The 90,100-nt window shown below is 36.5% G+C and carries 99 protein-coding genes, 6 pseudogenes and 1 other annotated feature (2 of these 106 running past the window's edge); of the genes and pseudogenes, 71 read left to right on the top strand and 34 right to left on the bottom strand.

Annotation, left to right across the window (positions count from 1 at the left end; translation table 11 throughout):
• From DET63_RS02640 to murC, 3 genes and pseudogenes are all read left to right on the top strand, one after another.
• Positions 1-2,951: pseudogene (locus tag DET63_RS02640) on the top strand (DNA translocase FtsK) (it extends 1,405 nt beyond the left edge of the window).
• 61 nt (positions 2,952-3,012) lie between these two features.
• The gene (locus DET63_RS02635; RefSeq protein WP_002015597.1) at positions 3,013-4,131 is read left to right on the top strand and encodes a nicotinate phosphoribosyltransferase; all 1,119 of its coding nucleotides are present in this window, start codon (positions 3,013-3,015) and stop codon (positions 4,129-4,131) included.
• 251 nt (positions 4,132-4,382) lie between these two features.
• Complete coding sequence (murC, locus tag DET63_RS02630; RefSeq protein ID WP_002015598.1) at positions 4,383-5,693, top strand: UDP-N-acetylmuramate--L-alanine ligase; 1,311 nt, start codon at positions 4,383-4,385, stop codon at positions 5,691-5,693.
• A gap of 54 nt (positions 5,694-5,747) precedes the next feature.
• On the opposite strand, the gene DET63_RS02625 is transcribed toward murC, so the two are convergent.
• Together DET63_RS02625 and DET63_RS02620 are read right to left on the bottom strand one after the other, a co-directional pair.
• Positions 5,748-6,410 carry an HAAS signaling domain-containing protein gene (locus DET63_RS02625; RefSeq protein WP_113935757.1) on the bottom strand — a complete coding sequence of 221 codons (663 nt, stop codon included), beginning with the start codon at positions 6,408-6,410 and terminating at the stop codon, positions 5,748-5,750.
• Entirely contained in the window at positions 6,407-6,751 is a 345-nt protein-coding gene (locus DET63_RS02620; protein WP_012261844.1) for a PadR family transcriptional regulator, read from the bottom strand. Before DET63_RS02620 ends, DET63_RS02625 begins: the two co-directional genes overlap by 4 nt.
• Before the next feature lie 142 nt (positions 6,752-6,893).
• Here DET63_RS02620 and DET63_RS02615 point away from each other — a divergent pair, with 142 nt between their 5' ends.
• The 5 genes from DET63_RS02615 to DET63_RS02595 all read left to right on the top strand — a co-directional run bounded on the left by DET63_RS02615 (position 6,894) and on the right by DET63_RS02595 (position 9,040).
• Positions 6,894-7,442 (top strand): GNAT family N-acetyltransferase, encoded by a 549-nt coding sequence (locus DET63_RS02615; protein WP_113935756.1) that lies wholly within the window; start codon positions 6,894-6,896, stop codon positions 7,440-7,442.
• Entirely contained in the window at positions 7,439-7,930 is a 492-nt protein-coding gene (locus DET63_RS02610; RefSeq protein WP_113935755.1) for a GNAT family N-acetyltransferase, read from the top strand. Before DET63_RS02615 ends, DET63_RS02610 begins: the two co-directional genes overlap by 4 nt.
• Before the next feature lie 76 nt (positions 7,931-8,006).
• On the top strand, positions 8,007-8,405 hold the full coding sequence (locus DET63_RS02605; protein ID WP_113935754.1) for a PH domain-containing protein: 399 nt from the start codon (positions 8,007-8,009) through the stop codon (positions 8,403-8,405).
• Between the two features lie 2 nt (positions 8,406-8,407).
• The gene (locus DET63_RS02600) at positions 8,408-8,590 is read left to right on the top strand and encodes a hypothetical protein (protein WP_000878349.1); all 183 of its coding nucleotides are present in this window, start codon (positions 8,408-8,410) and stop codon (positions 8,588-8,590) included.
• A 15-nt stretch (positions 8,591-8,605) separates the two neighbouring features.
• Positions 8,606-9,040 carry a hypothetical protein gene (locus DET63_RS02595; protein ID WP_113935753.1) on the top strand — a complete coding sequence of 145 codons (435 nt, stop codon included), beginning with the start codon at positions 8,606-8,608 and terminating at the stop codon, positions 9,038-9,040.
• Positions 9,041-9,075: 35 nt separating this feature from the next.
• On the opposite strand, the gene DET63_RS02590 is transcribed toward DET63_RS02595, so the two are convergent.
• Complete coding sequence (locus DET63_RS02590; protein WP_002067601.1) at positions 9,076-10,191, bottom strand: aminopeptidase; 1,116 nt, start codon at positions 10,189-10,191, stop codon at positions 9,076-9,078.
• 187 nt (positions 10,192-10,378) lie between these two features.
• Here DET63_RS02590 and DET63_RS02585 point away from each other — a divergent pair, with 187 nt between their 5' ends.
• The 5 genes and pseudogenes from DET63_RS02585 to ccpA all read left to right on the top strand — a co-directional run bounded on the left by DET63_RS02585 (position 10,379) and on the right by ccpA (position 14,274).
• Positions 10,379-10,888 (top strand): DUF948 domain-containing protein, encoded by a 510-nt coding sequence (locus tag DET63_RS02585; RefSeq protein WP_012261840.1) that lies wholly within the window; start codon positions 10,379-10,381, stop codon positions 10,886-10,888.
• A gap of 2 nt (positions 10,889-10,890) precedes the next feature.
• A complete protein-coding gene (gene ytxJ / locus DET63_RS02580; protein ID WP_002067603.1) occupies positions 10,891-11,217 on the top strand; it encodes a bacillithiol system redox-active protein YtxJ in 327 nt (108 codons plus the stop codon).
• Between the two features lie 113 nt (positions 11,218-11,330).
• Positions 11,331-12,347, top strand: coding sequence for a CamS family sex pheromone protein (locus DET63_RS02575; RefSeq protein ID WP_012261839.1), 1,017 nt, complete (start codon positions 11,331-11,333; stop codon positions 12,345-12,347).
• Positions 12,348-12,489: 142 nt separating this feature from the next.
• Positions 12,490-12,999, top strand: a pseudogene (locus DET63_RS30495) (bifunctional 3-deoxy-7-phosphoheptulonate synthase/chorismate mutase).
• A 276-nt stretch (positions 13,000-13,275) separates the two neighbouring features.
• A complete protein-coding gene (ccpA, locus tag DET63_RS02560) occupies positions 13,276-14,274 on the top strand; it encodes a catabolite control protein A (RefSeq protein ID WP_002034370.1) in 999 nt (332 codons plus the stop codon).
• Between the two features lie 34 nt (positions 14,275-14,308).
• On the opposite strand, the gene DET63_RS02555 is transcribed toward ccpA, so the two are convergent.
• The 3 genes from DET63_RS02555 to dhp61 form a co-directional block, all read right to left on the bottom strand.
• Positions 14,309-14,671, bottom strand: coding sequence for a DUF4288 domain-containing protein (locus tag DET63_RS02555; RefSeq protein ID WP_113935751.1), 363 nt, complete (start codon positions 14,669-14,671; stop codon positions 14,309-14,311).
• A gap of 15 nt (positions 14,672-14,686) precedes the next feature.
• Positions 14,687-14,923, bottom strand: coding sequence for a DUF3949 domain-containing protein (locus DET63_RS02550; RefSeq protein WP_088040255.1), 237 nt, complete (start codon positions 14,921-14,923; stop codon positions 14,687-14,689).
• 80 nt (positions 14,924-15,003) lie between these two features.
• On the bottom strand, positions 15,004-15,300 hold the full coding sequence (gene dhp61 / locus DET63_RS02545; protein ID WP_002143417.1) for a protein Dhp61: 297 nt from the start codon (positions 15,298-15,300) through the stop codon (positions 15,004-15,006).
• A 152-nt stretch (positions 15,301-15,452) separates the two neighbouring features.
• On the opposite strand from dhp61, the gene DET63_RS02540 reads away from it, so the two are divergent.
• A complete protein-coding gene (locus DET63_RS02540; RefSeq protein ID WP_000636592.1) occupies positions 15,453-15,725 on the top strand; it encodes a DUF3917 domain-containing protein in 273 nt (90 codons plus the stop codon).
• Positions 15,726-15,774: 49 nt separating this feature from the next.
• Here the strand turns inward: DET63_RS02540 and mscL are convergent, their stop codons facing one another.
• Both mscL and DET63_RS02530 read right to left on the bottom strand, forming a co-directional pair.
• Positions 15,775-16,176, bottom strand: a complete 402-nt coding sequence (gene mscL, locus DET63_RS02535) for a large-conductance mechanosensitive channel protein MscL (protein WP_061674728.1) — start codon at positions 16,174-16,176, stop codon at positions 15,775-15,777.
• A 128-nt stretch (positions 16,177-16,304) separates the two neighbouring features.
• On the bottom strand, positions 16,305-17,231 hold the full coding sequence (locus DET63_RS02530) for a Gfo/Idh/MocA family protein (protein ID WP_113935750.1): 927 nt from the start codon (positions 17,229-17,231) through the stop codon (positions 16,305-16,307).
• Positions 17,232-17,512: 281 nt separating this feature from the next.
• Between DET63_RS02530 and DET63_RS02525 the strand changes: the two genes are divergently transcribed.
• Positions 17,513-17,800 (top strand): hypothetical protein, encoded by a 288-nt coding sequence (locus DET63_RS02525; protein WP_113935749.1) that lies wholly within the window; start codon positions 17,513-17,515, stop codon positions 17,798-17,800.
• 92 nt (positions 17,801-17,892) lie between these two features.
• Here DET63_RS02525 and DET63_RS02520 read toward each other — a convergent pair whose 3' ends face one another.
• The 5 genes from DET63_RS02520 to acuA all read right to left on the bottom strand — a co-directional run bounded on the left by DET63_RS02520 (position 17,893) and on the right by acuA (position 21,909).
• The gene (locus DET63_RS02520) at positions 17,893-18,306 is read right to left on the bottom strand and encodes a VOC family protein (protein WP_113935748.1); all 414 of its coding nucleotides are present in this window, start codon (positions 18,304-18,306) and stop codon (positions 17,893-17,895) included.
• A gap of 56 nt (positions 18,307-18,362) precedes the next feature.
• Complete coding sequence (locus DET63_RS02515) at positions 18,363-19,226, bottom strand: alpha/beta fold hydrolase (RefSeq protein ID WP_113935747.1); 864 nt, start codon at positions 19,224-19,226, stop codon at positions 18,363-18,365.
• Positions 19,227-19,451: 225 nt separating this feature from the next.
• Positions 19,452-20,618, bottom strand: coding sequence for an acetoin utilization protein AcuC (gene acuC, locus DET63_RS02510; protein WP_113935746.1), 1,167 nt, complete (start codon positions 20,616-20,618; stop codon positions 19,452-19,454).
• Entirely contained in the window at positions 20,615-21,259 is a 645-nt protein-coding gene (locus tag DET63_RS02505; RefSeq protein WP_000634567.1) for an acetoin utilization AcuB family protein, read from the bottom strand. The genes acuC and DET63_RS02505 overlap by 4 nt, the downstream gene beginning before the upstream one ends.
• Before the next feature lie 17 nt (positions 21,260-21,276).
• Complete coding sequence (gene acuA, locus DET63_RS02500; protein ID WP_002112293.1) at positions 21,277-21,909, bottom strand: acetoin utilization protein acetyltransferase AcuA; 633 nt, start codon at positions 21,907-21,909, stop codon at positions 21,277-21,279.
• Positions 21,910-22,085: 176 nt separating this feature from the next.
• Here acuA and acsA point away from each other — a divergent pair, with 176 nt between their 5' ends.
• The 6 genes from acsA to tyrS all read left to right on the top strand — a co-directional run bounded on the left by acsA (position 22,086) and on the right by tyrS (position 27,357).
• Complete coding sequence (gene acsA, locus DET63_RS02495) at positions 22,086-23,804, top strand: acetate--CoA ligase (RefSeq protein ID WP_113935745.1); 1,719 nt, start codon at positions 22,086-22,088, stop codon at positions 23,802-23,804.
• An 88-nt stretch (positions 23,805-23,892) separates the two neighbouring features.
• Positions 23,893-24,450 (top strand): maltose acetyltransferase domain-containing protein, encoded by a 558-nt coding sequence (locus tag DET63_RS02490; RefSeq protein WP_113935744.1) that lies wholly within the window; start codon positions 23,893-23,895, stop codon positions 24,448-24,450.
• A gap of 66 nt (positions 24,451-24,516) precedes the next feature.
• The gene (locus DET63_RS02485; RefSeq protein ID WP_113935743.1) at positions 24,517-24,972 is read left to right on the top strand and encodes a hypothetical protein; all 456 of its coding nucleotides are present in this window, start codon (positions 24,517-24,519) and stop codon (positions 24,970-24,972) included.
• Positions 24,953-25,498, top strand: a complete 546-nt coding sequence (locus DET63_RS02480) for an RNA polymerase sigma factor (RefSeq protein WP_016102956.1) — start codon at positions 24,953-24,955, stop codon at positions 25,496-25,498. Before DET63_RS02485 ends, DET63_RS02480 begins: the two co-directional genes overlap by 20 nt.
• The gene (locus tag DET63_RS02475; protein ID WP_113935742.1) at positions 25,479-25,724 is read left to right on the top strand and encodes a hypothetical protein; all 246 of its coding nucleotides are present in this window, start codon (positions 25,479-25,481) and stop codon (positions 25,722-25,724) included. The genes DET63_RS02480 and DET63_RS02475 overlap by 20 nt, the downstream gene beginning before the upstream one ends.
• 77 nt (positions 25,725-25,801) lie before the next feature.
• Positions 25,802-26,030 (top strand) — a binding site (T-box leader).
• A gap of 70 nt (positions 26,031-26,100) precedes the next feature.
• Positions 26,101-27,357 carry a tyrosine--tRNA ligase gene (tyrS, locus tag DET63_RS02470; protein WP_002015575.1) on the top strand — a complete coding sequence of 419 codons (1,257 nt, stop codon included), beginning with the start codon at positions 26,101-26,103 and terminating at the stop codon, positions 27,355-27,357.
• A gap of 78 nt (positions 27,358-27,435) precedes the next feature.
• Here tyrS and DET63_RS02465 read toward each other — a convergent pair whose 3' ends face one another.
• On the bottom strand, positions 27,436-27,738 hold the full coding sequence (locus DET63_RS02465) for a YjdJ family protein (protein WP_002138637.1): 303 nt from the start codon (positions 27,736-27,738) through the stop codon (positions 27,436-27,438).
• A gap of 150 nt (positions 27,739-27,888) precedes the next feature.
• Here DET63_RS02465 and DET63_RS02460 point away from each other — a divergent pair, with 150 nt between their 5' ends.
• Positions 27,889-28,017: a hypothetical protein gene (locus DET63_RS02460; RefSeq protein ID WP_002015573.1), complete on the top strand. Its 129-nt coding sequence runs from the start codon at positions 27,889-27,891 to the stop codon at positions 28,015-28,017.
• Positions 28,018-28,104: 87 nt separating this feature from the next.
• On the opposite strand, the gene DET63_RS02455 is transcribed toward DET63_RS02460, so the two are convergent.
• Complete coding sequence (locus tag DET63_RS02455; protein ID WP_016092438.1) at positions 28,105-29,253, bottom strand: type I restriction endonuclease; 1,149 nt, start codon at positions 29,251-29,253, stop codon at positions 28,105-28,107.
• Between the two features lie 244 nt (positions 29,254-29,497).
• The gene (gene rpsD / locus DET63_RS02450; RefSeq protein ID WP_002015568.1) at positions 29,498-30,100 is read right to left on the bottom strand and encodes a 30S ribosomal protein S4; all 603 of its coding nucleotides are present in this window, start codon (positions 30,098-30,100) and stop codon (positions 29,498-29,500) included.
• A 398-nt stretch (positions 30,101-30,498) separates the two neighbouring features.
• On the opposite strand from rpsD, the gene megL reads away from it, so the two are divergent.
• Entirely contained in the window at positions 30,499-31,677 is a 1,179-nt protein-coding gene (gene megL, locus DET63_RS02445; RefSeq protein ID WP_113935741.1) for a methionine gamma-lyase, read from the top strand.
• A 62-nt stretch (positions 31,678-31,739) separates the two neighbouring features.
• Here the strand turns inward: megL and DET63_RS02440 are convergent, their stop codons facing one another.
• On the bottom strand, positions 31,740-32,219 hold the full coding sequence (locus tag DET63_RS02440; RefSeq protein WP_113935740.1) for a GAF domain-containing protein: 480 nt from the start codon (positions 32,217-32,219) through the stop codon (positions 31,740-31,742).
• Positions 32,220-32,366: 147 nt separating this feature from the next.
• Here DET63_RS02440 and refZ point away from each other — a divergent pair, with 147 nt between their 5' ends.
• Positions 32,367-33,005, top strand: a complete 639-nt coding sequence (refZ, locus tag DET63_RS02435; RefSeq protein WP_002164973.1) for a forespore capture DNA-binding protein RefZ — start codon at positions 32,367-32,369, stop codon at positions 33,003-33,005.
• Positions 33,006-33,016: 11 nt separating this feature from the next.
• Here the strand turns inward: refZ and DET63_RS31000 are convergent.
• Positions 33,017-33,145 (bottom strand): annotated as a pseudogene (locus DET63_RS31000) (EamA family transporter); the annotation flags it as partial.
• Between DET63_RS31000 and DET63_RS02430 the strand changes: the two are divergent.
• From DET63_RS02430 to DET63_RS02395, 8 genes and pseudogenes are all read left to right on the top strand, one after another.
• Positions 33,093-33,386: pseudogene (locus DET63_RS02430) on the top strand (LysR family transcriptional regulator substrate-binding protein); the annotation flags it as partial. The pseudogenes DET63_RS31000 and DET63_RS02430 sit on opposite strands and share 53 nt — an antisense overlap.
• Before the next feature lie 248 nt (positions 33,387-33,634).
• Positions 33,635-35,344 carry a septation ring formation regulator EzrA gene (gene ezrA, locus DET63_RS02425; RefSeq protein ID WP_002129414.1) on the top strand — a complete coding sequence of 570 codons (1,710 nt, stop codon included), beginning with the start codon at positions 33,635-33,637 and terminating at the stop codon, positions 35,342-35,344.
• A 274-nt stretch (positions 35,345-35,618) separates the two neighbouring features.
• The gene (locus tag DET63_RS02420; protein WP_113935739.1) at positions 35,619-36,761 is read left to right on the top strand and encodes a cysteine desulfurase family protein; all 1,143 of its coding nucleotides are present in this window, start codon (positions 35,619-35,621) and stop codon (positions 36,759-36,761) included.
• A gap of 6 nt (positions 36,762-36,767) precedes the next feature.
• Positions 36,768-37,982, top strand: coding sequence for a tRNA uracil 4-sulfurtransferase ThiI (gene thiI / locus DET63_RS02415; RefSeq protein ID WP_002034334.1), 1,215 nt, complete (start codon positions 36,768-36,770; stop codon positions 37,980-37,982).
• A gap of 79 nt (positions 37,983-38,061) precedes the next feature.
• Positions 38,062-38,256, top strand: coding sequence for an alpha/beta-type small acid-soluble spore protein (locus DET63_RS02410; RefSeq protein WP_000168891.1), 195 nt, complete (start codon positions 38,062-38,064; stop codon positions 38,254-38,256).
• Positions 38,257-38,477: 221 nt separating this feature from the next.
• The gene (gene mbcS, locus DET63_RS02405) at positions 38,478-40,064 is read left to right on the top strand and encodes an acyl-CoA synthetase MbcS (RefSeq protein ID WP_113935738.1); all 1,587 of its coding nucleotides are present in this window, start codon (positions 38,478-38,480) and stop codon (positions 40,062-40,064) included.
• 103 nt (positions 40,065-40,167) lie between these two features.
• The gene (locus DET63_RS02400) at positions 40,168-40,599 is read left to right on the top strand and encodes a VOC family protein (RefSeq protein WP_002129408.1); all 432 of its coding nucleotides are present in this window, start codon (positions 40,168-40,170) and stop codon (positions 40,597-40,599) included.
• A gap of 87 nt (positions 40,600-40,686) precedes the next feature.
• Entirely contained in the window at positions 40,687-42,255 is a 1,569-nt protein-coding gene (locus DET63_RS02395; RefSeq protein WP_113935737.1) for an amidohydrolase, read from the top strand.
• A 173-nt stretch (positions 42,256-42,428) separates the two neighbouring features.
• Here DET63_RS02395 and DET63_RS02390 read toward each other — a convergent pair whose 3' ends face one another.
• Positions 42,429-43,232 carry an NAD kinase gene (locus tag DET63_RS02390; RefSeq protein WP_002015552.1) on the bottom strand — a complete coding sequence of 268 codons (804 nt, stop codon included), beginning with the start codon at positions 43,230-43,232 and terminating at the stop codon, positions 42,429-42,431.
• A gap of 205 nt (positions 43,233-43,437) precedes the next feature.
• On the opposite strand from DET63_RS02390, the gene DET63_RS02385 reads away from it, so the two are divergent.
• The 5 genes from DET63_RS02385 (at position 43,438) to ackA (ending at position 47,811) form a co-directional block, all read left to right on the top strand.
• Positions 43,438-44,076, top strand: coding sequence for a DUF2953 domain-containing protein (locus tag DET63_RS02385; RefSeq protein WP_113935736.1), 639 nt, complete (start codon positions 43,438-43,440; stop codon positions 44,074-44,076).
• Positions 44,077-44,088: 12 nt separating this feature from the next.
• Complete coding sequence (gene ytfJ, locus DET63_RS02380; protein WP_000350005.1) at positions 44,089-44,484, top strand: GerW family sporulation protein; 396 nt, start codon at positions 44,089-44,091, stop codon at positions 44,482-44,484.
• 135 nt (positions 44,485-44,619) lie between these two features.
• A complete protein-coding gene (tpx, locus tag DET63_RS02375) occupies positions 44,620-45,120 on the top strand; it encodes a thiol peroxidase (RefSeq protein WP_002015549.1) in 501 nt (166 codons plus the stop codon).
• Between the two features lie 211 nt (positions 45,121-45,331).
• Positions 45,332-46,318, top strand: a complete 987-nt coding sequence (locus tag DET63_RS02370) for a class I SAM-dependent methyltransferase (RefSeq protein WP_113935735.1) — start codon at positions 45,332-45,334, stop codon at positions 46,316-46,318.
• 299 nt (positions 46,319-46,617) lie between these two features.
• Positions 46,618-47,811 (top strand): acetate kinase, encoded by a 1,194-nt coding sequence (ackA, locus tag DET63_RS02365; protein ID WP_002015546.1) that lies wholly within the window; start codon positions 46,618-46,620, stop codon positions 47,809-47,811.
• 25 nt (positions 47,812-47,836) lie between these two features.
• Here ackA and DET63_RS02360 read toward each other — a convergent pair whose 3' ends face one another.
• Both DET63_RS02360 and DET63_RS02355 read right to left on the bottom strand, forming a co-directional pair.
• Positions 47,837-48,271, bottom strand: a complete 435-nt coding sequence (locus DET63_RS02360) for an NUDIX hydrolase (protein ID WP_002138624.1) — start codon at positions 48,269-48,271, stop codon at positions 47,837-47,839.
• Between the two features lie 71 nt (positions 48,272-48,342).
• Entirely contained in the window at positions 48,343-48,978 is a 636-nt protein-coding gene (locus DET63_RS02355; protein WP_002138623.1) for a DUF1796 family putative cysteine peptidase, read from the bottom strand.
• A gap of 137 nt (positions 48,979-49,115) precedes the next feature.
• On the opposite strand from DET63_RS02355, the gene DET63_RS02350 reads away from it, so the two are divergent.
• Complete coding sequence (locus DET63_RS02350) at positions 49,116-49,949, top strand: EcsC family protein (RefSeq protein WP_113935734.1); 834 nt, start codon at positions 49,116-49,118, stop codon at positions 49,947-49,949.
• 31 nt (positions 49,950-49,980) lie between these two features.
• Here the strand turns inward: DET63_RS02350 and DET63_RS02345 are convergent, their stop codons facing one another.
• A complete protein-coding gene (locus tag DET63_RS02345; RefSeq protein ID WP_113935733.1) occupies positions 49,981-50,643 on the bottom strand; it encodes a YitT family protein in 663 nt (220 codons plus the stop codon).
• An 856-nt stretch (positions 50,644-51,499) separates the two neighbouring features.
• Here DET63_RS02345 and DET63_RS02340 point away from each other — a divergent pair.
• Positions 51,500-51,694, top strand: a complete 195-nt coding sequence (locus tag DET63_RS02340; protein WP_002067549.1) for a hypothetical protein — start codon at positions 51,500-51,502, stop codon at positions 51,692-51,694.
• A gap of 28 nt (positions 51,695-51,722) precedes the next feature.
• Here the strand turns inward: DET63_RS02340 and DET63_RS02335 are convergent, their stop codons facing one another.
• The gene (locus DET63_RS02335) at positions 51,723-52,040 is read right to left on the bottom strand and encodes a radical SAM protein (protein WP_113935732.1); all 318 of its coding nucleotides are present in this window, start codon (positions 52,038-52,040) and stop codon (positions 51,723-51,725) included.
• Between the two features lie 167 nt (positions 52,041-52,207).
• On the opposite strand from DET63_RS02335, the gene DET63_RS02330 reads away from it, so the two are divergent.
• Positions 52,208-53,413 (top strand): argininosuccinate synthase, encoded by a 1,206-nt coding sequence (locus DET63_RS02330; RefSeq protein WP_113935731.1) that lies wholly within the window; start codon positions 52,208-52,210, stop codon positions 53,411-53,413.
• The gene (gene argH, locus DET63_RS02325) at positions 53,410-54,798 is read left to right on the top strand and encodes an argininosuccinate lyase (RefSeq protein WP_113935730.1); all 1,389 of its coding nucleotides are present in this window, start codon (positions 53,410-53,412) and stop codon (positions 54,796-54,798) included. The genes DET63_RS02330 and argH overlap by 4 nt, the downstream gene beginning before the upstream one ends.
• A gap of 108 nt (positions 54,799-54,906) precedes the next feature.
• On the opposite strand, the gene DET63_RS02320 is transcribed toward argH, so the two are convergent.
• A complete protein-coding gene (locus tag DET63_RS02320; RefSeq protein ID WP_113935729.1) occupies positions 54,907-55,086 on the bottom strand; it encodes a ProA domain protein in 180 nt (59 codons plus the stop codon).
• A gap of 244 nt (positions 55,087-55,330) precedes the next feature.
• On the opposite strand from DET63_RS02320, the gene DET63_RS02315 reads away from it, so the two are divergent.
• Positions 55,331-56,038 (top strand): hypothetical protein, encoded by a 708-nt coding sequence (locus tag DET63_RS02315; protein ID WP_113935728.1) that lies wholly within the window; start codon positions 55,331-55,333, stop codon positions 56,036-56,038.
• Positions 56,039-56,079: 41 nt separating this feature from the next.
• Here the strand turns inward: DET63_RS02315 and DET63_RS02310 are convergent, their stop codons facing one another.
• Positions 56,080-56,538, bottom strand: a complete 459-nt coding sequence (locus tag DET63_RS02310; protein ID WP_002164984.1) for a universal stress protein — start codon at positions 56,536-56,538, stop codon at positions 56,080-56,082.
• Positions 56,539-56,685: 147 nt separating this feature from the next.
• Here DET63_RS02310 and DET63_RS02305 point away from each other — a divergent pair, with 147 nt between their 5' ends.
• Both DET63_RS02305 and ald read left to right on the top strand, forming a co-directional pair.
• Positions 56,686-57,477 carry an SDR family oxidoreductase gene (locus tag DET63_RS02305; protein ID WP_113935727.1) on the top strand — a complete coding sequence of 264 codons (792 nt, stop codon included), beginning with the start codon at positions 56,686-56,688 and terminating at the stop codon, positions 57,475-57,477.
• 214 nt (positions 57,478-57,691) lie between these two features.
• Positions 57,692-58,825 (top strand): alanine dehydrogenase, encoded by a 1,134-nt coding sequence (ald, locus tag DET63_RS02300; RefSeq protein WP_098635277.1) that lies wholly within the window; start codon positions 57,692-57,694, stop codon positions 58,823-58,825.
• A 51-nt stretch (positions 58,826-58,876) separates the two neighbouring features.
• Here ald and DET63_RS02295 read toward each other — a convergent pair whose 3' ends face one another.
• Positions 58,877-59,302 (bottom strand): hypothetical protein, encoded by a 426-nt coding sequence (locus tag DET63_RS02295; RefSeq protein ID WP_113935726.1) that lies wholly within the window; start codon positions 59,300-59,302, stop codon positions 58,877-58,879.
• Positions 59,292-59,561 (bottom strand): helix-turn-helix transcriptional regulator, encoded by a 270-nt coding sequence (locus DET63_RS02290; RefSeq protein WP_002088966.1) that lies wholly within the window; start codon positions 59,559-59,561, stop codon positions 59,292-59,294. The genes DET63_RS02295 and DET63_RS02290 overlap by 11 nt, the downstream gene beginning before the upstream one ends.
• A gap of 143 nt (positions 59,562-59,704) precedes the next feature.
• Between DET63_RS02290 and DET63_RS02285 the strand changes: the two genes are divergently transcribed.
• From DET63_RS02285 to DET63_RS02265, 5 genes and pseudogenes are all read left to right on the top strand, one after another.
• Positions 59,705-60,037, top strand: coding sequence for a cupin domain-containing protein (locus DET63_RS02285; RefSeq protein ID WP_113935725.1), 333 nt, complete (start codon positions 59,705-59,707; stop codon positions 60,035-60,037).
• Entirely contained in the window at positions 60,034-60,828 is a 795-nt protein-coding gene (locus tag DET63_RS02280; RefSeq protein WP_113935724.1) for a GNAT family N-acetyltransferase, read from the top strand. The genes DET63_RS02285 and DET63_RS02280 overlap by 4 nt, the downstream gene beginning before the upstream one ends.
• 3 nt (positions 60,829-60,831) lie before the next feature.
• Positions 60,832-61,176 (top strand): DUF6176 family protein, encoded by a 345-nt coding sequence (locus DET63_RS02275; RefSeq protein ID WP_002067488.1) that lies wholly within the window; start codon positions 60,832-60,834, stop codon positions 61,174-61,176.
• A 65-nt stretch (positions 61,177-61,241) separates the two neighbouring features.
• Positions 61,242-61,604, top strand: a pseudogene (locus DET63_RS02270) (anti sigma factor C-terminal domain-containing protein); the annotation flags it as partial.
• 63 nt (positions 61,605-61,667) lie between these two features.
• Positions 61,668-61,874, top strand: a complete 207-nt coding sequence (locus DET63_RS02265) for a hypothetical protein (RefSeq protein WP_002129372.1) — start codon at positions 61,668-61,670, stop codon at positions 61,872-61,874.
• A gap of 13 nt (positions 61,875-61,887) precedes the next feature.
• Here DET63_RS02265 and DET63_RS02260 read toward each other — a convergent pair whose 3' ends face one another.
• On the bottom strand, positions 61,888-62,718 hold the full coding sequence (locus tag DET63_RS02260; protein ID WP_113935723.1) for a DUF2785 domain-containing protein: 831 nt from the start codon (positions 62,716-62,718) through the stop codon (positions 61,888-61,890).
• Positions 62,719-62,812: 94 nt separating this feature from the next.
• Here DET63_RS02260 and DET63_RS02255 point away from each other — a divergent pair.
• A pseudogene (locus DET63_RS02255) lies at positions 62,813-62,998 on the top strand (hypothetical protein); the annotation flags it as partial.
• A 46-nt stretch (positions 62,999-63,044) separates the two neighbouring features.
• Complete coding sequence (locus tag DET63_RS02250) at positions 63,045-63,416, top strand: DUF3221 domain-containing protein (RefSeq protein ID WP_113935722.1); 372 nt, start codon at positions 63,045-63,047, stop codon at positions 63,414-63,416.
• 29 nt (positions 63,417-63,445) lie between these two features.
• Here DET63_RS02250 and pepQ read toward each other — a convergent pair whose 3' ends face one another.
• Positions 63,446-64,543, bottom strand: a complete 1,098-nt coding sequence (gene pepQ, locus DET63_RS02245; protein ID WP_113935721.1) for a Xaa-Pro dipeptidase — start codon at positions 64,541-64,543, stop codon at positions 63,446-63,448.
• A 149-nt stretch (positions 64,544-64,692) separates the two neighbouring features.
• Here pepQ and DET63_RS02240 point away from each other — a divergent pair, with 149 nt between their 5' ends.
• Positions 64,693-65,376: a metal-dependent hydrolase gene (locus tag DET63_RS02240; protein ID WP_113935787.1), complete on the top strand. Its 684-nt coding sequence runs from the start codon at positions 64,693-64,695 to the stop codon at positions 65,374-65,376.
• Positions 65,377-65,416: 40 nt separating this feature from the next.
• Here DET63_RS02240 and DET63_RS30105 read toward each other — a convergent pair whose 3' ends face one another.
• Entirely contained in the window at positions 65,417-65,578 is a 162-nt protein-coding gene (locus DET63_RS30105; RefSeq protein WP_088034667.1) for a hypothetical protein, read from the bottom strand.
• A gap of 244 nt (positions 65,579-65,822) precedes the next feature.
• Between DET63_RS30105 and DET63_RS02235 the strand changes: the two genes are divergently transcribed.
• A complete protein-coding gene (locus tag DET63_RS02235; protein WP_002088951.1) occupies positions 65,823-67,136 on the top strand; it encodes a CBS domain-containing protein in 1,314 nt (437 codons plus the stop codon).
• A 210-nt stretch (positions 67,137-67,346) separates the two neighbouring features.
• A complete protein-coding gene (locus DET63_RS02230) occupies positions 67,347-67,610 on the top strand; it encodes a DUF3949 domain-containing protein (RefSeq protein WP_113935720.1) in 264 nt (87 codons plus the stop codon).
• 7 nt (positions 67,611-67,617) lie between these two features.
• On the opposite strand, the gene DET63_RS02225 is transcribed toward DET63_RS02230, so the two are convergent.
• Positions 67,618-67,923: a YtpI family protein gene (locus DET63_RS02225; RefSeq protein ID WP_113935719.1), complete on the bottom strand. Its 306-nt coding sequence runs from the start codon at positions 67,921-67,923 to the stop codon at positions 67,618-67,620.
• A 315-nt stretch (positions 67,924-68,238) separates the two neighbouring features.
• Between DET63_RS02225 and DET63_RS02215 the strand changes: the two genes are divergently transcribed.
• Positions 68,239-69,171, top strand: coding sequence for a DHH family phosphoesterase (locus DET63_RS02215; protein WP_219303655.1), 933 nt, complete (start codon positions 68,239-68,241; stop codon positions 69,169-69,171).
• 52 nt (positions 69,172-69,223) lie between these two features.
• Here the strand turns inward: DET63_RS02215 and ytrI are convergent, their stop codons facing one another.
• Both ytrI and DET63_RS02205 read right to left on the bottom strand, forming a co-directional pair.
• Positions 69,224-69,727 (bottom strand): sporulation membrane protein YtrI, encoded by a 504-nt coding sequence (gene ytrI, locus DET63_RS02210; RefSeq protein WP_002088948.1) that lies wholly within the window; start codon positions 69,725-69,727, stop codon positions 69,224-69,226.
• Positions 69,724-70,137, bottom strand: coding sequence for a YtrH family sporulation protein (locus DET63_RS02205; RefSeq protein ID WP_002015507.1), 414 nt, complete (start codon positions 70,135-70,137; stop codon positions 69,724-69,726). Before DET63_RS02205 ends, ytrI begins: the two co-directional genes overlap by 4 nt.
• A 42-nt stretch (positions 70,138-70,179) precedes the next feature.
• Here DET63_RS02205 and dnaE point away from each other — a divergent pair, with 42 nt between their 5' ends.
• The 8 genes from dnaE (at position 70,180) to DET63_RS02165 (ending at position 81,050) form a co-directional block, all read left to right on the top strand.
• Positions 70,180-73,512 carry a DNA polymerase III subunit alpha gene (gene dnaE, locus DET63_RS02200; RefSeq protein ID WP_113935717.1) on the top strand — a complete coding sequence of 1,111 codons (3,333 nt, stop codon included), beginning with the start codon at positions 70,180-70,182 and terminating at the stop codon, positions 73,510-73,512.
• A 133-nt stretch (positions 73,513-73,645) separates the two neighbouring features.
• Positions 73,646-74,854 (top strand): NADP-dependent malic enzyme, encoded by a 1,209-nt coding sequence (gene ystJ, locus DET63_RS02195; RefSeq protein WP_161793975.1) that lies wholly within the window; start codon positions 73,646-73,648, stop codon positions 74,852-74,854.
• Positions 74,855-74,868: 14 nt separating this feature from the next.
• Complete coding sequence (locus DET63_RS02190) at positions 74,869-75,513, top strand: FadR/GntR family transcriptional regulator (protein WP_113935716.1); 645 nt, start codon at positions 74,869-74,871, stop codon at positions 75,511-75,513.
• 185 nt (positions 75,514-75,698) lie between these two features.
• Complete coding sequence (gene accD, locus DET63_RS02185) at positions 75,699-76,568, top strand: acetyl-CoA carboxylase, carboxyltransferase subunit beta (RefSeq protein WP_002015500.1); 870 nt, start codon at positions 75,699-75,701, stop codon at positions 76,566-76,568.
• Positions 76,556-77,530, top strand: coding sequence for an acetyl-CoA carboxylase carboxyl transferase subunit alpha (gene accA, locus DET63_RS02180; protein ID WP_000818787.1), 975 nt, complete (start codon positions 76,556-76,558; stop codon positions 77,528-77,530). Before accD ends, accA begins: the two co-directional genes overlap by 13 nt.
• Before the next feature lie 128 nt (positions 77,531-77,658).
• Entirely contained in the window at positions 77,659-78,618 is a 960-nt protein-coding gene (pfkA, locus tag DET63_RS02175) for a 6-phosphofructokinase (protein WP_000821164.1), read from the top strand.
• 53 nt (positions 78,619-78,671) lie between these two features.
• Positions 78,672-80,429, top strand: a complete 1,758-nt coding sequence (gene pyk, locus DET63_RS02170) for a pyruvate kinase (protein WP_002088940.1) — start codon at positions 78,672-78,674, stop codon at positions 80,427-80,429.
• A 231-nt stretch (positions 80,430-80,660) separates the two neighbouring features.
• Positions 80,661-81,050, top strand: a complete 390-nt coding sequence (locus DET63_RS02165) for an FxsA family protein (protein WP_002088939.1) — start codon at positions 80,661-80,663, stop codon at positions 81,048-81,050.
• A gap of 474 nt (positions 81,051-81,524) precedes the next feature.
• On the opposite strand, the gene ytvI is transcribed toward DET63_RS02165, so the two are convergent.
• The gene (ytvI, locus tag DET63_RS02160) at positions 81,525-82,643 is read right to left on the bottom strand and encodes a sporulation integral membrane protein YtvI (RefSeq protein WP_002088938.1); all 1,119 of its coding nucleotides are present in this window, start codon (positions 82,641-82,643) and stop codon (positions 81,525-81,527) included.
• Between the two features lie 420 nt (positions 82,644-83,063).
• Between ytvI and DET63_RS02155 the strand changes: the two genes are divergently transcribed.
• The 8 genes from DET63_RS02155 to phoR form a co-directional block, all read left to right on the top strand.
• Positions 83,064-83,525 carry a DUF441 domain-containing protein gene (locus tag DET63_RS02155; protein ID WP_002112200.1) on the top strand — a complete coding sequence of 154 codons (462 nt, stop codon included), beginning with the start codon at positions 83,064-83,066 and terminating at the stop codon, positions 83,523-83,525.
• 386 nt (positions 83,526-83,911) lie between these two features.
• On the top strand, positions 83,912-85,060 hold the full coding sequence (gene citZ / locus DET63_RS02145) for a citrate synthase (RefSeq protein WP_113935715.1): 1,149 nt from the start codon (positions 83,912-83,914) through the stop codon (positions 85,058-85,060).
• Between the two features lie 160 nt (positions 85,061-85,220).
• Positions 85,221-86,513: an NADP-dependent isocitrate dehydrogenase gene (icd, locus tag DET63_RS02140; protein WP_002088934.1), complete on the top strand. Its 1,293-nt coding sequence runs from the start codon at positions 85,221-85,223 to the stop codon at positions 86,511-86,513.
• Positions 86,514-86,532: 19 nt separating this feature from the next.
• The gene (gene mdh / locus DET63_RS02135; RefSeq protein ID WP_002034284.1) at positions 86,533-87,471 is read left to right on the top strand and encodes a malate dehydrogenase; all 939 of its coding nucleotides are present in this window, start codon (positions 86,533-86,535) and stop codon (positions 87,469-87,471) included.
• 215 nt (positions 87,472-87,686) lie between these two features.
• On the top strand, positions 87,687-88,160 hold the full coding sequence (locus tag DET63_RS02130) for a MaoC/PaaZ C-terminal domain-containing protein (protein ID WP_002015489.1): 474 nt from the start codon (positions 87,687-87,689) through the stop codon (positions 88,158-88,160).
• Between the two features lie 95 nt (positions 88,161-88,255).
• Entirely contained in the window at positions 88,256-88,492 is a 237-nt protein-coding gene (locus DET63_RS02125) for a hypothetical protein (protein ID WP_012261807.1), read from the top strand.
• Positions 88,493-88,656: 164 nt separating this feature from the next.
• Positions 88,657-89,376, top strand: a complete 720-nt coding sequence (phoP, locus tag DET63_RS02120; RefSeq protein ID WP_002015484.1) for a two-component system response regulator PhoP — start codon at positions 88,657-88,659, stop codon at positions 89,374-89,376.
• A protein-coding gene (gene phoR, locus DET63_RS02115) for a sensory box histidine kinase PhoR (RefSeq protein ID WP_002088930.1) crosses the window boundary here: on the top strand, positions 89,369-90,100 show its beginning. 1,032 nt of this gene lie beyond the right edge of the window; only the first 732 of its 1,764 coding nucleotides appear in the window; its start codon is at positions 89,369-89,371; the stop codon falls past the right edge of the window. The genes phoP and phoR overlap by 8 nt, the downstream gene beginning before the upstream one ends.

Below are 90,100 nucleotides of genomic sequence, written 5' to 3'. Positions count from 1 at the left end.
CAACTGAGGAAGCAATAGAAGAAGTTGTGGAATTAGAGAAATCTGAGGAAGCGACAGAAGAAGTTGTGGAATTAGAAGAAACTGAGGAAGCGACAGAAGAAGTTGTGGAGTTAGAAGAAGCTGAGGAAGCGACAGAAGAAGTTGTGGAATTAGAAGAAGCTGAGGAAGCAATAGAAGAAGTTGCAGAATTAGAGGAAGCTGAGGAAGCGACAGAAGAAGTTGTGGAATTAGAAGAAACTGAGGAAGCAATAGAAGAAGTTGTGGAATTAGAGAAATCTGAGGAAGCGACAGAAGAAGTTGTGGAATTAGAAGAAACTGAGGAAGCGACAGAAGAAGTTGCAGAATTAGAGGAAGCTGAGGAAGCAGCAGAAGAAGTTGTGGAATTAGAAGAAACTGAGGAAGCAATAGAAGAAGTTGTGGAATTAGAGAAATCTGAGGAATCGACAGAAGAAGTTGTGGAATTAGAAGAAACTGAGGAAGCAATAGAAGAAGTTGTGGAATTAGAGGAAGCTGAGGAAGCAGCAGAAGAAGTTGTGGAATTAGAGAAATCTGAGGAAGTGACAGAAGAAGTTGTGGAATTAGAAGAAACTAAGGAAGCGACAGAAGAAGTTGCAGAATTAGAGGAAGCTGAGGAAGCAGCAGAAGAAGTTGTAGAATTAGAGAAATCTGAGGAAGCGACAGAAGAAGTTGCGGAGTTAGAGGGTACTAAGGAAGAAGAACCAACTTCTCAAGAAACAGTAATTGAAGAAACGATGAATACAGATTTAGTGGAAAATACACCAGTTGCAGAGCAACCAGTGATTTCTCAACAAGAAACAATTACGTTCAAGGAAGAAAGTGAAGTATTCGTACCAGTTTCAGAAACGGATGAGCAAACGAAGAAAGATGTTCAAAGCTTTGCGAATGTTTTAATTGAAGAAGCTGATGAAAAGAAACAAGTTGTCGAAGAACAGCCTGCAGCACAAAAAGAAGAGCCGAAACGCGAGAAAAAGCGTCATGTTCCATTTAACGTTGTCATGTTAAAACAAGACAGAAAGAAGTTAATGGAAAGACATGCGGTAAGAACGAACGTAACACAATCTACTGTCGGTGAACGAGTAACGGAAAAACCGATGCAGCAAGTGGTAGTAGAACCACAAGTGGAAGAAAGTCCAGTGCAGCAAGTGGTAGTAGAAGCCCAAGTGGAAGAAAAACCGATGCAGCAAGTGGTAGTAGAAGCCCAAGTGGAAGAAAAACCGATGCAGCAAGTGGTAGTAGAAGCCCAAGTGGAAGAAAAACCAATGCAGCAAATGGTAGTAGAACCACAAGTGGAAGAAAAACCAATGCAGCAAATGGTAGTAGAACCACAAGTGGAAGAAAAACCAATGCAGCAAGTGGTAGTGGAACCGCAAGTGGAAGAAAAACCGATGCAACAAGTAGTGGTGGCTGGACAAGTACAAGAGCCAATTTCAAGTACGGAAGTACAAGAGAAAGCATATGCTGTAAATCAAAAAGAGAACGATATGCGCAACGTACTACAAGCGCCACCGAAGTATGAACTTCCGCCATTAACGTTGTTGTCAATTCCACAGCAGGCAGCATTAGATAATACGGAGTGGCTAGAAGAACAGGAAGAATTATTAAATACGACATTTAATAATTTCCATGTTGGAGCACATGTTATTAATGTGTCACAAGGGCCGGCGGTAACTCGTTTTGAAGTACAACCAGACCCAGGTGTGAAAGTAAATAAAATTACAAATTTAAGTGATGATATTAAGTTAAGTTTAGCTGCGAAAGACATTCGAATTGAAGCGCCAATTCCAGGGAAGAGTGCAATTGGAATTGAAGTTCCAAACAAGGAAAGTAAGCCAGTATTCCTGCGTGAAATTTTAAGAAGTCCTGTATTTACAAAGAGTGAATCACCGCTTACAGTTGCGCTGGGGCTTGATATTTCAGGTGATCCAATTGTAACGGATATTCGAAAAATGCCACATGGACTTATTGCGGGTGCAACTGGTTCAGGGAAAAGTGTGTGCATTAACGCGATTTTAACGAGCATTTTATATAAAGCGAAGCCGCATGAAGTGAAGTTGATACTAATTGATCCGAAGATGGTTGAGCTTGCACCATACAATTCTGTTCCACATCTTGTAGCACCTGTTATTACTGACGTAAAAGCAGCTACAGCTGCGTTAAAGTGGGCGGTTGAAGAGATGGAACGTCGTTATGAATTGTTTGCTCATGCTGGTGCTCGTGATTTAACTCGTTACAATACGATTGTAAGTGGTAGAGAAATCCCAGGTGAGACATTACCTTATATTGTAATTGTCATTGACGAGTTAGCGGACTTAATGATGGTTGCACCTGGTGATGTGGAGGAAGCGATTTGTCGTATTGCACAAAAAGCTCGTGCTTGTGGTATTCACTTATTAGTTGCGACGCAGCGTCCATCTGTAGACGTTATTACAGGTTTAATTAAATCAAACATTCCAACGCGTATTGCGTTTACAGTATCATCTCAAGTTGATTCGCGTACGATTATCGATATTGGGGGCGCGGAGAAGTTACTTGGTCGTGGTGATATGCTATTTTTAGGAAACGGCACATCTAAACCAGTTCGTGTACAAGGTGTATACGTATCAGATGATGAGATTGAAAGAACAGTTGATCATGTGAAAAAGCAAATGAAGCCAAACTACTTATTTAAGCAAGAGGATTTATTAGCAAAATCAGAGCAGAGTGAGTCTGAAGATGAACTATTTTTTGATGCATGTCAATTTGTTGTAGAGCAAGGGGGAGCGTCCACATCTTCTGTACAGAGAAAATTCCGCATAGGTTATAATCGCGCGGCACGTCTAATTGAAGAGATGGAGTCACAAGGGATTATTTCTGAAGGAAGAGGAACGAAACCGAGAGATGTCCTTATTTCTGAGGATGAATTCGCTGCTATGCAGGAAACAAATGTATAGGAAACGGTTTTGCTGTATACTAATAGAAAATGTTGGATAGTAAAGTAGGGAGTAAAGCGACATGAAAGAAATTGAATTAAAATTAAAAGGTGAAATAAATCGACTAACAAATAAAACATTTAAATTTGATGAACGTGTTGGAGAAGGCTGGTTCTCTGCCGTTTACTTTTTAAAAACTAGAGAAATCATTGAAGAATTTCGCCCGAAAAGTGTTGTAACAATGCAGTTTTTTCAAAAAGAACATGCAGTTCTTTGCGGAGCAGATGAGGTAATCGCATTGCTACAAACATTTGCCAAAAATCCTGAGGAATTAGAAATTCATTCTTTAAAGGATGGCGATAATATTAGTCCGTTTGAAACAGTTTTAACAATTCATGGTCCTTATGAATACTTCGGCTTTTTAGAAGGTGTAATTGATGGGATTTTAGCTCGTCGTACATCAGTTGCGACAAACGTATATAACGTTGTCCAAGCTGCACGTAGTGTAGATAAAGAAAAACCGGTTATTTTCATGGGAGATCGTGACGATCATTATACGCAACAAGCTGGTGACGGCTATGCGGCATACATCGGAGGTATGAGCGCGCAAGCGACGCATGCAATGAATGAATGGTGGGGCAGAAGTGGTATGGGGACGATGCCTCACGCTTTAATTCAAATGTTTAATGGTGATGTTGTTGAAGCTGCAAAGGCATATCATAAAAAATTCCCAGAAGATGAATTAGTCGTACTAATTGATTATAACAATGATGTCATTACAGATGCACTTCGCGTAGCGCGTGAATTTGGATCAACATTAAAAGGTGTACGTGTCGATACGTCTCGCACAATGATTGATCAATACTTCATTCGTCACCCAGAAGTACTTGGAACATTCGATCCACGTGGTGTAAATCCATCACTTGTATTTGCACTTCGTAAGGCTCTTGATGAGGAAGGGTTCCAACATGTAGATATCGTTGTAACTGGTGGGTTTGATGAGAAGCGTATTCGTGAATTTGAAGCTCAAAATGTTCCTGTCGATATATACGGAGTAGGAAGTAGCTTATTAAAAATGAATATTGGTTTTACTGGTGATAACGTAGAATTAAATGGAAAACCAGAAGCAAAAGCTGGTCGTAAATACCGTCCAAATTCACGTCTAGAGCGTGTTCAATTAGAAACAAAAGAAGATATGTAAAAGCGAGAAAAACTGATAGGTGATTGACCCTATCAGTTTTTCTGTTATCATAGTATAGCGGCTTGTTTTTTGCTATAATAAATGTGTTATGGACATAAAAGAAGTACGTACGAGTTTATCACTGATAAGTGAATATAAAAAGAAATTCACTGCATCAGAAATGTATGATGATTACCAAAATAAGAAAAGATTCATATACTGTCTTATAGATAGGCCGTTGTATTAGTTCGAAATGTTGGAGGTTCTTTAAGATGACAGTTTACCATTTTGTAGGAATTAAAGGAACAGGAATGAGTTCATTAGCACAAATTCTTCATGACATGAAGCATACTGTTCAAGGGTCTGATTATGAAAAGCGTTTCTTTACACAAACAGCATTGGAAAAGCGTGGTATTTCCATCCTTCCTTTTGATAAGAATAATATTAAAGAAGGACAAGTGATTATCGCAGGAAATGCATTTCCTGATACGCATGAAGAAATCGTAGCAGCAAAAGAATTAAATATCCCAGTACATCGTTACCATCACTTCTTAGGTGATCTTATGAATCAGTACACAAGTGTTGCTGTAACTGGTGCACATGGAAAAACATCAACAACTGGTTTGTTAGCCCATGTAATGCAAGGTGCACACCCAACATCATACCTTATTGGAGATGGAACGGGGCATGGGGTAGAAAATAGTAAGTATTTTGTATTTGAAGCTTGTGAGTATCGTCGTCATTTCTTGTCTTACTATCCAGACTATGCAATCATGACAAATATCGATTTCGATCACCCAGATTATTTTGCAGACATCAATGATGTATTTAATGCATTCCAAGAGATGGCATTGCAAGTGAAAAAAGGTATTATTGCATGTGGTGATGATGAAGAACTTCAAAAAGTTCAAGCGAAAGTACCTGTTATTTTCTATGGATTTGGAGAAGATAATGATTTCCAAGCACGTAACATTCAAAAGAGAACTGATGGTACTATATTCGATGTATTCGTTCGTAATACGTATTATGACACGTTCAAAATTACAGGATACGGCGATCACAGCGTATTAAATGCATTAGCAGTAATCGCGCTTTGCCATTATGAAAACGTTGATGTAGAAGCAGTTAAGCATCAGCTAACAACTTTTGAAGGCGTAAAACGTCGCTTTAATGAAAAGCCAATGGGAGAACAAGTTATCATTGATGACTATGCACACCATCCGACAGAAATTAATGCAACGATTGAAGCAGCACGTCAAAAACATCCAGAGCGTGAAGTTGTCGCTGTATTCCAACCACATACATTCTCACGTACAGAGAAATTTTTAGATGAGTTCGCGGAAAGCTTAAGTAAAGCTGACCAAGTATACTTATGTGATATTTTCGGATCAGCACGTGAAAACAAAGGTGAATTAACAATTGAAGATCTGCAAAAACGTATCGATGGCGCAGAACTAATTACAGATACAACAACGGATGTGTTAAAGAAACATAAAAACGGCGTTCTTATTTTCATGGGCGCAGGTGACATCCAAAAATTCGAAGCAGCTTACGTAAAAGAAGTTCAAGTTGCAGAGAAGTAAGAAAAAAGACGCATAGCTGTGGCTGTGCGTCTTTTTTGTTGTGTTCGATATCTTTTAAAAAGCGTTGATATGTTGGTATTGTTCATTTTTTTTGTATAGTTGTTTTAATAAGAATATATATAGTGAACTAAAAAGTACATATCCAATTAAATAATAGAATGAAAACATATCGAATTGTTTTGTTATCATAATTCGAATCGCGAAAAAGGTGAATGGAAGAGCGATTAACAGTCTTGAACTGATGAAAATAATTGTTTTAAAGTATTTTAATAAATCTGTATTCCAATGATTTTCTCTACAGATAAACCAAATGTTGCTTGCAATAAATGCTAGTACAAATGGTAAATTAGATGAAATATTGATGAAACCTAATACGATAGGAACTGATAGAGCACCCAGTGGACCGATAGATAGACCGGAATAATATTTAATAAATGTATTTGTAGATTGCTGTGCATCTTGAATAACATCTGTATATTCTACTGTAATTTCCTTTGCTAATTCTTTTGGAGGAAGAAATTCTTCAATCACTTGTGAAGGAATGCTTGCTGATGGTATCCCTTCACTTTCTTTACTTAATGCATTTTCATATAAATCGGATTTGATTTCTAGCACATGTTGTTCTCTTGCTGACGTAGGTAAGTTCATTAAACCTTTATGAAGATCGTGTAAGAAAGAAACAATGAGTTCATTTGAAAAGAATTGTTCCTTGTTCATTTTTTATCCTCTCCTTTAGCTAGTAACATTAGAGCTTGGTATACTGCATCATAATCATGTAAGCGACTATTTAAAATTTCTCTCCCTTCGTCTGTAATGCGATAATATTTTCTTTTTGGCCCATCACCGGACTCTTCCCAATAGGAAACAGCCCAATTGTTTTTCGTGATTCGATTTAATATAGGATAAATCGAACCGTTCGGGATATGAAACACAGGGATATCTTGTAAGGCACTTGTAATTTCGTATCCATACATAGGTTGTTTGCTTATTAAAGACAAAATAGCGAGATCAAAAACACCTTTACGTAATTGAATTATAAAATTATCATTTTTTTCCATACTTTAACTATATATGATTCATATCTAGATATCAATCATATATAGTGATTGTTCTTATATAAAACCGAAAAAGTGCGAATGTTTAACTTTTTTTCACCTATAAGTGTTAGAATAATAGGAAAATTAAAAGGGGCTAAAAAACATGTTCACACTCCGAGTAGATGACGAAATCGAATTACAGTTATTAGAGAAGCATCATAAAGAGGAACTATATCAATTAATAGACCAAAACCGTAACCATTTACGAAGATGGCTTCCTTGGGTAGATGGGACGAAATCTGCTGGTGCGTATGATGAAATTTGTCCGATGTGGTTAAAGAAATTTGCAGAGGGAGACGGTTTTGAAAGTGGCATACGTTATAAAGGAAAGCTTGTTGGGATGGTGGGGATTCATCCGGTGAGCTGGGGTAAGAAAGCTACGAGTCTTGGATATTATCTTGCAGAAGATGCTGGTGCGAAAGGTATTATGACGCGAAGTGTGAAGACTGTGCTTCATTATGCATTTGATAATTTAAAGCTGAATAAAATTGAAATTCGTTGCGGTGTTGAAAATGCGAAAAGCCGTGCGATTCCAGAACGTTTAGGTTTTAAATTAGATGGTATTTTAAGAGATGACGAATGGTTATACGATCATTTTCAGGATATTGCTGTTTATAGTTTATTAGCTTCAGAATGGAAGAAGATTCGATGAACGAGAAGATTTGTATTATTCCGTATGAAAGTATGTTTCAAGAGGAAGTAGTAGATCTTATCGTTCATATTCAGCAAAAAGAGTACAATGTCCCAATTACGAAAGAAGAGCAGCCTGACTTACTTGAAATAGAAACGTTTTATCAAAGGGACAACGGAAATTTTTGGGTAGCAACTTATGATGGTAAAGTAGTTGGAACGGTAGCTTTATTAGATATTGGAAAGCATCAAGTAGCGCTAAGAAAAATGTTCGTGAAGAAAGAGTTCCGCGGAAAAGAATGGGGCGCATCACATACGCTACTTCAAACAGCAATTTCTTGGGCGAAGGAAAAGAACTTGGAAGACATTTATTTAGGAACAACAGTTAAATTTCTAGCAGCACACCGTTTCTACGAAAAGAATGGTTTTCAAAGCGTGAGTATAGAAGAGTTGCCAAAAAGTTTTCCAGTGCTAGAGGTAGATAAGAAATTTTATAGGTATACTGTTTAAAAAGGTCATTCATAAATGACCTTTTTTTATGAACTAAAATGGAAAACATGGTATAATTTGGTTAAGGGGTGCGTGTATGGATTTTCCAATTCAAAGAAGTAAGTCAGCAGTAATTTTCGTTAGTCTCACGTTAGCTTTTATGTTTGTGTATCCAATTGTCATGCTTTTCACAAATAAAGAGCAGTGGATGTCAGCGTTGATTGGAATGGGTTTATGCTTCATTGTAAATGTACCAATCGTTTGGGAAATATTTATTAAAAAACATAAGGTGGAAAATGGCGTATTAAAGTACGGTATTTTAAATGATGATGTTGTATTAAAAGATATAATAATTGTTCGTCAAGTTGGGAAATCCCTTGAAATTACGACGAATGCATATAAAGTACATATGATCGCGATGCCGCAACATATGACGCAGTTTTTATCGCTTGTAGAAAAAGAGAATCCAAGTGTAAAAATAGAAATGGTAGGGTAAAAATGAAATATGTAAAACCTTTATTTTGTTTGGAAATTTTGTTTGTGCTTGTTGGTTGCACTAGAGTATATATGAAATGGGATCTGCCCTTATATGAACCAATATTAATAGGTACTATCGCAGTGGCGCTTTTATATTATTTTCATTTTCAGCAAACAAAAAACGAAAAAAGTAGCTCTATGTAGTTAGGAGGATTAGAAATGAAAAAAGCCCTTATGTCATTTTTACTTCTGCTAACTGCATCCGTTCTTTTAATAGGGTGTAGTGCGAAGAAGGAAAAGGCTGATATGAACTTTGAAAAGGCACAAAAGGTTGAGATTGAATCACTTACAGATTCAAGTGATAAAAAAGTAATTACAGATAAGAAAGAAATTAAAAAGCTGTTTGAAGTCATGAAAATGGATAAGTGGGAAATGCAATCGGCTCCTTTAGATACTCCGCAAGGGAAAACATTTAAAATGTATCAAGAAGATACACCAAAATTATTAGAGTCGAGTAAAGATAAAAAAGAGTTACATGAAGTTGGTACAATGACAGTATATAAAGATGTCCCGTATGTTGAAGTTGAAATGAAAAATAAGAAGATGAGTTTTAAAGTGCCAGAAGATGTGGCGAAAGACTTATTAAAGTATTAAAAAAACGCTCGGAGAAAATTCCGAGCGTTTTATTATTATTTTAAGTTCTCAGGATTTAAAGCTTCTAGTTCAGTTACAACGAAGCGTCCGTCTTTACGGATTAATACGTCGTCGAAGTAAATTTCACCGCCGCCGTATTCAGGGCGCTGAATGCATACTAAATCCCAGTGAATGTTAGAGTTGTTGCCGTTCCATGCATCATCATAAGCTTGTCCAGGTGTGAAGTGGAAGCTGCCATCGATTTTTTCATCGAATAGAATGTCTCCCATTGGATGTAAGATGTATGGGTTTACGCCGATTGCGAACTCACCAACGTAGCGTGCGCCTTCGTCCGTATCGAAGATTTTGTTAATGCGCTCTGAATCGTTTGCAGTTGCATCAACGATTTGGCCATTCTCAAATTTAAGTTGTACATTTTCAAATGTATAACCGTTGTAAGGAGATGGTGTGTTGTAAGAAACTGTACCGTTAACAGAATCGCGAACTGGTGCAGAGTATACTTCACCATCTGGAATGTTTAAATGACCCGAGCATTTAATAGCTGGAATGTCTTTAATAGAGAATGTTAAATCAGTTCCAGGGCCAGTTAAGCGAACCTTATCTGTTTTATTCATTAATGTAACAAGGCTATCCATCGCCTTATCCATTTTACCGTAGTCTAAGTTACAAACTTCGAAGTAGAAGTCTTCGAAAGCTTCTGTGCTCATTTTAGCAAGCTGCGCCATAGAAGCATTTGGGTAGCGAAGAACAACCCAGCGTGTTTTCGGAACACGGATGTCTCTATGAACTTTTTTGCCAATTGTTTGGCCGTGAACTTTCATACGTTCACTTGGAACGTCAGCTTGTTCGTTAATGTTATCGCCAGAGCGAAGGCCAATGTAAGCATCCATATCTTTCATTACGCTCGCTTCATATGCAGCGATTTGTTCGAAATGTTCTTCAGTAGCACCCATTAATAAAGAGCGATCTACTTGATGATCTTTTAAAGAAACGAATGGGAAACCACCAGCTGCATATGCTTCTTTTACAAGTGCAGTTACAAGTTCTTTTTGTAAGCCAAAGTTTTCAATTAATACTTTTTCGCCTTTTTGTAAACGAATAGAGTAGTTAATTAAATTGTATGCTAACTTTTCAATGCGTGGATCTTTCATATGTAAAGCCTCCCTACTAATTATGTATCCTCTCCTATTGTAACCTACTTAGTGGAATTTGTTGAATCATTTATGTTAAAGTTAACGAATAAGTATGAAAATTCTAATGAAAAGATAGGGATTAGAATGAAACGGAAAATGATTGTATAATAGGGGAAAGTATGAAAAAGATAAAGGAAGTGATGAAATGCAAGTTCTTCTATATGTAAGTGCGGCTATTATCGCGGTTGCTTTCGCAGTATTAGTAGTGTATGTATGCAGAACGTTGTTATCGGTTCAGAAGACGTTAGAAAACGTTGCGAGCACGTTAGAAGGTTTAGAAAAGCAAATGCAAGGAATAAGCGTAGAGACGGAGCAATTATTACATAAGACAAATGCGTTAGCTGATGATATTCAACAGAAGTCACAGTCGCTAAATAAAGTAGTAGAAGGTGTGGATGGAATCGGAACGACGATCCACTCTTTAAATACGAAGCTTCGCAACGTTTCAGAGTCTGTTACGGACGAAATTGAAAATAATGCAGATAAAGTGGCACAAGTTGTACAGTGGAGCAGCGCAGCAATTGAAGTATATAATCATTACCGTACTACGAGACAAGAGAAAAAGATTGAAAAAGAAGAGCGTAAACTTGAGAAAGCTGAGCAGAAGGCTGAAAAGAGAGAGAAGCGCTCTAGACTTCGCATGAGAGGTGAGTAACGATGAGTATGATGAAGATTGAAACGATTGAAGAACTTGAAGCGTTAGTAGAAAAGAACGAGCCTTACGTTCTTTTTAAGCATAGTACGACATGCCCAATTAGTCACGGTGCATATACTGAGTTTCAAGCGTATTGCGGTGAAGAAAGAGAAGTGCCAGCATATTACTTATACGTACAAGAGGCGAGAGATGTTTCGAACCATGTTGCAGAGCAGTACAGCATTAAGCATGAATCTCCGCAAGTGTTATACATAAAAGATGGAATGGTAGTATGGCATACATCGCACTGGAATATTAAAAAAGAAGCTTTAGAAGAGAATGTAAAATAGGGAGAGGCAAGCGAAGGGCTTGCTTCTTTTTTATTTTGTTACAATATATTTAGTGGTACACTAGAGATACTTTAAAACTAAGTAAATTGACTTTTGAAAGTGGGTTTTAAGCAATGAAGAAAATGGCATTATGCATCGCAAGCTTAAGTTTATTACTGGGGGCTTGCAGCAATAATACTATTGAGAAGAAGGATGAAGTTGTACAGAAAGATACGAAAGAAAAAAGTATGATTCCAAGAAATGCTGTTTCTAAGGATTACTATAGAACTGTTATTCCTTTAAAAGAACAAAAGGTAATTAATACAGTTAATGTTAAAACTAATTCTAAACTAGATTTAGCAGAATATGAAAATGGTTTAATGGATATTGCTTCAAAACAATTCGATACAGAAAATTACGTATTACAATTAAATCAATATATTCCAGAGAAAACAATTGATGAATTAGTTACGAAACAAGAAGTACCAGTTTTGACTAATATTATAGAACAGGACTACTTCGGCAAACAAAATTCAAATGAACTAAGCTTATCTGGTGTTGTTATTGGTTTATCTATGTCTTCAAGTGTATCTAATGAGGAAGCTATTTCTAAAGGTACTGAAGTCGCTAAGGGGCTTATAGAAGCTATTAATAAAAATGATAAATATAACAAATCTCCAATTACATTTGCTATATTCAAGCAAGAAAGTACAAGTTCTTTAAAGAATGGTACTTATATTTCAAGCGCTACTGTTCAAAAGAACGAGACTAATCTTGGAAATTGGGATACTATTGATGAAAAGTCGTATTCGTATCCTTCTCAAGAATTTGGGGGGGCACATGGAGAAGATAATGATAAGCTAAAGAAATTTTCTGAAGCAATGAAGGCATTTTCTCCAGGAGATTATATCCCTGTTAATGCTAAGATTTCTTATAAGCAAAATAAGATGGATAAATTAAAGATGGATATTGTCGTTAAATATAACGGTAAGTCAGAATTAATGGCACTCTCTCAAACGGCTGCTCAAAGTATGTTAGAACAATTTCCTAAAGATGCTAAAGTTCAATTACAAATAAAGTCCGAGAATAAAATCGAGGCTGTTATTATAAAAGAGAAGAACAGCGATAAACCGTTTGTTTCTTTCCTATAATAAAAAAAGACAGTTTTTAAGCTGAGGCTACTGAAAAAGTGAATACTTCGAGAAAAACATTTCGAATTTCCTAAAGATGTTGAAAGAAGAAAGGAGGTCATTACCTGTACATAGTAGGTAATGACCTCTTTTTTCTTATGAAATAGACTCTTTCAGTGCCTTCTGTAAAGTGTCAGATTATGTTGATGTTATTCAAATTGGCGCTCGTAATATGCAAAACTTTGAACTGTTAAAGGCAGCTGGTGCTGTAAATAAACCAATATTATTAAAGCGTGGTTTATCAGCAACAATTGAAGAATTTATTAATGTAGCAGAATATAGTATGGCAGAGGGGAATGGTAATATCATTTTATGTGAGCGTGGTATTCGCACATATGAAACAGCAACGCGTAATACGCTTGATATTTCCGCTGTGCCAATTTAAAAGAAAGAAACACATTTACCTGTTGTTGTCGATGTAACGCATTCTACAGGGCGACGTGACCTTCTCTTACCGTTTGCAAAAGCGGCTATGGCAATTGGTGCTTTTGCTATTATGGCTGAAGTACATCCAGGCCCAGCAGTTGCATTATCAGATGCAGCGCAGCAAATGGGTATTCCAGAATTCAATGAGTTTATGAAAGAATTAAAAGCATTCGGAAGTAATTTATAAAAAGATTTCTTAGTCTATGTAGCCCTTGTTACATAGCTTTTTTACAAAAATTGACCTTTTTTGCATAAAAAATACGAAAATACGAGAAAAGAAGCGAATTTTTTCGAAACTTTTGCGGGAAAATATTGTATGACCCTGTGTTTTTAGCGTATCATTAGTAAAAGGAAGAACTCGGGACGATTGTTGGCATCTGCAAATAGAGTTGATGTCTTTTTTTCATTCAAGTGAACCGATACATAAAAATAGATAACATAAATAGAAGGAGTGTGCGAAGAGATGAACGTAACAATCTATGATGTAGCGCGTGAAGCAAATGTTTCAATGGCTACCGTATCACGCGTTGTGAATGGTAACCCAAATGTAAAGCCTACAACAAGAAAGAAAGTATTAGAAGCAATTGATCGTTTAGGATACCGCCCGAATGCGGTAGCACGTGGACTAGCAAGTAAGAAGACAACTACAGTGGGTGTTATTATTCCTGATATCTCAAATACGTTTTATGCAGAACTTGCTCGTGGAATTGAAGATATCGCAACAATGTACAAATATAACATCATTTTAAGTAACTCTGACCAGAACAAAGAGAAAGAGTTCCACTTATTAAATACGATGCTTGGGAAACAAGTGGACGGGATTGTTTTCATGGGTGAAGATATTACAGATATTCACGTTGAAGAGTTCAAAAAATCTCCAGTACCAATTGTATTAGCAGCGTCATTTGATGAACAAAATGAAACGTCATCAGTAAATATTGATTATACACAAGCAGCTTACGATGCAATGAAGCATTTTATTGAGCAAGGACATAAACGTATCGGTTTCGTCTCTGGTCCTTTCATTAATAAAGCAGGAAGCGCGAAGAAGTTACAAGGTTATAAAAAAGCTTTAGAAGAAGCAGGTATTTCATATGATGAAAATCTTATAATTGATGGAGATTACACATATGATTCAGGTATAGAAGCGTTTGAAAGACTTTGGGGCATGGATGAAAAACCAACAGCAATCTTCGTATCTTCTGATGAAATGGCACTAGGTGTAATCCACGCAGCACAAGACGCGGGATTAAACGTACCAACGGATATCGAAGTGCTTGGTTTTGACAACACACGTCTTGCATTAATGGTTCGTCCGCAACTTTCGACAGTTGTACAACCAATGTATGATATCGGTGCAGTAGCAATGCGTCTACTAACGAAATATATGAACAAAGAAAAAGTAGAAGATCACTCAGTTATCTTACCTCACCGTATCCAATTTAGAGATTCAACGAAGTAAGAATAAGAGAGCTCACAGCGATAGCTGTGAGCTTTTATTCATATTCAGGATAATGGTGTTTAACTACTGTATCTACACTTTCAGTTTTCTTAACATGTAAAAGGCGTGCATATAATTCTTTCCCTGTCTCAAATGGTGTGTCATCTAATTCGAAAACATGCAACACTTTTCTAAACGTCCATGTTACTTGCTCACCGTACATATTATCGTACGTATCTTCAGACTGTAGAGCTATCTTTTCACCTAGCTCATGAGCTGCCTCTAAACTGTTCGCCTTAACGAGAATGATACTTTCTTCAAAAAGTGTATCGTGATTCTCTTCATAATGTTCATCAATTTTACTAGGATTAGGCTCACCTGAATGGATAGATTCAAATAATAATTTTACAGCATACACATGAGATCAGTCTCCTTATGCTGAATGTTTTATTTTATAAACAATACTCGCGATAAGTGAAGCGGGTATTGTAAATACGTTACTTTGATAATGATAATGTACTTGGGATTCTTCATAAGACATTTTGTCGTAAAGTTCATTTTGAGACACGTTCATTTTTTTCTGTTTTTCCTTGAGCATCTTAATATAGTTGTACTGTATTGGGACGAGAATGATGAAATAGGCTAATACGATTAGTGAAATCCAAATCATTATGAACACATCCTTATAAAGAACATTTCTATATAACAATTATACCAATAAAAAGAAAAAATAACCATTTTTTATTGGGGCTAATTTTCTTCTAAAAATGCGAACAGTTCCTCTTGGTTTCTTAAATTGCGATCAATACATGTTTGAGCAATACATTTTAATCCTTGTAATAATGTGTCTATGTACAAAGTATCGTACTGAATTATATTTCCCTCTACCATTGTTTCATCTTTTTCCAAGTTAATTGATATTTTTAGTACAGCTGTATTGCTTTGCAAATTTACAACGTCGATGCAAAAAAACTGTTTTTCTAAGTCAATCGTAACATAATCGAATCTTTCGGATAGTTCCAAATTGCATGTGGTAGTGTATTCCAAATGAAAGCCTCCTTATTGTGTAAGTGTATGTTGTAATGCCTTCGCTACAGTGGGGGAGATTCCTTGTTATATGTCACACAAGTGCAAATTTAACTATTATAGGGCAATGTCATGTATAATAGAAAGAAAAGGCTTGTGAGGGGGGAGAAGAGATGATCGTTCTTTGGATAATTACGCTTTGCATGACTGCTATTTTTGCATATATGACGTTAAAACAAAATGGCTTAAAGCGATTTGTTCCAGGAAGTATTCTTGCAGGAATCGCCCTTATCACGTATGTAATTTCTATTTTTATTGAAAGTGTATCAGTGGACATGAGCACAAGTTTAATGTTCATGGGTATTACACTATTTGCAGGTAGTATTATGGTACTTATGGTTGCTGGTATTATTTTATTTATTCATATGAATTCAGAAACGTTGTAGCATATAAAAAAGGCATGTCCCGAGAGGGGCATGCCTTTTATCCGTTCAATTATGCTCTATCTTTAGAAGAGTTTTGTTGTTTTAGTAAGTCGCGAATTTCGCCAAGAATTTCTTCTTCTTTTGTTGGTTCTGGAAGTTCTTCTTTCTTTTCTTCTTCTTCTCTTTTAGATGTTAGTTTGTTGAAAACTTTAACAAACATAAAGATAGCAGCTGCAATAATTAAGAAATCAAAAATAGTTTGGATGAAGTTACCATACATAATAGATGATTTACCGAATGTAAGTTTTAAATCTGTAAAGTTAACGCCGCCCAGTACCATACCAAATAATGGTGTGATGATATCTTTAACTAAAGAACTAACGATTTTACCGAATGCAGCACCGATTACAACCCCGACAGCTAAATCGATTACATTCCCTTTGAATGCGAATTTTTTAAACTCGTTCCACATGTGTTAATCCCATCCTTTCCACGATTCAATATGAAATTTATAATTCCTATCAACATATTCTATAGAAATTTGTGATAGAAATAAAGAGGAAATGGGAATGAAAGTAAATTCTGAAAAATGTATCCGTTTTAATTTTTGCTTACAGCTTGCAGTAGAGATTGGAGCATTTGTTGAGATTTTAATCCTTCTAATCCATCTACAATAGGCTGTGTATCACCTTGTACACATTGGATAAAATGATGAACAGCATCTTCAAATCCGCGCTGCTTTAACGTTGTCTCCCATGATGGTGAACCACTTTGTGAAACGGAGTTTTCTTGCTCAATTTCAAATGTGTTCATATTTTTTACGCGAATGATTTTACCTGCCGTTACAAGTTCAATTTGTTCTAAATTTGTACCTGCATGGCGGTGCATCGCCGTAGAAAGTAAAAGTCCATTTGCAGTTGTATATGTATGATGTCCGTAAAGAAGTTCGTTCTTTTCATTGATTTGCATCATATTATGAACGATGTTAAGGTCATCGTTAGCTAACCAGCGAGCAGTATCTACAATATGTAAGTAATCATCTAACATAGTAAAGTCATACGTATATGGCCCCACCTTATTTGTGCGGTGCTTTTCAATTCGAATCCATGAAATATCATTAGCTTGCTCTTTGGCAGTAACGTACATAGGAACGAAACGGCGATTAAATCCCACCATTAATTTTCGGTTATACTTTTCACTCATTTCAACTAGCTTCTCTGCTTGCTCAGTAGTAGCAGCTAGCGGCTTATCAACATAAACGTCGATTCCTTTTTTCAGAAGTTCAGAAACGATTTCATAATGTGTAGCAGTCGAACTATGAACGAAGATGGCATCGCATTCCGAAGCTAGTGTTTCCATAGAATGAAAGTCTTGAATGCGATATTGTTGGCAAATTTGTTTTCTTTTCTCGGGGTTAGGTGTAAAGGCCCCTACAAAATTCCAATCTGTTTCTTTTGTAAGTGTTGGAAGATAGGCTTTTTGTGCGATACTTCCAAGTCCAATCATCCCGATTTTAGGTTTGTTCATGTTTATTCCCACCCTATTAATATTGATGTAACGGGTTAAATGTAGCATAGGGCGGGGGAGGAAGGCAAAAATTAGCTTTTTACTTACGTCCTTCTAACAAAATCTTTTCTATTTCTGCAAAGTTATGAGCGCGAGCATGTTGTAATGAAGGGAGTATCATTATTGTCGGAATGCCTATGACTGTAAGGAAAAGGATATATAAGGTAATTTATGTTAAAATTTAAAAGGGAATAAAAGATCTGTGCCAACACGCACGATAGTTTGAGAGGGAGTGCTAGATTTTGGGGGCTGAATTAAAGGATAATAAATTAAACAAAGCTGTAAAGATTGGAACTAATATCGTACTTATTTTATTAATTATCGGTGCAATACAAATGTTTTATGATGAAGATTCTACAAATGATCATTTCGGTTGGTTATTTATGATGGTCTTTTTTGGAATTAAAATAATTTCTAATTTTATGATAACTTTAAAAGAAGGAGATAAAAAGTCAGTATTTATTGATTTAGGTTTAGTAGTTTTTGTTGTTCTTCTTTTAGTTGTTTCTAGTGTGAAATATTTTTCTTGAAGGTTAATATATTCATTAACGAGGCTTTAATGGAATAAGCCTCGTATCTTTCTGTGTTATTTAATACTTGCGTCTGATTGTAAAAAATCACTCTATATTAGGTGTTTTTCTTTGAAAATAGGACTTAATTCACTCCAAACATCAAATTTATTACCATCTAAATCATAAAAAATAAAATTCTTCCCAGCATGCCCTCTGTTTTCAATCTCTCCAACTAGAATTTCCTTTTCAATAAATTCACTATGAATTGATTTTAGTGTATGTAATCCATTAACTTCGAATGTTATAGAAAAGCGTTCTTCACCGTGAAAATCAAAAAAATTTAAGGTTTGATTATCTTGGGATTTAACTAGAAAAAAGCTTTGATTTGCAAAGTTAATAATAGCTTTGTCTTCGTCTTTAAAGTTCAACTCTGCTCCCAATTTGTTCACATACCAATTTGAAGAAAGTTCTACGTTGGTAACTGGAATATAAGTCGTTCCAACTCTTAATAATTTTTCTTTCACCCTATTTCCCTCCTTTAGCAAAACAGCACTAATAAACTTGTTCTCTCTTCCTAGACTTATTGCCTTTGTGAGTCCTTAATTTTCTTTTTAATCCCAAAAAATTCTTGAGTAATAGAAGTAAACCGACTGGCTTCTTCCAAAAAAGGATAATGGTTACTGTCCTCAAACGGCACAAAAATAGAATTACGAATGCCCTCATGTATCTCAATAGAATATTGAATCGGGCACTGCACATCATGTCTTCCGCAAATAATAAGCGTCTTTGTGTGGATAGAAGGTAAGTACTTTCTTAAATCAAATAACGGATATTCATAAGAGAAAGCATTCATCCGGCTAGCGGACATTGTTTTTTGGATTGGTTTACTAAAATAAGAGTTGTAGTTTTCGGGTTTATACAATGATAATTGGGTTCTCTTAGTAGATAGTTCTTTCCGTTCTTCACTTGTAAGGTGAGGGCTTTTTAAGTTTTCAATGAGTTGTTGCATATAATGAAACTGCGAATGTTCGGGGTGATAAATGCAAAATGGTGTTTCGGTATAGTTACTTGCTGCGGCTCCGGCGATGACTAATGATTGCAAGAAAGTTGGATATGTAATGGCATATAAAAGTCCAAGCATACCGCCTGTTGAATGACCGGCGAAATGCCATATTGGAAGTTGTAATGCTTCTCGTATTGCTTCTAAGTCGTGAATTGTTTCAATCATGGTTAATTCTTTTTCTGAATGAGCTTTTGCTGAGTTACCAGCGTCTCGTAAATTAATAAGGAATACACGATGCGTAGAAGTGAAAACATCCGCAAAGTAATCACCAGTTTCATTAAATTGCGAATAGTGATGTGTAATGCAAAGCGGTTCGCCATTTCCTTTTGTAAAGAGTTCGAATGTGCCGCGTTTCGTGTGGATCATTTGTTGTGTCCACATAATATCACTACCTTTTCTCATTTGAGTTGGGCCAGTCCATTAGTAGATAAAAATATATCAGCGATTATTAGATTATATCGACCACAACTCGACATATATCAGCGATTATCAAAATATATCGGCGCAACTCGAAATATATCAGCGCTTTTTAAAATATATCGACTTACCGACAGAAATCGACAATAAAGAAAAGGAGGCTGTTCAAAAAACGAGCCTCCTTTCTGCTTAATACAAAGATTTTGTCATATTATTCCGAATAATTTCGAGGGATTTCGCTACAGTTAATGCATTTTTTTCTTCGATTTCTGGTTTTCTAGGGATAGGTTGATACATGTTGTCTGGATCTTCCCATGTAAGGGGAAGGTCGGTTTCTGCTTGTCCTTTCCAAGCGTCAATCCATTCTGGAGGGAGATAACCTGAGATGTTTTGGATGTTGTTCATTTCGAGCCAAATGAGTGCCCAAGCTCTTGGTACGACGCGCCAGTGATCATAGCCACCACCGCCGACAGCAATCCAGCGACCGTCGCAATATTCATTAGCGATTTCACGAGCGAGCTTCGGTATTTCACGGTAAATATTCATCGTTGTGCAAAGGTGTGTAAGTGGATCGTAATAATGTGCATCAGCACCATTTTGCGTTAAAATAATATCCGGTTTAAAGTATGCTGCCACTTCTTTTACAACTGTTCGATATGAATCTAAAAACGATTCGTCTTCTGTAAAAGCGTCGAGTGGAACGTTAAAAGAATAATTATATCCATTTCCTTGTCCACGTTCATTTACTGCGCCAGTTCCAGGAAATAAATAACGCCCAGTTTCGTGTAATGAAATAGTGCATACGTTAGGATCGTCGTAAAAAGACCATTGTACCCCGTCACCGTGATGAGCATCTGTATCAATATATAAAACGCGTAAACCGTATTTCTTCTGAATATATTTCATTGCGATAGAGCTATCGTTATAAATACAAAAGCCAGATGCTTTCCCGCGAAAGCCATGATGTAAGCCGCCGCCTAAATTGAGGGCGTGCTTTACTTTTCCGGAAAGAACAGCATCGACAGCTGTTAATGTTCCGCCAACGAGTAATGCACTTGCTTCATGCATATTTGGAAACATTGGTGTATCTTCTGTTCCAAGTCCATATGTCATCGCAATTGATTTTTCTAACTTACCTTCTCCAGCACGTTTTACCGCATTTATGTACTCCTCTGTATGAACGTAGGCAATCTCTTCATCTGTAGCCATCCGTGGCGCGATGACTTGAGAGGGAGAGATAAAACCGCTCTTTTGTAATAAATCATACGTGAGTGTGACGCGCAGTTGGTTAAAAGGATGATCAGGGCTAAATGAATAGCCCCGAAAGTCATCTGAATAAATGAAGGCGCTACTCATGCTTGCATCCCCATTATGTTCGGCCATAAAACACGATAGCCTTCTGTTTCAAGTGCTTCAATCACCCTTAAAGGATTCATCGTTTGAATGCGGAAAACGAGTACTTTATCATTCTCATCTTTTGCTGGGTAGACGAGAACACTCACGATATTTATTTGTAAATCACTAAAAATAGCAACGACTTTTCCGAGAATACCAGGTTCATTTTTCACTTGAATTTCAATTTGTGAACTTGGTTGATGTGCTCCTGTTAATTTCACTAACGTGTGCAGTACAGTAGATTCAGAAATGATACCTACGAGTTTTCCAGCTTTCGTAACAGGAAGACAGCCTATTTTATTTTCAAAAAATAAAGTCGCAATTTCCTCAACGAAATCGAGAGGGTGACAAGTCATAACAGGGTGTTTCATTATGAGTTCAAGTGGTTGCTTCAGCATATCGAGTGAAACTTGTTCATCTAAAATAGACGGACTTGCATCTCTTACATCCCGATCAGAAATAATGCCTACGACATGATTATTTTGATCGACAATTGGAATGTGCCGAATGCCTTTCGTACGTATTGTTCGGATTGCTGTTTCAATTGTATCGTTTGGATGCAGTGTCACTACATCTTGATTCATAATTTCTTCTACAATCATTCCAGTTGCCCCCTTTATTAATACATAAAACGATTGTGAAAACGTAGACGATCAAATGCTTGAATGGAATCCGTATCAACACGTTTACCGATGCGGACCATTAAACAGTTGGCAGGATGTGAACAAATTTCAGGATCATCTGTAGCCATCCATTGTAAACCACCAGCATTCATCATTTTTTCCATTACTTTTCGGTATTCCCAAACATTTAAGCCTGTTTGTTTTAAATCCCAGTGCCAATAATATTCAGTCGTTAATATAATGTAATCTTCCATATGATCGTCCATCATTGAAACTTCTAATAAATTTTTTCCGACAGAGCAACCGCGAAAGGCTGGGACAACTTCAATCGCCCCGAGTTCAATTAAGTTTTCAATCTTTCCTTCTGACCATCGCTCGAGCGGATCAGGATACAAGTATGTAACATATCCAACAATCGTTTGGTCATGTCTAGCAATAATGAGACGAGCTTCTGGTAACTTAGAAATTTCGACAATTGCTTTATATTGCTGCTCGGCAGGACGAAACGCGATCAAGTCTGGATGGAATTCATACATTTCAAGATTATGTGTAGAGACAGGACCTTCAATAATTAAAGTGCCTTTCGCTGTTTTTAAGTTTCTGGCATTATATATTTTTTTATGAATCAATTTATTGCTCACCACCTTGAGGGTTTGTGAATCTATTAATATCGTACTTTATAATATATGCGATGTGAATCGAATTTTGTCATTAAAAATTTGTCTAAAAATCAACAAATATACTGAAAATTTTAAATAATATCATTATAATAGATAATAGAATACATAGGAGGGGGATGTAAAGTATGAAAGTGGAAACGCTTCCTGTCATTAAAGGAGAAAATAATTTGCCGAATTATGAAGAGGCATACGCGAATTTTAACTGGGAAGAGGTTAATAAAAATTTTACTTGGAATGAAACAGGCCGAGTGAATATGGCGTATGAGGCAATTGATAAGCATGCGAAATCCGATCGAAAGAATAAAGTAGCACTTTATTATCAAGATGGATCGCGAAAAGAGAAATATACGTTTAAGGAAATGAAGGATTTTTCTAATAAAGCAGGAAATGTCCTGAAAAACTATGGCGATGTTGAGAAAGGCGATCGCGTTTTTATTTTTATGCCGCGTTCCCCAGAATTATATTTCGCACTTTTAGGTGCAGTGAAATTAGGGGCAATTGTTGGACCATTATTTGAAGCATTTATGGAAGGCGCAGTTCGCGATCGTTTAGAAGATAGCGAAGCGAAGGTGTTAATTACAACTCCTGAATTGTTAGAGCGCATACCATTAAATGATTTACCTGCTTTAAAAACAGTCTTCCTTGTTGGAGACAATGCAGAAGAAGGCGGTAAAACTGTAGCGTTCAATCCTTTATTTGAACAAGCTTCAAAAGAATTACATATCGAGTGGTTAGGCCGTGAAGACGGTTTAATTCTACATTACACATCTGGTTCTACTGGTAAGCCAAAAGGCGTCCTTCATGCTCAAAACGCAATGGTTCAGCACTATCAAACAGCGAAATGGGTATTAGATTTAAAAGAAGATGATGTATATTGGTGTACAGCTGACCCAGGCTGGGTAACTGGAACAGCTTACGGTATTTTTGCACCGTGGTTAGTGGGAGCATCAAATGTTATTTTAGGCGGGAGATTTAGTCCAGAGGCATGGTATGAAGCACTGCAAGATTACGGTGTAACAGTTTGGTATAGTGCACCGACAGCGTTCCGTATGTTAATGGGAGCTGGACAAGACGCAATTAAAAAATATGATTTATCACAAGTGCGTCACGTATTAAGTGTTGGTGAGCCATTAAATCCAGAAGTAATTCGCTGGGGTATGAGCGCATTTGGACTTCGTATTCATGATACGTGGTGGATGACAGAAACAGGTGGACAAGTTATTTGTAACTATCCTTGTATGGAAATCCGTCCAGGTTCAATGGGGAAACCAATTCCAGGTGTGAAAGCAGCGATTGTTGATAATGAAGGAAATGAAGTTCCTCCATACACAATGGGGAACTTAGCAATTGGTAAAGGTTGGCCATCTATGATGCGTGCGGTTTGGAATAACCCGCAAAAATATGAGTCTTACTTCATGCCGGGAGATTGGTACGTATCAGGTGACTCTGCTTATATGGATGAAGATGGATACTTCTGGTTCCAAGGACGTATTGACGATGTAATTATGACGTCAGGTGAGCGTGTTGGTCCGTTTGAAGTAGAAAGTAAATTAATCGAGCATGCTGCTGTAGCGGAAGCTGGTGTAATTGGTATTCCTGATCCAGTACGCGGAGAAATCATTAAAGCATTTATCGCGCTTCGAGCAGGGTACGAACCATCTGATGAATTAAAAGAAGAGATTCGTCAATTTGTGAAAAAAGGCCTAGCAGCTCATGCAGCGCCAAGACAAATTGAATTTAGAGATAAATTACCGAAAACGAGAAGTGGTAAAATTATGCGACGCGTATTAAAAGCGTGGGAGCTAAACTTACCAACAGGTGACTTATCGACGATGGAAGATTAAAAGAGGAAGGGTCTGAATGAATACGTTCAGACCCTTCTTTTTTATGTTATTATAAACTTATATATACGTGTTGGAAGGGGAGAAGGAAATGAAAACAGAAAAAGAAAAGATGATACAAGGCGAGATGTACATACCGGCTGATCCCGTTTTAGTTCAAGGGAGGGAGCAAGCTCGTATATTAACGAGAAAATTCAATGAAACACCAGAAGTAAAACTAGAAGAACGTAGTGCAATCGTAAAAGAATTATTCGGAACGACTGGAGATAACATTCATCTTGAATCTTCTTTTAGATGTGATTACGGTTATAACATTCACGTTGGTGAAAACTTTTACGCAAACTTTGATTGTACAATTTTAGACGTGTGTCCGGTGACAATCGGAGTGAACTGTATGTTAGCTCCAGGTGTTCACATTTATACAGCAACGCACCCGCTTGACCCGGTAGAGCGTATAAGCGGATCAGAATATGGAAAAGCAGTTACAATTGGCGATAACGTATGGATTGGCGGAAGAGCGATTATTAATCCAGGTGTAACGATTGGAGATAATGCGGTGATCGCATCTGGCGCTGTTGTAACGAAAGATGTGCCGGACAATGTAGTAGTTGGCGGGAATCCTGCGAAGATTATTAAAAAAATAAAATAATATTTGAACGAAGTGCCTTCCTCGTCTGTATGCATTTATGAAAGAATAGATGAGGGAGGCATTTATATGTCTAATAAGTTACTTCTTACTTTTGCTGTAATTGGAATTATCGTCGTATTTTCTTGTGGTTTGCTATTACCGATGCCAATCGGATTTAAAGTATCAATGATTACAGCCGGTGTCATGATGATTGTTATGTTTTCAATCATTATTCCGTTTGATAGAAAACATATAGTACGGAAAAATGGATATAAAATTGATTTTACAAAAACAAAAGTGTATTTTCGCTGGAATGTATTTGATACAATTTCGGCTTGTCTGGCAGTGTATGCGTGCATATGTGTGCAAGCATTAAACTTGTTAGTTTCAACCGGTCATACAATACAAAACCCGTATGTTCAATTTTTTACGAATCAATCGCAAGTATGGATTATTGTCGCAAGTTGCTATTTAATTTCCCGCATTTCATTAACGTTAAAAGGAATAAAGGAGATCAAAAATCATGGCGCAGATTGGGATTGAGGAAGAGCTCATGCTTGCGTATCAAAGTGGAGATAAGCAGGCAGGAGAAAAACTATATGTTTTGATCAAACCAGCGCTATACACATTTTTATATCGATTTAACCGAGATGAACAATTAAGTATCGATCTCGTGCAAGATACATTTTTGACATTAGAACGAAAGAAACATATGTATGAACCTGAAAAAGGTAAAATAAAAACGTATTTATTTCAAATTGGTTATCGTCTTATGATTAATAAATTAAATAGAAGAAAAAAGTGGCGTACGCTTTTGCCGTTTTTAGTGCCGATTCAGGAAAAAGAATTTTCTATCGAAGACCGGCTCACGGTAAGAGCGGCAATTTTGAAAGTTCCGGAAGAACAGCGGGCTGTCCTTATTCTTTCTTATTATCATGATATGCAGCAAAAAGAAATTGCAGAGATATTAAACATTCCCATTGGAACAGTGAAGTCGAGACTCCATAACGGGATAAAGAAACTGAAACAATTGCTGGAGGTGGATGAAATTGAGCGAAAATCCCTTTAAGAGTGAATATAAATTAAAACAGCATTTAGATAGTGACCATGTAGAAATACCGGATTTTCCAAAAACGGTAAGTCGCTTCGATCGATTAATCGGATTTCTTGGTTCTCCAGCGAAAGATCCTGTGGAGGCAACGATTGGAAATGATTTATCGGTTGTGTTTCATGTATCGTTATTAGTTGGGGTTCCAGTTCTTTCTCTTCTTACGATATTCATTGCGACTTTGTAAAGGATTGGTAGGGAAAGAACTCCCACCTCTATTTGACATGCTTATATAAATGATGGTATAAAGAAAAGTATATGAATAATTGAGCGTGGAAAGGGAGAAGTAGTGATCATTTCCCTGTTATAGAGAGCTGATGGTCGGTGAAAATCAGCACATAGATGATCGCGAATTACGCCCCTAGAGCATCTTTTTTCGATTGAATTGTATTCAAAAGGGAAAAGACGGTGCTAAGCCGTTATGTAAATAAGGTGGTAGGCTTTTTTTGTCTGCAACTAGGGTGGTAACGCGATGATCAAAATCGTCCCTTATTTAAAGGGGCGATTTTTTTATGTTTTCAACCTTCACGCCAGTAATGAACTTAAAGGAGAGTATGTAGGATATGGGTATTTTACAAGATCTTGAATTTCGCGGTCTAATTAATCAGCAAACAGATGCTGAGGGACTTGAGCAATTATTAGAAAAAGAAAGCGTTAAATTATACTGTGGTTTCGATCCGACAGCGGATAGCTTACACATCGGTCATATGTTACCAGTATTAATGTTACGTCGTTTCCAATTAGCTGGTCACCAACCAATCGCACTTGTTGGCGGTGGTACTGGTATGATCGGTGACCCAAGTGGTAAAAAAGCTGAACGTACATTAAATACGAAAGATACAGTTGCTTACTACACAGAAAGCATTAAAAACCAACTTTCAAACTTCTTAGAGTTCGAAAACGTGGACAACCCAGCAACAATGGCTAATAACTATGATTGGCTTGGTAACTTAGATGTAATTTCATTCTTACGCGATATCGGTAAAAACTTCGGTTTAAACTATATGTTAGCAAAAGATACAGTAGCATCTCGTTTAGATACTGGTATTTCATTCACTGAGTTTAGTTATATGATTTTACAATCATACGACTTTTTAAACTTATACCAAAACCATAATTGCCGCTTGCAAATTGGTGGTAGTGACCAATGGGGTAACATTACAGCGGGTCTTGAATTAATCCGTAAATCAGAAGAAGATGCGAAAGCATTCGGTTTAACAATTCCGCTAGTTACAAAATCTGATGGTACGAAGTTTGGTAAAACAGAGGGCGGCGCAATTTGGTTAGACCCAGAGAAAACAACTCCTTACGAGTTCTACCAATTCTGGATCAATACAGATGACCGCGATGTAGTTAAATACTTAAAATACTTCACATTCTTATCTCATGAAGAAATTCTTGAGCTTGAGAAGCAAGTAACTGAAGCACCAGAAAAACGTGCAGCACAAAAATCATTAGGATCTGAAATGACAAAACTTGTTCACGGCGAAGAAGCGTTAGAGCAAGCAATTAAAATTTCAGCTGCATTATTCAGTGGCTCTGTAGCAGAACTTACTGCAAGCGAAATCGAGCAAGGATTCAAAGACGTACCATCTGTAGAACGTACTGCAGAAGATACAGTATTAATCGACTTACTTGTAGAAAGTAAAATTTCACCATCTAAACGTCAAGCACGTGAAGATGTAACGAATGGTGCAATCTACGTAAACGGTGAGCGTACACAAGCGTTAGACTACGTTGTAACAGAAAACGACCGCATCGAAGGTAAATTTACAATCATTCGTCGCGGTAAGAAGAAATATTTCTTAATTCGTTACTAATCAGAAACGAATTTAAAACAAATAGTACCCCGAATGGTAGGCTGAAAAGTCTATCGTTCGGGGTTTTTATGTATGCATTTAAATTGCCTCATGATTTCTTTTAAATAGAATATGAAGAATTAATACGAGCATGTAAAGTAAGCTAATTAGCATAACGACAAATGCCCCGGGATAAAATTTTGCCGCATATATAAAGAAATCGATTTGATAAATATCGTCATAATGTGAAACGTACCCTTTAAAATAATTCGTAAACTTAGCGCTATATTTCCATTCATCAGGATTATCTATTAAATTACTCCCTTGATACCAACTCATAAGTGCTGAAGTAATAAAAAGCATACAGGCACTACCCAATTGAACCATTTGATTTATTGTCAAAATGAAACAACCTCCTATTTAATGGTTATTATAGCGTGCATTCGTATTCCTGTAACCTTTTTGTTGTAATCTCCTTTTCGAGTTCATACGGAAATCACATGTAAGCGGTATGATAAATGTATAACAAATAGAAAGGAGTGGTAAAACAAAATGTCACTAGAAGCGCTCATTATTTTTTCTTTGCTAAACGCTGGTCAGCTTGCAGAGAGCACGAAGGTTGATGTACATAAAGAGCAGAAAGATGCTTATGTATATGTTCAAAAAGAGGAAAATAAATAATTTTATTTTATATATAAACGAAAAAAGCCAATCCAGAGGATTGGCTTTTTGTCAGGGGTTTGGAAAAAGAATGGGAATTTCTCTCTTTTAAACATTAGCTAAAATTTGATCATAGCAAGAAATAATAAGTGGTTCCAAATCTTTTAAATCATTAACATTATCAATGAAAATTCTACTCACTCCCTGTGATTTTGGGGCTTGTTCAACCACGAAATTAGAGCATAGCTGCTTAGTAGCTTCTAAATCTAATCTTACCACTAAGGATTTTGCTTCTCCATCGAGGAAGAGACGTATAAACCATTTTGTGATTACACGATTCATGATGCAAAAATAACTAATGGTATCTTTATATTTAAGGTCGCTGATGTTTCTTTGATTTTCAGTTAATATCTCTTTAACAATGTTAAAGGCAGTCAGTTCATCTTCGGTAGTGAAAACTCTATCTGTTTTGTCTTCTTTGCTAATATCTTCAATTATTTCGGTAGAAGCGGCTGCAACTAGGCTTGTTTCTATTTTCTCCGATGTTTTTGTTTCTTTTGGTGTTAAACCATCACTGATTATTTCTAATAGTGTTCGATTAATTGCTTTTTTAACAATTGGTCGAAATCGTTCTAAAACGTTATTTGTAATTCTAGTTGAGCTAAAGTCTTTAATTAGAAAACGAAGGAAGTCATCTGAAGGGTTTTTAAATAATTCTTTAATTGTAGAGTTTAAATTGGTCATATAAATAAGCTCTTCGGCATATTTTACGATTTCTTCAGCTTCAAAATTTTCTTTTGTAAAAGTTTCAATTGTTTCAATATCTAAATTGGTTAAATTATCCATTCTGAATGTGAAGAAAGGTTTTTCATCCATCACATTGTCATTTGTTAAATCGGTATAAAACTTGTATTCTACACCATTAGTTAGTACCCCTACTTTGACATCAGGTAAGGCATTGAAATACCTAGATAGTTGCGCATCGTGTTTAAGGAGATTTTCTGTTACAGATTTTGCCTCAATTAAAATAATTGGAACTCCATTTTTGAAAACCGCATAATCGACTTTTTCTCCCTTTTTAGTTCCAAAATCTGCAATATACTCAGGTCTAACTTCTAAAGGGCTAAAAACGTCATAACCTAGCTTTTGAAGAAAAGGAATAATTAATGATTGCTTGGTCATTTCTTCATTAGTTATGTACTCTTTTCGTTCTAAAATTTGGTTAGCTATTTTGTTTATGTCATTTCTGAATTCCATATCAACGTCTCCTCGTTATAAAGTTTAAAAAGCCTTAATATTATTGTTATTCTGCGAAATTTCATAATATAACAGGAGTTCTGTATGAAAATAGGAAGGTTATTCTTTTTGTTTGAATTTGATTAAATAAAAAATATTTGTTTTAGAGGGGAGTATAGAGTATTGGGACTTTTGTGTTACGTGGGATATAAAAAATTATGGTGAGAATTGAAAAAAGCCAATCCAGAGGATTGGCTTTTTGTCATTAACGAGAGTAGAACTCTACGATTAATGCTTCGTTGATTTCAGCTGCTAACTCAGAACGCTCAGCGTGACGAGTGTAAGTAGCTTCTAACTTATCAGCATCGAAAGTTAAGTATTCTGGTACGAAGTTGTTAACTTCGATCGCTTCTTTAACAACAACAAGGCTGTTAGATTTTTCGCGAACGCTGATAGTTTGGTTAGGTTTAACGCGGTAAGATGGGATATCTACGCGAGCGCCATCAACCGTGATGTGACCGTGGTTTACTAATTGGCGAGCTGCACGACGAGTGCGAGCTAAGCCCATGCGGTAAACTAAGTTGTCAAGACGAGCTTCAAGAAGGATCATGAAGTTTTCGCCGTGCTTACCAGGCATTTTACCTGCTTGGTCAAATGTGCGACGGAATTGACGTTCAGTCATGCCGTACATGTGACGAAGTTTTTGTTTCTCTTGTAATTGTAAACCGTATTCTGAAAGTTTCTTACGTTGGTTAGGGCCGTGAGGACCTGGTGCGTAAGGGCGTTTTTCTAATTCTTTTCCTGTGCCGCTTAGAGAGATTCCAAGACGACGAGACAGTTTCCATGCTGGACCTGTATAACGAGCCATAGTTGACTCCTCCTTTAAAAATGTTTTTATTTTCGTAAAATAAAAACAGACGTAATCGATATTTACGGGTATTTTGTTTTCATGTACCTTCGCTCCAGCAGCAGGGAGTTACGAGATACACCTCCGCAGAGGAACAAAATACAAACGATAAACTCACATTACAAGGCTGCCTTTTTATTTTACACAAACGCTATTATATCTTTTACTTACAGTTTCGTCAAGAGACTCCCTTTTGGTTTTATGCAGATAAATTTTGGAAATTAACAAGAAGGAATTTAAAACAATATAAAAGAAAAGATAGAAACACAAATAAAACGCTTACATAAAATGTGGTAAAAACGTTCATCAGTTTTTTCCTGGTGGATATGTGGCAATAAAGACATAAGGGGGATGTTTTTATGAAAAAGAAGCATATGGAGACAGCGTTAATTCATCACGGTTATACATCAGAGGAACATAAAGGAAGTTTAACACCACCTTTATTTCAAACTTCTACATTTACGTTTGAGACAGCACAGCAAGGAGAAGCGAGTTTTGCGGGAGAAGATCCATCTTATATTTATTCAAGGCTTGGGAATCCAACTGTGAAATTATTTGAAGAACGTATGGCTGTTTTAGAAGGTGGAGAGGAAGCGCTGGCGTTCGGTTCAGGTATGGCAGCCATTTCAGCAACGTTAATCGGTTTTCTAAAGGCTGGAGATCATATTATTTGTTCAAATGGATTATATGGATGTACTTACGGTTTTTTAGAAGTATTAGAAGAGAAATTTATGATTACTCATTCGTTTTGTGATATGGAGACAGAGACTGGTATTGAAAATAAAATTCGTCCAAATACAAAGCTCATTTTCGTTGAAACACCGATTAATCCAACGATGAAATTAATTGATTTAGAAAAGGTGATCGGGGTAGCGAAGCGAAATGACTTGCTTGTTATTGTCGATAATACGTTTTGTTCACCTTATTTACAAAGACCTCTTGAGCTTGGTTGTGACGCCGTCGTTCACAGTGCGACAAAATATATTGGTGGTCACGGGGATGTTGTAGCGGGTGTAACAATTTGTAGAACGAAAACGTTAGCTGACAAAATCCGTCCGATGCGAAAAGATATCGGAGGTATTATGGCACCGTTTGACGCGTGGTTATTGTTACGTGGATTAAAAACATTAGCAGTAAGAATGGATCGTCATTGTGATAATGCAGAAAAAATTGTATCGTTTTTGAAAAATCATGAAGCAGTAGAAGGTGTTTGGTATCCGGAGGGAGAACTAGCATCTCGGCAAATGAAACGAGGTGGGGGCGTTATTTCTTTTTCAATTAAAGGCGTGAAAGAGGAAACACAGTCGTTTATCAATGACCTGCATTTTATTACAATTGCCGTAAGTTTAGGTGATACAGAAACGTTAATTCAGCATCCGGCAACGATGACGCACGCTGCGATTCCAGCTGAGCTAAGACAAGAAATGGGTATTTACGATAATTTAATACGTTTATCTGTCGGTTTAGAATCATGGGAGGATATCGTTTCTGATTTAGAGCAGGCACTAAAGAAAATATCTACTGTTAGTAATCAATAAAAAAGAGTGAGCTATCGGTTTCGTACGTGATGTACTCAATCGATAACTCGCTCTTTTCTTTTTTAAATATGTTTTAGGAGTGTTTCCACAAACTTTTCTAAATAGCGCTGATCTACTTCATCAAAACGATTTTTTTCAGGGCTATCAATATCAAGTACACCAATGACAGTTCCTTCTTTCACGATCGGTACAACGATTTCTGAATTCGAAGCACTATCGCAAGCGATATGTCCTGGGAATTGGTGAACGTCTGCTACAAGCTGCGTCGTTTTTGTTTCAGCTGCAACGCCGCAAACGCCTCGTCCGAACGGAATACGCACGCAAGCGGGCATTCCTTGGAAAGGTCCAAGAACAAGCTGATTTCCTTCTGTTACATAAAAGCCAACCCAATTAACGTGATCTAAAAATTGATTTAATAGTGCGGACGCATTTGATAAGTTTGCGACTAAGTTCGGTTCGCCAGTTAATAATGCATCCAGTTGTTTAATTACTGTCTCGTATTGCTGCACGCGAGAACCTGCATAACTTTCTTTTGTAAACATGGAAACAACTCCCTTTTTATCGAGATGTGTAAAATATTAGCAAAATACGATGTATTTCACATGACTTTGTCGATAGAAAATTAAAGGAATTTGTCTTAAAAGTCAAGAAATTTAGACTATAGCTGTTCATTGAGAGGAAGTGAGCGCATGAAACAGACGAAACAAAAAGTAATTGATGCGGCAATATCGTTGTTTAATACGAAAGGTTATGACGGGACATCAGTGCGAGAAATTGCAAAGCGAGCGGATGTGAATGTAGCGAATATTTCATATTATTTTGCTGGAAAGCAAGGGTTATTAGAACAGCTTATTACTGATTTTTTAGAAGGATATATTCACGTAATTGAAACGTCATTTGAACAGAGAGAATATTTATCGGCTAAAGATGTGATGGTGCAAATGGTGCGCGGGATTTTACGATATCAATTTGATAATAGAGAACTGACACGTTTTTTTTATAGAGAGCTTTCGCTTGATACGACATTAATTCGTGAAGTGATGACCGTTTATTTTTCTAGAGAAAGATATTATATAGAGCAAATCATTAAACAAGGACAAATGAATCAAGAATTTAAAAAGGTATCTTTTACAATGTTTATGACACAATTAAAAGGCATGATGAATATGCCGTTTTTATATCCACAATATATATCTGAGGTGCTACACTCATTTCCGTCTGAGACGTTTTTCTTAGAAATGTATACGAAGGAAATTGAGCAATGGATGGAACGAACATTATATAAAGCGAGTATGTATTATGAACTACCAAGAGCTGTTCATATGTGAAAAATCCCCACCTAACGAACTGAGGTGGGGATTTTTATATGTTGTTTTCTTTGCCATAAATTGTTGCATACTAGCGCAATAATTGTTAATGAACAGCTAATTGTATACCCAGAAATATGTGATGTAAGGAAAATGATTATGAATGTGTTTCAATGTATGGGCGCGAAACCAATAATTGCGGTTGAAACATCTTATGCAGAACCGATGATTGCGATGGTAGGGGCTGGACTTGGTATAACATTGCTTCCGGAAACCGCTTTACAGTAAGCCGTAATGCAAGGTAACGTACGTACGATTTCTGTAGAACCACCACTAATGCGAAAGATTTATTTCGTCTCTCGTATGAAAGAGAGCTCGTTATCCTGCATTAACTGCCCGTAAAAGCCTTACCTTTATTGCATTTATTTGAGGACGGATAATGGAATAAATGGAATATTAAGAAATATTACAATCACATGTAAAGAAACATGAAATTTTTAAAAAAACTAGGTCAAAAACACGTCATTACATGGTATGATTAGAACATTGTTAGTTGTTAAATATAGGGGAATTCCCTTTTTATACATAATGCCTTCCATTTCATAAACGGAACGGACAAAAAAAGAGATATAACTAGGAGGCTTTTTTGCATGGATTCTATCCTGACGATCGTTATCATTGTAGTAAGCTCTATTCTAGTGCTGCTCATGATAGAGCTTGTGATAAGAAATCGTTCATATAAAGATATTGAAGCACTGGAGCAGTGGAAACAAGAGATAAAAGATAAACCTGTGGCAGATGAACTAAAGCGGGTAAAAGATTTAAATATGACAGGTCAAACAGAAGAGCTGTTTGGTAAATGGCGTGAAGAGTGGGATGAAATTGTATCAACAACTCTTCCGAAAGCTGAAAAAGATTTAGGGCAAGCGCGAAAATTCGCCTCGCAATTCTCCTTCCGCAAAGCAAAGCATGCGATGAAAGAATCCATAAGTGGTTTAGATGACGCTGATAATCGTATTACAGACATTTTAAATGAATTACAGCAACTGTTAGAAAGCCATGAGAAAAATAGCGCGGAAATTGAAGGGTTACGTGATACATATCGTAGTATGAAAAAGAGCGTTCTTGCTCATCGACACATGTATGGAGCAGCTGAGCAAAAAATTGAAGAGATGTTAGATGTTGAATCCGAGAAGTTCAAAACTTTTGAAGAGGCAACAGATAATGGTGATTATTTAAAAGCGAGAGAAATTGTTATTAGTTTAGAAGAAGGTTTAGCAAGTTTAGAAATCGTTATTCATCAAATTCCGGATTTATTGGTAGAGTGTCAAGCGACATTACCAGTTCAGCTGGAAGATTTATTACAAGGTCATGATGATATGATAAGACAAGGCTATGTATTAGAGTATTTGGAAATCCCTAAAGAAGTCCGCGATATGACGACACAACTACACACATGTTTAATGGATATACAGGAACTTCATATAACAGAAGCAGCAGAAAAAGTAGAGAACTTAAAAACTCGTTTAGACAGTTTTTATGATCAACTTGAACAAGAAGTGCATGCGAAACATTATGTGGAGCAAAAAACACTGTCTGTTTATGAAGATTTAGAAGAAATTCGTACAGAAACAATTGAAACGAAAATAGAAACACAACTTGTGAAACAAAGTTATCAATTACAAGACAAAGATATTGAGTCACAAAAAGTAATTGAAAAGCAAATGCATATTTTAATGAAACGTTTTGAAGTGTTACAAATACGCGTTGCTGAACAAGATATTGCATTCTCTATCATTCGTGAGGAACTAGAAGAGGTTTATGAGCAATGTGAAACTTTAAAAGTACTTCATGCAGAATATAAAGAAATGCTGCAAACGATGCGCAAAGAAGAATTTGAAGCACGTGAGAAGTTACAAGAAATGCGAAATACAATTTTTGAGACGAAACGTTTTATGCAAAAGTCGAATTTACCAGGTCTTCCAGAGAGTATTATGGAAGATTTACAAAAAGGGCAAATGGCGATGCAAGCTGTATATGAGCAATTAGAAGTAAAGCCGTTAAATATGAATACTGTAAATAGCAGTTTAGAAGAAGCATACACAGTTGTGAATGGTGTATCTGAAATGACAGAAGAATTAATTGGACAAGCTTATTTAGTTGAAAAACTAATTCAATACGGTAACCGATACCGCAGTCATGATGAGAATCTTGCAGAAAGCTTAAATTATGCGGAGAAATTATTCCGTGAATATCAATACGATGCAGCTTTAGAACAAGCGGCTTCTATATTAGAGCAACTTGAACCTGGTGTTGTTCAAAAAATAGCTGAATATGTAGACAATGAGCAAACCCTTTAATAAAGGGTTTGTTTTTTTGTGTAATTTTGAAGTCGATGTTGCTATAATGAATAGCGGAATACAGTAAGGTTGTTCGTTTCAAAATAAAGTGAAACCATAAGTGATGGGGTTTCATCCACCACTGATTATTAATCTTCACCACTCAGTATGCCTGCAAATGGCCGGGGAAAATGTACACTTTTATATAAAAACGGAACCTTTGAGTAGTCTTAGCGTAATTACACGTATTTGTGATATGATTATATGATGTGATAGCGCTGAAAGGGGAAGAACGATGATCTATTTTGATAATAGTGCGACGACGAAGCCATATCCAGAAGCGCTTCAATCGTACGTAACGGTTGCAGGGAAATATTTTGGTAATCCTTCTTCTATTCATTCGCTTGGAGGAGAGGCAGAGCGTCTATTAACACAATCGAGAACGATTGCGGCACAGCTCCTTCACGTTAAACCTGCTGAAATTATTTTCACATCAGGTGGAACGGAAGGGAATAACCTTGCGATTAAAGGGATAGCGATGAGGAATCGTTCGCGCGGCAAACATATCATTACAACAAATATTGAACACGCGTCTGTGTTTGAAGCATATAAACAATTAGAAGATCTCGGTTTTGATGTAACGTATTTACCGGTTAACGAGCACGGTGTTGTATCGGTAGAAGATGTAAAACGAGCACTTCGTGAAGATACGATTCTTGTGTCAATTATTCACGTGAACAACGAGACTGGAGCGATTCAGCCCGTTACTGAAATTGGAGCATTATTAACGAACTATCCGAAAATAAGATTCCACGTGGACCATGTACAAGGGATAGGAAAAGTACCACTTGATTTATACGCTTCTCATATTGACCTTTGTTCAATATCTGGACATAAATTTCATAGCGTAAAGGGGACAGGTCTTCTTTACGTACGTGATGGTGTAAGATTAGATCCAATCTTATCAGGTGGTCAACAAGAGCTCAAGTATCGTTCAGGTACAGAAAATTTACCTGGTATTGTAGCGATGGTGAAAGCACTTCGTATGACGATGGAACAAGTGAAAGAAAAGATAGTTCATTTGCAAAATTTACAAACAGAGCTGGTCCGTTTCTTTAAAGAGATGGAAACTGTAACGATTAATACATCACTTGAATATGCGGCACCGCACATTTTAAATGTATCATTTGTCGGTTTAAAACCAGAAGTAGTCGTTCATGCTTTAGAAGAGCATGGTGTATATGTATCGACGAAGTCTGCTTGTTCTTCAAAAGCAAATGAAGTGAGCAGAGTACTAGTGGCAATGGGAGTACCGCACGCCGCAGCTACAAGTGCGATTCGCATTAGTCTAGCACCAGACAACACGATGGAAGAAGTAAAACAATTTGAAGGTATTGTTAAAGAGACGATGCCAAAATTATATGAAGTGATGAGGTAAAGAAATATGATGACATATGAATATATTTTAGTTCGTTATGGAGAAATGACGACAAAAGGAAAGAACCGTTCTAAGTTTGTAAGTACGTTAAAAGATAATGTGAAATTCAAATTAAAAAAATTCCCAAACATTAAAATTGATGCAACACATGATCGTATGTACATTCAGTTAAATGGTGAAGACCATGAAGCAATTTCTGAAAGATTGAAAGATGTATTTGGTATTCATAAGTTTAACTTAGCAATGAAAGTACCATCAGAATTAGAAGATATTAAAAAAGGTGCATTAGCAGCTTTCTTACAAGTAAAAGGTGATGTGAAAACATTTAAAATTACAGTGCACCGCTCTGATAAGCGCTTCCCAATGAAGACGATGGAGTTACTTCCAGAAATCGGTGGGCACATTTTAGAAAATACAGAGGATATCACAGTAGATGTTCATAATCCAGATGTGAATGTACGTATAGAAATTCGCAGTGGTTACAGCTATATTATGTGTGGTGAGCACATGGGAGCTGGCGGTTTACCAGTTGGCGTTGGCGGAAAAGTAATGGTACTTCTTTCTGGTGGTATCGATAGCCCGGTAGCAACGTACTTAACGATGAAACGCGGCGTATCTGTGGAAGCAGTTCACTTCCATAGCCCACCTTTCACAAGCGAGCGCGCGAAACAAAAAGTAATCGATTTAGCACAAGAGTTAACGCAATACTGTAAACGTGTAACACTTCATCTTGTTCCATTTACTGAAGTGCAAAAAACGATTAATAAAGAAATTCCATCTAGCTATTCTATGACAGTTATGCGTCGTATGATGATGCGTATTACAGAGCGTATTGCAGAGGAGCGTAATGCACTTGCAATTACGACTGGTGAAAGTCTTGGACAAGTAGCGAGCCAAACGTTAGATAGTATGCATACGATTAACGAAGTGACAAACTATCCTGTTATTCGCCCGCTTATTACGATGGATAAATTAGAAATTATTAAAATTGCAAAAGAAATTGGAACGTATGATATTTCAATTCGTCCATATGAAGACTGCTGTACAGTGTTTACACCAGCAAGTCCATCGACGAAACCGAAGCGTGAGAAAGCAAATCGTTTTGAAGCGAAGTACGATTTCGCGCCGTTAATTGAAGAGGCTGTAGCGAACAAAGAAACAATGGTATTACAAACAGTAGAAGTAGTGGCTGAAGAAGAAAAATTCGAAGAACTTTTCTAAACCCATAAATTACCACATTCAAATGTGCATGAAGTCATGTTGTTTATCACACTCTATACTCACAAGGAGGTGATACAACATGGCAAGCACAAATAAATTAGCAGTATCTGGTGCTCAAGCAGCATTAGATCAAATGAAATACGAAATCGCTCAAGAGTTTGGTGTTCAACTTGGAGCTGATGCAACATCTCGCGCTAACGGATCTGTTGGTGGCGAAATTACTAAACGTCTAGTTTCACTAGCTGAGCAACAATTAGGCGGTTACCAAAAATAATCCCATATACGATGGCTTAGAAAGAGCGGGTTCTCCCGCTCTTTCTTTTTGTCGTTTTCGTCGTTATTTGCCGATGAATCGTTATGTTAAAAACATCGTCGCTATACATTCATACATCAATTCGACATAAATATAAAAAAATTGTCAAAAGAAGAGGGTTCAAAATTTACTGAAAATTCTTTATTATATAAGGGAGGCATAGAAATAAAGGAGGATGTTATATGAAGAGAGAGGAATTGTTAGCGCCGCCGTCTTATAATTTAGTTTCGGAAATAGAGAAATATACGAGTGATAAAGAGAAGCTTGCTTTAATTTGGCAAGATGATAAAGGGAATAGACGAGAGATTACATATTTTGAATTAATGCAAGGTGCGAATAGAATTGGAAACGCTTTTATAAAAAGTGGCTTACAAAAAGGGGACAAGCTCCTTATTATGATGCCGCGCTTAATTGAAGCTTACATGACGTATATTGCTGCGATTAAAGCAGGATTTGTCGTTATTCCAAGCTCAGAAATGTTGCGTAAAAAAGATATCGAGTATCGTATTGGGCACGGAGAAGTAAAGGCTATCGTAAGTTACGAACCGTATATTGGACAATTTGACGGCGTAGAAGCGGTGGAATCTCTTCAAAAATTCGTCCTGAGCGAGCGATCAGTAGATGGATGGACGAATTTAAAAACAGCATTAGAAACGGAAAGTGATACGTTAGAAATGGCGAAGACGGATAAAGAAGATATGGTCTTTTTATCTTATACGTCAGGGACGACAGGAAATCCAAAAGGAGTTGTTCATACGCATGCCTGGGCATACGCTCATTTACGTACAAGCGCTCCGAACTGGCTCGGAATCGAAGAAGAAGATGTTGTATGGGCAACGGCTAGTCCAGGTTGGCAAAAATGGATTTGGAGCCCGTTTGTAGCGACTCTCGGTTCAGGTGCAACAGGATTTGTATATAACGGCAAATTTGAACCAAAAACATATTTAAATTTATTAGGTGATAATAAGGTGAATGTACTTTGTTGTACACCGACTGAGTATAGATTAATGGCAAAGGTAGAAAACTTAAGTGAGTACGATTTAGAAGCTTTACATAGCGCTGTATCGGCAGGTGAGCCGTTAAACAGGGAAGTCATTGAAACGTTCCAAAGGCATTTCGATATTACAGTAAGAGACGGCTATGGGCAAACGGAAAATACACTGCTTGTTGGAATAATGAAAGGGATGGACATTAGACCAGGATCAATGGGAAAACCGACGCCAGGAAATCATGTTGATATCGTAAATGAAGAAGGAACTCCTGTACAGGTAGGAGAAGTTGGTGATATTGCAGTTCACATTGAAACACCAGCACTCTTTAAACAATATTATAAAGACGATGAGCGCACAGCGATGCAATTCCGTGGTGAGTATTATATTACGGGTGATAAAGCGAAAAAAGATGAAGAAGGCTATTTCTGGTTTGAAGGGCGCGGTGATGATATTATTATTAGCTCTGGCTATACAATCGGCCCGTTTGAAGTAGAAGATGCGCTTGTAAAACATCCTTACGTAAGAGAATGTGCGGTTGTTGCAAGCCCTGATGAAATTCGGGGAAGTGTCGTGAAGGCATTTATCGTATTAAGAGAGAATATAGACAAGGACGAAGAAACATTAATTCCAGTGCTCCAACAACACGTCAAAGAATTGACTGCACCATATAAATACCCTCGCAAAATTGAATTTGTAGATGAACTACCAAAAACGATTTCCGGAAAAATTCGCCGTATTGAACTTAGAAAACAAGAAATGGAGCTTCCTTCAAAATAATTTTGAAAATAGGGAAGTAAATAGTTGAATGAAATGTAAAACGATGATATTATAAAAAACGAACACAAGTTCGATTTTATAAACTAAAAAAAGAGGTGTCCGTATGATTTTAGGTATTAATCCGTACTTAGTTTTAGATGGTAGTGGGCAAGAAGCTGTACAGTTTTACAAAGAGGCGTTAGACGCAAAAGTAGAAGTAATGCAAACTTTTGGTGACATGCCTGAAAATCCAGAATACCCAATTCCAGCTGAAGCGAAAGAGCGCGTTTTACATGCTACTTTAAAAGTTGGTAATACGGACCTTATGATTTCTGATACATTCCCAGGTCAAGGGCATGCAATCGGATCTCAAGTAACAATCGCAATTCAAATTAATAATGCAGAAAAAGCGAAAGAAGTATTTGATAAGTTACAAGAAGGTGGAGAAGTTATTATGCCACTTCAAGAAACGTTCTGGAGCCCAGCATACGGACAATTAAAAGATAAATTTAGCATTGAATGGCAAATTACAACGAACCCTACTGAACAAAATTAATTTTTGGAAAAGTACCATTTTTAATCGAAATGGTGCTTTTTTTATACGTACTAATTTCGTAGACTAAAGGAAAAAGGGGATGGGCATATGGGAGAAATTTGGTATGGCGGCACCATTTACACAATGCGAGAAGAGAATGAAAAAGTAGAAGCCGTTTACGTCGAAGATGGCGTCATTGTTGATGTGGGGAATAAAGAAGCGTTAGAGAACCGATATTCTGCGGTGAAGTTGTACGATTTAAAAGGGAAAACGATGATTCCAGGTCTTGTTGATAGCCATATGCATCTTATTGGGCATGGGGAGAGGTTACTTCGTCTAGATTTATCAAATTGTACATCTTATAAAGAAGTGCTTACTCTTGTTCAGAAGCGCGTAGAAGAAGCGCCAAAAGGATCTTGGATTATCGGAGAAGGATGGAATGAAAATAATTTTACAGATACAAAACAAGTTCATGTACGTGATTTAGATGAAATCTCTAAAGAACATCCGATTTTATTAAAGCGTGTTTGTCGTCACGTGACATGGGTGAATTCATACATATTGCAAGAAGCGAACATAACAGAAGCGACGCAAGATCCAAAGGGCGGGAAAATTGGCCGTGATGTGTCAAATAATTTAACAGGACTTTTATATGAGCAAGGACAAGAGTTAATTAAACATGTTCAGCCCGAAATAGATGGAGTGTATTTGCAAAGTGCTCTGCAAACAGCGATTTCAGACTGCTGGCAATACGGACTCGTTGGCGGACATACGGAAGACTTAAATTATTATGGCGGCTTTCAAAAAACGTACAATGCGTTTTCACACGTTATAAAAGAAATGCGGTTTAAAGCGCATTTACTCGTTCACCATGAAGTAGCGAATGAACGAAAAGAATATGAAAATGAGCACTATATTGAATTTGGTGCGATGAAAATTTTTTCTGACGGCTCTTTTGGCGGAAGAACAGCTTTATTAAGTGAACCGTATGAAGATGCGAAGGAAACAAATGGAGTTGCCATTTTCTCACGTGAAGAGCTTGCAGGTTTAGTGAAAAAAGCACGAGATTTACATATGCCAGTTGCGATTCATACAATTGGTGATTTATCGCTTGAATATGTCATTGATGCGCTTGAATTACATCCACCAGCAGAAGGATTACGTGACCGTATTATTCATTGTCAGCTAGCTCGTGAAGAGTTGATTGAAAGAATGAAACACTTGCCAGCTATTATTGATATTCAACCAGTCTTTGTTTCATCGGATTTTCCATCAGTGATTGAAAAACTAGGAGACCATCGTCTTCGTTATGCGTATGCTTGGAAGACGTTACTGGACGCAGGATTACACTGTAATGGAGGCTCTGATGCTCCAATTGAACAAGTGAATCCGTTTTTAGGTATATATAGTGCTGTTACACGTAGAAGTTTTATTGATGGTGTATGCTATATGCCAGAAGAAAGATTAACGGTATATGAAGCTGTCTCTTTATTTACGACAGGAAGTGCGTATGCAATTGGAAAAGAAGGAAAGCGAGGACAAATTACAAAAGGATATGAAGCAGACTTTACGATATTAGACCGCAATGTTTTTGAAATTGAGGCGGAAGAAATAAAAGAAGTACAGGCAGAAATGACCGTCATTGATGGGAAGATTGTTTATAGAAAAGACGTGTGAAAATATATCGACCATAACTTGAAATATATCAGCGATTATTAAAATATATCGACTTACTGACAAAAGCTGACAATAATGGCGACTGCATAGTAAGAGGTGGCTGCCCACACCAATCGGGGGAAATAAAAGACCGCAGAATTATGGAATCCCATAATTCTGCGGTTATTTTAATACTATAAAAATGTTCTCTGTACTTTTTCCCAGAAAGAGTTGTTTTTTAATTTAACAGTTTTAATTTGTTTATCGCTTAAACGAACAACGGCTTTCTCCACTTGCTTAATGCTAAGTGCTTCGTTATCCATGCCGATAACAGGATAATCATTACCATCTGGTTTAAGTGTTAAAGTTAACGTGCGCTCGTGATTTAAAAGAAACGGTGATCCGAGTGTACGGTATGTGTTGTTATTTAAAGATGCTAGTTCGCTTACTTGGAAACATGGGATAAGTGGATCGACAACTGCACCATGTAATGATTTATTGTAAGCGGTACTTCCTGTTGGTGTGGAGATAACTAATCCATCACCTCTAAAGGTTTCGAAATGTAAATTGTCGACGTGTACATCTACGACAAATGTTTTAATGATACTAGAGCGTAATGTGAATTCATTTAAACAATGGAAAGATGTACCGTGATCTACATCTACTTTAATTGTTGGATATTTTCGCACTTCAATTTCGTTTTTTGTAATTTCTTGAAGGGCTGTATCAACGTGATCGATGTGGAAATCGCAGTAGAAAGAAATTTCATCTTTCGTAGAAATACCTGCGTATAAGCAATCTTCTCTAAAGCCAGTTTTACGAACGGCTTGTAAGAAAGTTCCATCATCTCCAACGCTGACGATAGCGTTTGCATTTTTTGGATGATCTAATATGGTAAATCCATTCTCCTCTAAAATACGATATACTGGTTTCATTTTTTCAACGAGCGTTACTTTGTCATCACCATAAAAGAAAAATAAATTGCGACGATTTGCCATTATGTATCCCTCCACTGCAGTTAAATTTTCTAGTCTTAGTGCTACATATCGTCAGAGTATGTTTCTGGATGATATGTTCAAATAGTATATTTCGATATAAATTGTCAAAATTCCTTTTTATTTTTAGAAAAATTTTTATATTCAATTTTATCAAAGTCTGTTTAATGATGAATAAACTTGTCGATAATGGGTATGGAGTGAAAGGATGGTACGAATGAAGTGGCTCGTAATTGGAATGATAATTCTTCTACTTTTTATTTTGCTTATACTATTATCGAAAATATCGCTTAAGGTGACGTTTTTATATTCAGAAATGGAAAAACAATGTTTATTTCAAGTGAAAATATGGATGATTCGATATACGTTTGATGTATTGGAAAGAATTGAAAAACAGCAGAAGAAGACAGGACAAAAAATTAAAAAAGCTGAAGAGGACGGCGGAATAGATAATAAAATTATGGCACAACTCGATAGTATAGGGGAACTGATAAAAAAGCTTCAAGACGTTCATACTATTGTTAAAGATTTTCTCAAAAGAGTGAAAATCAATGGTTGGAAATGGCATACGCAAATTGGAGCAGGCGACGCGGCTAGTACTGGAATTGTCACTGGATATGCATGGGGGACAAAAGGAATGGCTGCTGGAGTTGTAGGACAATATATGCATATTGTCGACATACCAGAATTTGAAATTACTCCTGTTTTTCAAGGAAAGGGATTTGCATCAAGATGCGAGTTAACAGCATCTTTTCGTATATTCCGTACTGTAAAAACAGCGATAAAATTACTCATGTTTATGAGAAAGCAAAGATCTGGTATGACAGAAAAATCTGTTCAAGCATAGGGGGGATATAGAATGGACCATCCAATTCAAGGTTTAATGACAACCGCAATGCAGCATTTGAAACAAATGACGGATGTAAATACAATTGTTGGTGACCCAATTAAAGCGGCAGATGGAAGTGTAATTCTTACAGTTTCGAAAGTCAGTTTTGGATTTGCTGCTGGTGGAAGTGAATTTGGTAAAGTAGAACATTCAGGCCGTCATCCATTTGGCGGGGGAAGTGGTGGAGGAGTTTCTATTAATCCTGTTGCCTTTCTTGTTATAAATGGAGAAGGTGTGAAAGTATTACACTTAGATAAGCAAACACACGTCATCGATAAAATAATTGAATTAGCGCCACAAGCTGTTGATAAAGTGAAAGAAATGATGGATAAACGAAAAGAAGATGATCCTGAATTTCAAATTTAACGAATAAAGAAGCTGATCAGTGGATTAGCTTCTTTAATTTTTTTGTAAATAAAGCGATTTTATTTGCATTATCGATAGGGACAAACTATCATTTACATTGTACATATTTTGTTTAAAATAAGGGAGGATTTTTAAGTGGCAAATGTAACTTTTAAAGGTAACCCAATGACTTTAGTTGGAACAGAAGTTAAAGTTGGCGATCAAGCGCCTAACTTCCAAGTATTAGCAAATGACTTATCTCCAGTAAGTTTAGAAACATACAAAGGTGAAGTGAAATTAATTAGTGTTGTACCTTCAATCGACACAGGTGTATGTGATGCACAAACTCGTCGTTTTAACGAAGATGCAGCAGGTATTGAAAACGCGAAAGTATTAACAATTAGCGCTGATTTACCATTCGCTCAAAAACGCTGGTGTGCAGCAAACGGTTTAGAAAATGTTGTAACACTTTCTGATCACCGTGACCTTTCATTCGGTGAAGCTTACGGCTTAGTAATGAAAGAACTTCGTTTACTTGCTCGTGCAGTATTCGTAGTAGATAGCAATGACAAAGTAGTTTACGCAGAATACGTAGGCGAAGGTACAAGCCATCCAAACTATGAAGCAGCATTAGAAGCAGCTAAATCTGCGAAGTAATGTAAATGAAGACGACCTCTCATTAAAGTTTTACTTTAGAAGAGGTCGTCTTTTCTCATGTATTGTTAACTGAACCAATATATGAGAAAAGACGTTACATCATAAACAACTTGAAGGGGAGCTCTTTGCAAGAGGTCGCTTTTTCTTTTGGGAAAAATTTAGATTATGGTATGATATAAGTTATGTGTAAAAGAGAGAAGGAGGAATGTACGTGAGTCAGGCAGTAGAAACATTATTTTCTATTTTTGATTCTTCTACGGTAGTTTTACGTAAAGAATTAGATGTAACATATTTAGAGGCGCTTGTAGAAACAGGTGATAACTTGTTTGAAGGAGCGATTTTACAAGAGGAATTATCCGAATCAACAATTGAAAGGTTGAATCGTGAATATAGTACGTTTAATGAAGAAACATATAAAGGGGAAGAAATTCGTAAAGCATTTCAGCTAGCCATTTTAAAAGGAATGAAAGAGGGCGTACAAGCGAATCACGAAATGACGCCAGATGCAGTTGGAATGTTCATGAGCTACTTATTCCATAAATTTATGCAAGGTCAAAAAGAAATTACTGTTTTAGACCCTGCAATTGGAACTGGTAACTTAATGACTACATTGTTTAATAGCGCCAAAGAAGAACTAACAATGAGTGGATTTGGTGTAGAAGTGGATGAGGTGTTAATTAAACTTGCTTTAGTAAATGCAAATTTACAAAAGCATGCAATCGAATTCTTCCACCAAGATGGACTAGCACCACTTTATATTGATCCAGTTGATGCAGTCGTTTCAGATTTACCAATTGGTTATTATCCAAATGAAATTGTTGCAAGTGAATATACATTAAAAACAAATGAAGGAATGTCATATGCACATCACTTATTTATTGAACAAAGTGTGAAACATACGAAAGAAGGCGGGTATTTATTCTTCTTAGTACCAAACTTCATTTTTGAAAGTGATCAAGCGCCAAAGCTACATGCATTCATTAAAGAGACATGTTTTATTCAAGGATTATTACAGCTTCCTGTTTCCATGTTTAAAAACGAGAAAAATGCAAAAAGTATATTTGTTCTCCAAAAGAAAGGCCAAGGTGTAACAATGCCGAAACAGGCACTACTAGTGGAATTACCTAAATTCTCTAACATGAAGGCTATGGAGAACATTATGGATCAATTGAATACTTGGTTTGCAACACATAAATAATACGATATATATGTAACAGGGTTAGTAATTAATGTAGTACAGTTTTATAGGATATGTAATGTTTTTTAATATATACAAGATTTAACTGAATTTTTTTGAAATCTGTAATATATTTTTTTTCTTGGTGTTACAATTTTTTCACTTGAAATATATGTCGGACGATGTTTAAATTAAAATCGTGAGTATAAAATTTACTAATGATGAAACGTTTTCATAATGAGTGAATTTAATTAGATAAAATCGAGCGGTTTGTGGAATGATCCACACAACTACCAAGAGAAAAAGGGGCGAAAGACTAGATGTCAAAAATCATCGCGATTAACGCAGGAAGCTCTTCGTTAAAGTTCCAATTATTTGAAATGCCAAGTGAAACAGTATTAACAAAAGGTTTAGTAGAACGTATCGGTTTAGAAGATAGTATCTTCACAATTACTGTAAATGGCGAAAAACAAAAAGAAATTACAAACATACCAGATCATGCAGTAGCAGTTAACATGCTTCTTAAGAAATTAACTGAAAACGGAATCGTAAAATCTCTTGATGAGATTGGCGGTATCGGTCACCGTGTTGTACACGGCGGTGAAAAATTTGCTGATTCTGTTTTAATTGATGCTGAAGTATTAGCTGATATCGAAGAGTTAAGCGATTTAGCACCACTTCACAACCCAGCAAACCTTGTTGGTATTAAAGCATTCCAAGAAGTACTACCAAACGTACCAGCAGTAGCAGTATTCGATACAGCATTCCACCAAACAATGCCGGAATCTGCATTCCTATACAGCTTACCATATGAGTACTATGAGAAATTTGGCATCCGTAAATACGGTTTCCACGGAACTTCTCATAAATATGTAACTGAGCGTGCGGCTGAATTATTAGGTCGTCCAATTGAAAGCTTAAGCCTACTTTCTTGTCACTTAGGTAACGGTGCAAGTATCGCAGCAGTAGAAGGCGGTAAGTCTATCGATACTTCTATGGGCTTCACTCCACTTGCTGGTGTAACAATGGGTACACGTTCTGGTAACATTGACCCTGCGTTAATTCCATACATCATGGAAAAAACAGGCCAAACTGTAGAAGAAGTAGTTAGCGTATTAAACAAGAAGAGTGGTATGTTAGGTCTTACTGGTTACTCTAGTGACCTACGTGACATCATTGCGAAAGAAGAAGAAGGCGACCACCGTGCGAAAGTAGCACTTGACGTGTTCGTGAGCCGTATCCATAAATACATCGGTTCTTACACAGCTCGTATGAAAGGCGTTGACGCTATCATCTTTACAGCTGGTGTAGGTGAAAACAGTGCAATTATTCGTGAGCGCGTATTAGAAGGCCTTGAGTACATGGGCGTATACTTCGACGTAAAACGCAATAACGTATTCGGTGAAGAAGCATTCATTAGCTTCCCACACTCTCCAGTAAAAATTATCGTAATTCCAACTGACGAAGAAGTTATGATTGCTCGTGACGTATTACGTCTTGGAGATATTGGTTAATATACTATATAAAAAAGACGAGATCCTATAGGATTTCGTCTTTTTTCTTTTGGATATAGTTTAAAATTCCATCTGGATATAGCACTTTTTCCTTCTGAATGAAAGCTGTAATGGGAATCCATTTCGCATACGATACGGTTTGCTCATCTTGTATATTCATTTTTTCCATTTCATATAGTGATGTGTCTAATAAGCGTAAAGAATATAGCTGAATGATTTCATGACCAATTTCTCCATCAAGATGAAAGATATTTTCTAAGCAGCCTAAATAATTGGTGATTTCCACTTCTGTGTGAAGCTCTTCTTGAAATTCGCGAATAACAGTATGTGCTGATTTTTCACCAAGTTCAATTGATCCGCCAAGAGGTCGGTAATATGTTTCATCGCCTGTATGATATTCTTGTACGAGAAGGCGACCGTGATGTATAGCAATGCCAAAAGCTTTTGCACGTGGATACATATATAATTACTCCTTATTTATTTTGTATAAGGATGATTATAAGGCAGGGTGTGATAAAAGGTGACGTGTATTTAAGCGTTTGGCCGAATCGTGATTCCATCAAATAAGTCATTCCAAAATGCTTCATTGTACTGATATACATCCATAATAGGGCATTTTATAACACAAATGTTTTGTAATCCCCAATCTTCTTGGGCGATAGTTGGTACATCTTCAGGAATGAGTAATAGGACAGAGAATGTATGTTTAACTATTTGAGATAAAATTTGTTCCAAGGAACGTGCTTCTTCGTATGTTCCTCCCGTCCGAATAAACAATGTGGATTCTGCCGTTTCGATTGTAGTTAGAAAACGATTAATTCGATGCTCATAGTTTAACTTAATTTCTGTATAAGAAGGCCAGGATGTTGGTGTGTTTACATCTGTTTTAAAGTCGTGACAGGAGTCGATTTCATATAGGCTGTCACGTAGTCTTAATTTCGCATCATCATCCCAAAATGAGATGAAGGATAAGTTTTCGAACTGTAAAAAACGGTCAAATCGATTTTGTAATAATAAATTCACTTTTTCTAATGAAGGGCTTAGCATAAAATCGATAACACCAAAAAATGGTGATAATTCGAATTGATATAAAGCCCAAGCAGGCCAGCAGTTTTGTCCTAAGCTGAATACTGCATTATATTCTTTTTTTATATTGGATAGATTCATGTGATTCATCTCGTCCTTTTTGCTAATATTTTATGTCACTAAAAAATGGTATGTGAATAAAGATAGACAAGCATATTTGCAAAGAACAAGCGGAAATATGTTACAATAGAAAAAAATCGAACGAGGTGGTTGTTGCGATGCGATCGAAGCGAGAACAAGCCATTTTAGACAATATAAAAGAATGGGAATCGCAATTAGTTGAGCAAGAAGCGACCGATTTTCAAAAAATGTTTGATAAATGGGTACATACTACAATTGCGAAATTGCCTGAGAAAAAACGAAAAGATTTCTTTACGAAAGCAGATGGATGGCTCTTTCATTTGCATGCACTTATTCAAAGTTCACAATCACAGTTAGATGCACGTAATCGCATTTTAGGAACATCGAGATTATTTGATGAATCAATTGAGCAACTTGAAGATTTGAAGGCGTTATCTATTGATCAATTAACATACATAGCAGAGCAGCAAACAGCAAGACATCGCCTATATTCATTCGTACAAGGCGGAGCAACGGGTGCTGGGGGGTTATTATTATTAACAGCTGATTTTCCGGTTATGATCGCGTTAAATGTGAAAGCTGTTCAACTTATTGCAACATCATTTGGACATGATGTGAACAAGCCGTATGAAATGATGCTTGCGTTAAAGGTATTCCACGCAGCATTATTGCCGGCGAGACTTCAGCAATATGCATGGTACAATTTACTGAGAGAACTTGAGCAAGAAGATTCATTCTTTTATGAAGGAGACGAAGAGGTGTTAAAGCCAGCTTCTACTGAGGTTGTGTTAAAACAAATTTTGAAGACATTTTCGATTTATGCTCTTCGTCGTAAATTATTCCAAGGTATTCCGGTCATTGGAATGGCAATTGGGTCTACAGTGAACTATCGTTTAACAAGAAGCGTTACTGAATTTGCAAATAGATTTTATCAAGTGCGCCACATAGTCGAGAAGGAAAAAAGAGCATAAAAAAAGCGAGAGGCCGAGGCCTTTCGCTTTTTTAATTTGTTGCATGCTTTTTGGACATTGGAATAGATACTGGTTGCTTTTCTGCTTTCTTTTCTACTTTTGGATAATAAATTAAATCCAATGTTTTTGCCTGTACGGCAATCGAAAGAATAGTAAAAGCAATTTCTGTCCAATTTAAATAATATAATGAAAGCGCAAGAACAATCGCGTCAAAGACGAAGAAAATTTGCCCAATTGTAAACCGAGTTCGTTTACTTAATATAATTGTTAAAATATCGTCTCCGCCGGTTGCACCGCCAAATCGCAATATAAAACCGAGTCCAATACCAGCTAACGCACCGCCAACTACTGCAGCTATAAATAAATTATTTGATAAATCGACCGTAAATGGAGAATAATTTTCCATAAAAGAATAAAATACTCCGAATGAAATCGAACCTAGGAATGAGTAGCCAACCATTTTTCTACCTAAAAATGAAGCACATAGTAAAATAATAGGGATATCCATTACTACAGTTGAAATGGATGGTGAAATATCATAAAAATTTTGGATAAATAGTGCAATACCTACAAAGCCACCTTCTGTTAAGTGGTTTTGGAAGTGAATGTGATATAGCGCTGCTGCTAAAATAAATGAACCGATTAAAACCATAAAAACTTCTTTAATAATTTGTCGACTTTGGATGTTCCTCATCGTTATTCCTTCTTTCCGTAGTTAGTAGTCCTTGTTGTGTTGTAAACTAACTACGAGCTCACATGTAGCTTTCAGTTAGTTTACGAAAAAAACTAACTACGCTATATGTCGCTGAAGAAATAACGAATAATCCTCTCGTCCATCAATTCTCCCTACCTTCGTTTTAGTTTAAGTCTTAAAACGACTAAACAAAACGTGGAGTAGGATTCTTCATTTAGCAATCCTGCTCTTCTTTGTTTTGTTTAGCTAGTAACAATTAAGTCCTAAACAAAACGCTATGTGTAAGAAGAGTCTTTTTTTTGCCAAATTATCCTTCGGGCAATCATAATTTCCCCACTCTCGTATTTTTTTCGCTAGACTAAAGTATCTGAGCTGAAAAATACGCTACGTGTATGATTCGTCAATACGATGCCACATGCTCCTTCGAGCGATCATGATATCAAAATCCCTTCTTTCAAGATTTATATTATTATATCATACTTTCAAAAAATGCATGCGGATGGAAACCGACAATAACCGGAGGGAATCTACAAAAAATGTTATGTTTAAATATTTTTGTAGAAAAGCCTAAGTTATTTCGTAGAACTGGACAACTTTTAGAAGTTTGTCCAATAAGTAAGAAAAGAAGGGTTTTTATTCAATTGTATTGTTCTCATCACTTTTATCTTTAAAAAATGCATCCCAGCTATTGATACTTAAAAAAGTTAAAGCGATAATAATGAAAGCTCGCATAAGTTTGAGACCTCCTTTTGTACATAGTATATGAATAATTTGTTTCGGAATGTGCCATTTTTTTACAAGCTCTAACTATTATGAGAGTATATTAATATAGATAGATGAGGGGGAGAATGGAGATATGCTAAAAGACATGTTTAAAAGAAAAGAATTAAAATGTGTTTCATGTCAGAAAAAGATTCAATATGAAGAAGAGCTAGTTGCTTTTGTAAAGTTGCCAAAAGAAAGAAGTATATTAGTTGGTCCGTTTGATGTGTGTTTGGCGAAAACAGCACAAGAAATATATTGTAAATCGTGTTACGACAAAAAAGCATGACCCAAAGTAATTGAGGGGCATGCTTTTTTCATTGGTGTGCTTTTCCCTCAGATACGTTTTGGGTTAGACGATACCAAAGCCAAAGATCATTAATAATTGAAGCAAGATCGGCAATTTCTGAATTAAGCCTACAGGAAATTTCGAAATTCTCTTCGTTATTTAAGCAATGTTGTTTTTGATTAATATGACGTTCAAGCTCTTGTATACGATCAGGTATTTTTCCGCGAACTTGCTCCCATTTTAATAAGATAGAATGCTGCGCTTGTTCAGAGATGTCTTCCCATTTTTCTTGTATGTTCGGCAATTCAATCCCTAGATGTTCATTGTATATAAAATACTTTTTCATAGAAACCCCTCCATTTTCCTGCCTCTATTTTACATAAAAAAAGAAAGAAATTCGACGAAATTGTTTGAAAAAAATTTATGGATTCCCCTTGATTCATTTTATGAAAGGTGTTAAAGTTTGGATTATTATAAGATAAAATGAATATTTATTCTTTAGGGGGATGCAAAATGGAGAAGAAAAAAGTTGTGTTAGCATATTCCGGAGGTCTTGATACTTCCGTTGCGATTAAATGGTTACAAGAAAAGAATTATGATATTATCGCGCTTTGCTTAGATCTAGGGGAAGGTAAAGACTTAGCGTTTGTAAAAGAAAAAGCACTTTCAGTAGGTGCAATTAAATCATATATGATTGATGTTCAAGAAGAATATGTGAATGAATATGCATTGATAGCGATGCAAGCTCACACGTTATACGAAGGGAAATATCCTCTTGTCTCTGCATTATCTCGTCCGCTTATTGCAAAAAAATTAGTAGAAATTGCAGAGCAGGAAGGCGCAAGTGCAGTTGCACATGGATGTACAGGGAAAGGGAATGACCAAGTTCGTTTTGAAGTTTCTATTCAAGCGTTGAATCCATATTTAGAAGTTATTGCGCCCGTACGTGAATGGAAATGGTCACGTGAAGAAGAAATTGCATATGCAAAAGAAAATGATATACCGATTCCAATTAATTTAGATAGCCCGTTTTCAATCGATCAAAACTTATGGGGACGCAGCAACGAATGTGGAATTTTAGAAGATCCATGGGCAGCGCCGCCAGAAGACGCATACGAGATGACGTTGGCATTAGAAGATACACCGAATAAACCAGAGTTTGTAGAAATCGGATTTGAAGCAGGAGTACCGACGACTTTAAACGGCACTGCATACCCACTTTCAGAACTAATTAAAACGTTAAATGCACTTGCTGGCAAACATGGCGTTGGACGTATCGACCATGTAGAAAATCGCCTTGTCGGTATTAAATCTCGTGAAGTATATGAATGCCCAGCAGCAATGACATTAATAACAGCGCATAAAGAACTTGAAGATTTAACACTTGTGAAAGAGGTCGCTCATTTCAAACCGATGATTGAGCAAAAACTAACAGAATTAATTTATAACGGTTTATGGTTCTCACCTTTAAAACAAGCGCTCAATGCTTTCTTACAAGAAACGCAAAAAAATGTAACAGGTACAGTGCGTGTGAAATTATTTAAAGGTCATGCGATTGTAGAAGGGCGTAAATCTGAGTACTCTTTATACGATGAAAAATTAGCAACGTATACTGCCCAGGATGAATTTAATCATGATGCAGCAGTTGGATTCATTTCATTATTCGGTTTACCTACGAAAGTATACAGCCAAGTGAATCAAAAGAAGGTGGAAGCGTGAGCAAACTTTGGGGCGGACGTTTTACAGAAGAAGCGGAAGCGTGGGTTGAAGAGTTTGGAGCATCCATCTCCTTTGATCAACAATTAGTAAATCAAGATATAAAAGGGAGTATCGCACATGTAACGATGTTAGCAAAGCAAGGCATCGTTACGAAAGAGGAAGCAGAGAAAATAAAGATAGGGCTTCAATATTTACTAGAGGAAGCGAAACGAAATAAATTGAATTTCTCAGTCGAGGCTGAGGACATTCATTTAAATATTGAAAAGATGTTAATTGAAAGAATCGGTGAAGTAGGAGGGAAACTTCATACAGGTCGAAGCCGTAACGATCAAGTAGCGACAGATATGCATTTGTATTTAAAAGAAAAAGTAGAAGATATTATAAAAGCTACAAAACAATTGCAAACTGTTCTTGTTCATCAAGCGGAAAATAACATTGAAACAATTATGCCCGGCTATACGCACTTGCAACGTGCACAGCCGATTTCATTTGCGCATCATATTCTTGCTTACTTTTGGATGTTAGAGCGCGATGTGAATCGTTATGAAGATTCGTTAAAGCGTATTAACATTTCACCATTAGGAGCAGGAGCACTAGCTGGTACAACATTCCCGATTGACCGAGAGTATAGTGCGGAGCTTCTTGGATTTAATGGAATCTATGAAAATAGTTTAGATGCGGTAAGTGATCGTGATTTCATACTGGAGTTTTTAAGTAACTCATCTATGCTTATGATGCACTTATCACGCTTTTGCGAAGAACTTATTTTATGGAGTAGTCAAGAATTTCAATTTATTGAAATGAGCGATCAATACGCAACAGGAAGCAGTATTATGCCGCAGAAGAAAAATCCGGATATGGCGGAACTTATTCGTGGTAAAACTGGCAGAGTATACGGTAATTTATTCAGTTTACTTACAGTAATGAAAGGATTGCCGCTCGCTTACAATAAAGACTTACAAGAAGATAAAGAAGGAATGTTTGATACAGTGAAAACAGTAGAAGGATGCCTTCATATTATGGCAGGCATGCTTGAAACGATGACTGTAAACAAAGAAAAAATGGGGCAAGCTGTGACGCAAGACTTCTCTAACGCAACAGAAATTGCCGACTATTTAGCAAGCAAGGGACTGCCGTTCCGTCAAGCTCATGAAATTGTCGGGAAACTAGTTCTTCATTGTACGCAAAAAGGAATCTATTTATTAGATGTACCACTTGAAACGTATAAAGAAATGAGTCCGTTATTTGAAGAAGATTTATATGAAGTTCTTTCACCTTATGCAGCTGTAAAGCGTCGTAACAGTGCTGGTGGGACAGGATTTGAGCAGATTGAAAAGGCTTTGGAGAAGGCGAAGGGGTTAGCAATAGAGTTTGTTGGAAGTTAAATGATATATGATATAGAAGGTAAGGTGCTTTTTTAGAAAGTACCTTACCTTTTCGTATGGATTTAATTAAGCCTAGAACAATATGTTCTAGGCTTAAAGCTTCATTGATTAATCATACTTGTGTCGATCTTCTGTAATTCGAATGTATTCAATATCCATTAAATCTCGAAGCAATGCACCGTGGCTTAGTTCAACACCATGTTTTTCTTTAAAATGCTCGCGAATCGTATTTAACATTTCGAGTTCTGTATCGTTCACATCTAAAATAATACGTTCATAATCATCCATGTAGCATCCTCCTTTTCTAAACACATATATTTTGTCCGTCTATTTCTAAAAAATGTATGTTAATGTAATGTTAGGAAATAAGAAAGGAATGGAAAATGAGACGTATTTATCCCGCATTAACGGGCAGTAAGACCCCCACCTCAAAATTCAGCGAAAGCAAAGAAGTTAGGTGGGGGATCAACTGCCCGTAAAAGCCCGATTGGTTCAACTAATAATCAGTGGGGGATGAACAAAACCCCCACTGATTAAAGTTTCACTTTATTTTGTAGGGTTAATTTTGTACACGCTAATTGTATTACACGCTGCATTCCCAAAAATATTTTCATTTGAGAATGTGGAAACAATACATATAGCAATATTTATCTTTACTTTATTTGTAGTAGATTGCTGTATTTCTGTATGGCTTTCTAGAAAAAAGAAAGTACAAGAAGTAAAAGATAAAAAAGAAATAGAACGGAAAAAGAGAAAACGTTCATTTTGGATGACAACGTATTGTTTTTCTTTAGTGATTGCTGCTGCATTTTTTAGTGAGCATATTCCACTAGAAAGATTGGATATTGAATTTTGGGTAATTGTATTTGCATGTTATTTTTTTATGCACTTTCTTCCTTATATGAAAGAAAGGCGAGGAGTAGAGGAAGATCCGATTGAAGAAGAAGTGAGAGAACAAGAGAGTAAGAGAATAGAAGAAGACATAAAGAAACTTGGCGAACAAAAGTGGTATTTAAAATCAAAAATTATATATGTTCTTTGCTTCATTACGCCGCCAATCGGTTATGTGTATGTTTTCTTACTTCGTAAAAAAATGACAGAAGATGCAAAGCAAACGTACTTAACTGTTGCGACGATAATGATGGCGCTATGGTCTTTGAAATTCCTTCCGCCGTATGTGTTGGCAGGTACCGTTGTTGTTGTAGCTTGTCTTGTATTTATAGTGAAGTTTGTGAAATGAAAAACACCAAGCCCATGTGGACTTGGTGTTTTAATTATAAATTAAAGATCACCTTGCTCCTCATCACCACGAACAACAAGGACATCGCATTTCGCATAGCGAATAATATGTTCAGAGACGCTACCAATTAGGAAACGTTCTACAGCATTTAAACCAGTTGCACCACACATAATTAAATCCACTTTATTGTTTGGAGCGATTTCTTTTGAAATTTTAGATTTAGGATTACCAAATTCTAATACAGTTTCTACTTTTTCAAGACCAGCTTCAAGCGCAGTTTTTTTGTAGTCTTCTAATAAGTCTTCTGCAAATAGATTTGCACGTTCAGCAATTGCGCGGCTATAAGCCTCTACTGCTGAGTATGCTTTTACATCAACGATATGAGCAATTGTTAATGTTGCGTTGTTTCGTTTTGCAACTTGAATTGCTTTTTTAAAGGCTTTTTCTGCTTCTTTAGAACCGTCCACCGCAATTAAAATATTTGTATATGTATTATTCATAGTAAATTCCTCCCAATCATTTTTATTACCGTTTACAACTTTATTATAAAACAAATTTTGGTAATGTGCTTGTCGGAAACGTTACAGAATTTTGAAAACTTTGTTTCAATTCATTTTAGTTGTAATTGAAGCGAGAACTTGTTACATATGGAGTATAGCAATTTAAAAGGAGGCATGTTTGTGAGACACGCGCTCATTACAGCCGGTACGAAAGGTTTAGGAAAGCAAGTAACAGAAAAGTTATTGGATAAAGGATATTCAGTAACAGTAACATATCATAGCGATACAAGTGCTATGGAAACAATGAAAGAAACATATAAAAATATGGAAGAACGTCTACAGTTCGTGCAAGCTGATGTCACGAAAAAGGAAGATTTACATAAAATAGTAGAAGAAGCGATGAGCCGTTTTGGCAAAATTGACTTCTTAATTAATAATGCTGGTCCTTACGTATTTGAAAGGAAAAAATTAGTCGATTACGAAGAAGACGAATGGAATGAAATGATTCAGGGCAATTTAACAGCGGTATTTCATTTGTTGAAACTTGTCGTTCCTGTTATGAGAAAACAGAACTTTGGCCGTATTATTAATTACGGATTCCAAGGGGCAGATAGCGCACCGGGATGGATTTATCGTTCAGCTTTTGCAGCAGCAAAAGTAGGACTTGTTTCATTAACGAAAACAATTGCTTACGAAGAAGCAGAATATGGTATTACTGCGAATATGGTTTGCCCTGGTGATATAATTGGTGAAATGAAAGAAGCAACGATTGAAGAAGCGCGAAATCTGAAAGGTAGTAACACACCAATTGGTAGATCTGGAACAGGTGAAGATATCGCAAGAACCATTTCGTTTTTGTGTGAAGAAGATTCCGATATGATTACTGGTACGATTATTGAAGTAACCGGCGCCGTTGATGTTATTCATAGACATCGATAAAATTAAATAAAGTGAAGTTTCGAATAATTGGACAGTTTATCCTTTATACTGAGAGGTACGGATAATACTGTCCTTTCATGTGAGATTAAATCTATCGGAAAACTTGTATTATTTTTTTGTCAAATATTGAGATATTATGTTAGAATATAAGAGTATAGAAAGCGCTTTAAAAAATGATTCAGGGGTCATTTCATAACTCAAGGGGGAACTAATAATGCGTATCGGTATTCCAACAGAAATTAAAAACAATGAAAACCGCGTGGCAATGACGCCAGCGGGAGCTGTACATTTAGTACAAAATGGTCATGAAGTTTTTGTTCAAAAAGGATCAGGTGTAGGATCAGGCTTTACAGATGAAGAATACGTACAAGCTGGTGCTAAACTTGTTGAAACTGCTGAAGAAGCATGGAATCAAGATATGGTTATGAAGGTAAAAGAGCCAGTTGAAAGTGAATACGGTTATTTCCGCGAAGGTTTAATTTTATTCACATACTTACACTTAGCTCCAGAGCCAGAATTAACGAAAGCATTAATTGATAACAAAGTGGTATCAATTGCATACGAAACAGTACAATTAGACAATCGTTCTTTACCATTACTTGCACCTATGAGTGAAGTAGCTGGTCGTATGTCTGCGCAAATCGGTGCACAGTTCCTTGAGAAAAACAAAGGTGGTAAAGGTATTTTACTTGCAGGCGTTCCAGGGGTGAAACGCGGTAAAGTAACAATTATCGGCGGTGGTCAAGCTGGTACAAACGCAGCGAAGATTGCAGTAGGTTTAGGTGCAGATGTAACAATCATCGACTTAAGTGCAGAACGTCTTCGTCAATTAGATGACATTTTCGGAAACCAAGTAAAAACTTTAATGTCTAATCCTTACAATATTGCAGAAGCTGTAAGAGAATCTGATCTTGTAATCGGTGCAGTATTAATCCCAGGTGCAAAAGCGCCAAAACTTGTAACAGAAGAAATGATTCAATCAATGGAACCAGGTTCTGTCGTTGTAGATATCGCGATTGACCAAGGTGGTATTTTCGAAACAACTGACCGTATTACAACTCATGACAACCCAACTTACGAAAAATATGGCGTTGTTCATTATGCAGTTGCAAATATGCCAGGTGCGGTTCCACGTACATCAACTCTTGCATTAACAAACGTAACAGTACCATATGCAGTACAAATTGCTAACAAAGGCTACAAAGAAGCTTGCCTAGGCAACACTGCATTATTAAAAGGTATTAACACATTAGATGGCTACGTAACATTCGAAGCAGTTGCAGAAGCGCACAGCTTACAATACGCTGATGCAAAAGAGCTTCTTGAAAAAGCTCCTGCTTTATCATAATAGAAATAAAATAAAGACCTTTCCTTTGTAGGAAGGGTCTTTTTGTTTAAACTAATTATCTAATTTCTTCACAATTATCAAGCCGAACATCATTGTGAAGAAAAGAATTCCAAACAAGTAATACAGGGCATACTCTACTCGTATCGTCGAATTTTTGTCAGTAATATATAAAATAAATAGTATCGCAGAGCCGATTAAATGAGAGAGACCGAAAATTTGCGCCATAAGCTTTAAGCCCATTTTTTCAATTCTTTCATCTGTCTCAGGTAATGGGTATTGCTCGGACTCTTTCTTTTTTTTCTTAAAGAATATTCGTTTCACTACTAATAGTACCAAGGCTAAGAGTATGTATACGCTAGCGAATAGAAGGACAGAACGAATCTTTTCTTCATCACTACTATTGAAATAAAGAAAGGCCGATCCTAACACTAAAATAGTAAGATGCGAAGCAAACCCTTGGATAAAATTATTTTTCATTTTTTTCCTCCCCAGTCTTATCTAATTGAAATAAATCCTCCACTTTACAGCCGAAAAACTCACATAATTTCAATGCTAATTCTAAACTTGGGTTGTATTTATTCTTCTCGATAGCGATGAGGGATTGTCTGGTAATTTGAACAGAGGAAGCTAATTGCTCTTGGGTGATGTCTCTAACGACGCGGAATTGTTTTACTTTATTTTTAATCAAATATACAAAGTCTCCTTTTTGTAAATTTGTTACATTTATAATATCCATTTTTAGGTAAAAAGTAAATGAAACTTTACAAAAAGTAAATGAAACTTTACGAGAAATATTGCTTGTTACAATGTATATTTTTGTGATAATTTGGAATTAAACGGAAAATGAAGGTTGATAGAGGGGATTGGGTGTGGAGAACTATGGAAACAGTAAATCTATTAGAACTAACAAAAGATATTAAAGGCCAACATAAAAACTTTGTCGTTTCAAATGTAAATAGTCATTGCTTACGAATCGCTGTATTTACTGGCGAATATGATTGGCACTATCATTCTAATTCGGATGAATTATTTATTGTGCTAGAGGGAGAACTATTGATCGATTTTGAAGATGGAGAAACGGCGGTTTTAAAGCCAAATGATTCTATCTTAATTCCAGCATGCACGATTCATAGAACGAGAGCATTCAAGAGAACGGTAAATCTTTGTTTTGAAAATATAGAGGCTGATACGATTAAAGTGGAGCAATTATGAAAACATTATCTGTAGCCGAGTATAGAAAAATTCTTCCGATTTTAGAAGGTCATACAAGGACAACAACCTTTGCTCATGCGGTATGTGATCAAATGATAGATGGTGAAGTTTTTGCAAACGAGAAGTTAACAGCAGGACTAATTCGTACAGCTAATGGTATCTATTATTTATTTGGTGATACGGATGATCAAAATTATAACGAATATTTATTTGCGTATTTAAAAATGGCTATTGAAAAAACAGAGAAGAGATTTACATTGTTCACTTCGAGTGACGAGTGGGAAATGATGTTAGAAGAGCGTTTTAGTAATGCATTTCGGAACATCCCACGAATGACATTTCAATTTCAAAGAGAAGTTTTTGAAGATAGAAGAATAGAATTAAACAAAAATACATATGAAATTAAACGTATTGATAAAAGTGATATAGAACGAAGTAATGAATTTACAGAGGATTATTACAAAGAATATTGGGGATCAAAAGAAGTGTTTTTAAATAACGGCTTTGGTTTTTGTATAGAACAAGATGGGATGATTGTAGCCGAATGCGTCTCAATATTTAGAGGGAATGGTTTTGCTGAAATTGATATTGCAACACATGAAGCACATAAAGGGAAAGGGTTAGCTCAAGCTGTCGCAACACGTTTCATTGAACAGTGTATACAAAATCATATTACACCATGCTGGGATTGTAATGTAGATAACATTCCCTCACAAAAATTAGCTAGTAAATTAAGCTTCCATAATCCAGTAGAATATGTTTTGTTTGTCCGCAAGAAAATGGGGGAATAAAAGATGAACGTAGAATTAACAAGATTCAAAGTCAAGCCAGGTAAAAGTCATCGCGTAGATGAATGGATGCAGCTTCTTAATGATAATATGAAAGAAGTGCTTTTGACATTAAACGACGAAAAGATGTATGTAGAGACAATTTTCCGGGAAATAAGAGATGGAGAAGAGTACTTATATTGGTATTCTGTGCAAGGAGAAGGCGGGGCTCTTGTCGAAAATTCTCATCATGAAATTGATAAAAAGCATTTAGCGTTTTGGTATGAATGTATTGATGAAGAAACACCGTCTGTTGATATGGAAACAGAAGTTGTTATGATTCAAGATGTTGTGAAGGAAGTAATGAAATAATAGAATAGTATGTTGGAGAGAAGCGCATCAAAATAGATGTGCTTTTTATTTTGAAAAAAATTTTAAAGAAAAGCGATTTTTATGTAGGGTTAAAAGATCCTAAAGATGGTGCGATATTAAATGCGGAAATGGCAAAAAATGTTTTTGGATTTGAAGGAAGTTATTCAAAAGTGAAAGAAGATATGAAAAAAGATATAACAATAAACTCAAAAGAATTTCTATACCAAATGAAGTATTTAGCAAAAAATAGTGAAGGTATACCAAGTGATTATTTTGAACAATATTATAAAGAAATAAAAAACACGAAACCAAAAGACCTACCAATATACGGTATAGTTGTAACAGGGAAAACAGAGGATTTACAAGGTTTACAAGGAGCACCATATATTAAGGCGGCTGTAAGAGGCGTAACAGTTGAGAAATATTGATCACAATTAATTAATGTGAATAATCAGAAAATTTATGTTATAATATGGGAAAAGGAGGCTTATATGAGGCAAATACATGGAGCAATTTATATTTACATAACAATGTTTTTCGTAGGAGCATCTTATGGATTAGGGCATGTGTATTCGCATCCTATATTAACTTTTTTAAGCGGAGCATGTATGGTGTTTGCGTTTCTTGTCCACCTTTTCTCAGTTTGGATCGTGAAATTTCAAATAAATATTAGTGAGATAGAAGAAGGCACTTTTTGAGTGGCCTTCTTTTTTAGTAATAATATTTATGAAGTTCTTGTAGTAATTTTTCAACTTCACGTTCAGTTTTTTTACATATAGACATTGTACGTAATTTGAAAAATAAGCTGCGCAAGAAAGATTTTATATTTCCGTATAGAAATTCATACGAGTCAATATGTAGTGTCGGTTTTTGAACTTGTAATTGAGCTACTAGATCACGAAGGGCTAATATGAGTATTTCTTCCTCCAAGCCATTTTGCAGCATTACGACAATCGGATAAACGAGACGCTCATCTTCTTCATATTTGTAATAAATGGAATGGACACAAACTTTGTTTAATAAAGTTTGTAGTATTTTTTCGTAATGTGAAGTTTCCAGTTTAGGATTATTAACAAGTGCCTCAAATGTATCGGAAGCATGAGCGATACTATGTGCCCAGCCTTGGTCTTGTACATACCCACGGAAATCCTGTTCTTTGTTCATATATAGAATTAATTTATCTTTTACATTTAAAATATCAGTCTGTGATAAGAAATTATGATTTGTATCAGCATCAATAATGAGAGCGATTAATAATGTTGTAAATGCACGGGTAAATACAGCATCGTCTTTATCCGAATGAATCTTATAAAATAAATATTTTTCACTGATGCTTTCTGATAATAGTTTCTGTAAGTGGGTGTGTGAAATATAGTCCTTCTTGATTAGATGATAAAAAGTAGAGTAAATGAGTTTGTCCCTTAAATAGCTATCAGTAACACCGATATGTTGAAGCATACTTGAACTTAAAGAATCAATATTGAGAGCACCATTGATTACGTAATTATTATCACGAATTTCTTCTAACTGTTTTTGTAACATGTAAACCCTCCTGTTTTAGAAAATTCTGTATATTAATAGTATAATGAGAGGAAGAAATAGACAAGAAATAAGTGCTTTTGAATGGGGGGACATTATGAAGAGAGCATTATTCTTTTTTATTAGTATTTTCTTTTTTGGAAGTTGTTCGATTTCGTATGTTACTTTTTCTAGCGAGAGCAAAAGTTGGACGGGGCAATATAAAGGTCATATTAAGGATGACAGTGAAGATGGAATGTTTACGTTTCAGTATAAGGGCGGAGATGGGATGATAAGTATGAAGAGAAGATGGTTTTAAAGCGGAAATAGCGAAGAGTGAGGGATTAAAAATGAATAGAAATATGAAAATTTCTATGCATATATTTTTAAGTGTACTTCTAATCATATTATCAGCGTGTACTACGAAAACAGTAGAGCAAGTAGGAGTAAAAGAAGAATCTAAAGAAGGGTATGTAATATTGAGAAATGGCACAATATTTTTTGACAGTGATAAAACTTTTAAAACAAAAGTAGAGTTGCAAAATTATATGGAACAACAAATGAATAAAGAGCATCCATCACATACAGTCTTGAGTTTTAAGAATAAAGACGCATATAATCAATTAAAAACAGGGGATAAAATAAAAGTATGGTCTTCTCAAACACTTGAGAGTTATCCATCAAAAATGATTGTAGAGAAATTTGAAATAGTAGAGAAATAGAAAAGGCAGCAATTACGCTACCTTTTTTATTATTTCACAAATTGTAATTCTTTCGGGAATTTCGTTAAGATTTCTGATCCGTCTTTTGTGATATAAATATCATCTTCAATACGAACGCCGCCTACGTTTGGTACGTAAATACCTGGCTCGATTGTGAAGACCATACCTTCTCTTAATGGAGACTCGTTACCAGCTTTTACATCTGGATATTCGTGTACGCTAATTCCAAGTCCGTGACCAAGGCGGTGCGGGAAGAAGTCGCCGTAACCTGCATCTGCGATAACAGAGCGAGCAGCGTTATCGATTGCGCCAAATGTAACACCTGGTTTACATGCTTCAACTGCTTGTAGTTGTCCAGCAAGTACAGTGTTGTAAATGCGAGTTTGTTCTTCAGAAATATCACCAAATGCTACTGTACGCGTAATGTCAGAGCAATAACCTTCAATGATTACACCTAAATCAAATAGTACGAAATCGCCGCGTTTCATTTTGTTTGCACCTGGAATACCGTGTGGAAGAGCAGAGTTTGCACCTGCTAATACCATCGTATCGAATGACATTTTATGGATGCCTTTTGTTTTTAATTCATGCTCAATAATTGCTAATACTTCTAGCTCACTACGATTTTCTTTAATTGCATTTACACCAACTTCAACAGCATAATCTGCCATTTTAGCTGCTTCACGTAAAATAGAAAGTTCTTTTTCGTCTTTAATTAAGCGAAGCTCGCGAACTTTCTCTTCAGCTGATTTGAAAGCTGCATTTGGGAATAACTTTGTTAATTCTTCGTAACGTTCTACGTTTAAATGTTCTTTTTCAATTGCAACTGCATTTGCATCAATACCACGATCTTTAATTGCTTTTGCAATCATATCCCATGGTCTGTCCGTATCAGTAAATCCGATAATCTCATGTGCCCAGCCAGCGTTACGTGCTTGACCTTCTTCCATTTTAGGACAAATTAAAATAGGCTCTTTTTCTTGGAATACAAACATACCAAGTAGTCTTTCATGTGGTTCACAGTGGAAGTTTGTCATGTAGAAGACGTTCGGTGTAGAAGTTAAGAACGCAGCTTCTACGTTTTTTTCTTTTAACCATTGCATTAAATTTTCTAATCTAGCATTCATCGATTGGCACCCCCGAGATATTTAATTACAAATATAACTTTACATCGGAGGAAAGCGTTATGACAAGTAAATCGATGTTAGAAAAGACAGGGAATTGAGAAATCATGTAGAATAAAAAGTGAGAATGTGAATAGGGGAGGAATGTAATGATGAAAGTATCGTATCACGGGCATTCAGTTGTAAAGATTGAAACGAATGGAAAAGTTATTTTAATTGACCCATTTTTAACGGGAAATCCGAAAACAGATTTAAAGGCTGAAGATGTAAAAGTTGATGCGATTATTTTATCGCACGGACACGGTGATCATGTTGGGGATACAGTAGCGTTAGCAAAGAACAATAATGCGGTCGTTGTGGCACCGTTTGAATTAGCGACATTTTTAGGATGGCAAGGTGTAAATACACATCCAATGCATATTGGTGGTTCACATGAATTTGACTTTGGAAAAGTGAAATTTACTCAAGCATTCCACGGCTCTAGTTATATTGATGAAGAAAATAAGACGATTACATATACAGGTATGCCAGCTGGTATTTTGTTTACAGCAGAGGAGAAAACGGTATATCATGCAGGAGATACTGCTTTATTCTCTGATATGAAGTTAATTGGAGAACTGAATAATATTGATTTAGCATTTTTACCAATTGGCGATAATTTCACAATGGGGCCAGAAGATGCTGTGTTAGCAGCAAAATGGATAGAGGCGAAAACAGTTGTACCGATGCATTACAATACGTTCCCAGTTATTGAACAAGATCCATATCAATTTGTAGAAAAGCTACAAAATTGTACAGGGAAAGTATTAGAAGCTGGAGAAAGTATTACACTATAAAAAAGAAACCCTTCATTTGAAATGACAAGTGAAGGGTTTTTTATGTGTGTAGTACAGTTTTTAAAGTCTGTATTTGTTTAGCTGATTCTTCTCGTTTTGTACGTGGCTGTTCGGGTGTTTCATTCAACTCCATTGCAACTTTTTTCCCATCTACGAAAGCTAAAAATACAGCACCTACAACCTCTAAAAATTTTTTCATCATGTATTCGCTCCTTTGTTTCATTTCTTGTCTTAATTGTATATGGAATCGGGTGGACAAACTATCGAACGAGATGACAACAGCATTACATTGTTGTAATAGAATGACTGGTGGAATGTAAGGGGTATTTTGTTATAAAAAAAATGGTACAGGCATATAAAGAGAGAGTGTAACAGTTTTGAAAATATAGTATACTGAAAATACAACACATGAAGAATTTAGGGAAAAGAAAGTATGGTGAAACCATTTGGCTACCAAACATAATCAAATTTTAGAACATATTAATAGCCTGCCGGTAGGGCATAAAATTTCTGTGAGGCAAATTGCGAAAGATTTGAGTGTAAGTGAAGGGACAGCTTACCGTGCAATTAAAGACGCAGAAAATAAAGGGTATGTTAGTACAATTGAACGTGTCGGAACAATTCGAATTGAACAAAAGAAGAAAGAGAATATCGAAAAACTGACATATGCAGAAGTCGTTAACATTGTCGATGGTCAAGTACTTGGAGGCAGAGAAGGACTACATAAAACATTAAATAAATTCGTAATCGGGGCTATGAAATTAGAAGCGATGATGCGCTATACAGAAGCAGGGAATTTACTTATCATCGGTAACCGTACGAACGCACATCAATTAGCACTAGAAGCTGGGGCAGCAGTGTTAATTACGGGCGGATTTGATACGGAAGACCATGTGAAGAAATTAGCAGACGAATTAAAGCTTCCAATTATTTCAAGTAGTTATGATACATTTACGGTCGCAACGTTAATTAACCGTGCAATTTATGATCAACTTATCAAGAAAGAAATTGTACTCGTTGAAGATATTTTAACGCCAATTGAAGAAACGTTATATTTAAAGCCAAATGATACAGTACAGCAATGGCATGCGTATAATGAAGAAACGATGCATGGACGTTATCCAATTGTTGATGAAAATAAAAAGGTGTTAGGTATTGTAACTTCAAAAGATATGATTGGTGTCGTGAAAGAAACACCAATTGATAAAGTGATGACAAAGCATCCAATTACGGTGAACGGAAAAATGTCTGTCGCAGCTGCAGCACGTATGATGGTGTGGGAAGGTATTGAGTTACTTCCTGTTGTGGAAGAAGGGAATAAATTGCAAGGGATCATTAGTCGCCAAGATGTACTTCAGGCGTTGCAAATGATTCAACGTCAACCGCAAGTTGGGGAAACAATTGATGACATTGTAACGAACCAATTTATGACGCCGAAAGAAGCGAAAAATGAGCATTTGTATCAATTTTCAGTGACGCCACAAATGACGAATTCAATCGGGACGTTATCTTACGGTGTATTCACAACAATTGTGACAGAAGCAACAAACCGTGTCATTCGTGCGCAGAAGAAGAGCGATTTAATTGTTGAAAACTTAACCATTTATTTCGTAAAGCCAGTTCAAATTGATAATGTTGTATCAGTTCATCCGAAAGTATTAGAAATTGGGCGTAAATTTGGTAAGATTGATGTAGAAGTGCATCATGAAGGTAATGTTGTCGGGAAAGCATTACTTATGGTGCAATTGATCGATAAATAAAAAGATGGAGCAGACCGCTTTGGTTTGTTCCATCTTTTTTGTTTTATTGAGTTTGGAAGTTATTACTAAAGATGTGGAAGAGTTTTAGCGGGAAATATATATAAGGAGAGATGATTGTATAATTAGAAAAAACAGAATATTAATTCGTTTAGAATGTATACTATGATATAATTAGATTGTAAGATAATGGATGTCGGAAGGGGATGCAATATGTCAGCAGAATTACTCTTTTTTGGTGGTATCGCACTCTTTTATTTCCTTGTGATGATACCAATTCAATACTTATACTTACAAGGATTAAATGAAAAAAAGAAACGAACAGGATTATCTCAGCAAGAACTATACAAACAGATGTCTTTTGAAGAAGAACAATTACATTTTCACGTGCAAGGTAATCCCTTTAATATACCATCTGCGTTTGTTGCATATATGATTTTGAAAGTGAAGGGACGTAAAAAAGCATCACAATGTTGATGCTTTTTTACGTTGTTTTATAAGATTCGGCTTCTTTGACTGCTAATGGTAGAAAATGTTTATATTGGCGGAATCCATTAAATGTACTCGCGCTGCCAAGTAAAATAAACAAAACACCAACGATAATGCGTGCAGTTGAAAGTTCTAAAAAGAATTGGTTTATCCCAAAGAATAGGACGAATAAGCCGAGTGCCATTGCGGATTTTCCTGAGAGCCAACCTTTCTCCATTGGACGTTTTGTACGAAAGAACTTTGTTTTGTAGAAGAGGTACAACACAAATGAGATGATAATACAAAAGACGAATATTGGCATAATACACGCTCCCATCGATTGGTATAAAAATAACAATTTAGAAAAAAGAAAAATCTAAACTTTCTAATTTTTATTATAAAGCAATTGTTCGCATGTATGAAATGTTTTCCGTTATAATGGGGGATAAAGTGAAACTTTAATTAGTGTGGGGAGATCCCAAGTACTAATTATTAGCCCTCACCAATCGGGCTTTTACGTGCATTCAGGCTCCAAATTAATTTTGCCCCATTGTTTTTAATACTTTTGAGGTGGGAGTCTTACTACACGTTAATGCGGGATAAAATGAAGAAGTTGAATAAAAAGGAGATTATACATATGCATGAGCAAATTTTAGGAGCAATTAAAGAGTTTGATACAATTATTATTCATCGTCATGTACGTCCGGATCCGGATGCGTTAGGTTCTCAGTGCGGACTTGGTACAATTCTGCAAGAATCGTTTCCAGAGAAAAATATTTATATGGTTGGGTACAACGAGCCTTCTTTAGCGTTTTTACGAGTAATGGATGATATTGAAGATAGTGTATATGAAGATGCACTTGTTATCGTATGTGATACTGCGAACCAAGAACGTGTTGACGATCAACGCTATGCAAAAGGGAAGATGCTAATTAAAATTGATCATCATCCGAATGAAGATCCGTACGGAGATATTACGTGGGTAGATACGACATCAAGTTCTACAAGTGAAATGATTTATGAGTTTTACAGTTATGGAAAAGATAAAGGATTACAGATAACGAAAGAAGCAGCTCGTCTTATTTTAGCGGGTATTGTTGGGGATACAGGTCGTTTCTTATTCCCGAATACAACAGCGAAAACACTTCGTTACGTAAGTGAACTCGTTGACATGGATGTAAAATTCACAGATTTATACAATGAAATGTATAAAACGAAAGAAAAAATTGCTCGTTTAAACGGTTATATTTTACAAAACTTTACGATGGTAGAAGAAGGTGCAGCGTACATTAAATTAACGAAAGAGGTACTAGAAGAGTTTGATGTACTTTCTACTGAAGCATCTGGTGTTGTCGGGGCACTTGGTAATATTGATGGATTAAAGGCGTGGGTTCTATTTTTAGAGGAAGATGATGTTATTCGTGTTCGTCTTCGTTCAAAAGGACCAGTTATTAATAAGTTAGCAATGCAATATAATGGCGGAGGACATCCGATGGCTTCTGGTGCAAAAGCATCTTCTTGGGAAGAAGCAGATCGCCTGTTTGCTGATTTACGTGAGCTGTGTAGATAAAAATTGTATGTTGAACGAAAGAGAAGGAGAGGCACTGAAGCCCTCCTTTTTTTTATTTTTCTTTCTCTATATCAATACTAATTTCAAGTACGGTATCAAAAGAGACTGTGTCTACTTTAAAGCGGTATATACGATCGTAATGTTTGTACGTTTTATTTTCGATGACTTTTTTGAGCAGGTCTTTATTTTTTGCGATGCTTTGAATGTTTTTCGTTAAAAGATGCTGGAGATCATTATGGATAGAAGTGGTCATGTTTTCAAGTGTAAGATTGTCTAAATCATATTTTTTTCGATTTATAATTTTTATTTTGATTTCTTGAATTGTTAAGAGCCGTTTATTTTCTGTGTTCAATTTCTCTTGGTCTTCGAGAAGGACGTGGAGTTTTGCTTCTTGTTTTTCGATAATTTCTTTTTGTTCTGCTATTTTACTAGTTTGTTCTTCTTGAAAAACACCGTATATGTACAAAAAAACAAACCAGCTCAAAACTCCTCCAACAGCAGCGCCAGCTAAAACTAAATACCACCTTTTGGCTGTATTGGCACTGGGTACTCTCATACATGTTCCTGTGTAAGCCATTTAATAATAATAAGACCAGTTTGCATACCGCCAGTTGCAAAAAAAATAAGGAGAATTTGTTTTACGATATCTTTCATATCTCCACCAAAGAAGCTTCTTTCAAAGCTATAAAAGGTATCGAACGTTCCGCCAATTGCTGCAACGAGTGCCCAAATTCTTAAATTTTGGGCGAATTGATTAATATAAGTTAGAGTTGGTTTTCCGATGAGAAATGCACCAAATCCGCCTATTAATGAACCACCAAGTATAACTCCAAAGGCAATAAAATAACTAATAATAAGCAGAGAGAAAAAAGTATGTTCTCTTACATCCATCGTCATTCCCCTTTCTTCTTCATATATATGGACAAAGTATGAGAAGTATGTTTTGATTTCCGCTTTCCTCATCACCTATAATAAAAGTAGTCACATAGGTAAAGAGAGGGTACAACAGTGAAGTTTGTGCATTTACAATGTCAAACCGTTTTTAGTTTATTAAAAAGTGCTTGTAAAATTGATGAGCTTGTCATTCGGGCGAAAGAGCTTGGATTTTCATCGCTGGCCATTACAGATGAAAATGTTATGTATGGAGTTATTCCGTTTTATAAAGCATGCAAGAAAAATGGTATACAGCCTATTATCGGCTTAACAGCTTCTATTTTTAGTGAAGAAGAAGAAAGGTCTTATCCACTTGTCTTACTTGCTGAGAATGAAATAGGCTATCAAAACTTATTAAAAATCTCTAGCAGCATTATGACGAAGTCAAAAGAAGGTATCCCGAAGAAGTGGCTTGCTCATTATGCGAAAGGGTTAATTGCAATTTCACCAGGGAAAGATGGAGAGATTGAACAGCTATTATTAGAAGACAAAGAGAGTCAGGCTGAAGAAGTAGCTCATACGTATCAAAATATGTTCAGCAATTTTTATATAAGTTTGCAGCATCATGCAATTCAAGATGAACTGCTTTTACAAGAAAAACTGCCTGAATTTATTAATAAGGTAAACGTTCCAGTCGTTGCAACAAATGATGTTCGCTATATTAATCAAAGTGACGCACTTGTTCATGAATGTTTATTATCTGTTGAAGGCGGAACGAAAATGACTGATCCAGATAGACCGAGAATGAAAACGGATCAGTATTATTTAAAGTCATCGGATGAAATGGGAGCACTATTTTCTCATGCTGAGGAAGCGGTTCAAAATACAATAACAATCGCGGAACGTTGCCAAGTAGAAATTCCTTTCCATGTAAATCAATTACCGAAATTTCCTGTTCCATCTAACGAGACGAATGATACGTATTTGCGCCGTGTTTGTGAAGAAGGCTTGCAGAAACGCTATGGTACGCCGAAAGAAGCGCATATAGGACGTTTGGATCATGAATTAAATGTTATTTCTCGTATGGGATTTAGCGATTATTTCCTCATCGTATGGGACTTTATGAAATATGCACATGAAAATCATATTTTAACTGGGCCAGGCCGTGGATCGGCAGCTGGTTCACTCGTTTCTTACGTATTGGAAATTACAGATATTGATCCGATTGAATATGAATTATTATTTGAAAGGTTTTTAAACCCTGAACGTGTGACACTTCCAGATATTGATATTGATTTTCCAGATATAAGACGTGATGAGATGATTCGATATGTGAAAGATAAATATGGTCAGCTTCGTGTTGCTCAAATTGTAACGTTCGGAACTCTTGCAGCGAAAGCCGCAATTAGAGACATTGCTCGTGTAATGGGGCTCCTTCCAAGAGATATTGACATATTTTCAAAACTTATCCCATCAAAGCTTGGTATAACGTTAAGAGATGCATATGAGGAATCGCAATCGCTCCGTGAGTTTATACAAGGGAATCTGTTACATGAGCGTGTGTTTGAAATTGCAAAACGTGTAGAGGGATTACCGCGTCATACGTCTATTCATGCAGCTGGCGTTATTATGAGCCAAGAACCGTTAACGGGAAGTGTAGCGATTCAAGAAGGGCATAACGATGTTTATGTTACGCAATATCCAGCTGATGCATTAGAAGAACTTGGATTGCTCAAGATGGACTTTTTAGGCTTACGTAATTTAACGTTACTTGAAAATATTATAAAATTTATTGTTGAAAAAACTGGGAAACAAATTGATATAAGAAATTTACCTCTGCAAGATGAAAAGACGTTTCAATTGTTAGGAAGAGGGGATACAACAGGTGTATTCCAGCTTGAATCAGGTGGTATGCGAAATGTACTTCGTGGGTTAAAACCGAATGAATTTGAAGACATAGTCGCTGTTAACTCGTTATACAGACCAGGACCGATGGAACAAATTCCAACCTTTATTGAATCGAAGCATGGGAAAAGACAAATTGAATATTTACATCCGGATTTAAAGCCGATTTTAGAAAGAACATACGGCGTAATTGTATACCAAGAACAAATTATGCAAATCGCATCGAAGTTAGCTGGATTTTCGCTTGGAGAAGCGGATTTGCTGCGCCGTGCAGTGAGTAAAAAGAATCGTGATATTTTAGATCAAGAACGTAAGCATTTTGTTCAAGGTTGTTTGGAAAACGGATACGATGAGACATCTTCAGAACAAATTTATGATTTAATTGTAAGATTTGCGAATTACGGTTTTAACCGAAGTCACGCTGTAGCTTACAGTATGATCGGATATCAGCTTGCATATTTAAAAGCAAATTATACGCTGGAATTTATGACTGCGTTATTATCAAGTGCAATTGGAAATGAAGATAAGATTGTGCAGTATGTACGAGAAACGAAGCGGAAAGGTTTTCACGTTTTACCGCCGTCTCTTCAGAGAAGTGGTTACAACTTCCAAATAGAAGGGAATGCGATTCGATATAGTTTACTTTCGATTCGGAATATCGGGATGGCTACCGTGACGGCATTACTCGAAGAACGAGAGGAAAAAATGTTCGAAGATTTATTTGAGTTTTGTCTTCGTATGCCATCAAAATTTGTAACAGAGCGAAATTTAGAAGCGTTTGTCTGGTCTGGTTGTTTTGACGGTTTTGGTGTTTCGAGGACGACGTTATGGAGAAGTCTTAAAGGAGCGTTGGAGTATGCAAATCTTGCACGTGATTTTGATTTAGGGGATGCTGTTCCGAAATCAAAATACGTACAAGGAGAAGAGCTATCCTTTATTGAACAGTTAAATAAAGAGAAGGAAGCACTCGGTTTTTATTTATCTAGCTATCCGACAGCGCAGTATGCGGAACTAGGAAAAGAATTAGAAATTCCATCTCTTGCTCAGGCGATGCGACATAAGAAAAAAGTACAAAGAGCGATCGTATATATAACAAGTGTGAAAGTTATTCGTACGAAAAAGTTGCAAAAGATGGCGTTTATTACATTCTGTGATCAAAATGATGAAATGGAAGCCGTTATTTTTCCAGAAACGTATATACATTTTTCAGACAGGTTACAAGAAGGTGCAATCGTTTTAGTTGATGGTACGATCGAGCAAAGAAATCATAAGTTGCAATGGATCGTGAATGGACTATATCCGCTAGAAGAAATGGCTGTTTATGAAGGGATGAAAGAAGCGTCTGTTTACGTGAAATTGCCGTCTCAATATGAAAAAAAGCTTGTAAATCAAGTTACGAAAATATTGTTTGATTATTCAGGTTTTACGAAAGTACTAATTTATTATGAAAAGGAACATAAAATGGTACAATTATCTCGAAGTTTATCGATTCATCCAAGTGAAGAATGTCTAGGAGCACTTCGTAAAATTGTCGGTGACGAAAATGTCGTTGTGAAAATATAATGGACAATTTCCCTACACTTCGATTATTATAGTAGTAGTGTTCGTGGTCAGACCACTTGGAGAAATTGATATCAGCAAGCATAATTTGAGGAGAGTGGATAGTTTGTCAACACTTCGTGAAGAAGCACTTCACATGCATAAAGTGCATCAAGGAAAATTAGAAACTGTATCAAAAGTAAAAGTAGAAAATGCAAAAGATTTAAGTCTTGCATATTCTCCAGGGGTTGCAGAGCCTTGTAAAGAAATTTATGACGATAAAAGTAAGGTATATGAATATACAATGAAGGGAAATATGGTAGCAGTTGTGACAGATGGAACGGCTGTACTTGGTCTTGGTAACATTGGACCTGAAGCATCTCTTCCAGTAATGGAAGGTAAAGCTGTATTATTCAAGAGCTTTGCTGGTGTAGATGCATTCCCGATTGCCTTAAATACAAACGATGTAGATAAAATTGTTGAAACTGTAAAATTAATGGAGCCAACTTTTGGCGGTGTAAACTTAGAAGATATCGCAGCGCCAAACTGCTTCGTTATTGAAGAACGTTTGAAAAAAGAGACAAACATTCCAATATTCCATGATGATCAACACGGAACAGCTATCGTAACAGTAGCAGGCCTTGTGAACGCGCTGAAGTTAGTTGGAAAGAAAATGTCTGACATTAAAGTTGTCGCAAATGGTGCAGGTGCAGCAGGTATTGCAATCATTAAACTTTTATATCGCTATGGTGTACGTGACGTTATTATGTGTGACCGTAAAGGTGCAATCTATGAAGGTCGTCCTGTCGGTATGAATCCGGTGAAAGATGAAGTTGCAAAATATACAAATAAGAGTCGTATAGAAGGTTCTTTAGCTGACGTTTTACAAGGTGCGGACGTATTCATTGGTGTATCTGCAGCAGGTGCATTAACTGAAGAGATGGTTCGTACAATGAATGACGATGCAATTATTTTTGCAATGGCGAATCCGGTTCCAGAAATTATGCCAGAATTGGCAAAAGCAGCGGGCGCAGCTGTTGTTGGAACAGGTCGTTCTGACTTCCCGAACCAAGTAAATAATGTACTAGCGTTCCCAGGTATTTTCCGCGGTGCACTTGATGTACATGCGACACAAATTAATGAAGAAATGAAGATGGCAGCTGTACAGGCCATTGCAGAGCTTGTATCAGAGGATGAGTTGAATGCAGATCATATCATTCCAGCACCATTTGACGCGCGTGTAGCGCCTCAAGTAGCGGCTTACGTTGCGAAAGCAGCAATGGAGACAGGAGTAGCTCGCCGTCAAGTAGATCCAAATGAAGTCGCTGAGAAAACAAAACAATTAGCGCTGATTGGTAAAGAATAAGCGAGGAATTTCCATTGACATCATCAAATACAAAAGTATATCTCGAAATTGTAAAAAAAATCCGTTCCATTATGGAAGAGGATTGTTTAGTAGCAGGAGATCGTTTGCCATCTGAGCGTGAGTTAAGTTCACGCTTAAATGTTGGACGTTCCTCTGTAAGAGAAGCATTACGTGCGTTAGAGCTGGTAGGATTAATTGAAACGAGACGTGGTGAGGGAACGTTTATTCGAAACTTTTACGATAACGGTCTTGTACAATTAATTGCTCCGTTCTTGCTGCAAGATGAGAAAACAATTCGTGATTTATTACAAACAAAACGATTGCTTGAGAAAGATATGATTCGACTTGTATGTAATTTACCGAAAGAAACGTTTTCTGAAGTACTAAGTAAATTACACCAAGTGCTTGAAGAAAACGAAAGCTCAATTCCGGTGCTTCATCAAACGTTCTTTAAAACACTTATTGAACAATTCAATAATTATTTACTCTATCGCATTTGGATGATCGTAAATGATTACGTTGCAACTCTTTCTTGTGAAGTTTCAGGAGATTCTATCGAAATGTATAGAAAGCTTTATGCTACTTTGGAAGCGAAACAAGAAAATGATGCGTTAAAAATTTACGATGAATTAGTAGAGAATATACAGTTTCACTCGTAATGTATAAAATTTGTCGAAATGACCATGACACGTTATGACAAACATTCTACCGCATAGCGGTTAAAGTTAAACGTAAAGAGAGAGGTTATTAGACAGATTGAGAAGATAAGGCTAACATCAAACATTGGTGTTAGCCCCATTTTCTTCTTACGCTAACCTTAGCTCTCAATGAAGGGGGTCAAATTGTGCTAAGAGATTTATTCGTGAAAAAGAAAAAGTACGCTGCAATACCTTCAGAACAAGTACGAAAAGATGTACCAGATGGCGTTATGACAAAATGTCCGAAATGTAAAAAAATCATGTATACGAAAGAGCTTCTTAAAAATTTAAAAGTATGCGTGAATTGTGGATATCATCATCCGATGAATGCATGGGAACGCCTTGATAGTATATTGGACGAAGGTTCATTTCGTGAGTATGACAAAGAGATGGTTTCACTAAATCCACTTGAGTTTCCGGGATATGAAGAGAAACTAGAAAACGATCGTAAGAAGACTAAATTGAATGAAGCGGTTGTAACTGGTGAAGGAACAATTGATGACATGCTTGTTGTTGTTGCAGTAATGGATTCTCGTTTTCGAATGGGCAGCATGGGCTCTGTTGTAGGAGAGAAAATTGCCCGTGCGGTTGAAAAGGCATACGACTTACAAGTTCCATTTATTATCTTTACTGCTTCGGGTGGTGCTCGTATGCAAGAAGGGATATTAAGTTTAATGCAAATGGCAAAAACAAGCGTAGCTTTGAAAAAGCATAGTAATGCAGGAGGGTTATTTATTTCTGTTATGACTCACCCAACGACGGGCGGGGTTTCAGCGAGTTTCGCTTCACTTGGTGATTACAATCTTGCAGAGCCAGGTGCACTTATCGGATTTGCTGGTAGACGCGTAATTGAACAAACAGTGCGTGAGAAACTGCCGGAAGATTTCCAAACGGCAGAATTTTTACTAGAGCACGGTCAATTAGATGCGGTGGTGCATCGTGATGATATGAGAGAATCGCTCCGTAAGATTTTAGAAGTTCATCAAGGGGGGGAAATGGCTGTATGGCAGAGCTAGAATTTGAAAAACCAGTTGTTGAGCTAAGAAATAAGATTCGTGAACTGAAAGACTATACGAAAAACAGCCAGATGGACTTCAGTGAGGAGATTCGTATTTTGGAAGACAAGCTAGAAAAACTAGAGGAAGATATATACGGCAATATGAAAGTATGGGACCGTGTTCAAATTGCTCGTCATGCAGAACGACCGACAACGCTCGATTATATTGAGCACTTATTTACTAATTTTTTTGAATGTCATGGAGATCGTCTATTTGGCGACGATGCAGCGATTGTCGGCGGCATTGCGAAATATAAGGGGATGCCCGTAACTGTAATTGGGCACCAACGCGGAAAAGATACGAAAGAAAATATTCGTCGTAATTTTGGGATGCCTCATCCAGAAGGATATCGAAAAGCACTGCGTCTAATGAAACAAGCGGAAAAGTTTAATCGTCCCATTATTTGTTTCATCGATACGAAGGGAGCTTATCCTGGTAAAGCAGCTGAAGAACGTGGACAAAGTGAGGCAATTGCCCGTAATTTATTTGAAATGGCGGGTTTAACTGTACCTGTTATTTGTATCGTTATCGGTGAAGGTGGTAGTGGTGGTGCGTTAGGTCTTGGAGTAGGAGATTACATTCATATGCTGGAAAATTCCACTTATTCTGTTATTACACCAGAGGGTGCGGCGGCGATTCTTTGGAAAGATGCTGGTAAAGCAAAAGAAGCTGCAGAAGCGATGAAAATTACAGCATTAGATTTGAAAGAATTAGGTGTAATTGACGAAATTATTCCAGAGGCAAAAGGCGGAGCACATCGTAATGTTTTGAAACAATCAGAAAATATAGATTTAATGCTTAAGAAAACTTTTGAACAATTAAGCGGAATTTCGAAAGATGAATTAATCGAAAAACGTTATGAAAAATATATGAAAATTGGGCAAGTTTCGTTTTCAAACGCTTCCATTGGGATAAAATAAGAAAAGCGTGCGTTCCTCTTCGCGAATGCACGTTTTTATTATGAAAAGACACATCTTCTCCATTGTGTTTTTGTATTTTTTCGTGTTATTTTATTATAAGGCAAATAATCTTTATGAGGTGAGTACAAATGAAACGTATTGGTGTATTAACAAGTGGTGGAGATTCACCTGGTATGAATGCTGCCATTCGTGCAGTTGTTCGTAAAGCGATTTTCCATGATATTGAAGTATATGGTATTTACCATGGATACGCTGGTTTAATTTCTGGTCATATTGAAAAATTAGAACTTGGTTCTGTTGGCGATATTATCCACCGTGGTGGTACAAAATTATATACAGCAAGATGTCCTGAGTTTAAAGACCCAGAAGTACGACTAAAAGGAATCGAGCAATTAAAGAAACATGGTATTGAAGGACTTGTCGTTATTGGTGGAGATGGTTCGTACCAAGGCGCAAAAAAATTAACTGAGCAAGGATTCCCATGTGTAGGTGTACCAGGTACAATCGACAATGATATCCCTGGAACAGACTTCACAATTGGTTTCGATACAGCTTTAAATACTGTTATTGATGCAATTGATAAAATCCGTGATACAGCTACATCTCATGAACGTACATATGTTATCGAAGTAATGGGACGTCACGCTGGAGATATCGCATTATGGGCTGGTTTAGCTGATGGTGCAGAAACTATCTTAATTCCAGAAGAGAAGTATGACATGGATGATGTTATCGCTCGTCTAAAACGCGGTAGTGAACGTGGTAAAAAGCACAGTATTATCGTTGTAGCTGAAGGTGTTGGAAGTGCAATTGACATCGGTAAGCACATTGAAGAAGCAACAAGCTTTGATACTCGTGTAACTGTATTAGGTCACGTACAACGTGGTGGATCACCAAGTGCACAAGACCGTGTATTAGCTAGTCGTCTTGGCGCAAGAGCAGTTGAATTATTAATTGCTGGTAATGGCGGACGTTGTGTTGGTATTCAAAATAATAAACTTGTTGATCATGACATTATCGAAGCGTTAGCTCAAAAGCATACAATCGATAAAGATATGTATCAATTATCTAAAGAATTATCTATCTAATCGGCTTAATGCCTTGTATTTGGGAACGGTTTCATAATTTTCGGAGGTGCAATATGCGTAAAACTAAAATTGTATGTACTATAGGTCCTGCTAGTGAAAGTATTGAGAAATTAGAGCAATTAATGGAAGCGGGTATGAACGTTGCTCGTTTAAACTTCTCTCATGGTAGCCATGAAGAGCATGGAGCTCGTATTAAAAATATTCGTGAAGCTTCAAAGAAAACTGGTAAAACAGTTGGTATCTTACTTGATACAAAAGGTCCAGAAATCCGTACACATGACTTCGTAGACGGACAAGCTGAGCTTGTAACAGGTGCAGAAGTAATTCTTTCTACTGAACAAGTATTAGGAACTGCAGAGAAGTTCTCTGTATCTTATGCTGGTCTTTATGATGATGTTGATCCAGGTTCTCGTATTCTAATCGATGACGGTCTTATCGAACTAGAAGTAATCGAGAAAGCTGACGGAAACATCCGTACAAAAGTATTAAACAGCGGAACTGTAAAAAATAAAAAAGGTGTTAACGTACCAAACGTAAGCATTAAGCTTCCTGGTATCACTGAAAAAGACGTGCAAGATATCGTTTTCGGTATCGAGCAAAAAGTTGATTTCATCGCAGCATCTTTCGTACGTAAAGCATCTGACGTATTAGAAATTCGTGAATTATTAGAAGGGCATAACGCTCAATACATCCAAATTATACCGAAAATCGAAAACCAAGAAGGTATCGACAACATCGATTCAATCTTAGAAGTTTCTGACGGTTTAATGGTTGCTCGTGGTGATATGGGTGTAGAAATTCCACCAGAAGAAGTACCGTTAGTACAAAAACGTCTAATCAAAAAATGTAACGTATTAGGCAAACCAGTTATTACTGCAACACAAATGTTAGATTCTATGCAACGTAACCCACGTCCAACTCGTGCGGAAGCAAGTGACGTAGCAAACGCAATCTTCGATGGCACAGATGCAATCATGCTTTCTGGTGAAACTGCAGCGGGTCAATACCCAGTAGAATCAGTAACAATGATGGCGAACATTGCAGTACGTGTTGAAAAATCATTACAATACGAAGATATGTTCAAAAAACGTATTAAAGAGTTCACTCCAACAATTACAGATGCAATTAGCCAATCTGTTGCGCATACAGCACTTGCTCTTGATGTAGCTGCAATCGTAGCTCCAACAGAAAGTGGACATACTGCGAAAATGATCTCTAAATACCGTCCGAAATCTCCAATCGTAGCTGTAACATCTGACGAGCAAGTAGGACGTCGTCTTGCACTTGTTTGGGGTGTTCAAGCATTTATGTCTGAGAAACGTGCAGCTTCTACTGACGAAATGTTAGATACAGCAATTCAAACAGGTATGGATGCGGGTCTAATCGGACTTGGAGATACTGTAGTAATCACTGCTGGTGTTCCAGTTGCTGAAACTGGTACAACAAACTTAATGAAAATCCACGTTGTTGGTGAAAAAGTTGCTAAAGGGCAAGGGATCGGTCGTAAATCTGCAAAAGGTAAAGTAGTTGTAGCGAAAACAGCTGCTGAAGCTGTAGCGAACGTAAACAAAGGTGATATCCTTGTTACAACAAGCACAGATAAAGATATGATTCCTGCAATTGAAAAAGCTGCTGCTCTAGTTGTAGAAGAAGGCGGTCTAACAAGCCATGCAGCTGTTGTAGGTGTATCAATCGGTATTCCTGTTATCGTTGGTGTAAACGGCGTAACAACAACTTTAAAAAATGGCCAAGAAGTAACAGTTGATGCAGCACGCGGAATTGTTTATAATGGACATGCGGAAGTGCTATAAGAAGTAATACGGAGAGAAGGATCGGAGTCCTTCTCTTTTTTTTACACAAAAAAGGATAGAGATAGCTTTAAATACCTGAAATCGCTTTGAAAAACGTTTATTATAACGTTTAGTGGAAGAGGGTTATTTGTCCTTTATGAAGCTTGTATGGGCGTTTTAAGGGGCTTATAAGGGGTTTTGCAAGGGTGATACTTTCAAACCTTTTAAATGAAATGTGAAGGAGTGCGAGCTATGAAGTGGTTACTGTTCTTACTTATTTTAGTGCCGGCGATTGAGATTACGGTGTTAATAGGGTCGAGTCATGTAATAGGTTTATGGTCTACGTTCGCTATGATTGTATTTACGGGTATTGTGGGTGTATATTTGGCGAAACGACAAGGGTTTAAAGTACTTAGAGAGATTCAATTTAGGTTAAATAGAGGAGAAATGCCGGGTGATGCGGTTCTAGATGGTATTTTTATATTCGTAGGAGGTATTCTTTTAGTACTGCCTGGATATGTGACGGATATAATAGGTTTTATCTTTGTTGTTCCTATAACGAGGGCTTTATTGAAGCCGGCTGTTATGAAGTGGATTGATTGGAAATTTAGAAAGAGAACTACTATTATTGTTCAGAAATAACGCGTAGATTATAGCGATCTACGCGTTATTTTTTTATTTGCTATTTATAGTCAATTGTTAGCTTCCTGCTCGGGTTGGATTTTTGTTAGTTATTAAGCGATAGGATGCAGAGGGTTCTTGTGAATGAAAAGTGTTACATTAGGATGATGTTTTTTGCTTGTAATAAGATTCGACTAGTGAGCAGAAGTTAGACAGGAGAAGAAAAATTACTGATTAAAGGGTTCACCTGCCTTATTTTGTATATTTATTCATTTACATAAAAAGTAATAAATGTAAGTAATAATTATGAAATATATAGAATAAAAATGTATTTTTCCCCTAAAATATGCGTTTCCATGCAAAAAAATAAGAGGATTATCCTTTTTTAGGAAATTCTCTTATAGATGTAGGTAGTACAAAAAAGTACAGTGAATAATCAGTGGGAATTTCCCACTGATTACAGTTGATTTTTTATTGTGTATGAATTAGGAAATATTATTTTGATGGTGAACCCTTAATGAATTTCCATAAGTCGTGGAATACATGAGCTTTGTGTAATGTATTAAGTAGTACTAATATGACTGGACCGATGATTAATCCTAAAAAACCAAAGAGCTTAAAGCCGACAAATAGAGCGATGAGTGTCGCTAATGGATCTAGTCCAATATTAGATGAAAGTACTTTTGGCTCCATGATTTGTCTTTGGACAATCACGACGATGTATAGGATGAGAAGACCGATGGCGAATGCAGTATCGCCTGTGAAAAATACGTATATAACCCAAGGAACGAAGACGGCTCCAGTTCCTAAATACGGGAGTAAATCTACAACCCCTGTAATAATCGCGATAGTAATTGCGTATGGCACGCGTAATATTAAAAGGCCGATTAGTACAATGATAGTTGTCATAGATACGAGTGTAAGTTGCGCTTTAACAAAACCAAACAAAGCTTTTCTTAAATCGACAAAAATAGTTTTTCCGTATCCATGCACACGATTAGGTAGAAGTTTTCTTACTTTATGAGCAAGACGGTGCCAATCGTAACTAATGAAGAAGGTGGCTAATAAGACGAAGACAAGGACAGTTAAAGTTGTTGGTAATGCACTAATGAAATTTGTTAACCCACTTATAATGGCGGTTAAAAGTTCTTTCATTTGTGTCGTTGCTTCGGTGCCTAAGTTTTGAATGTTTTGTGTAATAGTGTATCGCTGTGGTTCTCCGAGATGATTAAATTTAGAGATTAAATCATCATAGAGAGGCATAATATGGTTAAGTGCAAATTGTTGGGCGAATGCAACGATATCTGGAAACTTTACTGTAACAATTTGTAGTAAGTACGTTGTGGCAGATATTGCTTCAGTTACAAGGTATGTAACAAGTCCAACGATAGCTCCGAATACGAGAATTAAGCTAACGAGTACCGCTAATGCGCGAGGGAATTGTAGTTTTTGATTAAGGAAATTGACGACAGGATTAATCAAATAAGCGAATGCAAAAGCGATAATAAAAGGGTAGATAAGGCCTGACATGTACAGCAATGCATAGAACCCAACTACCGTTGCTACAATGACAAATATGAGTCGTAATATCATATATAGTAAGTTTCGGTTCAAAGATGTATACCTCCCATTCCAATTTGGATTATCCTAATTCGTTCAACTTATAACTAGTGAGATTCACTGATCAAAGTTTCACTTTATGTTATAGTGGAATGATGGATTTTTCCTGCTTTTTCAGTATATGAGTGACCGGAAAAGCTTGGTGTTGATGCTTCTACTATATGGTAAAAACTTCATTTTCTCTTCTTTTTATTTTACCTGTTTCTTAATAGAAAAGAAAGGAGAGACGACCGTTTTTAAAAATGTATACATGCTTAAATTTTTGATGGTTAGAGTTTCAGTTTGTCATTTTAAAATATGAAAAAAATGAAGTGGTTATTGTTGCATATACATCGATATAGCATGTATAACGATAGGTTTAAAGGTATTTTTGTTTGGAAGTGAGTTCATTATTTTCAGAAAGGAAGTGTAATCATGATTAGTCAGTCAACGTTATTTTTATTCATACTACTTATTATAGGACTAATTGCTAAAAACCAATCGCTTACTGTAGCTGTTGGAGTGTTATTTTTATTGAAGTTTACGTTTTTAGGAGATAAAGTCTTTCCTTATCTACAAACGAAAGGGATTAACCTTGGTGTAACAGTCATTACAATAGCGGTGCTCGTACCGATTGCGACAGGGGAAATAGGCTTTAAACAACTCGGAGAAGCAGCGAAATCGTATTATGCATGGATTGCTTTAGCCTCAGGTGTGGCGGTCGCTTTGTTAGCGAAAGGCGGCGTACAATTATTGACGACGGACCCACATATTACAACCGCACTTGTTTTTGGGACAATTATAGCTGTAGCTTTATTTAATGGAGTTGCTGTAGGTCCATTAATTGGGGCTGGAATTGCCTATGCAGTTATGAGTATTATACAGATGTTTAAATGAGGAATTTTATAGTAATATAAAATTTTTGAATTCTTTCTGTTCACAAAAGTCAGATAATTGTTTATAATAGGATTAGAAACTTTGAAAAGTTACATAACAGCAGAGAATTTACACCAGATAAAATAAAAACAACATAAAACAATTTTATAATGATATTGTTTTATGTTGTTTTTATCATAAACTCTTCGGAATTCATTTTCCTCACTAACTTGTTGTTCTGAGCGTGAGGATTCGGGGAGACATTCACGCTCATGCTTTCCATGTAAGCAATGGACAATAAGAGGGGAACATCGCAATAAATTTGCATGAACGTGCATTTTGCTTGCCTAAAGAGTGAACGAGCGTTCATAATTTATAAGGGGAGCAAATAGATATAAGGAGCAAGGTTGGGAGAATTTTCAGGAAAAGGAGAGAATGTCATGACTGTTATTCGAGGTTTAGAAGGGGTAGTAGCAACAACATCATCTGTGAGCTCTATTATTGATGATACATTAACTTATGTTGGGTATAATATTGATGATTTAGCTGAGAATGCTACGTTCGAAGAAGTAGTGTACTTATTATGGCACCGCAAGCTTCCTAACGAAAAAGAACTAGCGGAATTTAGTGGAACAGTATCTGAATACTATAAAGTACCAGGTGAGATTTTAACATATTTGAAACAAGTAGATTTAAAAATCGCGCACCCAATGTCGGTTTTACGAACTGCGATTTCCATGCTATCATTATATGATGAGAGCGCTGAAATAATGGATGAAAAGTCTAATTATTTGAAAGCGGTTAAATTACAGGCTCAAGTCGGAACTTTAATTGCGGCTTATGCAAGAATTCGCAAAGGTTTAGATGTTGTTGAGCCAAGAAAAGATCTATCATTAGCTGCAAACTTCTTGTACATGTTAAATGATCGTGAGCCAAATGAAGTTGAAATTGAGGCTTTTGATAAGGCGCTTGTACTTCATGCCGATCATGAGTTAAACGCTTCTACATTTACTGCACGTGTTTGCGTAGCTACACTTTCAGATGTGTATTCTGGTATTACAGCAGCAATCGGTGCATTAAAAGGTCCTCTTCACGGCGGGGCAAATGAAAATGTAATGAAGATGTTAACTGAAATTGGCGAAGAAGAAAATGTAGAATCATATATTCATAATGCTCTTCAAAATAAAGTGAAAATTATGGGATTTGGTCATCGCGTATATGAGCATGGTGATCCACGCGCGAAACACTTACGCGAAATGTCTAAGAGATTATGCGTGCTTTTAGGAGAAGACAAATGGTATAATATGTCTATCAAAATTGAAGACATTGTAACAAAAGAAAAAGGTCTTCCACCAAATGTTGATTTCTATTCAGCTTCTGTATACCATTGTTTAGGAATTGACCATGACTTATTTACACCTATCTTTGCAATTAGCCGTATGTCAGGCTGGTTAGCTCATATTCTAGAACAATATGAAAACAACCGTTTAATCCGTCCGCGTGCTGATTATGATGGACCGACACATCAAGTGTACGTTCCGCTAGCGCAACGATAAGCGAAAAACACTATTTTGATAGTGAAAATACGCTTTCAAAAGTCTGATTTTTTTGGGAAGATGTAATGATTAGAATATTTAAATTTGACTAACGGTTTGAACTGAGGGGTTATTCCCTCAGTTTCATACATATGAAATTTCAAACATGGGGGTTATCACATTGACAACAGGTGAAAAAATTACTGTAACTAATGGTGTTATGAATGTACCAAACAATCCGATTATTCCATTTATCGAAGGAGATGGAATTGGTCCTGATATTTGGGCTGCAGCATCTCGCGTAATAGAAGCAGCAGTTGAAAAAGCTTATGATGGTGAGAAGAAAATCGTTTGGAAAGAAGTGCTTGCAGGGGAAAAAGCATTCAACCAAACAGGCGAGTGGTTACCAGAAGAGACTTTAAATTTAATTCGTGAATATTTAATCGCAATTAAAGGTCCACTTACAACTCCAGTTGGCGGTGGTATTCGTTCTCTAAACGTAGCGCTTCGTCAAGAATTAGATTTATATGTATGTCTACGTCCAGTTCGTTATTTTGAAGGTGTTCCTTCACCTGTAAAACGTCCGGAAGATACTGATATGGTTATTTTCCGTGAAAATACAGAAGACATTTACGCTGGAATTGAATATGCACAAGGTTCTCCAGAAGCAGAAAAAGTTCTTGCTTTCTTAAAAGAAGCAATGGGTGTTAATAAAATCCGCTTCCCAGAAACATCAGGGATTGGTATTAAACCAATTTCAGAGGAAGGGACAAAGCGTCTTGTTCGCGCTGCAATTCAATATGCAATTAACGAAAAACGCTCTTCTGTTACATTAGTTCATAAAGGAAACATTATGAAATTTACAGAAGGTGCTTTCAAAAACTGGGGTTACGAAGTAGCGGAACAAGAATTCGGCGACAAAGTATTTACTTGGGCTGAATATGATCGCATTGTTGAAAAAGATGGAAAAGATGCAGCGAATAAAGCGATGGCAGACGCAGAAGTGGCTGGGAAAATTATCGTAAAAGATTCTATTGCAGATATCTTCTTACAACAAATTTTAACTCGTCCACGTGAGTTTGATGTTGTTGCAACAATGAACTTAAACGGAGACTACATCTCTGATGCACTTGCTGCACAAGTAGGTGGAATTGGTATTGCACCTGGTGCAAACATTAACTATGTGACTGGACATGCTATCTTTGAAGCTACACATGGTACAGCTCCAAAATATGCAGGTTTAGATAAAGTAAACCCATCTTCAGTTCTTCTTTCTGGTGTATTATTATTAGAGCACTTAGGATGGAACGAAGCTGCGAATTTAGTAACTGATTCAGTTGAGAAAACAATTGAATCAAAAGTAGTAACTTATGATTTCGCACGCTTAATGGAAGGTGCAACAGAAGTGAAATGTTCTGAGTTCGCTAATGAACTTATTAAAAACATGGATGTAGCGATAATCAAAAACGCATAATTAAAGCGGGGGGTAAATTATGACAATCAAACGCAAGAAAGTTTCAGTCATCGGTGCAGGATTTACAGGAGCAACAACAGCATTCTTATTAGCACAAAAAGAACTTGCAGATGTTGTATTAGTGGACATTCCACAGCTGGAAAATCCAACAAAAGGGAAAGCGTTAGATATGTTAGAAGCGAGCCCAGTACAAGGTTTTGATGCTAACATTATTGGTACATCTGATTACGCAGATACTGCTGATTCTGACGTTGTCGTTATTACAGCAGGTATTGCGCGTAAGCCTGGTATGAGCCGTGATGACTTAGTAGCAACAAACTCTAAAATTATGAAAAGTATTACGCGCGACATTGCAAAACATTCACCAAATGCGATTATTCTTGTATTAACAAATCCAGTTGATGCAATGACATATTCTGTATTTAAAGAAGCAGGATTCCCGAAAGAGCGCGTTATCGGTCAATCGGGCGTATTAGATACAGCTCGTTTCCGTACATTTATTTCACAAGAGTTAAACCTTTCTGTGAAAGACATTACAGGATTTGTTCTTGGTGGACATGGTGACGATATGGTACCTCTTGTACGCTATTCCTATGCAGGTGGCATTCCGTTAGAAACATTAATTCCAAAAGAGCGTTTAGAAGCAATCGTAGAACGTACACGTAAAGGTGGCGGTGAGATTGTAGGCTTATTAGGAAACGGTAGTGCATATTACGCACCAGCTGCTTCTTTAGTTGAAATGACAGAAGCAATCTTAAAAGATCAACGCCGTGTATTACCGGCTATTGCGTACCTTGAAGGTGAATATGGTTATAGTGACCTTTACTTAGGGGTACCAGTAATTCTAGGTGGTAACGGAATTGAAAAAATTATTGAATTAGAACTTCTTGCAGATGAGAAAGAAGCGTTAGATCGCTCTGTAGAATCTGTACGTAACGTTATGAAAGTTCTTGTTTAAAATTAAATATAAGTGGAAAAAGATTCGGGGCCCCGAATCTTTTTCTACTATATATTGAAATGTTTTTTTGAAATAATATGAAAACGCTATCATTTGGTGTATCCTATAATGAAACTATAGACTTATACTATACATTGCCCTCATCACAGTAAATTTCGGATAAGGTATCGCTTTTAGTAGGATAATAAGGTGAAAAAATCGGAGGGGGTTGTAACATGTTAAAGAAAAAAGTTCAAATTGGTCGTAGAATGGATGAAATTACAGTAGGAGAGAAATTATCTATCACTGAAAAAATTGAGGATAAAGATTTGTTATTGTACTTAGGGTTAACGAATGATGCCAATCCATTATATATTCAGCATGATTACGCATCCCAAACTCCGTATGAAAAGCCGATTGTCCCAAGCATTATGCTAACAGGACTGATTACAACGGCGGTTACGAAATATTTACCAGGTCCAGGTAGTCATATTACTAGGAAGGACCTTACGTTCGTGAAACATGTTCACCATTATGAAACGTTACAAATCCACTTTGAAGTTGTGGCTGTTTCAGAGGAGGAACATACAATTGATATGCTTGTATTTGCTCATGATGAAAAAGGAGAAACTGTTGTAAAAGGTTCATTAACAGTAACACCACCTTTTAAATCTGTTTCCATTATGGAAAAAGCATTAGATAACTTTTAAAAAATGAAAGTTAGAATGATATAAAAGTAGCGTTAGTCATATTCTTATTAAGGGTATGCTAGCGCTACTTTTTGTTTGGAAAGGGTGATATAACTGTGAAATGGGAGAGGGAAGACATTATTTTTGAAACGATAAGAGAAGCTGAAGTATGGGCCGATTCAATCGCGAATGAAATGTACGGGAAAGTATTTGATGGATATGAAACACCAGATTATAAAATAGCGTATGCTCTTTCGTTTTTCCTAGCGCAAAATCGAGAGTTTATAGTTCATACGGAAGAAGAGTTTAAAAAAGATAGATTCATCTATAAAGTTTGGATAGCGACCGGATAGAGGGAATGAAGTTACGATTGCTTTTATTTTCCGAAACTCTAGTACAAACGAGCTCCATGAATAGACAATTATATTGAGGGAGACCTTGTTTTCTAGTATGATGAGAATAACGGGGAAAATACTAGGATGAAGAAGGTTTCAAGTCTATAACTTGGAGGAAAAGAATGAACAATCGTATTTTAGTAGTTGATGATGAGGAATTTATCTTAACTTTAATTGAATTTAATTTACAACAAGCTGGGTTTGAAGTTATTACAGCAATGGATGGAGAAATGGCGCTTCAAAAAGCGACTACAGAACGCCCAGATTTAATTATATTAGATTTAATGCTTCCAAAAATGGATGGTATGGAAGTTTGTAAAGAATTACGATTGCAGCGTATTATGACGCCGATTTTAATGTTAACAGCAAAAGATGATGAATTTGATAAGGTGCTAGGTCTTGAGCTTGGGGCTGATGATTATATGACGAAGCCATTTAGTCCAAGGGAAGTTGTTGCTCGTGTGAAGGCGATTTTGCGCCGTACGAAATTACAGCAGGAAGAACAAGTTTCAGAATCGCCAGATGAAGAGAGCATCAAAATTGCAGAGCTTAAAATTTTACCGGAGTTTTATGAAGCGTACTTCCAAGGAAGGAAACTGGAATTAACACCGAAAGAATTTGAGTTACTTGTTTATCTTGCGAAAAATAAAAGTCGTGTATTAACTCGTGACCAATTATTAAGTGCTGTATGGAATTATGATTTTGCCGGTGATACAAGAATTGTTGATGTCCATATTAGCCATTTGCGCGATAAAATTGAACAAAATACGAAAAAACCGACGTACATTAAAACGATACGTGGTTTAGGTTATAAATTAGAGGAGCCAAAAGTGGATGAATAAGTTTCGTTCCAGGCTTCTTTTTACATTTGTTTCTCTTATCGTTTTTATTTTAGTTGGACTAGGTGTATTATTAGAAACTGTATTTGAAAACTACTATATAGATCATGCTAAAGAGAGAATGATAAAAGAGACACAGTATGTTGCGGTATTAGCAGAAGAGCAGGGGTTTGATGCTGTTTTAAAAAAGCCTTATGTATTTGAAAAGTTAGAAGAAAAAATACCAGCTTCTATTATATTTGTTGATGAAAAAAAGAAAGTTCAATATAGCGGAGGGCAACCATCTGCATTTAGTCAAGAGATGATTAAAGAACTTTCTTCCGAAACAGCAAAGAAAGAAAATAAAGTCATTACGAAAGAAACAGATCAAAAGAATGAATTTTATCATGCTGTGTTCGTCCAGGATGTAGAAGGGAAACAAGGATACATTTTGGTGAAAAGTACAATTGATACTTTGAGGGACGTTCACCAAAAAACGTGGGGATTATTAATTATCGGATTTGTCATTGCTTGTCTTGTAGTTGTATTCCTAGGTGTCAAAATTACAGGACAATATATTAGGCCGATTGAATCAGTTACGAAAGTTGCGATTGAATTAGCGAAGGGTAATTATAAAGCGCGTGCATATGAAAGTCATTCGGATGAAACAGGAATGCTGAGTAAAGCAATTAATATTTTAGCTCGTAATTTACAAGAGATGACACTCGAACAAGAAATGCAACAAGAT

The sequence above is a fragment of the Bacillus sp. DB-2 genome, assembly GCF_003315125.1.
Classification (GTDB): domain Bacteria; phylum Bacillota; class Bacilli; order Bacillales; family Bacillaceae_G; genus Bacillus_A; species Bacillus_A mycoides.
The sequence above is the reverse complement of the archived record's forward strand: the minus strand, read 5'-3'. Positions and strand labels throughout refer to the sequence as shown.

What these genes read in the sequence shown, in the direction of transcription:
- DET63_RS02460 (WP_002015573.1), top strand. Translation starts at nt 27,889, where the DNA reads ATGTCACTAGAAGCGCTCATTATTTTTTCTTTGCTAAACGCTGGTCAG.
- mscL (WP_061674728.1), bottom strand. Translation starts at nt 16,176, where the DNA reads ATGTGGAACGAGTTTAAAAAATTCGCATTCAAAGGGAATGTAATCGAT.
- ccpA (WP_002034370.1), top strand. Translation starts at nt 13,276, where the DNA reads ATGAACGTAACAATCTATGATGTAGCGCGTGAAGCAAATGTTTCAATG.
- DET63_RS02550 (WP_088040255.1), bottom strand. Translation starts at nt 14,923, where the DNA reads ATGATTTGGATTTCACTAATCGTATTAGCCTATTTCATCATTCTCGTC.
- ytrI (WP_002088948.1), bottom strand. Translation starts at nt 69,727, where the DNA reads ATGAGAGTACCCAGTGCCAATACAGCCAAAAGGTGGTATTTAGTTTTA.
- DET63_RS02635 (WP_002015597.1), top strand. Translation starts at nt 3,013, where the DNA reads ATGAAAGAAATTGAATTAAAATTAAAAGGTGAAATAAATCGACTAACA.
- DET63_RS02320 (WP_113935729.1), bottom strand. Translation starts at nt 55,086, where the DNA reads ATGGATGATTATGAACGTATTATTTTAGATGTGAACGATACAGAACTC.
- ytxJ (WP_002067603.1), top strand. Translation starts at nt 10,891, where the DNA reads ATGAGTATGATGAAGATTGAAACGATTGAAGAACTTGAAGCGTTAGTA.
- DET63_RS02395 (WP_113935737.1), top strand. Translation starts at nt 40,687, where the DNA reads ATGGGAGAAATTTGGTATGGCGGCACCATTTACACAATGCGAGAAGAG.
- DET63_RS02610 (WP_113935755.1), top strand. Translation starts at nt 7,439, where the DNA reads ATGAACGAGAAGATTTGTATTATTCCGTATGAAAGTATGTTTCAAGAG.
- mbcS (WP_113935738.1), top strand. Translation starts at nt 38,478, where the DNA reads ATGAAGAGAGAGGAATTGTTAGCGCCGCCGTCTTATAATTTAGTTTCG.
- DET63_RS02250 (WP_113935722.1), top strand. Translation starts at nt 63,045, where the DNA reads ATGAATAGAAATATGAAAATTTCTATGCATATATTTTTAAGTGTACTT.
- DET63_RS02155 (WP_002112200.1), top strand. Translation starts at nt 83,064, where the DNA reads ATGATTAGTCAGTCAACGTTATTTTTATTCATACTACTTATTATAGGA.
- DET63_RS02385 (WP_113935736.1), top strand. Translation starts at nt 43,438, where the DNA reads ATGGTACGAATGAAGTGGCTCGTAATTGGAATGATAATTCTTCTACTT.
- DET63_RS02130 (WP_002015489.1), top strand. Translation starts at nt 87,687, where the DNA reads ATGTTAAAGAAAAAAGTTCAAATTGGTCGTAGAATGGATGAAATTACA.
- DET63_RS02540 (WP_000636592.1), top strand. Translation starts at nt 15,453, where the DNA reads ATGATCGTTCTTTGGATAATTACGCTTTGCATGACTGCTATTTTTGCA.
- rpsD (WP_002015568.1), bottom strand. Translation starts at nt 30,100, where the DNA reads ATGGCTCGTTATACAGGTCCAGCATGGAAACTGTCTCGTCGTCTTGGA.
- DET63_RS02330 (WP_113935731.1), top strand. Translation starts at nt 52,208, where the DNA reads ATGGAGAAGAAAAAAGTTGTGTTAGCATATTCCGGAGGTCTTGATACT.
- ald (WP_098635277.1), top strand. Translation starts at nt 57,692, where the DNA reads ATGCGTATCGGTATTCCAACAGAAATTAAAAACAATGAAAACCGCGTG.
- DET63_RS02505 (WP_000634567.1), bottom strand. Translation starts at nt 21,259, where the DNA reads ATGATTGTAGAAGAAATTATGAATCAAGATGTAGTGACACTGCATCCA.
- refZ (WP_002164973.1), top strand. Translation starts at nt 32,367, where the DNA reads ATGAAACAGACGAAACAAAAAGTAATTGATGCGGCAATATCGTTGTTT.
- DET63_RS02295 (WP_113935726.1), bottom strand. Translation starts at nt 59,302, where the DNA reads ATGAAAAATAATTTTATCCAAGGGTTTGCTTCGCATCTTACTATTTTA.
- DET63_RS02225 (WP_113935719.1), bottom strand. Translation starts at nt 67,923, where the DNA reads ATGCCAATATTCGTCTTTTGTATTATCATCTCATTTGTGTTGTACCTC.
- DET63_RS02290 (WP_002088966.1), bottom strand. Translation starts at nt 59,561, where the DNA reads ATGGATATTATAAATGTAACAAATTTACAAAAAGGAGACTTTGTATAT.
- DET63_RS02310 (WP_002164984.1), bottom strand. Translation starts at nt 56,538, where the DNA reads ATGAATAATACATATACAAATATTTTAATTGCGGTGGACGGTTCTAAA.
- DET63_RS02260 (WP_113935723.1), bottom strand. Translation starts at nt 62,718, where the DNA reads ATGTTACAAAAACAGTTAGAAGAAATTCGTGATAATAATTACGTAATC.
- acuC (WP_113935746.1), bottom strand. Translation starts at nt 20,618, where the DNA reads ATGAGTAGCGCCTTCATTTATTCAGATGACTTTCGGGGCTATTCATTT.
- DET63_RS02440 (WP_113935740.1), bottom strand. Translation starts at nt 32,219, where the DNA reads ATGTTTACAAAAGAAAGTTATGCAGGTTCTCGCGTGCAGCAATACGAG.
- DET63_RS02345 (WP_113935733.1), bottom strand. Translation starts at nt 50,643, where the DNA reads ATGAGGAACATCCAAAGTCGACAAATTATTAAAGAAGTTTTTATGGTT.
- pyk (WP_002088940.1), top strand. Translation starts at nt 78,672, where the DNA reads ATGCGTAAAACTAAAATTGTATGTACTATAGGTCCTGCTAGTGAAAGT.
- DET63_RS02595 (WP_113935753.1), top strand. Translation starts at nt 8,606, where the DNA reads ATGAAAAAAGCCCTTATGTCATTTTTACTTCTGCTAACTGCATCCGTT.
- DET63_RS02275 (WP_002067488.1), top strand. Translation starts at nt 60,832, where the DNA reads ATGAACGTAGAATTAACAAGATTCAAAGTCAAGCCAGGTAAAAGTCAT.
- DET63_RS02305 (WP_113935727.1), top strand. Translation starts at nt 56,686, where the DNA reads ATGGAGTATAGCAATTTAAAAGGAGGCATGTTTGTGAGACACGCGCTC.
- DET63_RS02590 (WP_002067601.1), bottom strand. Translation starts at nt 10,191, where the DNA reads ATGAAAGATCCACGCATTGAAAAGTTAGCATACAATTTAATTAACTAC.
- ezrA (WP_002129414.1), top strand. Translation starts at nt 33,635, where the DNA reads ATGGATTCTATCCTGACGATCGTTATCATTGTAGTAAGCTCTATTCTA.
- pepQ (WP_113935721.1), bottom strand. Translation starts at nt 64,543, where the DNA reads ATGAATGCTAGATTAGAAAATTTAATGCAATGGTTAAAAGAAAAAAAC.
- phoP (WP_002015484.1), top strand. Translation starts at nt 88,657, where the DNA reads ATGAACAATCGTATTTTAGTAGTTGATGATGAGGAATTTATCTTAACT.
- DET63_RS02165 (WP_002088939.1), top strand. Translation starts at nt 80,661, where the DNA reads ATGAAGTGGTTACTGTTCTTACTTATTTTAGTGCCGGCGATTGAGATT.
- DET63_RS02410 (WP_000168891.1), top strand. Translation starts at nt 38,062, where the DNA reads ATGGCAAGCACAAATAAATTAGCAGTATCTGGTGCTCAAGCAGCATTA.
- DET63_RS30105 (WP_088034667.1), bottom strand. Translation starts at nt 65,578, where the DNA reads ATGATGAAAAAATTTTTAGAGGTTGTAGGTGCTGTATTTTTAGCTTTC.
- DET63_RS02340 (WP_002067549.1), top strand. Translation starts at nt 51,500, where the DNA reads ATGCTAAAAGACATGTTTAAAAGAAAAGAATTAAAATGTGTTTCATGT.
- DET63_RS02240 (WP_113935787.1), top strand. Translation starts at nt 64,693, where the DNA reads ATGAAAGTATCGTATCACGGGCATTCAGTTGTAAAGATTGAAACGAAT.
- accA (WP_000818787.1), top strand. Translation starts at nt 76,556, where the DNA reads ATGGCAGAGCTAGAATTTGAAAAACCAGTTGTTGAGCTAAGAAATAAG.
- DET63_RS02585 (WP_012261840.1), top strand. Translation starts at nt 10,379, where the DNA reads ATGCAAGTTCTTCTATATGTAAGTGCGGCTATTATCGCGGTTGCTTTC.
- DET63_RS02285 (WP_113935725.1), top strand. Translation starts at nt 59,705, where the DNA reads ATGGAAACAGTAAATCTATTAGAACTAACAAAAGATATTAAAGGCCAA.
- DET63_RS02390 (WP_002015552.1), bottom strand. Translation starts at nt 43,232, where the DNA reads ATGGCAAATCGTCGCAATTTATTTTTCTTTTATGGTGATGACAAAGTA.
- DET63_RS02335 (WP_113935732.1), bottom strand. Translation starts at nt 52,040, where the DNA reads ATGAAAAAGTATTTTATATACAATGAACATCTAGGGATTGAATTGCCG.
- tyrS (WP_002015575.1), top strand. Translation starts at nt 26,101, where the DNA reads ATGGGTATTTTACAAGATCTTGAATTTCGCGGTCTAATTAATCAGCAA.
- DET63_RS02230 (WP_113935720.1), top strand. Translation starts at nt 67,347, where the DNA reads ATGTCAGCAGAATTACTCTTTTTTGGTGGTATCGCACTCTTTTATTTC.
- DET63_RS02575 (WP_012261839.1), top strand. Translation starts at nt 11,331, where the DNA reads ATGAAGAAAATGGCATTATGCATCGCAAGCTTAAGTTTATTACTGGGG.
- DET63_RS02600 (WP_000878349.1), top strand. Translation starts at nt 8,408, where the DNA reads ATGAAATATGTAAAACCTTTATTTTGTTTGGAAATTTTGTTTGTGCTT.
- ystJ (WP_161793975.1), top strand. Translation starts at nt 73,646, where the DNA reads ATGCATAAAGTGCATCAAGGAAAATTAGAAACTGTATCAAAAGTAAAA.
- megL (WP_113935741.1), top strand. Translation starts at nt 30,499, where the DNA reads ATGAAAAAGAAGCATATGGAGACAGCGTTAATTCATCACGGTTATACA.
- DET63_RS02360 (WP_002138624.1), bottom strand. Translation starts at nt 48,271, where the DNA reads ATGTATCCACGTGCAAAAGCTTTTGGCATTGCTATACATCACGGTCGC.
- DET63_RS02625 (WP_113935757.1), bottom strand. Translation starts at nt 6,410, where the DNA reads ATGAACAAGGAACAATTCTTTTCAAATGAACTCATTGTTTCTTTCTTA.
- DET63_RS02280 (WP_113935724.1), top strand. Translation starts at nt 60,034, where the DNA reads ATGAAAACATTATCTGTAGCCGAGTATAGAAAAATTCTTCCGATTTTA.
- DET63_RS02400 (WP_002129408.1), top strand. Translation starts at nt 40,168, where the DNA reads ATGATTTTAGGTATTAATCCGTACTTAGTTTTAGATGGTAGTGGGCAA.
- pfkA (WP_000821164.1), top strand. Translation starts at nt 77,659, where the DNA reads ATGAAACGTATTGGTGTATTAACAAGTGGTGGAGATTCACCTGGTATG.
- ackA (WP_002015546.1), top strand. Translation starts at nt 46,618, where the DNA reads ATGTCAAAAATCATCGCGATTAACGCAGGAAGCTCTTCGTTAAAGTTC.
- DET63_RS02265 (WP_002129372.1), top strand. Translation starts at nt 61,668, where the DNA reads ATGAGGCAAATACATGGAGCAATTTATATTTACATAACAATGTTTTTC.
- DET63_RS02490 (WP_113935744.1), top strand. Translation starts at nt 23,893, where the DNA reads ATGAAAACAGAAAAAGAAAAGATGATACAAGGCGAGATGTACATACCG.
- DET63_RS02515 (WP_113935747.1), bottom strand. Translation starts at nt 19,226, where the DNA reads ATGTGGACACAACAAATGATCCACACGAAACGCGGCACATTCGAACTC.
- acsA (WP_113935745.1), top strand. Translation starts at nt 22,086, where the DNA reads ATGAAAGTGGAAACGCTTCCTGTCATTAAAGGAGAAAATAATTTGCCG.
- ytfJ (WP_000350005.1), top strand. Translation starts at nt 44,089, where the DNA reads ATGGACCATCCAATTCAAGGTTTAATGACAACCGCAATGCAGCATTTG.
- DET63_RS02620 (WP_012261844.1), bottom strand. Translation starts at nt 6,751, where the DNA reads ATGGAAAAAAATGATAATTTTATAATTCAATTACGTAAAGGTGTTTTT.
- DET63_RS02455 (WP_016092438.1), bottom strand. Translation starts at nt 29,253, where the DNA reads ATGGAATTCAGAAATGACATAAACAAAATAGCTAACCAAATTTTAGAA.
- thiI (WP_002034334.1), top strand. Translation starts at nt 36,768, where the DNA reads ATGATGACATATGAATATATTTTAGTTCGTTATGGAGAAATGACGACA.
- DET63_RS02350 (WP_113935734.1), top strand. Translation starts at nt 49,116, where the DNA reads ATGCGATCGAAGCGAGAACAAGCCATTTTAGACAATATAAAAGAATGG.
- murC (WP_002015598.1), top strand. Translation starts at nt 4,383, where the DNA reads ATGACAGTTTACCATTTTGTAGGAATTAAAGGAACAGGAATGAGTTCA.
- DET63_RS02355 (WP_002138623.1), bottom strand. Translation starts at nt 48,978, where the DNA reads ATGAATCTATCCAATATAAAAAAAGAATATAATGCAGTATTCAGCTTA.
- mdh (WP_002034284.1), top strand. Translation starts at nt 86,533, where the DNA reads ATGACAATCAAACGCAAGAAAGTTTCAGTCATCGGTGCAGGATTTACA.
- DET63_RS02530 (WP_113935750.1), bottom strand. Translation starts at nt 17,231, where the DNA reads ATGAACAAACCTAAAATCGGGATGATTGGACTTGGAAGTATCGCACAA.
- DET63_RS02215 (WP_219303655.1), top strand. Translation starts at nt 68,239, where the DNA reads ATGCATGAGCAAATTTTAGGAGCAATTAAAGAGTTTGATACAATTATT.
- DET63_RS02480 (WP_016102956.1), top strand. Translation starts at nt 24,953, where the DNA reads ATGGCGCAGATTGGGATTGAGGAAGAGCTCATGCTTGCGTATCAAAGT.
- DET63_RS02615 (WP_113935756.1), top strand. Translation starts at nt 6,894, where the DNA reads ATGTTCACACTCCGAGTAGATGACGAAATCGAATTACAGTTATTAGAG.
- DET63_RS02605 (WP_113935754.1), top strand. Translation starts at nt 8,007, where the DNA reads ATGGATTTTCCAATTCAAAGAAGTAAGTCAGCAGTAATTTTCGTTAGT.
- DET63_RS02420 (WP_113935739.1), top strand. Translation starts at nt 35,619, where the DNA reads ATGATCTATTTTGATAATAGTGCGACGACGAAGCCATATCCAGAAGCG.
- DET63_RS02485 (WP_113935743.1), top strand. Translation starts at nt 24,517, where the DNA reads ATGTCTAATAAGTTACTTCTTACTTTTGCTGTAATTGGAATTATCGTC.